The organism is Saccharothrix sp. NBAS 001, assembly GCF_056640475.1.
Genome location: NZ_CM153251.1, coordinates 9,827,272 through 9,927,500, shown reverse-complemented (window position 1 = coordinate 9,927,500; position 100,229 = coordinate 9,827,272). Strand labels below are relative to the sequence as shown.

Sequence of the window (100,229 nt, the reverse complement as noted above, 5' to 3'; positions counted from 1 at the left end):
CGCACCTCGATCCACCCACCGGGCACGTTGTGCCGCACGGCGTTCTCCAGCAGGTTGCCGGCGATCCGCTCCAGTAGCGCCGGATCCCCCACGGCCGGCGCGGGCCCGGTCACGAACGACGCCCGCACCTGGTGCTGTTCCGCCTCCACCCGCACGGCCCTCCACGCGGACTCGACCACGGCGTTCAGGTCCACGGGCTCCCGCACCGCCAACCCCAGCCCGTCCGTGCGCGCCAACAGCAGGAGCGCGCTCACCAACTGCTCGGCGCGTTCGGTCGCCGCGCGCACCACGGACGCCATTCGCCGCAGCTCGGCCTCGTCGGCGTCGGGATCGGTGAGCGTCACCTCCAGCTCCGTGCGGATCACCGACAACGGGGTGCGCAGCTCGTGCGAGGCGTTGGCGACGAACCGGCGCTGCGAGTCGAACGCGGCCTGGAGCCGGTCGAGCATCTCGTCGAAGGTGTCCGCGAGTTCGGCGACCTCGTCGCGCGGCCCGACCAGCCGGAGCCGCTCCCCCAGTGACTCGGCGGACAGCTTGCGCGCCGCGTCGGTCACGTCGTGCACGGGCCGCAGCACGCGGCCGGTGATCGTCCACGCCAGCAGAGCCGCCGCAGCGACGACGCACAAGAAGGCGATGGCACCCGATCGGAGGACGTCGTCGCGGGCCTGCTGACCGAGCGCATCGGCGAGCACCCCCGCATCCACGTCGACCCCGTCCACCCGGACCGTGCTGCCGTCGGCGAATCGGGGTGAGGACGCGACCACCCGCCCGACGAGCATCCAGCCGAGCAGGAGCAACAGGCCGCTGACGAACGCCACCAGGCCGGTGGCGAGCAGCGTCAGGCGGACCCGGAGACCCGGTCCACGCCTGCGCAACCCTGTGTTCAGCGCGTGCCGTCCTGGGCGACGCCGGCCGTGGGCACGCGGTAGCCCGAGCCGACCACGGTGTCGATGATCCCGGGCTCGCCGAGCTTCTTGCGCAGGGTCATCACGGTGACCCGGACGGTGGTGGTGAACGGGTCGGCGTTCTCGTCCCAGACGCGTTCGAGCAGTTCCTCGCTGCTCACCACGGAACCCTTGGCGGCGAGCAGCACCTCCAGCACGCCGAACTCCTTGCGGGTGAGTTCGATCGGCCGCCCGGCGCGGCGAACCGTGCGGCGGGCCGGGTCGAGTTCGACGTCACGCGCGGTGAGCAGCGGCGGCGTCGCCGGGGTCGCGCGTCGGGCCAACGCGCGAACGCGGGCGACCAATTCGGGAAACGCGAAAGGCTTGGCGAGGTAGTCGTCCGCGCCGAGCGACAGACCGGCGACGCGGTCGTCCAGGCCGGCGCTGGCGGTGAGCATCATGACCCTGGTGAGGGCGCCGGAGCTGAGGATCTCCTTGCACAGCTCGTCGCCGGACATGCCGGGCAGGTCGCGATCAAGCACGACCACGTCGTACCTGGTCACGGTGGATTTCTCGTGACCTGTCTCGCCGTCGTAGGCGACGTCCACGGCCATACCCTCGCGCCGCAGACCACGCGCGATCGCGTCGGCCAGTGGCACCTCGTCCTCGACTACCAGGATCCGCACCACACAAAGGTGCCACACATCCCTGAGAACCGGCTTAGCGGCTGAGTCGCGTCGCGCCCGACCGCCTGGCCCACGCACCAGTCCCCCACCACCGGCGGACTCGCGCTCCAGACCAGGGCACGCAAGCTCACCGTTTCCAGGTACGACTTCGGCCCGCCGTCCGTACCGGCACCGGTCGGGCGGTTCTCGGGACCGGGCTCGCTCCGGCTACCGGGCGTGACGAGCCACCGCCGCGCCCGGTAGGCGGAGCGGACAGGCGGCTCGGGCGGGGCGAGCGGTGCTCGCGTCGGCGGCTCCTGGGTGCGCACGTCGCGCGCACACACGTCATGGCCGCACACCACGCACATCGCGGGCGCACACCACGCACGTCGCGGGCGCATATATCGCGCGCACGGGCGCGCACGGGCGCGCACGGGCGGGCCTGTCGCGCGCACGTCGCGTTGCGCAGGCGGGCACGTCGCGAACGCGTGGCGGCCGGGTTGCCAGGCGGCCGGGTTGCGGTCGGCCGGCACGTCGCGGGCGAGTGGCGTGCCCATCGCGGGCACGTGGCGCGGGCGGACGGGCGGGTGGCGGTCGGGTGGGGCGGCGGCAGGTGGGTGGCGGTTGGGCGGGGGGTGGTCGTTGGGTGCGGCGGCGTGAGGGTGGGTGCGGTAGTGGGTGGTCGGGGTGACCTCATGCTTCACCGAGTATGGGTAACGGTGTTTTCGTACCCATTCATGTTTTGACCACTCGGTTGTGTGATGTGTGCGTGTTGGGCGTTGAGGTGTGGGGCGCGGAGGTGTGGGGCGCGGAGGTGTGGGGCGGAGGCAGGGTGGCGGGGCGGTGAGTGGAGTGGAGTGGTGCGGAGGGGGTTAGCGGGAGTCGCGGAGTACGACGGTTTGGTGGGCGGTTTGAAGGGTTCGCAGTTGCAGAAGGGTCGGGTGTTCCTCTGCCAGGCGGGCTGCGTTGAGGAGGGAGCGCAGGGCTGCGGTTTCGCCTCGGGCTCGTTCTAGGCAGGCTCGGGCTTCGCAGCGCGCTACCAGTTCGGCCAGGGCGGCTTTGCGCAGTTCGGCCGGCATCACGACGTCTCGCACGGCTGCCTGGCGCAGTTCGATGCCCAGTTCCGCCACGCGTGGTCGCACGATGTCCTGGACCTCGTTGGACAACTCACCCCTGGCCGGGTCCACCTGGTCGTGGGTGCGTTTCAGGACCGCGGACCTCAGCGCCAGTTGCAGGGCCAGGTGGAGTTCGGCGGTCGGGTCGGCCACCGTCACCACGAACGCGGTCGCGTCGGTCACCGCCCAGGTCACCACCAGGGTCACCCGGATCAGCACGCCGTCGGACGTCGGGACGTCCTGCCACGCCGGGGTCTGCGAGCGGGGCCTGGTGTCGACTCGGTGCACCTGGTCGCGGCGGCCCACGTCGTGTTGTCCGGGGCCTAACTCACCGACCAGTTCGCCTCTCTGGAAGTGCACGGCGCGCTCCCACGGCATCAACGTGTGTCTCAACGTCCCCTCCTCGGCCCGCGGCGGCGCGGGACCGTGTCCCCGGCCGTGGAGCGGGGGGCGGGGGCACTGGGCCCGCAGAGCCCGCCGCCCGGTGGTCGGCCGGGGGCACGGCGACATGGGGTGTGAACCCACTCGCGTCGGCAGCGCGTTGTGCTTTTCCGGCTGGGATCGCGGGACCCCGGGCGGCAGTGCCGCCCCGGGCCGCTCGCCGGTGCGGGAGGAAGGGTAGCGGTTACTTCTCCACCCGGGCTTCGATTTCGGCGGGCTCGCCCGCGACGACCCACTCGGTGATCCGCCGGGCCACGTCCTGCGCGGTCAGGCCCAGGTCGGACAGCACCTCGGCGCGCTCGCCGTGCTCGTGGAAGTCCTGCGGGATGCCCAGGTCGCGCAGCGGGGTGGCCACGCCCGCGTCGCGCAGGGCGGCGGCCAGGGCCCAGCCGAACCCGCCGTGCCGGCCGTTGTCCTCGACCGTGACGACCAGGCGGTGCTCGCGGGCCAGCTCGACCAGGTCGGCCGGCACCGGGAACACCCAGCGCGGGTCGACCACGGTGACGCCGATGCCCTGGTCGGCGAGCCGCCGGCCGGCGGAGACGCCGAGCTGCCCGAACGCCCCGACCGCGACCAGCAGCACGTCGGTGTAGCCGGAACGGGCCAGGACGTCGACCTTGCCGACGCGTTCCAGCGCGGGCAGGTCTTCGCCGACGGACGCCTTCGGGTAGCGCACGACCGACGGCGCGTCGGAGATCTCGACGGCTTCGCGCAGCTCCTCGCGCAGCGTCGCGGCGTCGCGCGGGGCGGCCACGTGGATGCCGGGGATCAGGCCGCAGATGGACAGGTCCCACATGCCGTGGTGGGACGCGCCGTCCGGGCCGGTGATCCCGGAGCGGTCGAGCACGACGGTGACGCCCTGCTTGTGCATGGCGACGTCCATCAGCAGCTGGTCGAACGCGCGGTTGAGGAACGTCGCGTAGATCGCCACGACGGGGTGCAGGCCGCCCATGGCCAGGCCGGCGGCCGAGGTCATCGCGTGCTGCTCGGCGATGCCGACGTCGAAGCACCGGTCGGGGTGCAGGCCGGCGAACTTGTCCAGGCCCGTCGGGCCGCGCATGGCGGCGGTGATGGCGACGATGTCGGGGCGCTCGGCGCCGAGCACGGCCAGTTCGTCGGCGAAGACGTGGGTCCAGGTGCGCTTGGCGGGGGTGAGCGCCTCGCCGGTGATGGGGTCGATGACGCCGGTGGCGTGCATCTGGTCGGCCTCGTGGTTCTCGGCCGGCGCGTAGCCGTTGCCCTTGCGGGTGACGGTGTGCACGATGACCGGCCCGCCGAAGGACTTGGCGCGGCGCAGCGCGGACTCCAGCACGGGCAGGTCGTGGCCGTCGACGGGGCCGATGTACTTCATCCCGAGGTCTTCGAACATGGCCTGCGGGCTGAGCGCGTCCTTGATGCCGCGCTTGGCGGCGTGCAGCGCGGCGTAGACCGGCTTGCCGACGAAGGGCGCGTTCTGGAGGGCGTTCTTGCCGCGTTCCAGGGCGCGTTCGTAGCCGGGTTGCAGGCGCAGCGACGCCAGGTGGTCGGCCAGGCCGCCGATGGTCGGCGAGTAGGAGCGGCCGTTGTCGTTGACCACGATCACCACGGACCGGTCGCGGCCGGCGGCGATGTTGTTGAGCGCCTCCCAGCACATGCCGCCGGTGAGCGCGCCGTCGCCGACGACCGCGACGACGTGGCCGCGCTTGCCGGTCAGCTGGAACGCCTTGGCCAGGCCGTCGGCGTAGGACAGCGCGGTGGAGGCGTGGCTGTTCTCCTCGACGTCGTGCTCGCTCTCCGAGCGCGACGGGTAGCCGGACAGGCCGCCGCGCTGGCGCAGCGTGTCGAAGTCGGCCCGCCGGCCGGTGAGGATCTTGTGCACGTAGCTCTGGTGCCCGGTGTCGAAGACGACCGGGTCCTGGGGGGAGTCGAACACGCGGTGCACCGCCATGGTGAGTTCGACGACGCCCAGGTTGGGGCCGAGGTGGCCGCCGGTCCGGGAGACCTTGTCGACCAGGAACCGCCGGATCTCCTCCGCGAGCCGTACCAGCTCGTCGTGCTCCAGCCGTTTCAGCTCCGCCGGTCCGTGTACGGATTCCAGCAGCGTCACCGCTCCACCTCGCCCTGTGGTTGGCTTCCCCGATCGTCCGGTCAGTCTACGGACCACTGGCTGAGACGCCGCTCAGCGAACGGGCCTCAGCAGCGCCACGCATTCGACGTGGTGCGTCATCGGGAACGCGTCGAACGCCCTGAGCTGGGCCAACTCGTAGCCGTGGTGGGCGAACGCGGCGATGTCGCGGGCCAGTGCCGCGGGGTCGCACGCGACGTAGACCACACGGGCGGGCCGGCTGCGGGCGATCGCGGTGACGACCTGGCGGCCGGCGCCCTTGCGCGGCGGGTCGAGCACGACGACGTCCGGCGGCAGGTCGGTGAACTCGGGGGTGTCCAGGACGTCTTCGGTGCGGCCCGGGTGCCAGGAGACCTGCGGCAGGTCGGACAGGTTGAGCCGGCCGTCCTCGACCGCGTTGGCCGAGGACTCGACCACGGCGACGGACCCGTCCTCGCCGACCTGCTCGGCCAGCACGGAGGCGAACAGGCCGACCCCGCCGTAGAGGTCCCAGGCGCGTTCGCCGGGCTGGCAGTCGGCCCAGTCGCGGACGACGGCCGCGAGGGTGTCGGCGGCGGCCGGGTGGACCTGCCAGAAGCCGTCGGCGCGCAGGTTCCACGCGCGGTGCGCGGCGAGTTCGGTGGCGGTGCCGCTGCCCTGCCGGCGGCGGGCCGGTCCGGGCAGCGGGCGGCCCCGGCGGACGACCGGCGGGCCGATCTCGGTCAGGTGCACCTGGCCGCCGGCGTCGCGGGTGACGACCAGTTCGGCCTTGGCCGGCCACGTGCGGTCGGTCACGCCGTCGAGCGCGCCGGGCGCGGCGATGCCGCAGTGGTCCACCGGGATCACCTGGTGGCTGCGGTGGGCGCGGAACCCGGCGCGGCCGTCCGGGCCGACCGCCAGCCGCATCCGGGTGCGCCACTGCTCGGGGCCGCCGGGCAGGTCTTCGACGATGACCTCCCAGTCGAGCTTGGCCAGCCGGTGCAGCTGCTCGCTGACGACCTCGGCCTTCAGCTCGCGCTGGGCCTGCCACGAGGCGTGCTGCCAGTCGCAGCCGCCGCACCGGCCTGGTCCGGAGAACGGGCACGGCGGCTGCACCCGGTCGGGGGACGCCTGGAGGACCTCGACGGCGTCGCCGCGGCAGAACGAGCCCCCGGTGTCCTCGGTGACCCGCACCCGGACCCGCTCGCCGGGCAGCGCGTGCCGGACGAAGACCACGCGGCCCTCGTACCGGGCCACGCAGTGCCCGCCGTGCGCTACCGCGCCGACCTCGACTTCGATCAGCCGCTGCTTCCAGGTGGCCGTCACTTGCCGTCCTTCTGCTCCGCGCCGCCCTGGTCGGGACCGGGTTTCTCCGGTCGGGCCCGGGTGGCGCCGCCGCGCTTGTCCAGGCCGCGCCGGATCGCTCCGGGCGCGACCACTTCCTTGTGGGTCACCTTCGTGGCCGACGTCAGCTGCCACGGCACGCTGGTCACCATCACGCCGGGCTGGAACAACAGTCTGCCCTTGAGCCGCAGCGCGCTCTGGTTGTGGAGCACCTGCTCCCACCAGTGACCGACCACGTACTCGGGGATGAACACGGTGACCACGTCGCGCGGGTTGTCGCTGCGGACCCGCTTCACGTAGTCCAGCACCGGCTTGGTGATCTCCCGGTAGGGGGATTCGATCACCTTCAGCGGCACCTTGAAGTTCTCCTTCTCCCAATCCTGCACCAGCCGCCGGGTGTCCGCGTCGTCGACGTTGACGGTGACGGCCTCCAGCACGTCGGGCCGGGTGGCCTTGGCGTAGGCGAGCGCGCGCAGGGTGGGCATGTGCAGCTTGGAGACCAGCACCATGGCGTGGTTGCGGGCGGGCAGCAGGCGCTGGCGCTCCTGCTGGCGCAGCTCCTCGGCGACCCGGTCGTAGTGCCGGCGGATCGCGGTCATCAGGGCGTAGATGGCGGCCATCGCGGCGATGGCGATCCACGCGCCCTTGGTGAACTTCGTGATGAGCACCACGATCAGCACCGAACCGGTCATGACCAGGCCGAACGCGTTGATCGCCTGGGAGCGGCGCATCCGGTTGCGGGCGGCGGTGTCGGTCTCCGAGGCGAGCAGCCGGTTCCAGTGCCGGATCATGCCGGTCTGGCTCATCGTGAAGGACACGAACACGCCCACGATGTAGAGCTGGATGAGCTTGGTCACCTCGGCGTCGAACGCGATGACCAGGATCACCGCCGCGCCGGCCAGGAAGATGATGCCGTTGCTGAACGCCAGCCGGTCGCCGCGGGTGTGCAGCTGGCGGGGCAGGTAGCGGTCCTGGGCGAGGATCGAGCCGAGCACCGGGAAGCCGTTGAACGCGGTGTTCGCGGCGAGCACGAGGATCAGCGCGGTGACCACGGTGATGAAGAAGAACCCGACCGGGAAGCCGTCGAAGACCGCCGCCGCGATCTGCGCGACCATGGTCTTCTGCTCGTAGCCGGCCGGGGCGTTGACCAGCTGGTGGGCCGGGTCCTCGGCCATCTTCACGCCGGTCATCTGGGCCAGCACGATCAGGCCCATCAGCATGGCGACCGCGATCAGGCCCATCGCGAGCAGCGTGGTGGCGGCGTTGCGGGCTTTCGGCTTGCGGAACGCGGGCACGCCGTTGGAGATGGCCTCCACGCCGGTCAGCGCGGCGCAGCCGGAGGAGAACGCGCGCAGCACGAGGAACACGAACGCCAGGCCCATGAGGTGGTCGTCCTCGGCCCGCAGCTCCAGGCCGGCGCTCTCGGCGCGCATCTCGTCGCCGAGGAACAGGCCGCGGAACAGCCCGTAGCCGATCATCAGCAGGACGCCGATCATGAACGCGTAGGTCGGGATGGCGAACGCCGACCCGGACTCGCGCAGCCCGCGCAGGTTGACGGCGGTCAGCAGGACGATGGCGACCACCGCGAACTCGACCTTGTGGGTGGCCACGAAGGGGATGGCGGAGCCGATGTTCGCGGCCGCCGACGAGATCGACACGGCCACGGTGAGGATGTAGTCGACCAGCAGGGCGCTGGCCACGGTCAGCCCGGCCCTGGGGCCGAGGTTCACGGTCGCGACCTCGTAGTCGCCACCACCGGACGGGTAGGCGTGCACGTTCTGGCGGTAACTCGCGACGACCGTCAGCATCACGACGACGACCACGACCCCCACCCAGGGGGCCATCGCGTAGGCGCTCAGCCCGGCCACCGACAGGACCAGGAAGATCTCCTCGGGCGCGTACGCGACGGACGACATGGCGTCCGACGCGAACACCGGCAAGGCGATTCTCTTGGGGAGCAGGGTGTGCGCTAGTCGATCGCTCCGGAAGGGCCTGCCGACCAGGAGGCGCTTGGCCGCTGTTGCGAGCTTGGACACGGGTCGAAAGCGTAAGGGGTCAGGTCCCCTGGTCGGAGTAATCCTCGGTAGGTTCTCCCCAGGCGTCGTTCAGGAGGCATTCGTGCACGTGGTGATCATGGGCTGTGGCCGGGTGGGCTCGTCCCTGGCCAAGGCCCTGGAACGCCTGGACCACCAGGTCGCGGTGATCGACAAGGACGCCCAGTCCTTCCGCAGGCTGGGTGCGGACTTCCACGGCCAGCACGTGGTGGGCAACGGGTTCGACCAGAAGGTGCTGATCGAGGCCGGCATCGAGCGTGCGGGCGCGTTCGCGGCGGTGTCCAGCGGCGACAACTCCAACATCATCTCCGCGCGGGTCGCGCGCGAGACGTACGGGGTCGAGGCCGTGGTGGCCCGGATCTACGACGAGAAGCGGGCGGCGGTGTACGAGCGGCTGGGCATCCCCACCGTGGCGACCGTGCCGTGGTCGACCGACCGGTTCCTGCGGATGCTGCTGCCCGAGGGGGCGTCCACGGCGTGGCGCGACCCGTCCGGCTCGGTGGCCGTGCTGCCGCTGGACCTGCACGAGGACTGGGTGGGGCACTCGGTGCGCGACTTCGAGGACGCCACCGGCTGCCGGGTGGCGTTCGTGATGCGGTTCGGCACCGGCGTGCTGCCGGACGCGAAGACGTTGTTGCAGGCGGACGACGTCGTGTACGTGGCGGCGTTGTCCGGGACAGTGACCGATGTGGCCGCCGCGGCGGCTCACGCGCCCGAGGAGGGCTGAGGTGCGGATCGCCATTGCCGGGGCCGGTGCGGTGGGCCGGTCGATCGCGGCGGAGCTGGTCGCCGACGGGCACCAGGTCATGCTGATCGAGCGGGACCGGGCGCACTTCGAGCCGCACACCGTGGAGCAGGCCGAGTGGGTGCAGGCCGACGCGTGCGAGCTGTCGTCGCTGGAAGACGCCGGGATGCAGCTGTGCGACGTGGTCATCGCGGCGACCGGGGACGACAAGGTCAACCTCGTGGTGTCGCTGCTGGCCAAGACCGAGTTCGCGGTGAAGCGGGTGGTCGCGCGGGTGAACAACCCGACCAACGAGTGGCTGTTCACCGAGTCGTGGGGGGTGGACGTGGCGGTGTCGACGCCGCGGATCCTGTCCGCGCTGGTCGAGGAAGCCGTGACGGTCGGCGACGTGGTGCGGCTGATGACGCTGCGGCAGGGGCAGGCGAACCTGGTCGAGATCACCCTGCCGGCGGACACCCCGTTGGGCGGGGTCGCGGTGAACTCGCTGGAGCTGCCGCGTGACGCCGCCCTGGTGACGATCCTGCGCGGCGGGCGGGTCATCGTGCCCACGCCGGACGACACGTTGGAGGGTGGCGACGAGCTGCTGTTCGTCGCGGCGGCGGACGTGGAGCGCGAGATCAGGTCCGCGCTGGGGTACTAGTCGGCCGGAGTACCGGGCTGCGAGGTGCTGACCGGCGCGGTGCCGATCTGCGGAGTGCTGATCTGCGGGGTGCCGGCCAGGCCCGCGTCGGCGAGGACGCCGACCAGTTTCGTCGCGCCGGACGGGGTGAGGAACAGGTAGGAGTCCTCGCCCAGACCGATCTCGACTTGGCCGTCGGGCGTGACGGTGCACTTCACGGCGGTGTCCCCGTGCACGTCGATGGTGGCGGACACCCTGGCCGAGCCCATTCCGATGAACACGGAGCCAGGCTGCGGCGAAAGCCATCGACTTCGATCCGGGCGTTCGAGAGCTGTTTCATCCCCGGCAACCGGCAACCGCGCGATTACGCGCACGCCTGTTCCGCAGCGGGCCACCCTACGTCCGGCTGACCGAGGTCGAGCCCCGGATGGCGGCTCGCCTCGCCCGAAGTGATCGTCCGGAGGGCGACGAGCCGCTCTCACTGTTCGTCCTGCTCGGCGAGTCGGCGCTGCGCCGGCGGATCGGCGGCCCGGAAGTGATGCGGGCGCAACTCGCCCACGTCGCGGAGGTGATCGCGATGAATGAACACGCGGATCTCCGAGTGCTGCCATTCGAGGTGGGCGCGTATCCGGCCCTCGGTGGAGCGTTCTGGGTGCTGTCCTTCGCATCGCCCGCGCTGCCCGAGGTCGTATACCAGGAGACGTTGACCTACAACACTTTCATCGATCAGCGCCAACAGGTGCGCGAGTACGCTGTGGCACTGGCGGAGACGACCGAACAGGCGCTCGGCTCGGCGGATTCGCTCGTGCTGATCCGAAAGCCGTCCGAGGGGATGAAATGGCCCGGTCCGAATGGCGCAAGAGCAGTCGGAGCAATCAGGTCAACGAGTGCGTCGAAGTTCTGCTGACGCGGCAGTCGTCGGGCGTGCGGGACTCCAAGAACACCGGCGGGCCGGTGCTCGCCTTCCCCGTCGCGAGTTTCGCCGCTTTCCGCGACTCGGTGAAGATCAGCCGCACGACGCCGTGACGCTCGCGGTGGTCAGGTCCGGCGTGGCGGCGCGGAACGTGTTCGTCGCGGTGCCCAGGCACGTGTAGGTCGCGATGCCGAAGCCGGTCGCGACGGTGTGCCAGACACCGGTGTTCGGGTCGATCCGCTGGACCACGACGTCGTCGAACGTGATGGTGACGGGTTCGCCGCCCGGCACTCCCCGGCACATCGTGTAGCCCCGTCCGACGACCGTGCCGCCGGACGGGGTCACGGTGGCCTTGGGCGTGCAGGTCGTCGCCGACGCGGCCGGAGGGGCGACCAGGGTCAGGCCGGCCACCGCGACCGCGGCGAGCAACCCGGCCGACGTGCGGGACAAGACCTTCGACATGGCGAGGACCCCCGGGGTTCCGTCGAGCGAAGCAGCCGGGACCAGCCTAGGAGCGCGGGGCCGCCCGGCGTTCCCCCGCCGGGAGCGGGTTGCCGGCACCGTTCGGGCCGGCGTGGCCGGGACCGCGCGGCGCAGCGGCCCCGGGCTTCCGGGGCCGCGTCAACGGGTCTTGCGGTCGGACCGGTCCGCCCGCTCAGTGCTCGTCGGCCGGGGTCGGCTGCTGGGCCCGCAGGCGCTCTTCCGCCTCGCGGTTCTCCTCTTCCTCACGGGCCTGGGTGGCCTTGAGGCGGCGGTCCGAGCGGCGGACCGCCCACACCGTGGCGATCAGCGCGACGGCCATCAGCGGGTAGCCCATGGCGAGCTTCGCGGCGGCCAGCCAGCCCACCGACGCCTCGTCGTAGAGCCAGCGCTGCACGACGAACCGCGAGCCGAACACCAGCGCCCACACCAGGGTCGCGATGTCGTAGTCGCGGACCGACGCGCGGTCCTTGCGCCACGCGGTGCCCTGGCCGTTGAGGAAGCTCCAGATGACGCCCGCGAGCGGCCAGCGGATCAGGATCGACCCGAGGAACACGCCGCCGTAGACCAGGCTCTGCCAGATGCCGAACAGGAAGAAGCCCTTGGCGTCCCCGGTCCGGTAGGCGATGAAGGCCGCGATGCCCACGCCGAAGACGGCCGAGATGGCCGGTTGCAGCGAGCCCTTGCGCATGGCCAGCACGATGCCGATGAGCACCGCCGACCCCAGGGCCGCCCAGATCGCGGGCATCAGCCCCGCGAACGCGTTCACCAGGACGAAGACCACGACGGGCAGGGACGAGTACAGCAGTCCGCTGACGCCGCCCATCTGCTCCAGGAGGGTCGGCTGCTTCTCGGTTCCGGTTGTCGTCATGAAGCGTTCTGCAACTCGTAGTAGGGGTTGTAGAGCACTTTGCGCCCGTCCCGCACGGCGATGCGACCGCGCGCCTTGATGGTCCGACCCGGTTCGATGCCCGCGATGCGCCTGCGGCCCAGCCAGACGAGGGTGACGCCCTCGGTGCCGTCGTACAGCTCGGCCTCCAGGGTGGCGGCGGCGTCCCGGGGGCACAGCTCCACGCTGCGCAGCCTGCCGAGCACCGTCACCTCCTCGCCGGACTTGCAGTCACACGCGCGGACGGCGCCGACCTCCTCGGCTTTTCGAGAGAGGTCGTCGGCGTCCAGCTCGCTGACGTCGGTGGTCAGCCGACGCACGAGGCGGCGCCAGTAGCCGCCCCCAGTTGTGGTCATCCCCGACTCCTGGGTGCATCCGTGGGCCTCGACAGCGAAGCCCGTCCAAAGTCCAGCGTAACCGGGTACACCCGATCGGGTATCCGGCTGGGGGAGGATGTCAAACCATGACTTCGAGGGACGTCGCGCCCACTTTCGTCGTGCTCCCCGGGACGGCGTCGGACGAGGTGTTCGTCCGCTCCGCGTTCGCCGGGCCGCTGGCGTCCTCGGGGTTCGGGCTGGTCGCGCCGCCGTCGCGCTCGGTGGCCGCGCACTTCGCCGCGCTGGACGCGGCGTGGGACGGGAAACCGCTGGTCGTGGGCGGTGTGTCGTTGGGTGCGCAGGTCGCGGCGCGGTGGGCCGCCCGGTACCCGCAGCGGTGCGCCGGGGTGCTGGTGGCGCTGCCCGCGTGGGTGGGTCCGGCCGGTGACGCGCCGGCGGCGCTGGCCGCGAGGGCGAGCGCGGCCCTGGTTGACAGTGAAGGATTGGCCGCCGCGGTGGCCGGGGTCGACGGGTGGGTGGGCGCGGAGCTGCGCCGGGCGTGGCCCCGGTACGGCGACCGGTTGGCCGACGTCCTGCGGGAAGCCGCCGGCTGCGCCGCGCCGACGACGGCCGAGCTGCGCGCGCTGGACGTGCCGGTGGGCATCGCCGCGTGCACCGACGACCCCGTGCACCCGCTCGGGGTGGCCGAGACCTGGCTGGACGCCCTGCCCCGGGCGGCGCTGGAGACCACCACGCTGGACGCGCTCGGCGCGGACCGCGAAGCCCTGGGTCGCGCCGCGCTCGACGCCTACCTCAAGGTGGCGTGAGGCGTCCGCGCGAGAACCACACCATCGTGTAGGACCGGTGGACCACGCTTCCGAAGTACCCCGCGAGGGGGAGGAGAACGGCCGGCGGACGACCGCACCGGCCCGGCGCGGACCGGAGGACAACGGGCCGCGCCGCGCTCGACGTCCGACTAGCCCTGCTGCTGCTGGGCGGCGATGTGCCGGGCGATCGCCTCGGGCAGCTCGATCGGCAACGGGGTGCGGACCGGCATCGGCCGGTCGCCGCGCACCACCACGGTGTCCCGGATCAGCTCGTACAGCGCCTCGACGGCCTGCACCGACTGCTCCTCGGACGGCGCGGCGGCGACGCCCCGCAGCATCCAGCGGGGGCCGTCCACGCCGACGAACCGCAGGTGCACCTCGTTGTTGCGGGCCCCGATCTCCTCGCCCCAGTCGCCGTTCTCCCGGTTGATCCGGAAGCCGTCGCCCTTGAGCTGGTTGATCAGCTCGGCGCCCACCTCGGGCCAGAGCCTGTCCGCCTTCGGCGCGGCGAACGCGCTGACCGTCAGCTGGCCGACCGGCGTCAGCAGGTGCACCGCGCGCACCTCGCCCGCCGGGTCCATCTCGACCTGGAGCTGGGCCCCGTCGGGCACCGGCAGCCGGATCGAGCCCAGGTCGAGGCGGGTCAGGCCGTCGTCGGGGGCCTCCCCCTCGTCGAACGGGCCCTCGCCCGAGCCGTCCTCCGGGACCTCGGCCTCGGGTTGCGCCGTCCCCCGGTTCGCGGAGTGCCTACCGCGCTTGCGGCGCTGTCCGAACATCGCCTTCACCCCTCCGTCCGGGCGAGCACCTCGTGCCCGCCTGTAGAGCCGTAACCGCCCGCGCCCCGGTCCGAGTCGGGCAGGTCGCCGACCTCGCGGAACACCGCGTGCTCGACCTTCTGCAGCACGAGCTGGGCGATCCGGTCGCCGCGGGTGAGCACGATCGGGTCGCGCAGGTCGTGGTTGACCAGACATACCTTGATCTCGCCGCGATAGCCGGCGTCGATCGTCCCCGGTGTGTTCACCACGCTGAGCCCCACCCTGGCGGCCAGGCCGCTGCGCGGGTGCACGAACGCCGCGTACCCCTCGGGCAGCGCGATCGCGATGCCGGTGCCCACCACCGCGCGCTCGCCCGGCGCGATCACCACGTCCGAGGTCGTCACCAGGTCCGCGCCCGCGTCGCCCGGTCTGGCGTAGGACGGGAGCGGGACGGACGGATCGAGCCGGGACAGCAGGACCTCGACGCTGGGCACGGCGCGCGAGACTACCCTGGTGGTGTGAGCGAGACTGCTGTGACCGCCCCGACCGCGTTCCGCGAGCGGCTGTTCGTGCCCTGGTGGGGTTGGCTGCTGCCGCTGGCCGCCGCGGCGCTGCTGGCCGCGGAGATCCACATGGGCTTCCCGGGCGTCCGGTCGTGGCTGCCCTACGTGGTGACGGTGCCGCTGGCCGGGCTGCTGGTGTGGCGGATGGGCGCGATCAAGGTCGAGGTGGCCGGCGGTGAGCTGAAGGTCGGCCAGGCGCACATCCCGCTGGAGCTGCTGGGCGAGGTCGAGGTGTTCGACGCCCGGACCAAGCGCAAGGCGATGGGCCCCTACCTGGACCCGATGGCGTTCGTGGCGCACCGCGGCTGGATCGGCCCGATGGTGAAGATCACGGTGGCGGACCCGGCGGACCCGACGCCCTACTGGCTGTTCAGCGTGCGCTCGCCGGAGAAGCTGGTCGCCGCCCTGAAGGGGTGAACCCGGAAGTCGGGGTCGGCGCGGGTCGAGGGGTCGGCCGGGGCCGGAGAGGTCCGGCGGCGGCCCGGGGACGCTGCGTGAGCATCGCGCCCGAGGGCTCGGCCGGCGGAAGGTGTTCGTTGCGTCACACCCCCGGTGCTCGCGGGGTGGTCGGCGGGTCGTCCGGTGGTCGTGCGGTCAGGCCGGCACACGCGACTGGGCGCTACCCCGGCGGTGGGGGTAAGCGCCCAGGTACGGGATCGCCGGTTCCGGTCAGTCGGTCTGTCCGCGCTGGTCAGGCACAGTCGCGGCAGATGTACTGGCCGTTGACCTCCTCGGCGAGGCGGCTGCGGTGGTGCACGAGGAAGCACTTCGAGCACGTGAACTCGTCCGCCTGCTTGGGCAGGACCTTGAACGTCAGTTCCTCACCGGACAGGTCGGCGCCCGGCAGCTCGAAGTTCTCGGCAGACGCGTCCTCGTCGACGTCGACGACCCCGGACTGTGTTTCATTGCGCCGCGCCTTGAGCTCCTCTAGGGAGTCCTCAGCGAGTTCGTCTGCCTCGCTGCGACGCGGTGCGTCGTAGTCGGTCGCCATCTTCTTTCACCCCTGCGGTCAACGGAGACTGTTCGTGTCGCTGGTAAACGCACCAGCGCCCCTGTTTGTGCCCTCCGTCCCCAGTGACGGAGGTCTCGCCCGCGCGGCCGGGCGCCAACCCCCTGTACGTCGACGCATCAGGTGTCCGGGAGCGCGCGGAGCGCCGAGAGGGTAGCTCATCGCACGGGGTGGCGTGCACCGGGTTCCCCCTAATTGAGCAGACGGGTGACAGGCCCTTCGCACGCTGGCCCGATAGGCTCTCGGGCAGGGCCACCCGCCCGGAGCGACCGCGTCGCACCGCATCCGCGCTGCACTGACCGTCCGCTACCGGGTGATTGCGGCCCGCAACGGCCGGCCCCGGGACGCGGAATCGCGGAACGCGGCCTAGCCTGATCACATCGGCACTACGCCAGGGGAGGTCGGCGGACGTGGGACCCGGTTCGGGGAGTGGCGGGTCGTCGCGGTACCGGAGGCGGCGGCCGGTGCCGGCGCTGGTGGTGTTCGCGCTGCTCGCGGTGACGGCGGTCGTGGTGTGGAACCGCGTGCTGGCCGACGCGGGCGACGTGGACGCCGCGATCAGGTGCAACACCCCGGGCAACGCCCCGTCCACGACGGCTCCGCCGCCCGACGGCGCGGCGCCCGCCCCGGCGCCCGCGCTGGGCACGGTCCTGGGGCACGACGCGCTGGACCGCACCGAGCCGGTGCCCGCCGCGAACGTCCAGTTCCGGGCGTTCAACGCCAGCACGCAGCGCAACCAGGCGCGGTTCGTGGCGACGACGCTGACCGAACTGGGCCTCAAGCAGGCCGCCGAGCCGGGCAACGACCCGGTCTACCCGGCGCAGGACATGACCTGCCGGGGCCAGATCCGCTTCGGCGCGCCGGGCGCGGGCGCGGCCCGCACGCTGAGCCTGATCGAGCCGTGCCTGGAACTGGTCCGCGACGAGCGGCAGGACGCCACCGTGGACATCGCGGTGGGCAAGAAGTTCAGCGAGACCAAGCCGAACCACGACGCCCGCAAGGTGCTCGACCAGCTGGCCGCGTGGGCCGAGCAGCAGCCCGACCGGCAGGGCGGCCAGGTCTCCGAGCCCAGCACGCCCTCGGTCAACGCGGACAACCTCCAGGGCGCGCGGGACGTGCACTGCTGATCTCCGCCACGCGGCGGGTCACGCCGGCGGTGTTGTGAGCTGTGCGACGCCCGCGGCCGGCGAAAAAGTTTCGGCCACCGGCCCGAATCACCCGTCCGGGTTAGTAGGTCCGGGTGATGTTCGGGCGGTGGGGTCGTCGGGCGGGCCGGGCGGCCCGGGTCAGACCTTGCCGAAACCGTGCGTCACGAGCGCGTCGAAAAGGGCGTCCGCGATGCCGGGGGCGGCGGCGAAGGTGGCGTCCGCGCCGAGTTCCGGCGCTTCGCCGGGCAGGTGCACCACCGCGCCCGCTTCCCGGGCCAGCAGCGCCCCGGCGGCCCAGTCCCAGCGGCCCAGGGCGTGCTCGGCGTAGGCGTCCAGCCGGCCCGCCGCCACGGCGCACAGGTCCAGCGACGCCGCGCCCGCCCGCCGGATGTCGCGCAGCAGGGTCGCCATGCCCGCCCAGGTCTCCGCCTGGCGCTTGCGGCGGTCGGCCCGGTAGGCGAACCCGTAGCCGAGCAGCGAGACGTCCAGGCTGGTCGCCCCGGACACGGCGAGCCGCCGGCCGTCGAGCCAGGCGCCACCGCCGGCCGCCGCCGTCCAGACCCGGCCGCTCGCCGGTTCCACCACCGCTCCGGCCACCGAGACGCCGTCGACCTGCGCGGCGATCGAGACGGCGTAGTGCGGGATGCCGTAGAGGTAGTTGACCGTGCCGTCGATCGGGTCCACGACCCAGGTCAGGCCGTCGACCGCGTCGCCGCCCTCCTCCTCGCCGACGACCGGCTCACCCGGCCGCAGCTCCGCGAGCCGCCGGCGCACCAGCCGTTCGGACGCGCGGTCGGCGGCGGTCACCACGTCGGTGACGGTGCTCTTGGTGTCGACCTCCGAGACCGCCGAGGACCGCATGGTCTGCACGAGATCGCCCGCTTCGCGGCCCACCTGCACCGCGACGTCGACCAGCGCGCGTGGATCGAACTGCAACTGTTCCTCCTCGGTCACTCACACGGGACTATCGGAGATACGCAGGCTAGTGTCTTCGGCCACGGTTACTGAATCGAGTAGGAAGGACCACCGGGATGGTCATGACCCGCGGGTTCGGGGTGGACATCGGCGGCTCGGGCATCAAGGGCGGACTGGTGGACCTGGAGGCCGGCGCGCTGGACGGCGAGCGCCTGCGCATTCCCACGCCACAGCCTTCGACGCCGGAGTCGGTCGCCGAGGTGGTCGCCGACATCGTCGAGAAGTTCGGCTGGGACGGCCCGCTCGGCGTGACGCTGCCCTGCGTGGTCAAGCACGGCGTCGCGAGCACGGCGGCGAACGTGGACAAGGGGTGGATCGGCACGGACGCCGCCGCGCTGTTCGCCCGGCGGCTCGGCCGCCCGGTCGAGGACGTGGTGGTGCTCAACGACGCGGACGCCGCCGGGATCGCCGAAATGCGGTTCGGCTCGGGCAGGGGCCGCGACGGGCTGGTGGTGCTGCTGACCTTCGGCACCGGGATCGGCAGCGCGCTGTTCCTCGACGGCAGGCTGGTGCCCAACACCGAGTTCGGCCACCTGGAGGTCGACGGGCACGACGCGGAGACCCGCGCCGCCGCGTCGGTGAAGGAGGACAAGGGCCTGAGCTGGGCGGAGTGGACGCCGCGGGTGTCGCGGTACCTGGGCGTGCTGGAGGACCTGATCTGGCCGGACCTGGTGATCGCGGGCGGCGGGGTCAGCAAGAAGGCGGAGAAGTGGCTGCCGCTGCTGGAGGTCCGCACCGAGGTGGTCGCGGCGGCGCTGAAGAACGACGCGGGCATCGTCGGTGCGGCCGTCGCGGCGGCGCACGGCCTGCGGCACTGATCGGGTCCGGACTTTCCCGAGGCTTCTAGCTGCGGTGATGCGTGCCGGGGCGCATCTGATGCGGGTGATGCGCATCGGCACGCGATTCACGTCGTTACAATGGAACGGTGCCCCGCTGACGAACGATCCGGCGGGCTCTCCCCCGTACTCAGGCGACCGAGGTTCGCGCCCTTCGGTTTGCCTTGATCGACAGTCGCGAAAGGGCGTACGTGGCAGCCGCGAAGACTACTCAGGCAGCTCAGGCTGACGCCGAGGAGACGCCCAAGGCCACCTCGGCGAGGAAGGCCCCGGCCAAGAAGCCGGTGGCGAAGACCGCCGCGGCGGGCAAGACGGCCACGCGGGCGCCGCGCAAGACGGCCGCCAAGGCCGCCCCCGCCGGGACACCGGCGAAGGCGAAGAAGGACGGCGACGAGCCCGACGAGATCGAGGGCGTTCCCGGTGACGAGGACCTGGTCGACGAAGTCGAGCTGATCGACGAGCCGGTCGAGGACGAGCCCGCCGAGGAGGAGGCCAAGCCCGGCGAGGGCGACTTCGTCTGGGACGAGGAGGAGTCCGAGGCGCTGCGGCAGGCCCGCAAGGACGCCGAACTCACCGCCTCCGCCGACTCGGTCCGCGCCTACCTCAAGCAGATCGGCAAGGTCGCCCTGCTCAACGCGGAGGAGGAGGTCGAACTCGCCAAGCGCATCGAGGCCGGCCTCTACGCCGCCGAGCGGGTGCGCCGGGCCGAGGAGGAGAGCGAGAAGCTCACCCCGCAGCTGCGCCGCGACCTGCGCTGGATCGTGCGGGACGGCGAGCGCGCCAAGAACCACCTGTTGGAGGCGAACCTCCGCCTGGTCGTGTCACTGGCCAAGCGCTACACCGGCCGCGGCATGGCGTTCCTGGACCTGATCCAGGAGGGCAACCTGGGTCTGATCCGCGCGGTGGAGAAGTTCGACTACACCAAGGGCTACAAGTTCTCCACGTACGCGACGTGGTGGATCCGCCAGGCGATCACCCGCGCGATGGCCGACCAGGCCCGCACCATCCGCATCCCGGTGCACATGGTCGAGGTCATCAACAAGCTCGGCCGCATCCAGCGCGAGCTGCTCCAGGACCTGGGCCGCGAGCCCACGCCGGAGGAGCTGGCCAAGGAAATGGACATCACGCCCGAGAAGGTGCTGGAGATCCAGCAGTACGCGCGTGAGCCCATCTCGCTGGACCAGACGATCGGCGACGAGGGCGACAGCCAGCTCGGCGACTTCATCGAGGACTCCGAGGCCGTGGTGGCCGTGGACGCGGTGTCGTTCACGCTCCTGCAGGACCAGTTGCAGTCGGTGCTGGCGACGCTGTCCGAGCGCGAGGCGGGCGTGGTCCGGCTGCGCTTCGGCCTGACCGACGGCCAGCCCCGCACGCTGGACGAGATCGGCCAGGTCTACGGCGTCACGCGCGAGCGCATCCGGCAGATCGAGTCGAAGACGATGTCGAAGCTGCGGCACCCGTCGCGGTCCCAGGTGTTGCGCGACTACCTGGACTGAGTTCCGGCTCCGGACGCCGGCGATCCCCCCGGGGGTCGCCGGCGTCCGGCGTTTCCGGGGTCTCGTGGCGGCCACGGGGCGGTGGCGGGTCGACGCGGTGTCGAGCACGGCGGGTGGTCGGACGCGTCCGTCGCGTGAGGACGGTGTGAGCCGACGGGCCGGTGAACTGGACGTGATGCGTCCGAATGCTGGAATCCCGGGACGTGTTCGCTCTGGGCTGACCAAAGTGTTACCGATCACAGATCGGCCTAGTGAACACCCACCTTTTGGAGCAGCGGAGGTCGTCTCCGCATCGTATCCGCAGGTCTCAAAGCGTTGGCACGACAGCGGAACGTGAGCTTGAGACAGGCGAACCGGTGGAAGTCCGAGGTTCGAACGTCCGAGTGGCCGGGTAAATCTGAAGTGACGCGGGTCGCCACGGGCTTGGGAACACTGACTTACGCCCGTGCGTCTGCAAGAGTGGAGCCAGCGAACACGACGCACCAGCCAGATGCGGGGTGGTCGCAGCTAGGTGTGAGGGCACCGAATCCCCGGTGCCGGGACGGAGGGAGATTTCCATGACTACCACGCTCACCCGCCCCGAGTTGACCGCTGCCGACCGCTGCGACCGCTGCGGGGCTGCTGCCCAGGTACGCGCCGTGCTTCCCTCCGGGGGCGAGCTGCTGTTCTGCGGGCACCACGCCCGCGAGCACAGCACCAAGCTGCGCGAACTCGCTGCTGAACTGCAGCAGGGCTGAACACACGCAGACCGCGAGGTCTGTAGCACCCTAGCCGTCCGGGGCGGAGGCCGTGAGGTCTCCGCCCCCCTGCACGTCCGGGGCTCGCCGGGGGCGTTCCCCCGGTGCGCCAAGGTCGCGGTGCGCGTCCGGGCGACTACCGGGCGCGGCGGCCGGACGCCGTCAGACCTCGCCCAGCACGGGCTCGAAGGCCAGTTCCGCGGCACCGATCAGCTTCGCGTCGCGGCCCAGCGGCGAGCTGACGATCCGGGTGCCGCCCACCGCGCGGCTGACCAGGCTGCGCTTCTGCACGACCTGCCGGACCCGCTCCACCACGGCCTCGGGCAGCGCGGTGAACAGGTCGCCCAGCACGACCTGCTCGGGGCCCAGCATGTTGACCACGGTCACCAGGCCCATCGCGAGCCACTCGGTGAACTCGCCCAGCCGGTGCGCCACGGCCTCCGGCGACGCGGCCAGCGAGCGCAGCTCGGCCACCACGGCACCGCGCGGCGCGTCCTCGGGCAGGGCCAGCGCGCGGCACAGCGCGGCCTCCCCCACCTCGGTCTCCCAGCACCCCTGGCAGCCGCAGTAGCAGCGCCGGCCACCGGGGCGCACGACCATGTGCCCCAGCTCGCCCACGTACCCGCCGGTGCCGCGCAACGGCATCCCGGACGAGATCACGCCGCCGCCGACGCCGACGTCCGCGGAGATGTAGACCACGTCCGAGGACCCGCGCGCGGCCCCGCGCACGTGCTCGGCCAGCGCGCCCAGCTCGGCGTCGTTGCCTACCTGGACGGGCACCTTCAGCACCGCCGACAGCCGCCGGCCCAGCTCGACGTCGGTCCAGTGCAGGTTCGGGGCCTCGTGCACCAGGCCGTCCGACCGGCGGACCACGCCGGGCACCGACACGCCGACACCAACCGCCGTCACGTCCAGCTCGTCGGCCAGCAGCTTCGCCGAGTCGGCGATGTGGGTGATCACCTCGCCGGGGTCGCGGGACCGGTGGTGCAGGTTCCACGAGTCGCGGCCGAGGATGTCGCCGCCCAGGCCGACGAAGGCCATCGCCACCTGCTCCACCCGGATGTCCACGGCCATCACCACGGCGGCCTGCGGCTGCGGCAGCACCAGCAGCGACGGGCGGCCCGCGCCGGAGCGCTGGGCGGGCACCCGCTCGGCCACCACGCCGGTCTCGGCCAGGCCGTCCACCAGGGCTTTGATCGTGCTGCGGTTGAGGCCCAGCTCGGCCGCGAGCGACGCCCGGGTGGACGGACCGTCCACGTGCAGGCGGCGCAGCAGGGCCGTCCGGTTGTGCCGGCGGACCTCGTCCGGCCGGGCGCCGGAGGTGGGTGTCGTCACGTCAGCGCGGTGCCACCGCCGCCCGGCGACGGGACAGCGCGTCGACGCCCGCGGCCAGCAGCAGCACCAGGCCGGTGACGATGAAGACCACGGCGGCGGGCTGCTTGAGCAGGCCCATGCCGTTGTTGATGGTGGCCAGCACGGCCGCGCCGATCACCGCGTCGCGCAGCCGGCCCTTGCCGCCGAACAGCGACGTGCCGCCGATGACGGCCGCGCCGACCGACAGCAGCAGCGTCTTGTCGCCGCCGGCGTTCGGGTCGACCGAGCCGACCTTGGACGAGTAGACGATCGCGCCGATCGCGGCGGCCGACGAGCAGATCACGAACACGCTCATCCGGATCTGCGCGACGTCGATGCCCGCCCGGCGGGCGGCCTCCTTGTTGCCGCCGACCGCGTAGACGTGCCGGCCGTAGCGGGTGCGCTCCAGCACGAACGTGCCGATCACCAGCAGCACCAGCACGATCGGCACGACGTAGGGCACGCCGGAGATCACCACGGCGTCGGACTTGGAGCGGTTGAGGGTCAGCAGGTAGGTCCCGACCGCGGCCAGCGCGACGACCGCACCGACCTTGGTCGACACCATCGGGGTGGGAGAAGCGACCAGGCCCTTGCGCAGCCTGGAGAAATGCCTGCCGAGCACGACGGCAGCATAACCGCCCGCGGCCAGCGCGAAGAGCAGCCAGGAGCCGGTGGTGGTCAGGTTGCCGTTGGCGACCAGGAACAGCACCTCGTTGTTGAGGCCGAGGGTGCCGCCCTGGCCGACGAACTGGAGGATCACGCCGCCCCAGGTGAGGAACAGCGCCAGCGTCACCACGAACGACGGGATGCCGACCTTGGCGACCAGGAACCCGGTCAGGCAGCCGATCGCGGTGCCGACGCAGATCGCGAGCAGCATCTCCACCCACGGGTTCGGCGGGAAGCCGACCAGGGAGATCACCAACGCGACGGCGGAGAGCGCCGCGCCCGCCCAGATCCGCATCACGCCGGCCAGCACGACCGCGACCAGCAGCACGCCGCAGAACGCGTAGAACACCGTGTCGCCCATGCCGCCGAGCAGGTTGCCGCCCTTGACCAGGTGCAACGCCATGACCGAGGCGGTGACGCCGGACGCGGTGCCGGCCGACAGGTCGATCTCGCCGAGCAGGAGCACGAACACCAGCCCCATGGCGATGATGGTGATGCTCGCCCCCTGCGCGAGCAGGTTCGCCACGTTGCCCAAGGTCAGGAACGTGTCGTTGAGCAGCGTGAACACGATCAGCAGCGCGACCAGGCCGAGCAGGGCGGGCAGCGGGCCGAGTTCACCGCCGCGCAGGCGGGCCCAGTAGTCGCGCAGCGCCTCGTCGGTGGACCGCGAGGTGGTGTCGATGCCGAAGTCCGAGATCGCCCCCGGCGGCGGGGAGTCCTGCGGGGTCGTCTCGCTGGAGGTGTTGGCCATGCCGTGGTCCTCAGATGGTCGCGGATTCGGGGCGGGCGATGCCGAGGTCGCCGGAGCGGCCCGCGGTGATCAGCTCGACCACCTGGCCGTGGGTCACGTCCCTGGTCTGCACCTCGGCGGCCATCCGGCCGAGGTAGAGGCACGCGATGCGGTCCGCGACCTCGAAGACGTCGTTCATGTTGTGGCTGATCAGCACCACGCCGAGGCCCTGCTCGGCGAGCCGGCGCACCAGGTCGAGCACCTGGCGGGTCTGCGCCACGCCCAGCGCGGCGGTCGGCTCGTCGAGCAGCACGACCCGGCTGTTCCACAGCACGGCCTTGGCGATCGCCACGGTCTGCCGCTGGCCGCCGGACAGCGACGCGACCTGGGTGCGGACCGACTTGACCGTGCGGACCGACAGCGAGGTCAGCGTCCGGCGGGCGGCCTGCTCCATGTCCGCCTCGTCCAGCAGGCCGTACCTGCCGCGCTCGCGGCCGAGGAACATGTTCTGGACGATGTCGAGGTTGTCGCACAGCGCGAGGTCCTGGTAGACGACCTCGATGCCGAGGTCGGCGGCGTCGCGCGGACCGTGCACGTGGACCGGCCGGCCGTCGAACAGGACCTCGCCGGAGTCCGTCGAGTGGATGCCCGCGATGCACTTGACCAGCGTCGACTTGCCCGCGCCGTTGTCGCCGACGAGCGCGGTGACCTCGCCTGCCTGCACGGTGAAGTCGATGTCGTGCAGGACGTGCACGGGACCGAAGCTCTTGTTGACGCCGCGGAGTTCGAGGATGGGCACTGGGTCTCCTTTGCCGCGCCCGCGGCGCGGCGGCTCGGCCGCCGGGAAGTCGGCTCATCGCGCCGTTTCCCTCCGATCGACGGGCGTGACCGGAGGGAAGGGCGCCGCGACGAGCCGACGCGGCCTCGCGTGGGGTTCGTACCGGCGGGAGGCGCGCTACGGCGGGGCGGAGAGGGCGGAGGAGGGGTGGAGACGGGCGGAGGGGGGCGGGGTTACTTGACGCCCAGTTCGGTGCAGGCGGCCTGGGTGTCGGCGACGCAGATCTCCGACGCCTTGACGAAGCCCGCGTCCACGACGACCTTGACCTTGTCCTTGGTGATCAGCTGGGCGGTCAGCAGGACGGACTTGACCTTGCGGTTGCCCTTGGTGTCCTCGGTGCTGCCGGTGGCCAGGGCGTCGGCGGCGGCGGTGTCGTTCTTGGCGAGGGCGGCGGCGAGCTTGGCGGCGGCCTGGGCCTCTTCGGCGATCGGCTTGAACACCGTCATGTACTGGTCGCCGCGCAGGACGGCCTGGAGGCCCTCCGGGGTGGCGTCCTGGCCGGTGACCGGGACCTTGCCGTTGAGGCCGTACTTCTTCAGCACGGTGATCACCGCGCCGGCGAGACCGTCGTTGGCGGCGACCACGCCGTCCACCTTCTGGCCGTTGCCGGTGAGGATCTGCTCGAAGGTGTTGCCGCCCTTCTGGTTGTCCCAGCCCTCGATCGGCTGCGACTGGACCAGCTTGTAGTCGCCCGCGTCGTACTTGGGCTGGAGGACCTTGCGCTGGCCCTGCGAGAACAGGGTGGCGTTGTTGTCGGTGGGCGCGCCCTCGATCTCGATGACGTCGGCGGGCTTCTTGCCGGGCGCGAGCTTCGCCAGGCCCTCGACCAGGCCCTGGCCCTGGAGTTCGCCGACCTTCACGTTGTCGAAGGACACGTAGTACTTCGAGCTGCCGCCGAGGTTGAGCCGGTCGTAGTCGATGACCTGGATGCCCTGGGCCTCGGCCTTCTTCGCGACCGACGCGCCGATCTCGCTGTTCGGCGTGGCGATGATCAGGACCTTGACGCCGGCGTTGATCATGCCGTCGGCCAGGGTGCTGAACTTCTGCACGTCACCCTGGGCGTTCTGGATGTCGGGGTCGAGGCCCTCGGCCTTGAGGGCCTTCTCCAGGAGGGGCTTGTCGAAGCCCTCCCACCGGGCGGAGGTGGCGGTCTCGGGGAGGATGACGCCGACCTTCGCGCCGCCGGCCGAGCCGCTGCTGGTGTTGGTGCCCGAGGTGCTGCCACCGCCGGACGTGTTGGCGCCGCACGCGGTCACGGCCACGGCCAGGCCGGTGCCGACGGCGATGAGGGCGAGGCTCCTGCTGCGCATCCGCCATCCCTTTCCGAGCTACGCGGGAAATGTTGTGGCGCACAACGTATGCCTCGGGATGCGGTGACCGGAAGCACACTGGAACGATAAAGAAGACACGATGAGCTAACGAGGAGGTAACCCGACGGACACCCCGCTACGCCGAATGGCGGCACCGGTCACGACGGGTCGGACGGCCCAGGCCGCCGGGTGGAACGTGAAAGCGGCTCGCGGACGCCGGCAGGGCGGCCGGTCGGGAGCGCGGCGCGGGACGGGCCGCGACTACCAGGAGCGCAGGGTGGCGATGCGCTCTTCGAGCTGTTCGATGCTGGCCATCGCGGTGGGCGGGCCGCCGCAGTACTCGCGCAGCTGGTTGTGGATCTTGCCGTGCGGCTTCTTCGTGCGGTGGTGGTGCATCGCGACGAGCGTGTTCAGCTCCTTGCGGAGTGTGGCGAGCCGCTCCTGGACGCTCGCGGTGCGGGTTTGTTGCGGGGCCGGCGTAATCGGGGCGGCCTTCTTGCCCGCGTCGACCAGCTGCTTCTCCTGCCGCTGCCGCAGCAGCGCGCGCACCTGGTCGGGCTCCAGCAGACCGGGCAGGCCCAGGTACTCCTGCTCCTCGTCGCTGCCCGCGAACGCGGCGGTGCCGAACGAGGACCCGTCGTAGATCACCTGGTCCAGCTCGGCGGACGCGCCCAGGGCGGTGAACGCGCGCTCCTCCTCACCGGGCTCGTCCTGCACCTGGTTGGCCTGCGCCAGCAGCTCGTCGTCCCAGCCGTCCTTCTCCCGGTGCGGCTTGCCCAGGACGTGGTCGCGCTGCTGCTCCAGCTCGCTGGCCAGCCCCAGCAGCACAGGCACGCTGGGCAGGAACACGCTGGCCGTCTCGCCCTTGGCGCGGGCGCGCACGAACCGGCCGATCGCCTGCGCGAAGAACAGCGGGGTGGACGAACTGGTCGCGTACACGCCGACCGCGAGGCGCGGCACGTCGACGCCCTCGGACACCATCCGGACCGCGATCATCCAGCGCTCGGAGGTCTGCGCGAACTCGGCGATCCGGCCCGACGCCTTCGGGTCGTCGGACAGCACCAGGGTCGCGGTGTGGCCGGTGACCCGCAGCAGGATCTCGGCGTAGGCCTTGGCCACGGTCTGGTCGGTCGCGATCACCAGGCCGCCCGCGTCCGGGATGCCGCCCTCGCGCAGCTGGGTCAGCCGCATGTCGGCGGCCTTGAGCACCGACGGCACCCACTCGCCGGTCGGGTCCAGCGCGACCCGCCACGCGCGCGCGGTCTGCTCCTGGGTCAGCGGCTCGCCGAGCCGGGCGGAGAACTCCTCGCCCGCGCTGGTCCGCCAGCTCGCCTCGCCGGAGTAGGCCAGGAAGATCACCGGCCGGACGACGCCGTCCTTCAGCGCGTCGGAGTAGCCGTAGGAGTGGTCGGCCTTGCTGCGCTGGAGGCCGTCCGGACCGGGCTCGTAGCTGATGAACGGGATCTGCGAGTCGTCGCTGCGGAACGGGGTCCCGGTCAGGCTCAGCCGGCGCACGGCGGGGGTGAACGCCTCGCGGATCGCGTCGCCCCACGACTTCGCGTCGCCGCCGTGGTGGATCTCGTCGAGCAGCACCAGGGTCTTGCGCTGCTCGGTGCGCACCCGGTGCAGCATCGGGTGCGCGGCCACCTGGGCGTAGGTGAGGGCGACGCCGTGGAAGTCGCGGGAGGTCACCGCGTTGGTGTTGCGGAAGTTCGAGTCGATCGCGATGCCCGCCTCGGCCGCCGCCTTCGCCCACTGGTGCTTGAGGTGCTCGGTGGGCGTGACGATCGTGACGGCCTCGATCGTGCGGTCGGCGAGGAGTTCGGCGGCCACCCGCAGGCCGAAGGTCGTCTTGCCCGCGCCGGGGGTCGCGACCGCCAGGAAGTCCTTGGGCCTGGCCGCGAGGTACTTGGTCAGCGCTCGCCGCTGCCAGGCGCGCAGGGGGCGGGTCGTGGCGACTTGCGGTTGCGACAACCTCGATCCCTTCGGCGCTGCTCGTGGTCCGCGGTGTGGGTGCGTGTCGGCTGGGCGACATGCGAATGCCCTCGTGGTGACGACCGTCGAGGGCAGGGACAGCTTACCCGTTGCGGGCGCGCCGGCCGGGCGCGTGGCCGAGGTCGGCGCTCGGCGCGGGCGGTTCCCGCTGGTCGTGGCACGGGTGTGGGGTTGGGCTCAGCGGCCCGTGTCGGCGTTGTGCGGTGGTGGTGGCGGGCAGGTGTGCGGGGCGTTGCCCGGAGGTATGCGGGTGGTGGCGGAGCGCGACACCCGCCGGGTCGATGCCGCGAAATCCGCGGACATGCACCATGCTGGAGGCGCGATGGGTTCGCCTGACGACGAGATGGCACGCAGCACGCCCAAAAAGGGGCCACTGCGGCTCTTGGCGCGCACGCTGGAGAAGGCGTGGGAGCGCAGCATCTTCTCCGAGGCCGCCGAGGCGGCGTTCTGGCAGACCCTGTCGTTCCCGCCGCTGCTGCTGGGGCTGCTCGGGTCGATGGGCTACCTCGGGGACTGGCTGGGGCCCGAGGTGGTGTCCGCGGTCAAGGACCGGATCATCTCGTTCTGCCGGACGATCTTCAGCCAGGACGTGGTCAACGGCGTGATCGCGCCGACCGTCGACCAGATCCTGACCACCGGCAAGGGCGAGATAGTGTCGGTCGGCTTCCTGATCTCGCTGTGGGCCGGGTCGTCGGCCATGTCGTCGTTCGTGGACGCGATCACCGCCGCGCACGACCAGTACGGCGTGCGCAACGAGGTCTGGCAGCGGATCTTCGCCCTGCTGCTCTACGTGGTCAGCCTGGTGCTGCTGATCGTCGGGCTGCCGGTGCTGGCGCTGGGCCCCGACCTGCTGCTGCTGGTCTTCCCCACCGGGTGGCGGCCGACCGTCGAGTTCTGGCTGGGCGCGTTCTACTACCCGGGGATCGGCGTCCTGCTGGTGCTGGCGCTGGCGACCCTCTACAAGCTGTCGCTGCCCAACAAGCTGCCGTGGCACCGGTTGCTGCCGGGCGCGGTGCTGGCCATGGCGGTGTTCGTGCTGTCGTCCATCGGGCTGCGGCTCTACATCCAGTGGATCACGACCACCGGCTACACCTACGGCGCGCTGGCCACGCCCATCGCGTTCCTGCTGTTCGCGTTCTTCATCGGGTTGGCGATCACCATCGGCGCGTACTTCAACGCGTCGATCCAGGACATGTGGCCGGCCCGGATGACCCGGCGGCAGCGGCGGCGGTGGCGGCGGCTGGAGCTGGAACGGGCCGCCGAGCGGATCCGCACCGACGCCGGGCGCGAGGCGTGGCAGGCCGACGAGGTGGGCTCCGCGCCGGCGCCCGCCGACGCCGACCGCGATGGCACCGACCGCGATGGCACCGGCCACGCGGACACGAACCACGCGGACACGAACCACGCGGTGCCGCTGCCCGCCGACCCGAAGGTCTAGCCGGGCGCGTCGAGGTAGCGGTCCAGCGCGCCCGCGCCGGTGAGCATCGCGCGGGAGCGGGCGTGCAGCGCCCGGCGGCGGTCGGCCAGCGCGCGGGTGACCCGGTCGGGGTCGCCGGCGTCGCGGAGTTCGTCGAGCAGCAGGCGGATGTCGGTGATCAGGTGGCCGGCGCGGCGGAGCTGGCCGACGAGGTGGGCGTCGCGCACGTCGGCGGCGGCGTAGACGCGGTGGCCCCGGCGGTCGCGGTCCGGCCGCAGCAGGCCCTCCCGCTCCCAGCGGCGCAGGGTCGCCGGGCGCAGGCCGAGCCGGTGGGCCAGCGGCCCGATCGGGATCGGCGCGCCGGTCCACGGCCCGAGCGCGATGTCGCGCAGGGCGGCCTCGACCGAGTCCACGATCGCGCGGGCGGCGACCAGGCCGGCGTGGCCCCGGTCGACCAGGTCGAGCGCGTCGTCCGGGCGGCCGGTGTTGACCGCGACCATGATCGCGGTGGCGGCGGCGTGGCCGTGGCCGGGGACCAGGGCGACGAAGGCGGCCAGCGCGCGGACGTGCCGCTCGGTGTACTGCCGGTAGCCCGAGGCGGAGCGCCCGGCCGGCGGCAGCACGCCCGCGTCCTCGTAGTTGCGCACCGCCTGGGTCGACAACCCGTGCCCGCGCGCCAGGTCGATCGGCCGCACCCTGTCCCCCGCTTTGAAGGTTCTGCCCGCTGTTCGTGGCGGTTTCGCCGGAAAGTCTCAACCGCGTGCTCAACGATACGGTTGAGGGGGTCAGCGTGCTGCCACGACGGAAGGACCCCTCGCATGACCAGCGGCCCGCCCGCACCCCTGACCAGCACCGCCGGGCACGACCGGCCGGCGCTCGGCGCAGCCGTCGCCGCCCACGTCGCCGGGCTGCCCCGCCCGCCCCGGCTGCTCGGGCTCGGCGAGCCCGTGCACGGCGAGGACGAGTTCCTCCTCGTGCGCAACGCCGTCTACGCGGCCCTGGCCGACCGGACCGGCCACACCACGATCGCCCTGGAGACCAGTGCCTGGCACGGCCGGCTGGTCGACGCCTACGTCGCGGGCGGCGACGGGGACGAGGACGAGGTGCTGGCCGCCGGGTTCACCCACGACATGGGCGGCTGGTCCGGCAACCGGCTGCTGGTGCGGTGGATGCGCGAGCGCAACCGGCACCTGCCGGCGGCGGCGCGGCTGCGGTTCGCGGGCTTCGACGCCCCGTTCGAGATGAGCGCGGCGCCCAGCCCGCGACCGGCGCTGCGGGAGCTGCACGGGTTCCTGGCCGCCCGGGTCGGCGGGGACCGGCTGGTGCCGTGGGCGGCCGTCGAACGGCTGCTCGGCGACGACGAGCGCTGGGCGGAGCCGGCGGCGGCGATGGAGCCCGCGCGGTCGATCGGCGGTGAGCCCCGGGTGCACGAGCTGCGCGCGATCGTGGACGACCTGCGGTGGGTGCTGGCCTGCGGGATCCCCCGGATCGCGGACGACGGCGTGGCGGACGCGCTGCTCGCCGGGCGCACCGCCGCCGGCGCGCTCGCCTACCACGCGGCCATGGCGCGGGACACCGACGACCGCTGGGAGCGCCTGGCCGCGATCCGCGACGCGATGATGGCCGACAACCTGGAAGCGCTCGCCGAACGCGGCCCGACCTTGGCCTTCGCGCACAACCAGCACCTGCGGACCGGGGCCACCGAGGTGCCGTTCGGGCCGGTGACGCTGCGGTGGCGGCCCGCCGGGGCGCACCTGGCCCACCGGCTGGGCGGCGACTACCGGGTCGTCGCGTGCGCCGTGGGCGAGGCCGCCCACCGCGACATCGGCGTGCCCGACCCGGACACCGTCGAAGGCGTCCTGCACGGGCTGCCGGCCGGGAACCACCTGCTGTCCGCGCGGGCGCTGCGGGACCTGGGGTGCCCCACCCCGCGCACGCCCGCGTTCAACTACTTCCCGATCGACGACGCCCTGCTCGGCGAGGTCGACGAGGTGCTGTTCCTGCGCACCGTCACCGGCGAGCCGGCGGCACCGGTCCCGGGCTAGGCGGGCACGGCTGTGCCCCGGCTGCCGGGTCGTGGCGCCGGGGCACGGAGGTCGTGCTCACTGACCGCTGTTGCCCTTGGGCAGGCCGTCGAAGATCTTCTTGCACTCCGGGCACACCGGCGAACCGGGCTTCGGCGACTTCGTCACCGGGAAGACCTCGCCGCAGAGCGCCACCACGTGCGTGCCCATGACCGCGCTCTCGGCGATCTTGGCCTTGCGCACGTAGTGGAACATCTTCGGGGTGTCGTCCCCGGTGTGGTCCGTGCCCTCGGGCCGGGTCTCGACGTCAGGGAGAGTCTGCGTGCTCACGGCCTCAGCTTACCTGGGATGATGGCCCCTCGTGAGTACGCCGAGCATCACCGAAGAGGTCCGCACCGCCCTGGCCGAGAACCGGCCGGTGGTCGCGCTGGAGTCCACCATCCTGTCCCACGGGCTGCCGCCCGGCCGCAACCGCGAGGTCGCCGCGCGCCTGGAGGAGATCGTCCGGGACGCGGGCGCCGTGCCCGCCACGATCGCCGTGCTGGGCGGTGTCGCCAAGGTCGGCCTGTCCGACGCCGAGCTGGACTACGTCTGCGACCCGGCCAACTCGCTGGTGAAGCTCTCCCGGCGGGACCTGGGCGCGGCGTTCGCGCTGGGCCGCGACGGCGCGACGACGGTGGCCTCCACCGCCGCGCTGGCGCACGCCGCCGGCGTCGGGGTGTTCGCGACCGGCGGGCTGGGCGGGGTGCACCGGGGCGCGCGGGAGACCTGGGACGTGTCCGCCGACCTCGACGTGCTGGCCACCACGCCGGTGCTGGTGGTGTGCTCCGGGGTGAAGTCGATCCTGGACATCGGGGCCACCCTGGAGCTGCTGGAGACCCGGTCGGTGCCGGTGCTGGGGTACGCGACGTCGTCGTTCCCGGCGTTCTACCGGCGCGAGTCCGGCTACGCCGTGCCGTGGCGGGTCGACACGGCCGCCGAGGCGGCGGCCGTGGTGGCCGCGCACCGCGACTCGGTGCCGGGGACCGCCGGGGTGCTGCTGGCCAACCCGATCCCGGTCGAGTTCGAGATGGACCTCGACCTGCACGACCGGCTGCTGGCCGAGGGGCTGGCGGCCACCCGGGAGGTGCACGGCAAGGACGTGACGCCCGCCCTGCTGGAGCACTTCCACACCGCCAGCGGCGGGGTGAGCCTGGACGCCAACGAGGCGCTGGTGGTGTCCAACGCGCGGCTGGCCTCCCAGGTCGCCGTGGAGCTGTGCGGGTGACCGGGATCATCGTGGTCGGGGACGCCGGGCTGGACGTGGTCGCCCGGCACTCCGGGCCGATCGTGCACGGCGGCGACTCGCGGGCCTCGGTGACCATCGAGCCCGGCGGCGCGGGCGCCAACACCGCGGTCTGGCTGGCCGCCGTCGGCGCGACGCCGACCCTGGTGGCGCGGGTCGGCGCGGATCCGGCCGGACGGCAGGTGCACGCCGAACTCACCTCGGCGGGCGTGCGGTGCGCGTTCGCGGTCGACCCGGAGAAGGCGACCTGCTGCGTGGTCGTCCTGGTGGACGACAGCGGGCAGCGGACCATGCTGCCCGACCGGGGCGCGAACGCGCGGTTCTCGCCGGCCGACCTCGACCCGGCGATCCTGGACGGCGCGCGGCACCTGCACCTGTCGGGCTACGTGCTGCTGGACGCCACGTCCCGGCCCGCCGGGCTGGCCGTGCTGCGGGCGGCGCGGGAAGCCGGGCTGACCACGTCGGTCGACCCGCAGTCGGCCGCGTTGATCTACGACGGTTTCCTGGACGACGTCCGGGGCGTGGACCTGCTGCTGCCCAACACCGAGGAGCTGGTGGCGCTCACCGGGTCCGAGGCGCCCGCGTCGGCGTCCGCGCTGCTGGACGTGGTGGGCGCGGTCGCGCTGACCTCCGGCGCGGCCGGGGCCAGTTGGGTCGACCGGGACGGGATCGTCGCGGTCGACGCGCTGCCGGTCTCCTGCGTCGACACGACGGGGGCCGGGGACGCGTTCGACGCCGGCCTGTTGGCCGCCTGGCTGGCCGGGGGCTCCCGACGGGACGCGCTGGCCGGCGGGGTCGCGGCGGCGGCGCGGGCGGTCTCCGCCGTGGGAGCCCAACCGCAACCGCTGGGAGTCGGGCCGCGGGCAGCCCTGCCGTAGCCGGGCTCAGCCCTCGATGACCTGGTGGGCCTTGGCTTCGAGGGCGCGGTGCTCCTTGACGTAGCGGTTCGCCTGCTCCGCCTTGCGGGGCGGGCGGTCGTTCGCGATGAGCACCGCCATCCACGGCAGCGGCACGGACAGCACGATGAAAGCCAGCGCCAGCCACCACGTCTGGTAGAAGACCATCGCCAGGACGAGGCACGGGATCCGCGCGCCCATCATGATCGCGTACTTGCGCTTGCGCGCGGCGTGTTGTTCTTCGTAGGACAGAGCCGCATCGGTGATGAGCACCGGTGTGCCGTCGCGCTCCTGGTCCACCATGCCCCCATCGTCCCACTGCCGGGATTCCCGCGACACCTGCCGGGTGATGTATTCGCGACGGAGTGACGGCCGACACGCGGCCGCACTATTGCCACCGGACGGGTCGTCGTGCGGTATTCGCCGCATTCGCGGCCGGGTGACCGTACGATCCGTCCGTGGTGGCCCTTGATCGCCTGGTGGACGTGCTCGGCAGCCTGGGCACGCACCTGAGTTGCGCGCCGCGCGGGCGCGACGTCGAGCTGCGCGGTGTCGCGCTGCACGATCCGACCGAGCACACCGCCGCCGCGCCGGACGACGTGCTGCTGGGGTTGGGCGTGCCCTCCCCCGCCGCCGCGGCCCGGCTGGTCTCCTCCACGAACGCCGCCGCCGTCGTGCTGCACGGGGCTCCGCCGCTGGACGAGCGGGTGGTGGCCGCGGCCCGGCGGTCCGGGGCGGCGGTGCTGCTGGTCGACGCGTCCGTGCCGTGGGGCCAGCTCGCGAACGTGGCGCAGACCGTCGTGCTGGGCGGGCGGCGCAAGGGCGCGGGCGACCTGTTCGCGGTGGCCGACGCCATCGCGGCGGTGGTCGGCGGGCCGGTGACGATCGAGGACCAGCAGTCCCGGGTGCTGGCCCACTCCTACCGGCAGCAGGGCGTGGACCCCGTCCGGGTGCAGACGATCCTCGGCCGCCGGGTGCCCGACTCGGCGCGCCAGGCGCTGGACGAGTACGGCGTGTTCACCCACCTCGCGCGGTCCGACGAGCCGATGTTCGTGCCCAAGCTCACCGACCAGCTCGGCGGCCGGCTGGTGGTCGCGGTCCGGGCCGGGCGGGAGCTGCTCGGCTCGGTGTGGGTCGAGGTCGACACCGACGTCGACACCGACCGGCACGCCGCGTTGCAGGACGGGGCCCGCACGGCGGCGCTGCACCTGCTGCGGGCGCGGGCCAGCGCGGACCTGGAGCGGCAGGCCGAGGCCGACCTGGTGATCAGCGTGCTGGACGACGGCGCGCCCGCGCACCTGGCCCGGCTCGGGCTGCCCGCCGCCGACCTGCGGGTGATCGCCGTGCAGGCGCACGCGGGCGAGGGCGAGCACGGGGCGGCGCTGCTCGCCTTCGAGCGGGCCACGGCGGGCTTCGGCTGGTCGCGGCCGGGGCGCAGCGCGTTGTTCGGCAACGTGCTCTACACCGTGCTGCCGTGCGGCGAGGACCCGGCCAACGCGGTGGAGTGGGTGCGGGCGCTGACCCGGGAGATGCCCGCCGAGGCGGTGGTCGAGGCCGGGATCGGCGGGCGGGCGGACGCCGGCCAGCTGCCCGCGTCCCGCAACGAGGCCGACGAGTGCCTGGCGCTGTCGGCGGGCGAGCCGGTGGTCTACGACGCGGCGTGGGCGAAGGTGCTGCTGCGCCGGCTGGCGGCGGTGGCCGAGACGGGCCGGCTGCCCGTGCGCGGGCCGGTGGCCGACCTGGTGCGGCACGACCGGGAGTTCGGCACCCAGTACGCGACGACGTTGCAGGCGTGGCTGGCCGCGCAGGGCGACGCGCGGGAGGCGGCGCGGGCCCTGTCGGTGCACCCCAACACGTTGCGGTACCGGATGCAGAAGATGGCCGAGGTGACCGCGCTGCCGCTGGACGACCCGGACCAGCGGCTGGCGATGGCGGTCGCGCTGGCGGTGGGCCGGCACCGGGAGTAGCGGGGCGGGGGCCGGGCGGCGCGCGGCGGCCCGGCACGGGAGGATTCGGCGGTGCTTCCTGATCTCTCCACTGAGCTGACCGCGCGGCTGCGCGGGGCATTTCTGAACGCCGGGTACGACGCCGACGGGGTGGTGGACGCGCTCGGGCCGCAGGCGCACGCGGCGCTGGGCCGCGGCGAGCCGGAGGCCGCGCGGCGGGCGACCCGGGACGCGGGCGGACTCGGCACGCTGGTCCGGCTGTTCCTGCTCGGTGACGCCGAGGAGCCCGCCGCCGTCGCGAAGGCCCTGGGCGACCTGGACGTGGCGGACGCGGTCGGGGCCGGGCTGCTGACGGCCGAGGGCGACCGGCTGCGCGCCGGGCTGGACGTGCGGCCTTACGGCGACGACACGGGCTCGTGGTGGGTGGTCGCGGACCTCGACTCCGACCAGCGCGGCGGCCCGGTGCCCGCCGACCACGTGCTGGGCGTCGGCCACGCGTCGATCAGCCTGGCGCGGGCCACTTCGCGGCGTCCGGTGGACAGCCTGCTCGACCTGGGCACCGGGTGCGGGGTGCAGGCCCTGCACGCGTCCCGGCACGCGAAGCGGATCACCGCGACCGACCTGTCGGAGCGCGCGCTGCGGCTCGCGCAGGCCACGTTCCGGCTCAACGAGCTGGACGTGGAGCTGCGGCAGGGCGAGTGGTTCGGGCCGCTGCGCAACCGGAGGTTCGACCAGGTCGTGTGCAACCCGCCGTTCGTGGTCGGGCCGCCCCGGGTCGACTACGTGTACCGCGATTCCGGGTTGGCCGGCGACGACGCGAGCGCGCTGGTCGTCCGGCAGCTCCCGGCGTTCCTGAACGAGGGCGGGGTGGGGCAGCTCCTGGCGTCCTGGGTGCACCGCCGGGGCGAGGACTGGGCGGACCGGGTCTCCGGGTGGCTGCCCAAGCACGTGGACGCCTGGTTCGTGCAGCGGGACGTGGCCGACCCGGCGCTCTACGTCGGCACCTGGCTGCGCGACGCGGGCGTCGACCCGCGCTCCGCCGAGGGCCGGGCGAAGGCGTGCGCGTGGCTGGACTGGTTCGCCGAGAACGAGGTGGAGGGCGTCGGGTTCGGGTTCGTCACGCTGCGCCGCACCGACGTCGCGCACCCCGAGGTGGTGTGCGAAGACCTGCGCCACGCCTACGACGACCCGCTGGGCCCGGAGTCGGCGGCGTGGCTGGACCGCGTCGCGTGGCTGCGCGGGCACTCCGACGACGAGTTGCTGCGGACCCGGTTCTCCGTGCCCGAGACCGTTGTCCTGGAAGAGGTCTCGGCGCCGAGCGAGGACGGCTGGGACGCCGTCGTGCGCCGGCTGCACCGCACCGACGGGCCCGGCTGGCAGCACGAGCTGGACGAGGTCGCGGCCCGGCTGCTGGCCGGTTTCCGGGGCGCGCTGGCGCTGGAGGACCTGGTCGCGCTGCTCGCCTACGCGCAGGACGTGGACGCCGACGCGCTCGCCGGCGCGGCGCTGCCGGTCGTGCGCGAACTGGTCCGGCACGGCATGGTGGTCCCGGTATGAGGGCGGTCGTGGCGCGCGTCACCGAGGCCGAGGTGACTGTGGACGGACAGCGCGTCGGGGCGATCGAGGAGCCCGGTCTGCTGGTGCTGCTGGGCGTGCACGTCGACGACACCGCGGCGACACCCCCGCTGATGGCCCGCAAGCTGCACGAGCTGCGCATCCTGCGGGACGAACAGTCGTGCGCCACGACCGGAGCGCCCCTGCTGGTGGTGAGCCAGTTCACCCTCTACGGCGAGGTGCGCAAGGGCCGGCGTCCGTCGTGGACGGCCGCCGCCCGGCCGGAGCACGCGGAGCCGTTGGTCGACGCGGTGGTGCGGGAACTGCGCCAGAAGGGCGCTCGCGTGGAAACCGGGAGGTTCGGCGCGATGATGTCCGTGCGGAGTGTCAACGACGGTCCGTTCACCGTGTTGGTGGAACTCTAGATCCTTCTCAGGCAATCCTCAGGATTCGCGGCGCAACCGCTGTGACGGCAGTGACGTCTCCAGATCGGGGACACGGGAACCATTTAGCTCCGGTCGACGTTTCCCCCAGTGACAGGGGCCGAAAGGCAACACCGCGCAGCGCAGCGCGGGTCACGCGACCGCACTGCCAGCCCGCGAAGGGGGAGGGAGCTTCCATGACCGTCCCGAGGGTCCTCGACCGCGAGGTCGGGAACGACACGATCACCACGAGCGCCGAGTTGGACCTCGACGCCCAGGGACCGGCCGCCGACCTGGTTCGGGTCTACCTGAACGGCATCGGCAAGACAGCGCTGCTCACCGCGGCCGAGGAAGTGGAACTCGCGAAGCGGATCGAGGCGGGGGTCTTCGCTCAGCACATGCTGGAGACGGGTTCCGCCCCGGCCTCCACCCGCCGCGAGGAACTGCGCGCACTGGTGCGCGACGGCCACGTGGCAAAGAACCACCTGCTCGAAGCGAATCTGCGGTTGGTCGTTTCCCTCGCGAAGCGATACACCGGCCGTGGAATGCCGCTGTTGGATCTCATCCAGGAAGGCAACCTGGGTCTGATCCGCGCGGTCGAGAAGTTCGACTACACCAAGGGATTCAAGTTCTCCACCTACGCGACGTGGTGGATCCGCCAGGCGATCACCCGCGGAATGGCGGACCAGGGCCGCACCATCCGGCTGCCCGTCCACCTCGTGGAGCAGGTGAACAAGCTGGCGCGGATCAAGCGCGACCTGCACCAGCAGCTCGGCCGCGAGGCCACCACCGACGAGCTGGCCAGGGAGTCCGGGCTCACCCCGGAGAAGGTGTCCGACCTGCTCGACCACGCGCGTGACCCGGTGAGCCTGGACATGCCGGTCGGCGCCGAGGAGGACGCCCCGCTGGGCGACTTCATCGAGGACTCGGACGCGACGGACGCGGAGAGCGCGGTCATCTCCGGTCTCCTCCAGGACGACCTGCGCCGCGTGCTGGCCACGCTGGAGCAGCGCGAACAGGCGGTGATCCGGCTGCGCTACGGCCTGGAGGACGGCCAGCCGCGCACCCTGGACCAGATCGGCAAGCAGTTCGGCCTGTCCCGCGAGCGGGTGCGCCAGATCGAGCGCGAGGTCATGTCCAAGCTGCGGCAGGGCGAGCGGGCGGCGAAGCTGCGGGCCTACGCCAGCTGAACCGACCGTCACCCGTTCGGCCGGGTTGACTTGTGAGTCCGGTCACGGCACGGTCGCCTGTTACAACGTGCTTTGCGACTCCTCCACCCCATTTCGTGGAGGCTGTCGCACGCTGAGGAAGGTCGGGGCGGTCGGGGGCCGGCCCGGCCTTCCGCGTTTCCGCCCCCGCTCCCCCGCCCGATTCCGGCCGGGGCGGTCCCGGGCTCAGGGCGCACATCGCGTTCGGCCGCATCGCGGTCGGGGCGAATTCCGGTCGGGGGCACCGGGTCGGGCACGACGCGAATCACACCGACGCGGCGGTACCGGAGCGCGGCGCGCGGTATAGGTTCGGCGGAACCCGAAGCGCGCAAGGGAGCCCGCGACGTGCCCGCAGTGCCCACCACCACGTTCCAGCACACCGACGTCCTGCCGCTGGCCAAGGACACCCGCACGGAATACCGCCTGGTCACGCCGGACGGCGTGACCGTGGTGGAGGCCGCCGGACGCCGGTTCCTCCAGATCGAGCCCTCGGTGCTCACCCGGCTGGCCAAGGAGGCCATCCGGGACATCCAGCACCTGCTGCGGCCCTCGCACCTGGCCCAGCTGCGCGCGATCGTCGACGACCCCGAGGCCAGCGGCAACGACCGGTTCGTCGCGATGGACCTGCTGCGCAACGCCTGCATCTCGGCCGGCGGCGTCCTGCCCATGTGCCAGGACACCGGCACCGCGATCGTGATGGGCAAGCGCACCGAGTCCGTGCTGACCGGCGGCACCGACGAGGAAGCCCTGTCGCGGGGGATCTTCGAGGCCTACCAGGAACTCAACCTCCGGTACTCGCAGATGGCCCCGGTGACGTTCTGGGACGAGAAGAACACCGGCAGCAACCTGCCCGCGCAGATCGAGCTGCTCAACGCGCCCGGCACGGAACCCAAGTACGAGTTCCTGTTCATGGCCAAGGGCGGCGGCTCGGCCAACAAGACGTTCCTGTACCAGGAGACCAAGGCGCTGCTGAACCCGTCGCGGCTGGCGAAGTTCCTGGACGAGAAGCTGCGCTCGCTGGGCACCGCCGCGTGCCCGCCGTACCACCTCGCGGTGGTCGTCGGCGGGCTGTCCGCGGAGCAGAACCTCAAGGTCGCCAAGCTCGCCTCGGCCCGCTACCTGGACGACCTGCCGACCGAGGGGTCGGCGCTGGGCCACGCGTTCCGCGACGTCGACCTGGAGCGGCAGGTGCTGGAGCTGACCCGGGACTTCGGCATCGGCGCGCAGTTCGGCGGCAAGTACTTCTGCCACGACGTGCGGGTGATCCGGCTGCCCCGGCACGGCGCGTCCTGCCCGGTCGGCATCGCCGTGTCGTGCTCGGCGGACCGCCAGGCCAAGGCGAAGATCACGCCCGAGGGCGTGTTCCTGGAGCAGTTGGAGCGCGACCCGGCGCGGTTCCTGCCCGACGTCGAGGGCGAGGACCTCTCCGACGAGGTGGTCCGGATCGACCTCACCCGGCCGATGGCCGAGATCCGCGCGACGCTGTCGCGGCTGCCGGTCAAGACCCGGGTGTCGCTGACCGGTCCGCTGGTGGTGGCCCGCGACATCGCGCACGCCAAGATCAAGGACCTGCTCGACGCGGGCGGCGAGATGCCGCAGTACCTCAAGGACCACCCGGTCTACTACGCCGGTCCGGCCAAGACGCCCGACGGCTACGCGTCGGGCTCGTTCGGCCCGACCACGGCCGGCCGGATGGACTCCTACGTCGAGCAGTTCCAGGCGGCCGGCGGCTCGCTGGTGATGCTGGCCAAGGGCAACCGGTCGGCGCAGGTCACCAACGCGTGCCGCACGCACGGCGGGTTCTACCTGGGCTCGATCGGCGGCCCGGCGGCCCGGCTGGCGCAGGACTGCATCCGCAAGGTCGAGGTGCTGGAGTACCCGGAGCTGGGCATGGAAGCGGTGTGGCGGATCGAGGTGGAGGACTTCCCCGCGTTCGTCGTGGTCGACGACAAGGGCAACGACTTCTTCGCCGAGACCTCCGCCCCGACCCTCCAGATCAGCTTCCGCAAGTAGCTCCCACCGAGGCCCCGCTGTCACGCGGGGCCTCGGTGGTGTTCACGTGCGACCGCCGGCGGGCACGACGGCCCGCCCGGCACCTCCCGGGCGCGCGCGTTTCGCGGTCACCGGTCGGCGTCGGTCGCCGGCCACAGCGAGCCGCGCGGCGCGCCGGTCAGCAGTTCCAGCACCCAGGCCGTCTCGGCGGGGTGCGCCGGGTCGGCGAGCGCGCGCAGCACGGTCCGGTCGGTGCACCCGGCGGCTTCCAGCGCCCGCGCGACCTCGGCCGGCGCGGCGTCGGTCGGCACGGTCCACGCGGGGTCGACGGCCGAGGCCAGGGTGCGTTCGGCGTGGTCGAGCAGCGCGCGCCACAGCTCGTGCGGGAACTCCGACTCCTCGTCGGACGTGCGGGTGCTGTAGAGGTCGGCCCCGTCGTGGTCCTCGGCCTGGTCGACGCGGTGGTGGCCGGCCCCGTCCCGGCTCCAGACCACGCCCTGCAGACCGGACACCGCCGGGTCGCCGCCGTCGGCGAGCAGCACGGCGTGCGCCGCGCGCACGGTGGCGCGGGCCGCGTCGACGTCGTCGGTGAGCACCAGGAACCGGGACAGCAGGGCGACGCCCGGACCGGGGTGGCGCAGCTCGGGCTCGACCAGCGCGGCGGCCCGGCAGACCAGGTCGAGTTCGTCGCGGCGCAGCACGTGCGGGTGCGGGTGGGCCTCGTCGTCCCAGGCGATGCTCACCGCCTCGTCGTCCGCCGGCGACCGGACGCCCAGGTCCACGTAGCCGTCGGCGACCGACAGCTCCACCGCGTGCCCGCCGCCGACCTCGAACCGGACGACGTGCTCGTCCTCCTCGGCGTCGCCGAAGTAGTCGTCGTCGGACTCGAAGCGGTAGGAGGCCCAGAAGTCCGGGTCGGCGAGGCTCTCGCGCAGTGCGTGCGGCAGCGGCATGGACCGGATGCTAGATCACCCGATCGGACTATGCGGTTTGTTCCCGCGCTTCCAGCACCACCCGGCGCTGCGCCAGCGGCGCGGCCAGCTCCACGTTCACCGGCACGCTGAACAGCTCCTCCGTGCACACCCCGTCCCGGGGCGGGTAGTACGTGGTGACCAGCGCGACCTGCACCTGGTCGGCGGCCTGCGCGACGACCTCGGCGGAGGCCCGCTTGCAGCCGCCGGCGAGGCTGAACACCTGGAGCGTGCGGCCGTCCGGGGACGCCCACACCTCGCGCTTGTAGGCGTCGGACAGGGTGCTCGCGTCCACCCGTTCGACGGGGACCTGGCTCGCCGCGCCGGGCAGCGGCGGCGCGCTGGACTGGGGCGGCGGGGTCGAGCCGGCGGAGGTCGGGCCGGGGGCGGTGGTCGGTGACATCGTTGTCGACGGCCGGGACGACGCCGTGCTCGACGTGGTGGACGACGGGCCGCCCGCCTCGCCGCCGCTGGTGCAGCCGGCCAGGGCGAGCGCCGCGAGGGCCACGGCGATCTTGACGTTCCTCATAGCGGTAGGACGGTACCGCCGGGCCGCGTGGTTGCACAGGGCGGCGCCCGGCCGAGGGGGATCGGCCGGGCGCCGCTTCTCCGGGAGGGTTACCTCTGGTCCTGCCGCGTGCTGAGCACCACCGAGCGCTCGCCCAGCGGGGCGTCCAGCTTCGCGGTCAACGGCGGGTAGCGGATGTCCATCGTGCAGACCTCCGCCTCCTTCGGCGTGGTCTCCACGAGCACCACCTTCACCGCCTGCGCGGTCTGCTCGGCGATCTCCACGCTCGCCTTGCCGCAGCCGCCTTCCTGCCCGACCAGGCCCAGGGTGCTGCCGTCGCCCTCGGTCCACACCGTCTTCGGCGTCCCCTCGGGCACGGCCGAGGCGTCGAGCTTCGCCTTCGGCACCTCCTTGCCGCCGGGCGGCACCGGGCTTTGGAACTCCGGGTCCTCCGACGACGAGGGCGGGCTGGACGGCGACGTGGTCAGCGTCGGACCGCCGCCGTTGCCCGCGTCGAGCGCGGGCTGGGTCGATGCGCAGCCGACGAGCGTGAGCAGCAGCGCGCCGGCACCGATCGCGGTTCCCAGGCTTCTCATGTGACAAGGACGGAACGACCCGCGCACCGGGTTGCCCCGCCCTTTTGACAGTTACCCGATCAGGTGAGCGGCGATGCGCCGCCGGCGGTCACCACCGGGGGCTTCTCCGCTCGAAGGACGGGTCGACGGTCCGCATGTACCCGGTGTCGTCGCGCCGCACCAGCCCGCACGCGCGGTAGTCCCGCGCCGCGCGGGCCAGCGCGTCGCGGTCCAGCTCGACGCCGAGTCCAGGCCCGGTCGGCACCGCCACCGCCCCGTCCGCAAAGGACAGCGGCGTGGTGAGGACGTCGGCCGAGGCGTTCCACGGGTAGTGCGTGTCGCACGCGTAGTCCAGGTTCGGCGTGGCCGCCGCCAGGTGGGTCATCGCGGCCAGGCTGATCCCGAGGTGGGAGTTGGAGTGCATGGACAGGCCGAGGCCGAAGGTCCGGCAGATCGCGGCCAGCTCCCGGGACCGGGCCAGCCCGCCCCAGTAGTGGTGGTCGGACAGCACGACCCGCACCGCGCCCAGCTCCACCGACCGCGCGATGTGCTCGAACGCGACCACGCACATGTTGGTGGCCAACGGCATCGACGCGGCTGCGGCCACCTCCGCCATGCCCGGGATCCCCGGTGACGGGTCCTCCAGGTACTCCAGCACCCCGTCCAGCTCGGCGGCGACCTGCCGCGCGGTCGCGGGCGACCAGGCGGCGTTGGGGTCCAGCCGCAGCGGGTGGTCCGGGAAGGCGGCGCGCAGCGCGCGCACCGCCGCGATCTCCTGCTCCGGCGGGAAGACGCCGCCCTTGAGCTTGATCGAGCCGAACCCGTGCGCGGCGACCAGGGCGCGGGCCTGTGCGACGATCCCGTCGGGGTCCAGCGCCTCGCCGAAGCCGTCCGGCTCGTGGCCGGGGTGCCCGGCCCACTTGTAGAACAGGTAGGCGCTGTAGGGCACGGTGTCGCGGACCGCGCCGCCCAGCAGGTCGCAGACCGGGCGGCCCAGGGCCTTGCCCCGGACGTCCCAGGTCGCCACCTCGAACCCGGCGAACACCCGGTCCACAGTGGACTCGACGGTGAGTTCGCCGGTCAGCCCGTGCCGGTCGGAGCCGGCCCGGCCGCCCAGCGCGCGGGCGACCCGGTCCCGGGCCAGGTTCAGCTCGTGCACGTCGAGGCCGAGCAGCGCGGGCACCACCGCGCGCAGGCGTTCGAGGTGGCCGAGGTCGCCGTAGGTCTCGCCCAGGCCCGACACCCCCTCGTCGGTGTGCACCTCGACGATCGTGCGCAGCGCCCAGGGCTCGTGGCAGCCGGCGGAGGTCAGCAGCGGCGGATCGCGGAAGGCGATGGGTGTCAGGTCCACCGAGGTGATCTTCATCCGGTCAGCTCCCGTCCGGCGGCGACCGCCCTCTCCGGCACCGCCACGTGGTGCGAGGTCGGGCCCAACAGTGGCGGGCGCACGCCGGCGAGTACAGCCCCCGTCACCACACCGGAGTTCACATCCGTGAAATGAGGCCGTGCTTGTGACCCCCTCAACGGGGCTGTAAGAATCGCCGGAGCGACGTGTCGAGAGCGTGTTGCCGGACGCTTCTGTGGAGGACAGGTGACTGGACCCGCGTCACCCGCTCGGCCGAACGCGGTGAAGTCCGCGGACCGGACCGTGGAGCTGCTCGAAGCGCTGTCCGCGTCGGAACGCCCGCTGACGCTGACCGAGCTGCACCGCGCGCTGAGCTACCCGAAGTCGAGCCTCTACATGCTGTTGCAGACGCTCGTCGCGCGCGGTTGGGTCGAACTCGACCCCGCTCGCGGCACCTACGGCATCGGGGTGCGGGCCCTGCTGGTCGGCACGTCGTACCTGGACCACGACCCGGTCGTGCAGGTGGCGAGCCGGATCATGGAGCAGGTCCGCCGGGAGGTCGACGAGACGGTGCACCTGGCCCGCCTGGACGGTTCGGACGTGGTCTACCTGGCCGGCCGGGAGTCCGAGCACCACCTGCGGGTGGTGTCCCGGGTCGGCCGCCGGCTGCCCGCGCACGCCACCTCGCTGGGCAAGGCCCTGCTCGCCGCGCGCGGGCCGCGGGAGGTCGACGCGATCCTGCCCACCCGGCTGGAACCGCTCACCCCCGACACCGTCGTGGACCGCCCCGCGCTGCACGCGCAGCTGGCCGGGTTCCGCGCGGCGGGCTACGCGCAGGAGCGCGGGGAGAACACCCCCGGGCTGGGCTGCTTCGCGGTGGCGCTGCCCTACCGCACACCCGTGCTCGACGCGATGAGCTGCTCGGTCCCGCTGGGCCGGCTCGACCCGGAGCACGAGCGCCGGATCGTGGCGGCCCTGCTGCACGGCGCGCGCACGATCACCGAACTGCTCCGCCAGTTCAGCCGCTGACACCTCCCGGACCCGAAAGGGCGACACACGTGACCGAACGCATCCTGATCACCGGAGCCGCGGGCAGGGTGGGCACGTTCCTGCGCACCCGCCTCGCCGCGCCCGGCCGCGTCCTGCGGCTGCTCGACGTCGCCGAGCCGCCGCCGGCGGCCGGGGGCGAGGCCGTCGAGGTGGTGCGCGCGTCGGTGACCGACCCGGACGCGATGGCGGCGGCCTGCGCGGACGTGGCCGCCGTGGTCCACCTCGGCGGCCACAGCCTGGAACAGCCGTGGGACCGGATCCTCGACGTGAACATCAACGGCACCCACGTGGTGCTGGAGGCCGCCCGCCGGCAGGGCGTGCGGCGGGTCGTGCTGGCCGGTTCCAACCACGCCGCGGGCTACCACGAGCGGGCGGCCGGCGAGGCGGGCGACTACCTGTTCCCGAAACCCGACACCTACTACGGCGTCGGCAAGGTGGCGATGGAGGCGTTGGGCAGCCTGTTCGCGAGCCGGTACGGCATGGACGTGATCGCGGTGCGCATCGGATCGTGCTTCGAGCGGCCGAAGGACGTGCGGATGCTGTCCACCTGGCTGTCCCCCGACGACGCCGGGCGGCTGTTCGAGGCGTGCCTGACCGCGCCCGAGCCCGGATTCCGCGTGGTGTGGGGGATCTCGGCCAACACCCGGCGCTGGTTCAGCCTGGACGAGGCCCGCGCGCTGGGCTACGAGCCGGAGGACGACGCCGAGGAGCACGCCGCCGCGCTGATCGCCGAGCACGGCGAGCCGGACCCGGAAGCGTTGGCGCACAAGTACCTCGGCGGGCACTGGTGCGGTCCGGAGTTCGACACCGCGGCGCGGGCGGCGGGCCGGTGACCGGGATCCGGGGCTACGACCCGCGCACCGGGCTGCCGGTCGGCGAGCCGGTCGCGGAGAGTTCGGCGGCCGAGGTGGACGCGCTCGCCCGCGCGGGCGCGGCGGCTTTCCCGGCGTGGTCGGGACTTCCGGCGACGCGGCGGGCCGACGTGCTGGAGCGGGTGGCCGAGGCGCTGGACGCCGGATCGGCCGGGCTGGTGGCCCTGGCGGACGCGGAGACCGCGCTGGGGGTGCCCCGGCTGACCACCGAGCTGAAGCGCACCACGAACCAGTTGCGGCTGTTCGCCGGGGTGCTGCGGGAGGGCAGCCACGTCGAGGCGGTGCTGGACACCGCCGACCCGGACACCGTGCCGCCGCGACCGGTGCTGCGCCGGCTGCTCCGTCCACTCGGGACGGTCGCGGTGTTCGCCGCGTCGAACTTCCCGTTCGCGTTCTCCGTCGCGGGCGGGGACACGGCCTCCGCGCTGGCCGCCGGCTGCCCGGTCGTGGTGAAGGCGCACCCGGCGCACCCCGGCACCTCCCGCGAGACCGCGCGCGTGCTGGCTTCCGTGCTGCCGCACGGGGTTTTCGGGATCGTGCACGGCACCGACGCCGGGGTCGCGCTGGTCGGGCACCCCGACGTGCGGGCGGTCGGGTTCACCGGGTCGACCGGCGGCGGGCGGGCGCTGTTCGACCTGGCGCAGGGCCGGCCGGACCCGATCCCGTTCCACGGCGAGCTGGGCAGCGTGAACCCGGCCGTGGTGCTGCCCGGCGCGGCGGCGGCGCGGGCCGACGAGCTGGCCGCCGGGTTCGCCGGCTCGCTGACCCTGGGCGTGGGCCAGTTCTGCACCAACCCCGGCCTGCTGTTCGCGCCCTCGGCGCTCGCGCCCGTGCTGGCGGCGGCGGTCGCGGGCGCGTCCGGCGGCGTGATGCTCAGCGAGCGGATCAGCGGCTCCTACCGCTCGGGCACGGCCGCGCTCGCGGCGTCCGGGCTGGTCGAGCAGGTCGCCGAGGGCAGCGCGCCGGACACCGGATGGGCCGCCGGGCCGAAGCTGTTCCAGGTGCCGCTGGCGGTGTTCGCCGAGCACCTGGCGGAGCTGACCGAGGAGCACTTCGGGCCGGCCGGGATCGTGGTCGCCTACGACTCGGTGCCGGATCTGCTGGCCGTGCTGCCCCGGCTGCCCGGCACGCTCACCGGCACCGTGCACGCCGAGGCCGACGAGCACGAGGCGGCCGGGCTGGTGGCCTCGGCACTGGGCCGGATCGCGGGCCGGCTGATCTTCAACGGCTGGCCGACCGGCGTGGCCGTGGCGTGGGGCATGCACCACGGCGGCCCGTGGCCGGCCACCACCAGCCCGCTGCACACGTCGGTCGGCGCGACCTCGATCCGGCGCTGGCTGGCCCCGGTCTGCTACCAGTCGTGGCCGGACGCCCTGCTGCCGCCGGAACTGCGCGACGGCAACCCGCTCGGCATCCCGCGCCGGGTGGACGGCGTGCTCGGCGTGCACTGACGGGCGGTCCGCGGGCTCCCTGATGCGGGCGGCCCGGACCTGGGAGACGCTGTGTGGACCCGCTCGGCCCGGCGGCGCGCGCACGTCGCGGACCGAATTCCGCATGCCGGAAGTCGAGCGGGCCGAGCAGACCGCCGAAGGAGGGCTCGTGAGCCGGCCCCAGTCACCGCCGATCGGCGCGGGAGCCACCGCCCGCCGAACCGCCCGTGACACCCTGGGCGACTCCCTCGGCGGCGCGGCGACCCGGCGGGTGACCCGCCCGGCACCGCTGCGGCAGGCGGTCTACGACGCCCTGCTGGACCTGATCGTGAACCGCACCCTCGAACCGGGGCAGCACCTGGTGGAGATCGACCTCGCCGAGCACCTGGGCGTGAGCCGCCAGCCGGTCCGCGAAGCGCTGCAACGCCTCCAGACCGAGGGCTGGGTCGACCTGCGCCCCGCGCAGGGCGCGTTCGTGCGCACGCCGTCGGACGAGGAAGCCGACCAGCTGCTCAGCGTGCGCGGCGTCCTGGAGACCCACTCGGCGAAGCTCGCGGCCCAGCGCGCGACCGCCGAGGACGTCGCGGAGCTGGAGCGGCTGCACCGGGCGGGCGTGCGGGCGCTGGCGGCGCGGGACGTGGAGGGCCTGGCGGCGGCGAACGCGGCCCTGCACGCGCACATCACGGGCCTGTCCGGCAACGCCGTGCTGGCCGACATGATCGCCACCGTCGACCGCCGCGTCCGCTGGTACCACGCCGCGCTCGCGCCGACCCGGGGCCCGGACGCGTGGGCCGAGCACGCCGAGCTGATCCGGGCCATCGCGGAGCACGACCCGGAAGCCGCCGGCCGCGTCATGTCCCGGCACACCGAGCGCACCCGCCGGGCCTACGCCGACACCGTCTGACGCGCGCGGCCCGCGCCCGCTCAGGCGTCGGAGTCGCCCGGCTCGGCGACCTCCGTCCGGGTGCGCGACGCCATCAGGCTCGCCACCGTCGTCACCAGCAGCACCACCAGGATGACGCCGAGCGAGAGCAGGATCGGGATCTCGGGCGCCCAGCCCACGCCGTGGTGGTGCAACGCCTCCAGGATCAGCTTGACGCCGATGAACGCCAGGATCACCGCGAGGCCCTTGCCCAGGTGCACCAGCCGGTCCAGCAGGCCGCCGATCAGGAAGAACAGCTGGCGCAGCCCCATCAGCGCGAACGCGTTGGCGGTCAGCACCAGGTAGGTCTCGCGGGTCAGGCCGAAGATCGCCGGGATCGAGTCGACCGCGAACAGCAGGTCCGTGGTGCCCACCGCGACCATCACGATCAGCATCGGCGTGACCACCCGGCGGCCGTCCAGCACGGTGGTCAGCCGCGCGCCGTCGTAGGCCGGGGCGGTCGGCACCACCCGCTTGACCGCGCGCAGCACCGGGTTCTCGGTGAACTCCGGCTCGTCGGCGTCGTCCTGCCGCAGCAGCTTCCACGCCGTGTAGACCAGGAACGCGCCGAAGAGGTAGAACAGCCAGTCGAACCGCGAGATCGCCTGCGCGCCGACCGCGATGAACACCGCGCGCAGCGCCAGGGCGATCACCACGCCGACGATCAGCACCTTCTGCCGGTACGGCTTCGGCACCGCGAACCTGCTCATGATCAGCATGAACACGAACAGGTTGTCCACGCTGAGCGAGTACTCGGTGATCCAGCCGGCGAAGAACTGGCCGCCGTAGTCCGGTCCGGCGAACACCGTCACACCGAGCCCGAACAGCACCGCGAGCCCGACGTACACCGAGACCGACACCAGGGACTCGCGGAACGACGGGTCCCGGGGGTTGCGCGCGACCAGGTGGAAGTCGAGCGCGATCACCAAGCCGAGCCCGCCCACCGTCGCCAACCACACCCAGGCGGGTAGGTCCATCACTGCCCTCCGCTGATCACCGGGCGCGCCGCCCGCCGCACCCGCGCGGGCTCGGCGTACCGCACGAACCAGCACCGTGCCAACGGGTTGCGCGCACGCACATGCTCCAGCCGATGCGGAGCCATCAGCCCATGCAACCACAGTTACCCGACGAACCACCCGAATCCCGCGAATCGCGGATGGTCCGAACGGCCCAACGCGGCCCGCACGGCGCGGTCGACGACGCGAACCGGACGCGGCGATTCGACCGGCCCCGAAAAGTCCATTGTGGACACGACGGCGTCGGGAAGGCGTGCCGGACCCGCGATCACCCGAGGGGCGCTCACATTGCCGGGTGTCGGACCGGCGTCGGCCAGGTGATCACCCGGCCGGGTGCCGCGACGGTGCGGGAGGAGCCGGGAGCGCGTGCCCGGCAGTCCGGGCCGCCGACGCGGGGAGCGAGGTCCTGCGGGACCTCCGACCCGCCGCGGTCGACGGCGACCCGGTGCTGCCGGAACGGCCGGCGCGCGATCTCTCCGACAACGCTGTCAGCACGACCACGCGGGCGGCCGGGCGGGCGTCGTGCCGCGGGACGGGTACCGGTGGTCGCGGAATGACCGCCGGGGCCCGGACTGTCCACAGTGCGCGCCGTGGCCGCCGCCCACGGCGGCACGGTGACCGCGGCACCGGGGGCGGACGGCGGGTTGGGGGTGTCGGTCAGGTTTGGCGGAGGAGGGTGAGGAACGCCCGGAATGGACGGTCCGCGAAGGTCAGTTCGGGGCCGGGACGCTTGCTGTCACGAACAACGGTGGCCGCGCGGCCGACGGCCAGCTCCACGCAGTTGTTCCCCGCGCCTGAATAAGAGCTTCTACGCCACGTCTTCTTCGTGTTCATGTTTCCTTCAGTGCGGTTGCCAGTTTCCTGATCAGCGCAGCCGACTCCTTGGGCGACAGGGCGACCTGCGCTGCCATGTCCTCGAAGTGAAGCAGGTACTTCTCGACATCGGACGGATTGTCCACCCACTTACCTCCGCCGGCGTACTCCAGGTACACGGAGGAGGGATCGCCGGCGTCGAACCTGAGGGCGGTGGCGCCGCCGCCGGACATGGTTCCGTAGGCGCCCGCGCCGAACGGGATCACCTGGATGGTCATGTCGGGCTGTCGCGCCATCTCCAGCAGGTGCGCCAACTGCGCGTGCATGACCTCGGGGCCGCCCACGACCCGGTGCAGCGCGGCTTCGTCGATCACCGCGTGCAGGCGGAGTCCGGGCAGTCGGCGCTGCCGGCTCGCCAGCGCCGCCACCGCCTGGTCCACCGGCACTGACGGGTCCAGGAAACGCTGTCCCGCCAAGCGCACCGCGGAGGCGTACGCGGCGGTCTGGAGCAGGCCGGGGATCACGATCATCTCGATGGTGCGCACTTCCGTCGCGTCCGCCTCCTGCCGGGCGTACGTCCGCGCCTCGGGGGTGTACGCGGCGGCGTTGGCCAACCGGGTGCTGTCCTGTTTGGCGTCCTCCCACAGGGCTTCCGCTTCGCGCCGCTCGGCGTCGGTCGCGCCGTACAACCCGAGCAGTGCGCCCAACTCGGTCCAACTGGGACTGATGTAGCCGTTCTCCATCCGCGACAGCGTCGACTGGGTCTTGCGGGTCAGCGCGTGGTAGTCGACCTCGGTCTTGCCGGCGCGCTTGCGCAGCGCGTTGAGGAACTGCCCGAGCTTGCGCTTGCGTCGGGTTTGGACGGCTGCCATTCGGATCGCTCCTCGCTGAAAAGAACTTCGAACACCCTAGTCGGCCCGCACGCCGATTTCAGTTCACTCGTTCGAGCGTTTTAAGGTGCATACGCACCCATTAACATGAGCCCCGTCGGTGGGGCTGCGCGGCCGCGGGTCGGGCGGCCCGCGGCGCACGCCACGCAGCACAGCCCCACCGGCCCCGAAGCCCAGGACCGCCACCCCCTTCCCTACTACAGTCGGTGGCATGTACATCTCGCAGGTCCGGCTGCGGAACATCAAGGGATTTCACGGCGCCCGCGAGGTCGACCTGCATCTCACCGCACCGGGCTGGACGGTCATCGCCGGGCGCAACGGTTCCGGCAAGACCTCCCTGCTGCACGCCGTCGCGCTCGCGCTCAGCGGCCCCGCGGTGGCCCGCAACCTGGTCACCGACTTCGAGAACTGGGTCACCGCCGGCCAGCGCGAGGCGGTCGCCCAGGTCCGGTTCACCCAGGACGAGCACGCCGAGCGCTGGTCCGGCAAGGGCCGGCGGCCCTCCGGCGAGCTGTGGGCCGGCCTGGTGTGGACGATGCCGGACGGCGATCGCGGCGGTTACGGCGGGTACCGGGGACTCCAGCCGTCGCTGCGCGAGAAGCTGGAGGGCAGCAAGACCGCGGCCACCCGGGGCCCCTGGCAGGACAACCCGACCGGGTGGTTCTGCGCCGCGTACGGCCCGTTCCGGCGGATGGTCGGCGCGACCAACGACGCCCAGCGGCTGATGTCGAACTCCGGCCCGGTGTCGCGGCTGGCCACCCTGTTCCACGAGGACGCCTCGCTCGCCGAGGGCGTCGGCTGGCTGATCGAGCAGCACCTGCGGTCGCTGGAGCGGCGGCCCGGCGCGGAGGAGCTCAAGGCGGTCGCGCTGGCGATCCTGTCCGACGGCCTGCTGCCCGACGACTACCGGATCGAGGGCGTCGACTCGGACGGCCTGTGGGTGCACAGCGGCGGCCACCGGTTCCCGCTGCGGGAGATGAGCGACGGCTACCGCACGGTGGCGTCGCTGGTGGTCGACCTGATCAAGCAGATCTACGAGTCCTACGGGGTGCTGCGGACCGCGCCCACGCCCAGCGGCCTCGCGCTCACCGCGCCCGGCGTGGTGATCATCGACGAGGCGGACGCGCACCTGCACGTGTCGTGGCAGAAGCGGATCGGCGGGTGGCTCAAGGAGCACTTCCCGAACGTCCAGTTCATCGTCACCACGCACAGCCCGTACCTGTGCCAGGCCGCCGACCCGGGCGGGCTGATCCGGCTGCCCGGCCCCGACCAGATGGAACCGCCCCGGGTGGTGGACCAGGGGCTGTACGAGCGGATCGTCTACGGCAGCGGCGACGACGCGGTGCTCTCCGAGCTGTTCGGGCTGGACACGCCGTACTCGGAGCGCGCCGAGCGGCTGCGCGCGGAACTGGTGGAGCTGGAGATCGCGGTGATCGGCGGCACCGCCGGCGACCGCGCGGTGCGCCGCTACGAGCAGCTCAAGCGGATGCTGACCAGCTCGCCGGTGGCGCGGGCGCACGAGGTGCTCGCCCGGATCGAGCGCACGCGGGGCGAGCGGGACCGCGCGGAAGTGGATCGCGGGTGATCCGGATCGCCCGCGCGGCGCTGCCCGCCGACCTCGCCGACCGGCTGCCGCCGCTGACCGCCGAGATCACCGGCGCCCCGGACCGGGTGCGGACCGCGCGGGCGGCGTGGAAGCGCGCGGCCGTGCGGCGGTCGGTGCACGCGCCGCTGCGCCGGCTGCTGGAGGAGATGGCCCCCGGCTACCAGCGGTGCATGTACTGCGGGGACAGCCAGGGCACCGACATCGACCACTTCGAGCCGTTGTCCCGCAACCCGTTGCGGACCTTCGACTGGCTCAACCACCTGCTGGCCTGCTCGACGTGCAACAGCAACCTGAAGCGGGACCGCTACCCGCTCGACGACGAGGGCCGGCCGCTGCTGGTGGACCCGACCGCCGAGGACCCGTTCGAGCACCTCCTGCTCACCTTGGCGCTGGGCACCTACGTGGCGCTCACCCCCAAGGGGCAGGCGACCATCGACGTGTGCGGGCTCAACCGGCCGGTGCTGACCCGGGGCCGCGAGCAGGCGCACCGGGTCGTGGTGATGAGCCTGCTGCGCTGGTCGGCCGCGCGGGCGCGCGGCGCGGCGGAGGAGATGCGCGAGGCCGTGCTGACCGTCCAGGGGCAGCCGTTCGCCGACGTGTGCCAGGCGATGCTGCGGCTGGCCTCCTCGCCGGGCGCGGCGCGGGTGCTGGACGGACCGGTGCTCGCGGTGCTGCGGGATCCCGAACTGCGCGCCCGGCTGCTGGCCTGATCTCAGAGGTCGCGCATCATCCAGGTGGACGCCTCGGGCGCGAACCCGTGCCGCTGGTAGAACCGCCGCGCGGCGTCGTTGGGGGCCTCGGTCTCCAGGACCATCCGGCGCGCGCCGGCCGCCCGGCACGCCCCGGCGAGTTCCTCGATCACCTTCCCGCCGACGCCGCCGCCCCGGTTGCGCACGAAGAACTCGTCGAGCAGCGCGTCCCGCCCGCCCGACTCCAGCGAGTAGCCCCAGGTGAGCACCGCGTAGCCGGTGTCGAACAGCCAGACCTGGCCGACCGAGTCGTCGGCCAGCAGCGGGCCGAGGGCGGCGGTGAGCACCCGCTCGTCGTAGTGGTGCCCGTCGACTTCGTAGAACTCGCGCAGCAGGGGCAGGATGATGGGAAGGTCCGATGTGGAGGCTCGGCGGATCGTCACGCCACGCAGCGCACACCCCTTCCGGGCCGGCCGCAACCTCGCCCCGCCGGGTTGGGCCGGGCGGGCGACCTCACGGGCTCGAATTGTCACGAAAAGACGCAGGTCGAGATGACTACTCGGCCAACGGGGTGAAATTCGCGGCGAAAATGTCGTGGCGCGGGTCCATCATGGCCCCCATGGCAGACGCAATCGTGGCCGAAGGGCTGGTCAAACGCTACGGGTCGGTCGTCGCCCTGGACGGGTTGGACCTCGTGGTGCCGGAAGGCACCGTCATGGGCCTGCTGGGCCCCAACGGCGCGGGCAAGACGACGACCGTGCGCGTGCTCACCACCCTGCTGGAGCACGACGCGGGGCGGGCGACGGTCCTCGGGCTCGACGTGGTGGGCCAGGCCAAGGAGCTGCGCCGCCGGATCGGCCTGTCCGGCCAGTACGCGGCGGTGGACGAGAACCTGACCGGGTTCGAGAACCTGGACATGGTCGGCCGGCTCTACCACCTGGGCAAGAAGCCCAGCCGGGCGCGGGCCCGCGAGCTGCTCGACCGGTTCGACCTGGTGGAGGCGGGCGACCGGCCGGTGAAGGGCTACTCCGGCGGCATGCGGCGGCGGCTCGACCTGGCCGGCGCGCTGGTGGCCAAGCCCGACGTGCTGTTCCTCGACGAGCCGACCACGGGCCTGGACCCGCGCAGCCGGCTGGGCATGTGGGACGTCATCGGCGAACTCGTGGCGGGCGGCACCACGCTGCTGCTGACCACCCAGTACCTGGAGGAGGCGGACCGGCTGGCGGACAAGATCGCGGTCATCGACCACGGCCGGGTGATCGCGCTGGGCACGGCCGACGAGCTCAAGGCCCAGGTGGGCGGCGAGCGGCTGGAGCTGACCGTGGGCACCGCGCAGGAGGTGGCCACGGCGCGCACCGCGCTGGCGTCGCTGGCCATCGGCGAGGTCGTGGTGGACGAGCGCGCGCACCGGCTGACCGTGCCGGTGTCGGGCGGGTCCGAGGTGCTGGTGGACGGCATCCGCAGGCTGGACGCGGAGTCGGTGAAGGTGCTCGACGTCGGCCTGCGCAGGCCGACGCTGGACGACGTGTTCCTCACGCTGACCGGACACGCGGCCGAGGACAAGCAGGAGGAGCAGGGGGCATGAGCGCTGTCACGCAGGCGCTGGCGGACGGCGCGGTCGTCGCCAAGCGCAATCTCATCAAGATCAAGCGGGTGCCGGACCTGCTGGTGTTCTCCACGTTGCAGCCGATCATGTTCGTGCTGCTGTTCGCGTACGTGTTCGGCGGGTCGATCGACATCCCGGGCATGGACTACCGCGAGTTCCTGATGGCGGGCATCTTCACCCAGACCGTGGTGTTCGGCGCGACCATCACCGGGTCGGGGCTGGCCGACGACATGCAGAAGGGCGTGATCGACCGGTTCCGGTCGCTGCCCATGGCCCGCTCGGCGGTGCTGATCGGCCGGACCACGTCGGACCTGCTCAACAACGTCATCGTGGTGGTCGTGATGTCGCTGACCGGCCTGGTGGTCGGCTGGCGGATCAACTCGTCGTTCTTCGAGGCGCTGGCCGGGTTCGCGATCCTGCTGCTGTTCGCCTACGCCCTGTCGTGGGGAATGGCGATCGTCGGGCTCATGGTGCGCAGCCCGGAGGTGTTCAACAACGCGAGCTTCATCGTCATCTTCCCGCTGACGTTCATAGCGAACACCTTCGTGCAGGAGAGCAAGCTGCCCGGCGTGCTGAAGACGTTCGCCGAGTGGAACCCGGTCTCCGCGGTCACCGCGGCGGCCCGCGAACTGTTCGGGAACACGAACCCCGCCTTCCCGCCGGCGGACGTGTGGTCGCTGCGGCACCCGGTGCTGACGACCCTGATCTGGGTGGCGATCTTCCTCGCCGTGTTCGTCCCGCTGGCCACCCGGCAGTACCGCAAAGCGGTCAGCCGGTAGCGGTTTCGCGGTGCAGACCGGGTCGGCGCGCCGGCCCGGTCTTCCTTTTGTCCGGGGGTAATCCGATCGCCCCTCGGGAATGGCCCGCATAGGCTGCCCGCCATGACCGCCACGACCCTCTCCGGCGCACACGTCGACATCCGCCTCTGGGCCGACCCGGCCGAGGTCGAGGAACAGGCCCTGCGGCAGTTGCGCAACATCGCCTCGCTGCCGTGGGCGGTCAAGCACGTCGCCGTGATGCCGGACGTGCACTACGGGCTGGGCGCCACGGTCGGCTCGGTGATCGCGCTCAAGGACGCGGTGTCGCCGGCGGCGGTCGGCGTGGACATCGGGTGCGGCATGACGGCGGTGAAGACATCGTTGTCCGCCAACGATCTTCCGGCCACGCTCGGGCCGCTGCGCACCGCCCTGGAGGCGGCCGTGCCGGTCGGGTTCGCGATGCACAAGGAGCCGGTGGTCGACCGGGACGGCTTCTGGGACGCGTTCGACCGGCTGACCCCGACCCTCGACCTGGACCGCGCGGTGCGCCAGGTCGGCACGCTGGGCGGCGGCAACCACTTCCTGGAGGTCTGCCTGGACACCGACGACCGGGTGTGGGTGATGCTGCACTCGGGGTCCCGGGGCATCGGGAACATGCTGGCGCAGCACCACATCGCGGTGGCGCGCACGCTCGCGCACAACGAGGTGCTGCCCGACCCGGACCTGGCGGTGTTCCTCGCGGGCACGCCGGAGATGGCCGCCTACCGGCACGACCTGTACTGGGCGCAGGAGTACGCGCGGCGCAACCGGGCCACCATGCTCGGCCTCGTGTGCGACGTGCTGCGGCGCTCGTTCCCGCAGGTGTCGTTCGAGGAGCCGATCAGCGCGCACCACAACTACGTGTCGGAGGAGCACCACTTCGGCGAGGACGTCCTGGTGACCCGCAAGGGCGCGATCCGGGCCCGCAAGGGCGAGTTGGGGATCATCCCGGGTTCCATGGGCACCGGGTCCTACATCGTGCGCGGCCTGGGCAACCCCGACTCGTTCGAGTCCGCGTCGCACGGCGCGGGCCGCAAGATGTCGCGGACCAAGGCGCGCAAGACGTTCACGGCGGACGACCTGGCGGCGCAGACCGCGGGCGTCGAGTGCCGCAAGGACGTCGGCGTGGTGGACGAGATTCCGGGTGCCTACAAGGATCTCGACTCCGTCATCGCGCGGCAGAGCGACCTCGTCGAGGTCGTGACGCGCCTCAAGCAGGTGGTGTGCGTCAAGGGGTAGGGCACCCGCCCGTGGCCGGTCGGTCTCGCCGGTCACGGGCGCGGAACCCGGAACAGGCCGGAACGGCCGCGAATCCGGGTCAGGTTTGTCGTGCGCCCACGACGGCAACCCGGTGGACAGCCAAGCCCTAGGAGGCACAGATGTCCACCGGCACCGTCATCGGCGTCATCGTCGTCGTGCTGGTTGTCGCGGCGGCGGCCGTGCTGCTGCGGTACTTCCTGCAGCGCAAGAGGTTGCAGGAGAAGTTCGGCCCGGAGTACGACCGCACGCTGGCCCAGAGCGACAACCGGATGGCCGCGGAGCGCGCCCTCGTGGAGCGCGAGCGCGAGCACTCCCGGCTCGAACTGCGCCCGCTGGCCCCCGGCACCCGCGACACCTACACCCGCAACTGGTCGCGGATCCAGGAGCAGTTCGTCGACGCGCCGGAAGGCGCGGTCGCCCAGGCGGACCGACTGGTCACCGACCTGATGGCGGAACGCGGCTACCCCACCGAGGGGTACGAGAGCCAGGCGTCGCTGCTGTCGGTGGAGCACGCGCGCACGCTGGAGCACTACCGGGACGCGCACACCATCTCCGAGCGCCACGAACGCGGTGAAGCGTCGACCGAAGACCTGCGCACCGCGATGGTGCACTACCGGACCTTGTTCGAGGACCTGCTGACCAACGGCGCGGAGCACGACGGCGACCGCCGTGACCGCACGGAAGGGGCGCGCTGATGACCGACCGCCTGACCACCGACGACTTCGTCCCGCCGGAGAAGCGGGGCAACCACCCCGACGACGACCACCCGGACACCCGCACCCCGGACGCCCGCACCCCGGACGTCTACGACGAGGACGTCCACGCCGGCGGCACCCGCCCCGGTGACACCGACGCCGCCGGGACCGACGCCGTTGAAACCTACAGCGACGAGGTCCACGACGAGCCGGCCGACTTCGGCAGAGCACCCGCCGGCGAGACCGGGTTCGACCGCGATCCCGAGGTCGTGCCGGTGACCGCGCTGGCCGCCGAGCCGGGCGTCGAGGGGCGCGGCGCGCGCACCGACGACGAGCCGCTGTTCGGCGACGCCGAGGCCGACGACCTCCAGACCCGGTGGCGGGCCCTCCAGACGGACTTCGTGGACGACCCCCAGGACGCCGTGCAGCGCGCGGACGAGCTGGTGGCGCAGGTGATCGGGAGTCTGGCGAACACCTTCGCCGAGCACCGGCGCTCGCTGGAGGAGCAGTGGAAGCAGGAAGGCCACGCCGACACCGAGGAACTGCGGGTCGCGCTGCGGCGCTACCGCACGTTCTTCGACCGGCTGCTCTCGGTCTAGCACCGCGGCAACGGATCTCCCCGTTGTGCGCCCGGCGACCCGGACGCACAACGGGTGTTTCCGCGCTCAGCCGGGCAGTTCCCGGATCTCCATCTCCAGCACGTCGATCTCGTCGCTGATGGCCTCGTCGAGCATCCGGTCCAGCAACGTCGAGCAGTCGTGGATCCCCACCCCGAACCGGGGCACCTGCTCCCACCACACCGCCGGGTTGTTCCAGAACGACCCCGATCCCTGGTCGACCCCGTCCAGGCACCGCAACCGCTGGTCGTCCTCCGGCAGCTGCCGCACGTAGTCCACGAACCGCGCCAGCGCGCCGGGATCGCACACCGGCACCGCGCCGTACCCGCGCAGGCAGTCCTCAAGTTCCGCCAGGAACTCCTCTTTGAACGTCACCGCACACCCCCCGCTTCCCCCGCGCCGTTGCGGGTGAGGAGCACTCACTTCCCTGGCACCAACGGTACCTCCGCGAAGGCGCGCACAAACGCCTGCCAATGGGCGGTAAACGGGCACGACTCGCTAACGTTCGGCGGTATGCGGGCTAACGTTCGGCGGCGCGCTGGCGAACGGCGCCCAACGCGACGAGCCCGGCGAGCGTGACCGCCAGCAGCAGCACGGTCGACGCGGACGCGGCGAACACCTGGCCCCGGTCGGTCAGGGCGAACACGCTCACCGGCAGCGTCCGCCAGTCCGGCGGGTAGAGCATGATCGTCGCGCCGACCTCGCCCATGGACAGCGCCAGCCCCAGCGACGCGGACGCCGACATCGCGGGCAGCAGCACGGGCACCCGGACCCGCCACAGCACCCGCCACGCCGACCCGCCCAGGCTCGCCGCGACCGCCGCGAGCTGCGGGTCCACCCGGCGCTGCGCCGCCGACACCACGCTGAAGGTGAACGGCAGCAGGATCACCAGGTGCGCCACCAGCACGATCCACCGGGTGCCGTTGAGCAGCAGCGGCGGCCGGCTGAACGCGACCAGCAGCCCGAGCCCGACCACCACGGACGGCACGGCCAGCGGCAGGTGCGCGGCGGCGTCCAGGACCCGCCGGACGGGGCGGGGAGCGCGTTGCGCGCCCAGTGCGAGCCACGTCCCGAGCACGACCGCCGTCAGCGCGGCGAGGACGGCGGTCTGCGCGCTGACCACCGCACTGGCGACGGCGTCCCCGGCGACGGCGTCGGCGAGGTGGTCGGTGGTCAGCTCGGACGGCAGCACGCCGTTCCACGACCCGGCGACGGACGCCAGCACGATCATCGCCAGCGGAGCGACCACGACGACCGTGAACAGCACCGCGAACAACGCGATGACGACCGCCCGACTACGCCGCGTCCACAGCAGCACGGCCCGCTCCCTTCGCGAACACCCAGCGGTGCAGTGCGTACAGCGCACCGGAGAAGACCACGTTCACCACGGCGACCACGCACGCAGCGGGGTAGTCGAACGTCACGATCGCCTTGGTGTACACCAACATCGGCAACGTGATGACGTCCTTCGCGCCGACGAACAACACGATCCCGAACTCGTTCATGCACAACAACAGCGTCAGGCACGCGCCCGACGCCAACGCGGGCAGCGCGTCCGGCAGCACGACCTGCCGCAACACCCGCCACGGCGAGGCGCCCAGGCTCGCCGCCACGTCGAGCTGGGCACCCGGGATCTGGCTGAACGCGGCCAGCGCGGGCCGCATCACGAACGGCGTGTAGAACGTGATCTCGGCGAGCAGCACACCCCACGGGGAATACAGGAAGTCCACCGACCCGCTGCCCAGCGCGGCGTTGAGCACGCCCGCGCTGCCGTAGAGGAAGGTGAACGCCAGCGCGATCAGGAACGACGGGAACGCCAGCACCACGTCGACCAGCCGGGACACCACCCGCGCGCCGGGGAACGGCGCGAACGCGATCACCAGCGCCAGGAACACGCCCAGCACCAGGCACCCGGCGGTGGCCGCGACGACCAGCAGCGCGGTGCGGCCCAGCGCCCGCTGGAACTCCGCCGACACCAGCACGTCGTGCCAGTTCGCGAGCCCCACCGACCCGTCGTCGGCGACGAACGACTGGTGCAGCACCAGCGCCAGCGGGTACCCGAAGAACACCACCAGCACGGCGACCGGCGGCACCAGCCACAGCAACCGCCGCATCACGCCACCCGCACCAGCGGACAACCGTCCGGAATGGACACCTCGACCCGCGACCCGACGGCCAGCCCGTCGACGTCGGGGACCTCCGCGCGCAGCCGGTGCCCCAGGTCCAGTTCCAGGTCGAGCCGGTACCCGGCGCCGCGCCACTGCACGGCCAGCAGCCGGGCGGGCAGCCCACCGGGGGCGGCCGACGGGCCGGTGGCCGACCGCACGGCCACCCGGTGCGGGCGCACGCCCAGCGCCACCGCCTCGCCCGCCGCCAGCCCGGCCGACGAGGCGGCCAGCCGGAGGTCGCCCAGCCGCACCGTGTCCGCGTCCACGACCTCCACCGGCAGCAGGTTCGACGCGCCGAGGAACGACGCGGTGAACGACTGCCCCGGCCGGTGGTACAGCTGCGGTGTCGCGCCGACCTCGACCAGCCGGGCGTCGCGCATGACCGCGATCCGGTCGGCCAGCGCGAGCGCCTCGCCCTGGTCGTGGGTCACGTAGACCACGGCCGTGTCCGGCAGTTCGGCGCGCAGCCGCAGCAGTTCGGCGACCATCTCCTCGCGCAGCGCGGCGTCCAGCGCGGACAGCGGCTCGTCCAGCAGCAGCACCGGCGGCCGGATCGCCAGCGCCCGCGCGATGGCGACCCGCTGCTGCTGGCCGCCGGAGAGCTGGCGCGGGTAGCGGTCGCGGAACCCGGACATGCCGACCAGGTCCAGCACCTCGGCCACCCGCTCGGCGACCGCGCGGCGCGGCGACCGCCGGGCGCGCAGCCCGAACGCCACGTTGTCGAACACCTTCATGTGCGGGAACAGCGCGTAGCTCTGCACCACGACGCCGAGCCCGCGCCGGTTCGGCGGCTCGTCGGTGACGTCCCGGCCGCCCAGCAGCACCCGCCCGGAGGTGGGCCGCAGGAACCCGGCCACCGCCTTGAGCGCGGTGGACTTGCCCGAGCCGGACGGGCCGAGCAGCGCCAGGGTCTCCCCCGGCGCCACCGACAGGTCCAGCCCGCGCAGCGCGACGGTCCGTCCGAAGTGGACGGACACGTCACGCAGCTCGACGGCGGGTGTCAACGCCCGACCGCCTTGGTGTACGCGGCGACGTCGGCGTCCAGCGTGGCGACCACGGCGGTCCAGTCCGGCTGCCACACCCGCACGCCCTTGAGCAGCTCGGCGATCCGGCCCTCGGCGGGCACGTCGGAGCGGGTGGCCTGGCCGAGCGCGTCGGTCGCGACGGTCTTCTGCACGTCGGTGGAGAGCAGGAAGTCCAGGAACTTCCGGCCGTTGTCGGCGTGCGGGGCGCCGGTGGCGAGCCCGGCGTGGTACGGGATGGCGAACGTGGAGCGCTCGCCCCGGTCGTCGGCCGGGAAGAACACGTCGAACTCGGACTTGTCGTCGCGGATCGAGGCGAGGTTCATCTGGAGGTCGCCGTTGGCGACCAGGATCTCGCCCTTGGACACCTTGGGCTGGAGCTTGCCGGTGGACGAGGACGGCCCGACGTTGTTGGCCTCCAGGCGGGCCAGGTAGTCCAGCGCGCCCTGGTCGCCGTAGACGTGCTTGAGCTGCAACAGGACCGCCGTGCCGTCGCCTGCCTGGCCGGGCGTGGAGTACTGGAGCTTGCCCTTGAAGCGCGGGTCGAGCAGGTCCTGCCAGGAGGCGGGCGCGGGCTGGACGAGCTTCGGGTTGTAGATGAAGTCGAGGTAGTTGTTGACGATCGGGGTGTGCTTGGCGGTGTGGCCGGCGACCTTGTCGGCCCCGGCGGGCGCGTAGTCGGCGAGCAGCCCGGCCTTGTCGGCGCGCTGGATGAACGGCGGCAGCGTCACCAGGACGTCGGCCTGCGGGTTGGCCTTCTCCCGCTCGGCGCGGGTGACCACCTCGCCGGAGCCGCTCTCCACGAGCTGGACGGTGATGCCGGTCTTGGCCTTGAACTCCTCGGCGCGCTTGCCGTACCAGTTCGCCAGCCCGTCGACGGTGTACACGGTCACCGTCTGGTCGCCGGCGGCGCTGCCGCCGGCCGTGCCGCCGCAGGCGGCGGTGAGCATCAGCAGTCCGACAGCCAGAACCTTGCGCAGCATGGTCTCTACAGCCCTTCGAGTACGGCGGGGAGGTCGCGGATCGAGTCGAGGACGTGCGTCGCGCCGGCGTCGGCCAGCGCGGTGCGGGTGCCGGCCCCGGTCAGCACGCCCGCGACCACGCGGGCGCCCGAGCGCAGGCCGGACCGGACGTCGGACGGGGTGTCGCCGACGACCGCGACGTCGCGGACGTCGGCCAGCCCGAGCCCGAGCACGGCGGCCAGCACCATGTCCGGGTAGGGCCGGCCCCGGCCGACTTCGGCCGGGGTGGTCGTGAAGTCCGCCAGGTCGGTCCAGCCGAGGGCGGACAGGATGAGGTGCTGGGTGGCGCGGGAGAACCCGGTGCTGAACGCGACCTTCACGCCGTTCGCGCGCAGCCCGGTGATCACCTCGTGCGCGCCGGGCACGGGCGCGCAGTGGCCTTCCGCGACCAGCGCGGCATAAGCCCGCTCGAACGCGGTGTTGGCGCGCTGGGCGGCGGCCTCGTCGCGCAGCATCTCCCGGAACACCACGATCTTGGACTGGCCCATCGTGTCCCGGACGTGCCGCACCATCGCGGGCGTCGCGTCCGGCAGGGCGCGCAGGAACGCGCGCTCCACGAGCCCGTCGTCCAGCACGGTCGTGCCGGCCATGTCGAACACCACCAACGCGGTCACAGGCCGATCTCCTCTGCGGTGTCGAAGCCGATCGCGGGCGAGCACGTCATGCCCCGGCCGCCGGGGCCGGTGACCAGCCACACGCCGGACTCGACCTGCTCGCGGTGCACCACCTGGGACGTGTCGGCGCACTGCGCGTACACGCCGGCCCAACGGCGGGCGATGCGCGGCAACGGCCGGCCGAGCACGCTCTGCGCCACCTCCACGAGGTGGTCGTAAGGCGCGTCCTGGGTGTCGAACGGGAACGGCTCGTCGTAGCCGTGGGTGTCGCCGATGGTCAGGCCGCCGTCGAGGCGCTGCACCACGAGGAGCTGCATGGCGTGCGCACGGGCCACCTCGGGCTGGGGCTGGTCGCGGTTGAGCGCGTCCAGCGCCGCACCCCGGTAGGCCGGGTAGTAGCGCAGGCTGTCGCCGTCCGCGACGGACGTGGTCAGCGGCACGTCCAGGGGTTCGGTCTGCATCATCTGCAACCGCACGCGCCGCACCGGCACGACGCCGGCGATCTCGCGCACCAGGCCGCCGAGCGCCGCCCCCGGGCACAGCACCACCACGTCGCCGCGGTGCTCCACGCCCTGGTCGTCGCGCACGGCGCCCGGCCCGACGGACCGCACTTCACGTCCGGGCAGGAAGGTGAAGCGACCGGTCGCCTCCAGCGCGGCCCGCAGCGCCGGCTGCGCGGTGCGCGGCTCGACGGCGGCGTCCCGCGCGCACCACAGCGCGCCGAGCAGGTCGCCGCCCAACGCCGGGTTCACCGCGCGCGCCCGCGCCGGGTCGAGCAGCTCCAGGCCGCGCTCGGCCGCGTCGGGCCGGGCGGCGGTCTCCTCCGCGACGGCCAGTTCCAGCGGGGTCCGCAGCACGGTGAGCGAGCCGTTCGCCCGGAACCCGAGCCCCGGCACGCGCTCGCCGATCCGCTCCCACAGCGCCCGGGCGCGCAGCGCGGTGCCCAGTTCCGCGCCCGCCGCCCGCCCGCCGACCCAGACCAGGCCGAAGTTGCGCACCGAGGCCCCTCGCGCCTCGGGTTCCCGTTCCAGTTGGACCACTTCGTGGCCGCGTTCCACGGCCTGCCAGGCGTGCATGGTCCCCAGCACGCCACCACCAACGATGAGCACTCGCACGGCGGGAACGGTGCGCGGCCGGGACGAACCGGTCGTGTCCCCTCGGCGTCCGCGCGGTGAACTCAAGATGTGGACTAGATGGGTTACCCTTCCGTTACCCGATGCCGCCTACCGCGACACCGGACTGCGCCGGACAGCGCAGCCTAGACCTCCGCCCGGAGCCGTGCCACGAAGCTGAACCGGTCGCCCCGGTACAGCGAGCGGACCCGCTCGATCGGCACGCCGTCGTCGTCGTAGGAGATCCGGTGCAGCAGCAGCATCGGCAGCGCCGGGTTGGTGCCGATCAGCAGCGCCTCGCGCGGCGTGGCCAGCACCGTCTCCACCCGCTCCTCGGCCTCGGCGAAGACCACGCCCAGCCGGTCGGTCAGGCACGCGTACAGCGAGGTGGTCGGGTCGAAGACCTCCAGCAGCGTCGGGAACCGCGCCGAGGGCAGGTAGGTCGACTCCAGCCCCACCCGCTCGTCGTCGGCGAGCAGCACCCGCTCCAGGTGGATCACCGTGTCGCCGCGGGTGATCCGCAGGTCGCGCGAGAGCACCTCGTCGGCGGGCAGGTGCTCGACGGTGATCACGCTGCGCGCCGGGTCGACGCCCTGCCGGCGCATCCCCTCGGTGTAGGACACCAGGGACAGCGGCTGCACCAGCTTCGGCGGCGCGACGTAGGTGCCGCTGCCCTGCCGGCGCTGGAGCTTGCCCTCCAGCACCAGCTCGCCCACCGCCTGGCGCAGCGTCACCCGCGACACCGAGAACCGCTCGGCCAGCTCGCGCTCCGACGGCAGCGCCGTCCCCTCCCCCAGCGACTCGACGAGCCAGAGCAGCTCGGTCTTGACCGCGTAGTAGCGCGGGATCCGACCGTGCTCGGGGATACCGGCGCGGACCGGTCCGTCCGCGCGGTACTGGGGAGCGAAGTGAGATGCGGGCACCGGCCGAGCCTACGACCTGGAACGCGCCGGTCAGACCGCTATCGGGGTGGGTCGCACGTCACGGGACGATCTTGGGCGGCTCGGGGATCCGGTAGCCCGACTGGCCCACGTTCTGCTCCAGTGACTTGCGCCACTCGCCGGAGTCCATCATCTTCTGGACGGCGGCGGTCACCTTCGCCTTCCCGGACGCGTCGTCGCGCCGGATCCCGATCCCGTACTCCTCCTTGCTGAACGGCTTGCCGACGACCCGCAGCAGCTCCGGGTTCTGCGCCGCGTAACCGGCCAGGATCACGTCGTCGGTCGTCATCGCGTCCACCTGTTCGGCGAGCAGAGCAGTGACGCAGTCGCTGAAGTTCGGGTAATTCACCAGTTCCACGGCTTGGGCGAACTGGTCCTTCACGTACTGCGCCGAGGTGGTGTTCTCCACCGAGCACAGCTTGCTGCCCGCGTGCAGCGACTCGGGGCCGGTGATCCGCGTGTCGGACAGCCGGACCAGCAGGTCCTGGCCCGCCACGAAGTACGGCCCGACGAAGCCGATGATCTCCTTGCGCTTGTCGGTGATCGAGTAGGTGGAGACCACCAGGTCGGCCTTGCCGTCGGTGAGCAGCTTCTCCCGCTGGGACGGGGTCGCCTCGATGAAGTCCGGGTCGTCGTCGCCCAGCTCCCTGGCCACGTAACGCGCCACGTCGACGTCGAAGCCCTTGTACACGCCGTCCAGCCGGCGCACGCCGAGCCCCGGCTGGTCGTAGCCGACGGCGATCACCAGCCTGCCCGCGCCCGCCCGCCCCTCGACCGAGGTTTCGTCACCGGAGGAGCACGAGGCAAGGACCAGCGCGGCGGTACACGCCAGCACGAGGGCGCGCAGCGATGCCAATGCCATTCTTCCCCTTTTCGGGTCCTCGAAAGATGCCGGAAACGTAAGCGGCGCACAGGTTTCCGTCCATAGCCAACGGCAGAATCAGAGGTACGGAATCGATAAAGAATGACGGTTGCGCAACGACCGACGGCAGAGGCTAACGCAGCGCGCCTAGCGCGGTGCGCCCGGTGACCGCAGCCGGCGCGGCCCGCTGTCGTGCTTGGACGGCGGCGGGCCCAGCGTCACCCGCGCGTTGCTGACGTACGCGCCCGCCGCGCTGGCCAGCACCGGCTCCAACGCCAGGTCCCGCACCTCCGGCAGGTCCTCGGCGAGCGCGGCCAGCCGCAGCACCAGGTCCTCCAGCGCGGGCAGGTCGGCCGACTCGCCGCCCCGGTAGCCCGCCAGCAGCGGCGCGGCCTTCGGCGCGCGCACCAACGCCTTCGCGTCGGTCTCGGTGAGCGGCACCGCCCGGTAGGCGCGGTCGCCGAGCAGGTCGCTGACCACACCGGACAACCCGAACGACACCAGCGTGCCGAACGAGGGATCGTCCTGAAGTCCCACCACGCACGAAATCCCCTTGGGGGCCATGCGCTGCACGTACACGTCGGGCTGCGCGGAGACCTCGGCGAGCATCTCGTACGCGGCGCGCACGGCGTCGCCGCCGACCAGGTCCAGCCGCACGCCCACCAGGTCCGTGCGGTGCCGCAGCCGTTCGTCGGTCGCCTTCACCGCCACCGGGTAGCCCAGCTCGGCCGCGGCGGCCACCGCGTCCGCCGCCGACGACACCACCCGGAACGGCACGACTTCCACGCCGTAGCAGGCCAGCAGGCGCACCGCGGTGTCGTCGTCCAGCCGCCGCTCGCCGGTCTCGTCCAGCCGCAGCGAGTCGACCAGTTCGTGCGCGGCGGCCGCGTCGATGCCGTCCGGTCTGCCGAACCGGCCCTGCGGCGCGAACCTCCACCGCGCGTAACGGGTGGCGCGGGCCAGCGCGAGCACGGCCCGTTCCGGGCTCGGGTAGGACGGCACCGAACCCCGGCCCGGCGCGCCGTCCGGCCCGGCCACGGCCAACTCGTCCGGCACGCCCTCGACGGCGAGGAACGTGGACACGATCGGCTTGGTGCCCGCCACGTCCCGCAGCGCCCGCGCGAACGCCGTGCCCGGCACCGCCAGCGGCGGCACGAACACCACCACCAGAGCGTCGGTGTCGGGGTTGCGCAGCGCGTCCTGCACCGCCCGCGCGAACACCTCGGGATCGGCCTGCGCGCCCACGTCCACCGGGTCGCCCGCCAGTTCCAGGCCCTGCGCCAGCGCGGTGTCGGCGGCCAGCAGGCCGATCGCCGTCGAGTTGCCGACCACGGCGACCCTCGGCCCCGCCGGGAGCGGCTGGTGGGCGAGCAGCAGCGCGGTGTCGAACAGCTGGGCCAGCGACTCCACCCGGATGACGCCCGCCTGCTCGAACAGCGCCTGCACGCTCGACTCGTCCACCGACACCGACGTGGCCGCCAGCGCCGGCGTGACCGCGTGCCGGCCCGACTTCACCGCCACGATCGGCTTGGTGCGGCCCAGCCTGCGGGCCAGCCGGGCGAACTTGCGCGGGTTGCCGAACGACTCCAGGTACAGCAGCACGACGTCGGTCGCCGGGTCGGTCTCCCAGTACTGCAACAGGTCGTTGCCCGACACGTCCGCCCGGTTGCCCGCCGACACGAACGTGGACAGGCCCAGCCCGCGCGACGCCGCCGTGGCCAGGATCGCCGTGCCCAGCGCGCCGGACTGGCAGAAGAACCCGGTCCGGCCGCGCACCGGCAGGTTCGGCGCGAGCGTCGCGTTCAGCCGCACCGCCGGGTCGGTGTTGAGCACGCCCAGCGCGTTCGGCCCGACCACCCGCATCCCGTGCGCCCGCGCCTCGGCGGCCAGCCTGCGCTCGGCGAGCGACCCGTCCGGCCCGGTCTCGCCGAACCCGGAGGTCACCACGACCAGCGCCTTCACCCCCTTGGCCAGGCAGGCGTCCATCACCTCGTCCACGCTCGCCGCGGGCACCGCCACCACGGCCAGGTCCACGTCGTCGGGGATCTCCAGCACCGACGGGTAGGCCCGCACCCCGCGCACCGACCGGTGCTCGGCGTTGACCGGGTACACCGGGCCGTGGAAATCGCCTTCGAGCAGGTTGGTCAGCACCGCGTGCCCGATCTTGGTCCGGTCGGTCGACGCGCCGATCACCGCCACGGACTTCGGGTTGAGCAGGTTGTGCACGCTGCGCGCCTCGGCGGCCTGCTCGCGGGCGCGCGCCACGGCCACCGACTCCTCGGTGGGGTCGATGTCGAACTCCAGGTGCAGCACGCCCTCCTCGAACGCCCGGCTCACGCTGTACCCGGCGTCCCGGAACACCCGCACCATCTGGCCGTTCTCCGCCAGCACCTCGGCGGTGAACCGGCTCAGCCCGCGTTCCCGGGCCGCCGCGGCCAGGTGCTCCAGCAGGATCGAGCCCAGCCCGCGCCCCTGGTGCGCGTCCTCCACCACGAACGCCACCTCGGCGCTGCCACCGCCGCCCAACCGGTCGTAGCGGCCCACCGCGACGATGTCGTCGCCCAGCAGCGCGGTGAACGCCACCCGGTCGGCGTGGTCGACGGTGCTGAACCGCTCGACGTCTCGCCTGGGCATCCGCGGGTAGGGGCCGAAGTAGCGGAAGTAGCGGGTGCGCTCGGACAGCCGGCCGTGGAACGCCAGCAGCTTCTCGGCGTCGTCGGGCGTGATCGGCCGCAGGTGGACGGTGCCGCCGTCGCTGAGCACGACGTCGGCCTCCCAGTGCCTGGGGTAGTCGTAGGGGTCCACCGCTAGTCCCTCGGGTCGTCGGGATCCAGGCCGTGCAGCGGGAACACCGCGCGGCGGGTGTCGCGCACCGCGGCGTCCAGCGGGGTCTGCGCGTCACCGCCCCACGGTTCGAAGGCGACGTCGGCGTCGTCGGACATGGAGGCGGGCAGCGGCCAGTCCGGCGCGCGGCCCGACGCGTGCGCGACCCAGTCGGCGGGCAGCCGGGTCCGCGGGTCGACGTCGCGGTCCAGCACGGTCGCCAGCAGGTGCGTCCACGACCTGGGGACCACGCGCAGCAGCTCGTACCCGCCGCCGCCCAGCGCGAGCCACCGCCCGCCGGAGACCTCCTCGGCCAGCGAGCGCAACGTCCGGTAGATCTCGCGGTGGCCGTCCACGGTCAGCGCCAGGTCGGCCAGCGGGTCCTCCCGGTGGGTGTCCACACCGCACTGGGTGACCAGGATCTGCGGCCGGAACGAGCGCAGCAGCGACGGCACCACGGCGTGGAACGCGCGCAGCCACCCCGGATCGGCCGTGCCCGGCGGCAGCGCGACGTTCACCGCCGTGCCCTCCGCGTCGCGACCGCCCAGTTCGGACGGACGCCCGGTGCCCGGCCACAGGCTCAACGGGCTCTGGTGCAGCGAGACGGTGAGCACGCGCGGGTCGTCGTAGAACGCGTCCTGCACGCCGTCGCCGTGGTGCACGTCGGTGTCGATGTAGGCGATCCGCTCGAACCCGTGGTCCAGCAGCCAGGAGATGGCCACGGAGCAGTCGTTGTAGACGCAGAACCCGGCGGCGTGGTCGCGCATCGCGTGGTGCAGCCCGCCGGCGATGTTCACCGCCCGCTTGGCCCCGCCGGAGGCGATCGCCCGCGCGGCGGCCAGCGACCCGCCGACGACCAGCGCGGACGCCTCGTGCATCCGGGCGAAGACCGGGTTGTCGGCGGTGCCCAGCCCGTGCCCGACGTCCCAGCCCGCCATCGGCGCGGCCTGGACGGCGGACAGGTAGGACGGTTCGTGGACGCGTTCGATCTCGGCGTCGGTCGCGGGGACGGGCTCGACCAGGTCGACCCCGTCCAGCACGCCCAGCGCGGTCGCCAACCGGACCGCGAGGTCCAGCCGGACCGGGTTCAACGGGTGGTCCCCGCCCAGGTCGTAGGACAGGAAGGACTCGTCCCAGACGACAGCGGCCCGGCTACCCACGTCGACGCCCATGCCCGGCAACCTAACCCACGCCGGGCCCGCGGGTAGGCCCACACGCTGCGCGTCACGATCACCGCCGCCCCCGCCCGGCGCACCTCGCGCGGCGCCTTCACGGTGGCCTGACCTGCGATGTGATCACAGCTTGGTGGACACGCCGGTGAGCCCCCCGCGGCAGGACTTAGAGTCTGCCGGGACGAGACGGGCCAGGATTGCGGCCATCGAGGATGGAACCCCGCTCGTCGGAACGGGGTCAGACAGACATGCACCTGCGACGAGCCTCCTCCCTGACGGCCGTGCTGGCCTTGGCCCTGACGCTCGGCCTCGCCGGGTGCGCGACCACGGTCACCGGCTCCGCGAAGCCGGCCGCCGGGGCCGCCGCGAGCAGCGAGAAGACGACGTCGGGCAAGCCCACCTCGACCAAGACGCCGACCAGCGGCAAGAAGGAGACCACCGGCGCGGGCACGCCCACCTCGGGCACCAAGCCCGCCGGCAAGGTCAAGATCGGCACCAAGAAGAAGACCGAGGGCTACGAGGACTGCGACATCCTCACCCCGGAGGACGTGGCCGGCGCCATCGGCGCGAAGAAGGCCGGCGAGAAGGGCTGCGTGCAGAGCACCGAGGAGCCGTTCGCGGTGGTGCTGTTCATGGTGACCTTCGCCGAGTACGAGGGCGAGGCCAAGGAGATCGAGGTCGGCGGCAACACCGCCTACGAGGTGAAGGAGGGCGGCGGCGACTGCTCGGTCCTCGTCATGCTCACCGACGACCCGAAGGAGATCACGCCGGCGTTCCTGGCCAGCGTGACGCCGATCGACTCGTTCGACCCGTGCCAGGTCGCGCTCAAACTCGCCACGAAGGCGTTCGAGAAGATCCCCAACGCCTGATCGTTCACCGAAAAGGGGGACGCCGGAATAATCCGGCGTCCCCCTTTCGCATGACAACGGCACCGAATAGAGCCGGTTCTGACTCCGGGTCGCCGCGCGGGCACTAAGGGTTGGGCCCGGTGGCGACTTCCCGTGACGGGTCGACGCACCAGTGCGACCACGACCCCGCGTAGAGCCCGGCGGGCCGCGCCGGGCTCGTGACGCCGGCCACCTCCAGGGCCAGGACCACCGACGACGCCGTCACACCGGACCCGCAGTACGCCCCCACGGCCGCGTCCGGCCGCACGCCGACCGCCCGGAACCGCTCGGCCAGCGCGTCCGGGCCCAGCCAGCGGCCGGAGCCGTCCACGTGCTCGGCCGACGGCGCGTTCAGCGCACCCGGGACGTGCCCGGCGCGCGGGTCCACCGGCTCGGTCTCGCCCCGGTACCGGGGCGCGGCGCGGGCGTCGAGCAACACCCCGTCACGGGCCAGCGCGGCGGCCTCGTCGGCGTCCAGCACGGGCATCCCACCAGGCCGGACGACCACGTCACCGGGCTCGGGCCGGTGCTGCTCGGCGCTGACCGGCCGGCCGTCGGCGACCCACCCGGCGAAGCCGCCGTCGAGGACCGCGACCTCCGCGTGACCGGCCCACCGCAGCAGCCACCACAGCCGCGCCGCGACCGAGCCGTCACCCCCGTCGTACGCCACGACCGGGTGACCTTCGCGGACCCCCGCGGACCGCAGGACGCGCTGGAGATCGCCCGCGTCGGGCAGCGGGTGCCGCCCGCCCTCGCCCGGCGCGGAGGAGAGATCGTCGTCCAAGTCGAGGTAGAAAGCACCCGGAACGTGCCCGACCTCGTAGTCTTGACGTCCCGGGGGTCCGCCCAGGCGCCAGCGGACGTCCACCACGACCGGGGGAGAGGCGCCGTCGAGCGCGACAGCCAGGTCTTCGGTGCTGATCAATGGATGCACGGCACCATCCTGCACCCGTCAGCGGGCGACTAGCATTGGCATCATACGAAGGGGAGCGGGTGTGAACGACCTCATCGACACCACGGAGATGTACCTCCGCACTATCTACGAGCTCGAAGAAGAGGGCGTCGTGCCTTTGCGCGCCCGCATCGCCGAGCGGCTCGGCCAGAGTGGACCGACGGTGAGCCAGACCGTGGGCCGGATGGAGCGCGACGGCCTCGTGGTCGTCGCCGACGACCGCCACCTGGAACTGACCGAGGAGGGCCGCGGTCTGGCGATCGCGGTCATGCGCAAGCACCGGCTCGCCGAACGGCTGCTGGTCGACATCATCGGCCTGGAGTGGGAGCAGGTGCACAGCGAGGCGTGCCGCTGGGAGCACGTCATGAGCGAGGCCGTCGAGCGCAAGCTCGTCAAGCTGCTCGGCAACCCCACCACCTCCCCGTACGGCAACCCCATCCCCGGGCTCGACAAGCTCGGCGACGGCAAGCCCGCGCCGCCCGCCGAAGCCGACCTGGTCCGGGTGGACGAGGTCGCCCGGCGCGGCGGCGGCCGGGTGGAGGTGCGGCGGATCGCCGAGCACGTCCAGCTCGACCCCGGGCTGATGGCCGAGCTGAAGGCGGCCGGCGTGGTGCCGGGCGGCACCGTCGAGGTCGACTCGATGGGCGGGGCCAAGGTCGTGCAGGTGCGCGGCAACGGCACCACCGCCGAGCTGGACCCGTCGGTCGCGCACGCGGTGCTGGTGCAGGCGAGGTGACCCAAGGGCAGCGCGCCGCCGCCGCGTTCGGTGAGTTGCACGCGACCGCGCCCCAGGGCGTGTGGTCCGCCCCCGGTCGGGTGAACCTGATCGGCGAGCACACCGACTACAACGACGGCTTCGTGCTGCCCTTCGCACTCCCCCACCGCACCGCGGTGGCCGCCTCGCCGCGCTACGACGGCAAGCTGGCCGTCTCGACGCTGGGCGACGACGGCGTGCTCCGCCACGCCGAGCCGGTCGCCGTCGCCGACCTCGAACCCGGCCGGGTCACCGGCTGGGCCGCCTACCCGGCCGGGGTGGCGTGGGTGCTGCGCGACCAGGGCGTGACCCGGGGCGCGGACCTGGTGATCGCCGGCGACGTGCCGGCCGGCGCCGGGCTGTCCTCGTCGCACGCCCTGGAGTGCGCGGTCGCGCTGGCCCTGCTGGGCTTGGCGGGCGTGCCCGAGGACCGGCCGGAGATCGCCCGCCGGGTGCAGCGGGCGGAGAACGAGTTCGTCGGCGCGCCGACCGGGCTGCTCGACCAGACCGCGTCGCTGCTGTGCACCGAGGCGCACGCGCTGTTCCTGGACGTGCGCTCGGGCGAGGCCGAGCAGGTGCCGTTCGACGCCGCCGCGCACGACCTGGAAGTCCTGGTGATCGACACCAGGGCGAACCACTCGAACACCGACGGCGGCTACGCGTCCCGCCGGGCCGGCTGCGAGCGCGCGGCCGCGCTGCTGGGCGTGCCCGCGCTGCGCGACGTGACGACCGACGACCTGGACCGGGCACTGGCCCGGCTGCCCGAGGACCTGCGGCCGCTGGTGCGGCACGTGGTGACGGAGAACGAGCGGGTGCTGCGCGCGGTCGACGCGCTGCGCGCCGACCGGCTCGCCGACCTCGGGCCGCTGCTGGAGGCCTCGCACGCGAGCCTGCGCGACGACTACCGCGTGTCGGTGCCCGAACTGGACGTGGCGGTCGGCGCGGCGCTGGCCGAGGGCGCGCTCGGCGCGCGGATGGTCGGCGGCGGGTTCGGCGGCTCGGCGATCGCGCTGGTGCCCGTGCAGCGGCACGACGCGGTGGTGCGGCGGGTGCTCGCCGCGTACGCGGAACGCGATTGGGCGACACCAAGGACCTTCCCGGCGGTGCCCTCGGCGGGCGCGGGCCGGGAGCATTGACGGCACTACAGAAAGCGGGGATCACGGTGAAGCTGCTCGTCACGGGCGGTGCGGGGTACGTCGGCAGCGTGTGCGCGGCTCGGCTGGTCGAGTCAGGACACGAGGTGGTCGTGCTCGACGACCTGTCCACCGGGCACGCGGACGCGGTCCCCGAGGGCGTACGGCTGATCGCGGAGAACATCGACGACGTGATCGGCGCGGTGCTCGCCGAGGGCTTCGACGGCGTGCTGCACTTCGCCGCCAAGTCACTGGTCGGCGAGTCCCAGCAGGACCCCGCGAAGTACTGGCAGGGCAACGTGGTCACGTCGCTGCGGCTGCTGGACGCGATGCGCGAGCACGGCACGCCGCGCCTGGTGTTCTCGTCCACCGCGGCGACCTACGGCGAGCCGGACCAGGTCCCGATCGTGGAGACCGCGCCGACCCGGCCGACCAACACCTACGGCGCGACCAAGCTCGCCATCGACCACGCGATCACCGGCTACGCGACGGCCCACGGGCTGGCCGCGGTGTCGCTGCGGTACTTCAACGTGGCGGGTGCCTACGGGCGGTACGGCGAGCGGCACGCCGTCGAAACCCACTTGATCCCCATCGTGCTCCAGGTGGCGTCCGGCACCCGGGAGAAGGTCGCCATGTACGGCGACGACTACCCGACCGAGGACGGCACCTGCGTGCGCGACTACATCCACGTGGTGGACCTCGCGGACGCGCACCTCAAGGCGCTGGCGGGCGCGACCGGCGGCGAGCACCGGATCTACAACCTGGGCAACGGTTTCGGCTTCTCGGTCAAGCAGGTGATCGAGGCGTGCCGCGAGGTCACCGGCCACCCGATCCCGGCCGACGTGTCACCGCGCCGCTCGGGCGACCCGGCGGTGCTGGTGGCGTCGGCGGAGCGGGCGCGGACCGAACTGGGTTGGAAGCCGGAGCGGGTCGACCTCGCGGGCATCGTGCGCGACGCGTGGGAGTTCACCCAGTCCCGTTCTCTGGAGGTCTGATGAGCGGCACAATCCAGGCGGGCGACTTCGCGGACGTCCCGTCGTTCGCGGCGCTGCCCAGGCTCGCGTCGCTGGCGCTGTCGCCGGACGGCAAGCGCCTGGTCACCGTCGTCGCGGAACTGTCCGCCGACGGCAAGGCGTGGCAGGGCGCCCTGTGGGAGGTCGACCCGGCGGGCGAACGCCCGGCGCGCAGGCTGACCAGGGGCGCGAAGGGCGAGTCGAACCCGGTGTTCACCCCGGACGGCGCACTGCTGTTCCTGTCCTCGCGACCGGACCAGCAGACCAAGCCGGTGGACGGCAAACCGAAGGACAAGACCGCCCTGTGGCTACTGCCGGAGGTCGGTGAAGCCCGCGAACTGCTGCGCCCGGTGGGCGGCGTGGACCGGGTCGAGGTCGCCGCCGACGCGGGCACGCTCCTGCTGACCGCCGGCGCGAACCCCACCGCGGACTTCGGCGAGTCCGACGAGGCGCACCGCATGGCCCGCGAGGACGCGGGCGTCACCGCGATCCTCTACGAGTCGTACCCGGTGCGGTACTGGGACGTCGACCTCGGCCCCGCCTACCCGAGGCTGCTCACCGCCCAGCCGCCGACCGGCGACCGGCTCGGTGGCGACGACCTGACCGACCTCACGCCCGACGCCGACGCCCGGCTGGACGACGCCGCGGCGATCAGCCCGGACGGCCGGTGGGTCGTGCACACCGAGCGGGTCGACGTGAGCGCCGCCTACGGCCCGCGCGTGCGGCTGCGGCTGAGCCCGTCCGACGGCACGCCGGGTCGCGTGCTGGCGGACCTGCCGGAGCACTCGTTCGCCCAGGCCACCTTCCTGGCCGACTCGTCGGCCGTGATCGCGGTGCGCTCGTTCGACTCGACGCCGGACAGCCCGTGGCGCAACGCCCTGGTCCGCATCGACCTGGACGGCACGATCACCGACCTGGCCCCGGACTTCGCCGAGGAGCCCGAGCACCCGGTGGTCGGCCCGGACGGCGCGGCGGTGTACTTCACCAGCTCGCTGCGCGGCCACCAGCCGATCTGGCGGCTGGACCTGGCGAGCGGCGACCTGATCCGGCTCACCGAGTCCGGGTCGTACACCGACGTGCGCGTCGGCGCCGAGCACGTGTACGCGCTGCGCAACACCGTCGACCAGCCCGCCCAGCCGGTGCGCCTGGACCTGGCCACCCCGGAGCAGGAGGCGGTCGTCCTGCCCGCCCCCGGCCGCGTCGAGTCCCTGCCCGGCACGCTCACCGAGATCGAGACGGTGGTCGAGGACGGCCGCACGGTCCGCGCGTGGCTGGTCCTGCCCACCGGCTGCTCCCCCGACCAGCCCGCGCCGCTGCTGCTGTGGGTGCACGGCGGCCCGGTCATGAGCTGGAACGGCTGGAGCTGGCGCTGGAACCCGTGGCTGATGGCCGCCAAGGGCTACGCCGTCCTGCTCCCCGACCCGGCCCTGTCGACCGGCTACGGCCCGGAGTTCATCGCCGCCGGCTGGGGCAGCTGGGGCGCGAAGCCGTACACCGACCTGATGGCGATCACCGACGTGGCCACCCACCGGGACGACATCGACGACAGCCGCACGGCCGCCATGGGCGGTTCGTTCGGCGGGTACATGGCGAACTGGATCGCCACCCAGACCGACCGCTTCCGGGCGATCGTGACGCACGCGTCGCTGTGGCACCTGGACGCGTTCACCGGGACCACGGACGACTCGTACTACTGGATCCGGGAGATGGGCGACCCGCTGCGCCAGCAGGAGCGGGTGCGGGCGAACTCGCCCCACCTGAGGGCAGCGGACATCAAGACCCCGGTGCTGGTGATCCACGGCGACAAGGACTACCGGGTCCCGATCGGTGAAGGACAGCGCCTGTACTTCGACCTGGTGCGCCACGGCGTGCAGGCGAAGTTCCTGTACTTCCCGACCGAGAACCACTGGATCCTGACCCCCGGCAACGCCAAGGTCTGGTACGAGACCATCTACTCCTTCCTGGCCGAACACGTCCTGGACGAGCCCTGGCGACGCCCAGAACTCCTGTAAGACCCAGCTGCAACATCGAACTCCCGCACCACCCGCACTCCCGGCACCCCCGCACCACCCGCACGCCGGTACACCGTGCACGGCCCCACCTGCCGGACCCGCCCGGTGTCGGCCCCGCCTCACAGCGGGGCCGACACCGTCGGCCCGATCCACTCAGGCAAGCCCGACAACCATGCGGCCCACCAACGTCGCAAACGATTGCGGCGGGCTGAATCCCTCGTGGCACGCACGCGAAACCCTCGCCGCTCACCCACCCCGCCACCAGCAGCACTGCCCCTGGGCTCTGCCCTCAGGCGTGGCCCTCCCGGCTGGCGGCGACGTGGCAGCCACCCACGACCACTCCAGCTCCACCGAGGCCGACGCCGTGCTGGATGGCATGGCACGCCTAAGGCCGTCTGACTATTCGTTGTTGAGCCAGATGACGAGGCCGGCGATGGTGGGTGCGGCGAGGTAGGGCTGGGTGGTCTTGTCGTAGCGGGTGGCGAGACCCCGCCGGTGTCCGAGGCGGTTGATGCAGCTTTTGACGGTGTTGCGCCGCTTATGGGCGTCGCGGTCGAAGGCGGGCGACCGTCCGCCGCAACTGCCTTGGGCCAGTCGGTTGCGGACGCGGTCGGCGGCCTGCGGGATCGTGGCGGTGATCCGGCGTCGACGCAGGTGTTCCCGGATCTCGCGGGAGTCGTGGGCCTTGTCGCGCACGGTGATGACGGCCATGACCTGCCCGAATCGGGGCGCGTCACCGGCCTGGCCGGGAGAGGCACCGTCGACACCGGCCGCCCACGTTCGTCGCAGGCCAGGTGGACCTTGCAGCCCAGCCCGCCCCGGAAACGTCCGAGGCCCTCGCGGGCGCAGAAGCGGCCGACGCAGCCCCTTTTTCGCCGCGCCGGCCGCGTGCTGGCGCGCCCGCACCTCGGTGGAGTCCACACTCACCGACCGCTCGACCGTGCCCACGGCGTCGTCACGGACCTGCCCGTGTTCCAACAGCCGTGTCCAGGTGCCGTCGTCCTGCAACACCTGCGGACCCGGTCGTAGACCGACTGCCACGGCAACCCACACCGCGTCCCCAACGGCAGCAACGGCTCGATCCACGACCACGCCCGATCGGTCAACTCACCACGACGAACCACAACACCAACCTCAGAGCCCCGTCCCCTGGCGGGTTCGGTGCGGCCGTGCAGCCGCCATCCGCCGCCGTCCGCCAGCCTCGGGTGTCCAGCCGGGTTCCCGACGTCCACGTGCGGCAGGTCGCCGGGGCGGCGGCGTTCGCGGCGGACGCCGGTGCGCCTGCGCCGCACGGGCGTGCCGATGACCGGGTCCGTCGCGGACAGCAGCGGGACCCCGCGCCAGCGCGGCACCCGCCCGGTCGTGAACGCGGGCAGGCCCGGCCGACCGGGTGGACCGCACCGCGTCGCACCTCCCGACACAGCGCCACGACCCGGTCTCCCACCCCGACCGGGATGCGGGCCGGGGTGCGCGGGCGCGAGGAGCGCCCGGCCAGACCCGCCTCGCCCTCCCGTCGTCGCGGTCGACTCATTCGTGGACGGTGGCACGGGACACGCCGAACCACACGGCGATCCGGCCGGGCGATCACCCGCCCCGGTAACCGGTCACCACAATGCGGCGTACGCGCACCGTCGTGCGGGCGTCACGGCGCACACGACGACCTCCATGTGCGCAATCGGCGCTCCAGACACACCCACCGCGCCCCAGCGGCCCTCCACCGTTCAACCCGACCCGCCGCCAACAACCTCATGAGCCACCACAACTAGCTCAAACCGGCCGACACCAGCCTGCGCGGCACGCGAGCCGACGGGCACCAGGGCACCGGCGACTCCGACGTCGTCCACAACCACCGAGGACTCCACAGCGCCACCACGATCTACCGGCCCAGAGTCATCCTCGACCGCTGATCACATCTCAATGTCCTCCTTGGATCGACTCGTGCCACGACCAGAACACGGCACAACGGCACCACCACCGCGATGGGTGGCTTCCAACGCTCCCGTGGCCCGCCGGCCGGTCAGCCGGTCCCGACCCGTTCCACCCGACCGCCCCGGCCGGCTGCCCGCAGCCCTGCGCGTTCGCGACCGGCAGGGCAGACCGGCAAGGGGCGGCGGGCATAGGGCGGCGGGCATAGGGCGGCGGGCACGGGGCGGCGGGCCGCGCCTACCAGGCTGGGTGGTCCGGGTCAGGGATGTCGGTGGAATGGTGGGCGTGGCGGCGGCATAAGAATGTCATTCAGGACATAGGCGGCTCCTGGCCGGTGGGTCGGGTGTCGGTGGGGCCTGATTCCTGATCGGGTTTGGGGAACCAGTCGGCGGCGGCTGCCCGTTCCGCCAAGCCTCTTACCGTGGTGGGTGGCATTCCGTTTTCCAGGGCGGTGCGGAGCAGGGTCGTCAGGCGGTGGCCGGGCATTGCTTCTTCGGCCCGGTCCATTGCCATCAGGGCCAGCGCGCCATCGCCCCTGATGTAGGCCGAGAACGCCAGCAGGGCGGCGGGTTCGGCTCTTTCCGGTATCGGACTGGCTCTGGTCAGTTCTATCCAGAGGCGTTCGGCGGCTTCGGCGTTTTCACTGATCGCGTCGGCGAGGCTGGCATCGCGCACCCAGAGGTCGGACAGGGCGTAGGCCAGCTCGGCCACCTCGCGGTCGGTCAGCGGGATCGAGCGGGACCGGGTGCGGGTGACCGCGCCCCTGACCAGTGCCCGGTGGCGGATCATGGTCGCCGAGTCCTCGGAGTCGTGGACCTCGGCCTCGGCCGCCAACTTGTCCAGCAGGGCGGAGCGGCGGGACAGGGCTTCCGGCGGGTCCGGGGTGAGGGTCGCGGCCAGGGTCTCCCGGCTCCGGTGGGTGACCAGCCCCTGCGCCACGGCCCGCGCGGCGATCGTGGTCGCCGCCGGATCGGGGACCACGCCCTGGTCGCCCAGGTCGTGGTAGCTGAGCCAGGGCGAGCCCTCGGCGGTGGCCGGCGACCAGGCGGCGCAGGTGACCCGCACGCCCACGTAGCCCAGGGACGCGGTCAGCTGCGCCACCAGGTTTTCGCGGGGCAGCAGCTCGGGCGGGTCGCCCCGGCCACCGCCGACGACCACCGCGACCACGTGCGTGTGGGCGCGCCCTCGTAAAGACAGGGCCAGCTCGTCGGCGACCCTGCGGTCGTTGCGGGTGGCGGGCAGGTCCAGGCGGAGGGTCTGGGCGATCGAGCCGCCTTCGAGGACCAGCAGGACCAGGGAATCGGCCGGGTGGAAACCGAGCAGGTAGGGAAGGGCGGCGATCACGTCGCCCGGGGTGCGGAGGTGACTGGGTTTGGTCGCGGTTGTCATGACATTGATTTTGTCGGAGAAATCGGGGGTTGGCCACCAGGGAAACCCGATCAGATGACACTTGGCGCAATCGGCAGATTTGAGGGATGGGTATAAGGACGAAAAAGTGCCCCTTACGCACGTGTGCGCGTAAGGGGCACTGGAGGAGCGGTCAGCAGTGCTGGATAATGGAGAATCAGCAGCTGGGCGCGACTTGACCGTCGGAGCCCGTGTACACGTAAGCGTCCGAGATGTACCCGGAGCCGATCTGGTCCCACAGGGTCGTGGTGCCGTACTTGCCGGTGATGGACTCCCCCTTGGCCTGGCACCGGATCGTCACCGACGCACCGCTGGCCACCGAGCCGACCGCCGAGTAGCCCGTCCCCGGGCCGGACCGGATGGTCACGGCCGTGCCGCTGTCGGTGCCCACGGTCCCGTTGACGCCGCTGCACGAGTTGCGGCTCGTGTAGCTGCGCGACCCCCAGTAGTACGCCTGGGCCCCGTTGAACTTCGCCTTCTGGTCCGCGCCGTTGAGCCTCTGCTCGTAGTGCAGGTGCGGCCCGGTCGAGCCTCCGGTGGTGCCGACGTTGCCGATCAGCTGCCCGAGGCGGACGGACTGCCCCACAGCGACCCGCTGCGCGGACAAGTGCGCGTACCGGGTCCGCCAGCCTCCGCCGTGGTCGATCTCGACCCAACGGCCGTAGCTGGTGCTGCCTTCGTTCGCGACCCTGCTCACGGTGCCCGCAGCGGACGCGACGACCGGGTCGCCGTCGTCGTTGGCGCGGTTGAAGTCGACCGAGTTCGCGGGACTGTGGTCGGTGCGGGTCTGCCCCTCCCACACCTGGTTGCACGGGAACGGGAGCTGGAAGCTCGGTGCCGCTGCGGCCTGCCCCGGCGTGAGGGCGAATCCGATCAGCGGCACGACGAGAACCGTCGCGAGCACACGGCGCATCAGTCAACCTCCTTGACGACTGGGTGTGGCGATCGGACCACGCCCAGCCGTCAAAGTGGAAGACTCACCAGGTGTTCGCTCGGTGAATTACTTGCTAACCAACTGAACGGCGCAGTGCCGCCGGGCCGCCGACCACGGGCAGTTCCACGGTCGTGGACGTGAGGTCGACCGACAGCCCCACGCCCGGCTTGGGCCGCAGCGTGTAGTCGTAGTCGCTGGAGACCAGCACGAACTCCACCGAGTGCCCGGCGGGCACGATGTAGTCCTGCGGCTGCAACTCCACGTCGAGCCGGTAGGTCCGGCCCGGCGTGATGGGCTTCGACCTGGACAGCCCGTCCCGGTTCTGCGGGTCGGTCCACCCACGCGTGATCACGTGGCTGGTCCCGTCCGGCGCACGGTCGACCAGCAGCGCCGTCACGTTGGCCGCGGGCCGGTCGAACGACACCGCCAGTTCCACGCGGGGCGTGCCGGACAGCCGCAGCGGCGTGCTCGACGCACGAGTGGCGTAAGACAGCCGGTTACCGGAGCTGGGCAGGTTGATCAGGTCCTCGGCGAGCTTGGACGAGTCGTCCCGCAGCGATTCCACGACGGACCGGCCGGGCACCGACGACGACTTCAGCGCGCCCTTGGCCGAACCGCCGGCCCACGGGAACAGCTTCGCCTTGGACGTGCCCGGAGCGGGCCAGTCGGCCTCGTCGGTCCACGTCGTGCGGTCTTCGCGCTGGATGGTCGACTTCGGCTCCTTCTGGATGCCGTTGTCGAGCCCGTACAGGTAGTGGCTGAACCACTTGTTGATCGTCTTGCGCCACTCGACCGACCGCAGCGTGTCGGGGTCGGTGTGGCCGGACTGGTGCAGCCAGATCTTGTGCTCGACACCGTTGCGCCGCAGCGCCTCGTACCACTGCGCGACGTTCTTGGTCTTGACGTTCCAGTCGCTCAGACCGTGCACGGCGAGCACCGCCGCACGGACCTTGTCGGCGTCCTTGACGTAGTTCCGCTCGTCCCAGAACGCGCTGTAGTCGCCGGTGACCCGGTCCTGCTTCTTCGCGATCTCCGCGATGACGGGCTTGCAGATCTCCTGGTCCGCGCGCGTGTAGACGTACTCGGCGAGCACGTCCAGGTCCTCGCCCTGGTACGTGCCCGGCGCGACCACGGCACCGTCCGCGCGGTAGTAGTCGTACCAACTGGAGATGGCCGCGATCGGCACGATGGCTTCGAGGCCGCGCACGCCCGTGGACGCCACGGCGTTCGGCAGCGTGCCGTTGTACGACACGCCCATCATGCCGACCTTGCCGGTGGTCCAGGTGGCCTTGACCTTCTTGCCCGACGCGTCACGCGCGGTGGTGCGGCCGTTGAGCCAGTCGATGACGGACTTGGACCCGATGGTCTCGTTGCGCCCGCCGGAAGTGGGGCAGCCGGTGGACTTGCCGGTGCCCAGCGATTCCGCGTACACCATGGCGAACCCGCGCTGGATGAAGTACGACTCGTAGCGCGCGGACGTGATGGGGCCGGCGTTGGGGCCCACGGCCGCAGCGATCCGCTCGTCGGCCTGCGCCTTGAGCTGCGACCCGTCGCGCCTGTCGTAGCCACCGTGCCGGTTGGGCACGTACAGCTCCACGTCGACGTTGTGGTTGTCCACGTCGTTGCCGCCGGAGAAGTACGGGCTGTTGAAGAACACCACGGGCACCTTGAGGCCCCGGTTCGTGGCCCCTTGGCGCACCACTTCGGCGTAGACCTCGTCGTCCTTGCCGTCGCGATCGCTGTCGACCGGCGCGCGGACCCAGACGCTCTCCTTCACCACGTCCGTCGCGCTGAAGACGGGCTGCGCCTCGCCGTCCTTGAACACCGGGCCTTCCGGCGCGGCCGAGGCCACCGCGGGCAGCAGGCCCAGCGGCAGCGTTGCCAGAGCCGCCAGGACCGCGGCTCTCCGAACACCCTTCACGGCTGTTCCCCCATCATGTGCAGGACAGGTCGGTGCAGACCTTCCCCCCACCGCGCGAGACGTGTCAAGAGCCACATGAGTCCATTGTGGACGATTGGTCAAGACCCGCCGATCGGCCCTTGACCAGCGCGGACCCGGTGTGCAGACTCGTCCGCCGGGCTCAAGCCGACACCGGCACGCGGACCAGCCGGCCGCTCGCCAGCGCCACCGCGAGCGCGCCCAGCGCCATCAGCGCGGCCACCCAGTTCGGCGCGGTGTAACCGAATCCGGCGTCGATCGCGACGCCGCCGAACCACGCGCCGGCCGCGTTGCCGAGGTTGAACGCGGCGATGTTCGCCGCCGACGCGAGCGCGGGAGCACCTTCGGCCTGTTGCAGCACACGGGTTTGCAGCGGGGCCACGGTCGCGAAACCGGCCACGCCGAGCAGGGCGATCGTCACGGCGCCCAACAGCTGGGATTGCGCGGTGAACACGAATGCCACGAGGACGACGACCAGCACCGCCAGGATCGCGTACAGGCTCGGCATCAGGCTGCGGTCCGCCGCACGGCCGCCCACGACGTTCCCGACGCACAGGCCCGCCCCGAACAGCACGAGCAGCCACGTGACCGCACCGGGCGAGAATCCGGCCACCTCGGTCATCATCGGCGCGATGTAGGTGAACGACGCGAACACCGCGCCGAAGCCCAACGCCGTCGTGCCGAGCGCGAACCACACGCCGGGCCGCCGGAACACCGCCAGTTCGCCGCGCAGGCCGTCCGACGCCGGTTGCGGCGGCACCAGCGCGATGATCCCGACCAGGCCGACGATCCCCAGCACCGTCACCGCCCAGAACGTCGAACGCCATCCGAACGACTGCCCCAGCGCGGTGCCCATCGGCACACCGAGCACGTTCGCCACGGTCAGACCGGTGAACATCAACGCGATGGCGCGCGCCCGCCGGTCCGGCGCGACCAGGCCGGACGCCACCACCGCGCCGACGCCGAAGAACGCGCCGTGGCACAGCGCGGCCACCACACGGCCGACCATGAGCAGCGCGTAGCTGTCCGCCACCGCGCACAGCAGGTTGCCCAGGATGAACAGGCCCATGAGCCCGACCAGCATCTTCTTGCGCGGCAAACGTGATCCGCCGGCGGTGATGAGCGGCGCGCCGACCACGACGCTGAGCGCGTAGCCGGACACCAGCAGCCCGGCGGACGGGATCGAGACGTCCAGGTCGCCGGCGACCTGGGGCAGCAGGCCGACGATGACGAACTCCGTGGTGCCGATGCCGAACGCGCCGATGGCCAGCGCGACGAGTGCGAGCGGCATCAGAGTGCTCCCAACCAGGTCGCGAGTTCGTCCAGCAGAATGCGCGGCTCGTCGAGCAGCGCGTCCATCAGCACGAACGCGTGGATCGTGCCGTCGAAGTGCCTTACGTGCACGGGAACGCCCGCAGCGGCGAGCTTCGCGGCGTAGCGCTCGCCGTCGGTGCGCACGGGGTCGTGTTCGGCGAGGGCCACGAACGCGGGCGGCAGGTCGTGCAGCTCGGCCCGCAGCGGGGCGGCGAGCCCGCACGGCTCCCTGTCGCCGAGGTACTGCGTCCACGACCAGCGCATCGTCTCGCGTTGCAAGCCGTAGCCGGTGGCGTTGTCGACGTAGGAGGGCGTGTCGAAGTCGGTGTCCATCGGCGGGTACACCAGGACCTGGAACGCCAGGCGCAGGCCGTTCTCACGGGCCTTGAGCGTCACGGCCGCCGCGAGGGTGCCGCCCGCGCTGTCACCGGCGATGCCGATCCGGTCGGGGTCGAGACCTAGTTCGGGCGCGTGGTCGTACAGCCAGGACGTGGCCGCGTAGCAGTCGTCCAGCGGGATCGGGAACGGGTGCTCGGGTGCCTTCTGGTAGTTCACGGCGAACACGGCGTGCCCGGTCGCGTGTGCCAGCGCGCGGAGGAACACCTCGTACACGTCGAGGTTGCCGATCACGAACCCGCTGCCGTGCAGGAACACGATCGCCGGGAACGGGCCGTCGCCGGCGGGCCGGTAGACGCGGGCCGGCAGGTCGGCGGTGGGACCGGGCACGAACAGGTGCTCGACCCTGGTCGGCATCGGCTCGTTCTGGAAGTCCTTGAAGCCCAGGAAGGCTTGCCGCGCGTCGTAGACGGTCGACTCCTCCGCGGACGGCGCGCCGGCGGTCTTCGCCAGGGCGGCGCGGGCTTGGTCGTTCAGTGCCATGGGCCGATCATCCGACCTCTACCGGCGATAAGTCCAAGGCATGTTCTCTACCTCTGCCATAAACTGAGTTCATGACGCTGCGGCAGTTCGAGTACCTGGTCACGGTCGTGGACGAAGGGTCGTTCACCCGTGCAGCTGAACTGTTGCACGTCACGCAACCCGCGCTCTCGCACCAGATCCGTGCGCTGGAACGGACCGTGGGCACTCCCCTGCTGGACCGTCTGCCACGCGCCGTGCGACTCACGCCGGCGGGTCGCGCGTGGCTGCCGTTCGCGCGTGCGGCACTCGCCGACGCGGAGCGCGCTACCACCGCCGCACGACGCGTAGGCGGCCTGGAGTGCGGCGAACTCGCCGTGGCGACGGTCTACTCGTTGACGCTCGGCGCGCTGCCGCCCGTGTTGCGCAAGTGGCGCGCGCTGCACCCGGACGTGCGCATAAGGCTGTTCGAGCATCGGCACACCGACGAGCTGCGCGAGGCCATGACGCAGGGCCAGGCGGACGTGGCGATCGGGCCGAGGCCGGCCGAGTGGTCGGGGTTCTGCCGGGTCCTCGGGGTGGAGGAGTTCGTGCTGGTCCTGCCGCCGGGATCGCCGCACGACGAGCCGGTCGACCTGAGGGCGTTCGCCGACGAGGGCTGGGTGCTGCCCGCGCCCGGCAACGGGCTGGCGGACTTCGTGAGCGCGGTGTGCCGGGAACGGGGGTTCCAGCCGTGGGCGGCGGTGCGGACCGAGCAGACCGCGACCGTTCCGGTGCTGGCGGCGGCCGGGCTGGGGCCCGCGCTGGTGCCGCGCAACGTGCTGCCGGAGACGTTCGACGGGGTGGTGGTGCGGCCGGAACCGCCGGTCCGGCGCGAGCTGGCGGCCTTCGGCCCCAAGGACCCCGATCCGCTGACGTGGGCGTTCATCGGGTTGCTGGAACAGGCAGGATGGGACGCATGAGGCTGGTCATCCTGGGCGGTGGCGGGTTCCGCGTGCCGCAGGTCCACCGCGCGCTGATCGCCGCCGGGTGGGTCGACGAACTCGTCCTGCACGACGTGGACGCGGCGCGGTTGGCCCGCATCCGGGCCGTGCTGGACGGCGGGCCGCGGATCACCGCGACCACCGACCTGGACGAGGCGCTGCGGGGCGCGGACTTCGTGTTCTCCGCGATCCGGGTGGGCGGCCTGGCCGGTCGTGCCATCGACGAGCAGGTGGCGCACGCGCACGGCGTGCTGGGGCAGGAGACCGTGGGCGCGGGCGGTGTCGCGTACGGGCTGCGCACGGTCCCCGTGGCGCGGGAAATCGCACGTAAGGTCGCCCGACTGGCACCGGACGCGTGGGTGGTCAACTTCACCAACCCGGCCGGTCTGATCACCGAGGCGATGGCGGAGGACCTGGGGCCGCGCGTGATCGGCATCTGCGATTCGCCGGTCGGGCTGTGCCGACGGGTCGCGCACGCGCTGGGCGTCGACGGGGTGACGTTCGACTACGCCGGGCTCAACCACCTCGGTTGGCTGCAAGGAGTCCGGCGGGGTGGGGAGAACCTGCTGCCGGGCCTGCTCGCGGACGGCGAGGCGGTGCTGTCGTTCGAGGAGGGCCGTTTGTTCGGCGTGGAGTTCCTCCAGGCGTTGGGCGTCGTCCCCAACGAGTACCTGCACTACTACTACGACACGCGCGACGCGTTGGGCGACGACCGGGGCGCTTTCCTGCTGCGCCAGCAGAAGCGGTTCTACCAGGGCGAGGTCGACTGGGAGACCACCCGGCTGGAGCGTGAGGCGACCTACATGAAGCAGGAACGCGACACGCTCGACGGCGGCGGCTACGAGCACGTGGCGCTGGAACTCATGCGCGCCATCGCATTCGGCGACAACGCGAAGATGATCCTGAACGTGCGCAACGGTTCCACACTGTCCACGTTGGACGCCGACGCGGTCGTCGAGGTGCCGTGCGAGGTCGACGGGGACGGCGCACGGCCGCTCGCGGTCAGTCCGCTGCCCGACCACGCCGCAGGGCTGGTCGCGTCCGTGAAGGCCGTCGACCGGCTGGTCCTGGAGGGTACCCGGGCGTCCGCCTTGAAGGCGTTCGCCCTGCACCCCCTCGTGGACTCGGTCACCACCGCGAAAAGCCTGCTGGACACCTACATCCGGCAACACCCGCAGCTGGCCTACTTGAGCTGAGCACGCCCCAACGCGTCCGACCTGCGGGTCGTCTCCGGCAGTCGCATGATGCACAGGCGCAGCACTTCCGCGCACGCGCGGTCGAGATCGATCTTGTGCCCCACCGACACGAACACCGGTTTGACCCCCTCACGGGTCCGCAGCGCGCGCCCGACCACCTCGCCGTCCTCCACCAGGTCCGTGACCGCGCCACGTTCGGCGGACGGCTGCTCGAACCGGCCCATCGGCGTCTTCGCCACGCCGACGCTCGGCAGGTCGGTCACCACCCCGAGGTGGCACGCCAGACCGAACCGCCGGGGGTGCGCCAGCCCCTGCCCGTCGCACACCAGCAGATCGGGCGCGACCGTCAGCTTCTCCAGCGCGCGCAGCAGCGACGGCAGCTCACGAAACGCGAAAAGACCTGGCAGGTAAGGGAAATCGGCGGTGCCGAGGACGACGGCGGTGTCCACCGTGTGCAGCGTCTCCGCGTCCAGCACGACCACCGCGCCGGCCAGCCGGTCGTCGTCGGAGTACGAGACGTCCAGCCCGGCGACGTACCGGACGGCCAGGTCCGGGTCGGCCCACGGCCGCACCAGCGGGCGCAGCCGCTCCTGCTCGGCGATTGCCTCGTCGGGGGTCACTCGTGTCTCACCGTCGCCCGGTGCGCGGCGAGCAGGTCCTCGCCGAAATCGCCGGAACGCCTGCGCCACACGGAATGCGCGTGGTTGGCGTCGTTCGCGGTGTTGTCGTACTCGATCAGCAACTCCGGCCCCTGGATGCGGTAGTAGTGGCCCTCGCCCCGCCTGGCGGAACCTTCCCACGCGAAGTGCAGGCGGTCGAGGTCGAGCTGGTCGAACTCGTCGTCGGCGAGATCGCTGTGCAGGCGGTCCAGGTAGCAGCGGACCAGCCCGACCAGCAGCCCCCGTGACGCGCGGTCGAGCTGGGCGGGCGTCACACCGCGCGGCTCGATGTCGCCGATCCTGGGCAGATTACCCGTGATCAGATCCGGTGGCGGGCGGTCGCCGACCACGGCGAGACCGCGCGCCGTGCGCCCCATCCGGTCCAGCAGCTCGCGCGCCAACTCCTCTTCGAGGCGCAACGGTTGCGCGACCGTCCGGCCCCGGTAGGTGACGCGCGCCGGGTTCGCGCCGAGGAAGAACGGGGTCGCCGAGACGCGGCCGTCGACCACGATCACGCTGATCGACAGGTGGTGGCCCTCGAAGCGCCAGCCCCACGGGTCGTCGCCGGGCTCGCCGAACAGGACGGTGGTGTAGTCGCCCTGGTGGCGGTCGCGCCGGCCGCCCTCCCGGTCGTCGAGCACGTCCTCCAACGCCATCACGGCCGCGACCTGCGCGTACGTGTGGGGGCTGAGCACGCACGACAGCAGGCGGTGCACGGCCTTGCGCTGGTCGCGGCGAAGGTCGCCGAGCACGACACCGGGACGTGGACCGGGCGTGTAGGCCCAGCTCCGGCGGAGATCGTCGTCGGTGGCGGCACGCACGGCGGCCACGCGCTGCCTTACGTCGAGCAGGTCGATCACGCCGCGCGTGGCCTCGGTGATCTCGTGCAGCATTACTCGAACTTATATGCCTTCAGGTTGCGCAGCAGCAGGTAGCAGTTCTGGAGTGAGCCGGACGTGTCGCCGAGCGAGCGGTAGATGCCCCACTTCGGGCGCAGGCGGTCGCCCAGCCAGGTGTCGACGCCGGACTTCGTCTGGTCCAGGACCGTCGTGCCGCCGTCGCGCAGGACCCAGCGGACGCGGCCGGCCGTGCCGTCGCCGATCCTGATCTCGACCTCGGTGTCCAGCCAGCGGTTGTGCAGCGGGACGAGGTCGGTCGCGCCGACCAGGACGTTGCCCTCGACCACCTTGAACTCGATCCGCTGGGTGTCGCCGGTGCGGCGCAACGACATGACCGTGACGGGCAGCGAGCCGACGCCGGGCATCTTGGTCTGCATGACGTGGGTGAACGTGGTGGTCGCCTTGAGGCTGGACGGGATGAACATCGAGTAGGTGAACCGCCAGGTCTCGCCCTCGCGCAGGACCACGTTGCCCGAATCGGAGCGCATGCCCGCGACCTCGTTGCGCTGGCGGTCGGTCGACGTGTCGCGGTCGCGGGTGTGCATGTCGAACCGGTAGTCCGAGCCCTGCACGGTGATGTGCTTGACGCCGGGGTGCGAGCCGGCGCGGTCGTCCTCGACGTTCTCGAACGCATCCAGCCCCTGGTCGGACGCCTGTGGGTGCCAGCGCAGACGCCACGCGGCGGCAGCGGACACTCCCGCAGCGGATACTCCCACAGCGGATACCCCCGCAGCGGACACCCCGGCTCCGGACATCATCAACGGCGCGGCAACCGCGCCGGCCAGCACCGTGCGGCGGGTCGGTTGCGCCTTACGCCTCTCCGTCGCTCGGTGCGCTTCAGCTTCGCGGTGAGGGTGCGGTTCCGTTTGACGACCAGCGGGTTCGGCTTTGTGACGGGCCAGTTCCACGTTCGCGCTCCTAACGTGTCGCGAGAGACCTCGCGTCGGGGCACGGCGGCGGATTTCGGAAAGAGCCTTACCGATCGAATGAGACCACTCCGGTCCGTGGGCTGTCAACGACCGGGGAGGATCGGCCGCGTGACGTTCGCTCGCTTCTGGGCCGCCGACACCGTGTCGCTGGTCGGCACCCACATCACCACCTTCGCGCTGAGCATCCTGGCCATGGACCAACTCGGTGCCGGCACCGACGCGCTGGGCGTGCTCAGCGCCGCGCAGTGGTTGCCGTACCTGCTGTTCGGCCTACTGGCCGGGGTGCTCGCGGACCGTCGGCGGCGACGTCCGGTGCTGATCGGCGCGGACCTGGCGCGGGCCGTCGTGCTCGCGCTGATCCCGACGTCGCACGCCCTCGGCGCGCTCACGCTGCCGATCCTGATCGGCCTGGTCGGGGTGTTCGGGACGCTGTCGCTGGTGTACGACGCGGCCCACCAGTCGTTCCTGCCCAGGCTCGTCACACCCGAACGGCTGACGACCGCGAACGCCCGGATGGAGCAGACCCGCGCGGTCGCCCAGACCACCGGCCCCCTGGTCGCGGGTTGGCTGGTCAAGACCATCGGCGCGCCGTTCGCGATCGTCCTCGACGCGGTGTCCTACGTGGGGTCCGCGCTGGTCCTGGCCACGATCCGGGTCCCCGAGACGATCCCACCGCGCAAGTCCCGCAACCTCCGGCGCGAGATCCGCGAAGGTCTGACGTGGGTCTACCGGCACCGGGTCCTGGCGCCGATCGCGATCACGTCCCACGCGTGGTTCCTGTTCAACAGCATGGTCACGCCGGTGTTCGCGTTCTTCGTGCACAGGGAACTCGGCTTCGACGAGTTCGAACTCAGCCTCACCTTCGCCGCCGCCGGCCTCGGCGCGGTCTTCGGTGCCTCGGCGTCCACCACCGCCACCGGTCGCCTGGGTCCCGGCGCGGTGATCGTCACCGGCCGCTGGCTGACGCCGGCCGCGTACGCGCTGGTGCCGTTCGCCGACGCGTCCGCCGCCGGTCTCCTGCTACTCGCCGCCGCCCAGTTCACGTGGGGCTTCGGCGTGGGGATCGACAGCCCGCCCGAGATGGCCTACCGGCAGGCCATCACGCCGGACCACCTGCAGGGGCGGATGAACTCGACGATCCGCTCCCTGAACCGGGGCATGATCGTGATCGGCGCGCCAGTGGGCGGTTTGATCGGCCACCTGGCCGGATCGCGGACGGCGGTGTGGGTCGGTGTCGCGGGCCTGGTGGTGCAGGCGGTGGCGATCACGTGCTCGCCGGTCCGCCGGGCGCGGTTGCCACAGTAGCCGGCCCCGCCAGGCTCCATCCGCCAGCCCTGCCGGGCTCCGTCCCCCAGCCCCGTCGGGCTCGGGCCGCCGGGTCTGCCGGGCTCGGGCCGCCGGGTCTGCCGGGCTCGGTCGGCCAGCCCCTGTTGGGCTCGGGCCGCTGGGCCTGACGGGCTCGGGCCGCACGCAGATCTCTGTCTGGCTGCCCGCTGGCTTCGCCGCCGGTCCGGCTGTCTGCTCTGGCTCGCTGTCTGCTCTAGCGGGCGCGGGCGCGTGTGGGTTGGTCTGGTCGCATGTGCGCGGCGGGCGGGTCGGGCTGTGGATGGTGTGGGCACCTCGCCGCCGTGCCTCCTTCCTCATTCCTCGGCAACGAAATTACCGGCCGGTAAGTGCCCGTCTAGCTGGCAATTCACTGTCAGGAGTGACGCTTGAACCGGACGGCGAGCCCAGGACAACCCGTGGCGGGGGTCGGCGCATTGGACATGGGGAGCGGCGGGTTGAGGGTGGGATCGGGCGGTGATATGTGGTAGAAAAATTACGTAATGAAGACACCACATGACACCGATGACGACCCCGTCTGGCGAGCGCTCGCGCATCCGCTGCGGCGGGCGATTCTGGACGTGTTGCGGCGTGGGCCTCGGACCACGGGTGAGGTGGTCGAGGCGTTGGAAATCGGGCGGCACGTGGTCATGCAGCACCTCGGCGTCTTGCGTGAAGCCGACCTGGTGCTGGTGGAGGCGCGCGGCCGGCAACGGGTCAACCACCTCAACCCCGTGCCGATCCAACAGATCCACCGACGTTGGGTGGCGGAGTTCGAGCAGCCTTGGGCCGCTGCGCTCGTCGGGCTCAAGGACACCGTCGAACGTGCTCACGGAAAGGACGAGGACGTTGGCTGAACGTGAACTCCTGCACAGCATCGTGATCGGCGCGCCGATCGACGCGGTCTGGGGCGAGTTGACCCGGCTCGACGGCAAGCAGCGCGCCATGATGGACGCGGTGCTCGACTCGGCGCTCGAACCCGGTGCCCCGCTGTACTACCGGTCGGTCGACGGGACCCGGGTGTTCGTCGTCGGGCGGGTCGTCGCGGTCGATCCGCCTCGCCTGCTGTCGCACACCCAGCGCCTCACCATGCGCGACGACCCGTGGACGTTGGTGACCTGGGAGTTGAGCGAGGTCGACGGCGGCACGCGGGTGACGTTGCGCAACTCCGGTTGGCCGGACTCGGTCGACAAGCTGCACAAGGTCGACAACACCTGGAAGGCGATCCTGGCCGCGCTCAAGCAGGTCGTCGAGAGCGGCGACGTCGGTACGGGGCTGAAGCTCCAGTACGCGGTGATGCGCGCGTTCACGTGGGCCATGCCCGCTGCCACCAAGTCGGCGAACGTCCCGGAGCCGCCCGCCGTTCCGACCGGGTGACATGCTGGGACCGTGTGGAACGGTGAACTCCTCGACCTCGACGCCTACCTGACCCGCGTCGGTTTCCGGCCCGACCCGGACGCCGACGCGATCACCACCCTGCGCGGGCTGCACCGCGCCCACCTGCGGTCGATCTCGTTCGAGAACGCCGACATCGGCCTGGGGGTGCCGATCGCGCTGGACGTGCCGTCGCTCCAGGAGAAGATGGTGCGCCACCGCCGCGGCGGGTACTGCTACGAGCAGAACCTGCTGTTCGCGGCCGTGCTGGAACGGCTCGGTTTCCAGGTCACGGCGCACGCCGCGCGCGTGCTGCTGGGCCGTGAGGGCGACATCCCGCGCACGCACGCGCTGCTGCGCGTGGACCGGAAGTGGCTGGCGGACGTGGGTTTCGGCAACGGCGGGCTGTTGACGCCGCTGCCGCTGTTGCAGGACGCGTTCGAGCAGCAGGGCGACTGGTCGTTCCGGCTCGACCTGGACGACGCGGTGTGGACGTTGAGTTCCTACCAGGGCGGGGAGTGGATCGCCCTGTACGACTTCACCGAGGACCCGCGCACGCGTGCGGATTTCGAGATCCTCAACTACTACCTGTCCACGCACCCGTCGAGCGCGTTCGTCGGCAGGCTGCTGGTCCAGCGCACCGATGAACGCGCCCGTTACGCGATCGCGGACAACCGGCTGACGGTGGCCACCCCGGCGGAGGGGTCGCGGAAGCGGATCCTGACGTCGGAGGAGTTGGCCACCGTGCTGCGTGACGATTTCGGGCTGGAGTTGCCTACGGCCAGGGGTTGAGCGCGGGCGGCTCACCGGTCAGCGCGGCCTTGGGTTCGCGGCCGGCGAGCCACGTGACCAGGTCGTCGGGTTCTCCGCGCAGGTCGACGTCCTCCCCCGAGCCGACTGTCCACTTGCGACTGTCGACGGTGGAGACCAGGTTGAGCCGGGTGCCGTCGGGCACGCGTGCGGCCAGGAAGTCGACCGCGTGGTCGCGGAATTCCGGTGACCAGGTGATGGGTGCGAGGTCGAGGTCCGCGGTGTGGATCTCGACTTCCCGCCACAGCGCGTACGCGGTGTCGAGGAGCACGCCGTCGCGGTAGGCGACGGGGGTGTGCCAGTCGCGGACGCCGGCCCAGGCGGCGGTCAGCCGGGTCACGGCGGCTTCGATCGCCGCGCGGTGTTCGGCGGCGGGACGTCCGGCGGCGGCTTCGATCGCGGCGTCGCGCGCGGGCCGTCCCCCGGTGTACGGCTCGATCTTCGTGCCCTCCTGCTCGGCTTGGCGGGCCATGGCTTCGGTGACGTGCGCGAGGTGCGCCAGCACGTGCCCGCGCGTCCAGCCGGGCAGCGCGGACGGTTCGCCGACCTGGGCGTCGGTCACCTCTTCGATGACGGCGCGGAGGCGGCGGTGCGCGTCCAGCGTGGCGTCGACCACGGCGGTGGGTACGGCGTTGCTGTTCACCACAACTCCCCTAATGCTTTGGACGATGTGAGCCGTTAGGAACGTAGCGGGGAGGGAGCCGGAAGTCCATTAGAATGTGGGCATGAGCCGGGCGCTGGAGTTCGCGAGCACGGTCCGCCACAACGGCCGCGGCGGACTGACCGACGACCTCTCGACCGTCGCCGGCTTGGCCGCGTGGACGCACCTCGCCGAGGTCGGCGAGGAGCTGCGGCTGCGGGTGGTGGAGCTGCGGTGGGCGGTGCGCTCGCTGTTCGCGCACGCCACGGACGCCGAGCAACGCCTGGACACCCCGCACCTGATGCCGCTCGACGACGCGTTGTACCTGGTCAACGGCGCGGCGGGGCAGGTGCCGCGCGCGGCGCGCCTGGAGTGGGGCGAACCGTTGCGGCTGCACTACGTCGACCGTGCGACGGAGGGCGAACGGTTGCTGGCCGAGTTGGCGACGGCGGCGATCGAGTTCCTGGCGAGCGATGAGCGGGTGCGGCTGAGGGCGTGCCCCGCGCCCCGGTGCATCAGGTACTTCGTGAAGGCGCACCCGCAGCAGCAGTGGTGCAAACCTTCGTGCGGCAACCGCGCCAGGGTCAGCCGGCACTACCACAAGGCACGTGACTGAGGACGGCGACGAGTGCCGGGGTGCCCGCCGGGCGGGCGGGCACCCCGGTCCGGTCAACCCTGGGCGATGTAGGCCGTCAGCTGGTCCTGGCCTTCTTCGAGCTGGCTGATCCGGCTCTTGACCACGTCGCCGATGCTGACGATGCCGACCAGCTCGCCGTCGGCGACCACCGGCACGTGCCGGATCCGGTGCTCGGTCATCAGCACGGTGAGGCTGTCCACCGAGTCCTTCGGCGAACACGTGAACACCTCGGCGGTCATGATGTCGGCCACCGGCGCGGCCAGCAGGTCCGCGCCCCGGTCGTGCAGGCGGCGGACGACGTCGCGCTCGGAGACGATCCCGGCGATGCCGGAGTCCCCCACGACGACCATCGCACCCACGTTGTACTCCGCGAGCGCGGCTACCAGCTCCGCCACCGAGGAGTCCGCTCTGACCGTGGCCACGGCCGAGCCCTTGTTCCGCAACACGTCGGCGATCCTCATGTGGCGCCTCCCTGATCTCGAACCAGATCCGGTGCTACCCAGGTCAGGCTAGTTCTTGAGAGGCCACAACGGCAGGTCGCGCGCCCGAATCGACCACATTTGCGCAGTTGACGCCCCCTCGTCCGGGCCAGGTGGGCGGTGTGTCGGGCGCGGAGGGAGCACGACGGCGGCCCGGCCGCACCCGGATGGCGCAACGCCCGCCACGTCCGGTGAAACCGGGGAACGCCGAATGGCCGCCGGCGTCCCGGGGCAACGGGACGCCGGCGGCGCGGTGGAAAGCCGGCCGCGAGCGCGGGGAATTCGCGCACACCGGCACCGTGTGATGTCACGGCACCGGATTCGCGGCGGGGTTCAGCCGCCGGTGCGGCGGAATACCCTGCGCCCGACGAAACTCGCCTGGTGCGGCCGGCCGGGCACCTTGTTCACGCCCCCGTTGTTCGTCTGGGCGTGCCCGCGCCGGGCGGCGCGGTTCTGGGCGACGGGCTGCTCCTGCTCGGACTGCTCCGGCTGGACCTGCTCCGACTCGGGCTGCTCGCCGTCGCTCGGGATGTTCTTCTGATCGGTCATCGAAAGCCTCCTGGGTGTGGCGAAACCGCTGGTCAGCGACGTCGCTGGGCGTATTGGCGCGGGTTGACGACGACGCGGCCGCCGCCGAAGCGGGGCTGCGAAGCGCCGTTCGAACGACGGGCCCGCCGGTTGTTCGGCTGACCGTCGTCGGGTTGTCCAGTGCGCATGGTGGGCATACGACCGCCTCCTGGGAAATATTCGAGGCGTGCAAAGGCGTACGACCCCGCTCACGAGCGAAAAGGGTCGTCAAAGAGCCGCTAGGGCCACCAGGAGATGGGCGCTCGGCACCGGCTCAGCGGCCTGGTGCGGCGCGATGGAGGAGGAATCCTCAGAGGTAGATCTGGAAGAACATGACGCAGACGTTAGCGGGTCGCGGCCGGTATTGCCAAGGGTTTTCCGAGGCGATCAAGGACACAATCGGGGGAACGTCCTCTGTGGACGGTTCTGTGCCTTCGGCGCGACGGGCGGCGCGGGCGCGGGGTTCAGGGCACCGGGAGCGCGGCGGTGCGCTGCGACCACCGGACGGCGGGGCCCATCGCGAGGGCGGCGGCCAGGAACAGCGCGCCGAGCACGAGCCAGCCGACCACTCCCCCGCCGAGCACCAGCGTGGTGAGCAGCAACGGCCCGACGGTCCGCGCGACGGCCGTGCCCGTGCCGTAAAAGCCCTGGTACTGGCCTTGGCGGTCGGCGGGTGCGAGGCCGAAGCCGATTTCCCACGACCCCGCGCCGTGCAGCATCTCGCCCACGACCTGCACGACCGCCCCGGCGGACAGCACGACCACGGCCACCTCCGGCCCGGTGTCGGCCGACAGCGCGAACACCCCGCAGCTCAGCAGCAGCAGCACGCCGCCGCGCCGGACCGAGCGGATCGCGGTGGCCAGGTCGGTCACGCCGCGCGCCAACCGGACCTGGCCGAACACCACGGCTGCGGTGTTGACCACGAACAGCACCCCGACGACCCAGGCGGGCGCACCGGTCCGCTCGACCGTCCACAGTGGAATCACCAGGCTCAGCATCGGCATGTACAGCAACAGGACCGAGTTCAGCAGCGCGACGAGCGCGTACGGCCGGTCGCGCAGCACACCGGACCGCTTCGGCCCGGTCGCGGTCGCCGCCACCTCGGGCAGCCCGCGCAGCACGGCCGCCGCCACCAGGAACCCGACCGCGTCGACGACGAACACCACGAGGTAGGCCGCGGGCGTGTCGAGGTGCAGCGCCACGCCACCGAGCCCCGCGCCGACGGCGAGCCCGGCGTTGAGCACCGCCTGGAGGAACGCGCGCGCCCGCGTCCGACGCCGCGCCGCGACGAGCCCGGCGAGCAGGGCCTGGCGGGCCGCCTGCAACCCGCTCTGCCCGCACGCGTACCCGGCGGCGGCCACCAGGAACGCGGGCAGCGAGCGCACCACCAGGAACGACGCCAGCGCGCCCGCCGTGACGACGGCCAGCGCCACCGCGACCCGGCGCGGCCCGAACCGGTCCGCGAGGTGCCCGAGCGGCACGCCGGCCACCGCGCCGACCGCCCACGCGAGGGTGAGCGCGAACCCGACCTGGGTGGGCGAGAGCCCGACGACCCGGGTGAAGTAGAGCGCGGACGAGACGTAGAACGCGCCGTCGCCCACCGAGTTGGCGGCCTGCGCGACCGCGAGCCGTGTCGTCGTTCCCATGGCGGGCACGCTACGAGCACGATTGGCCCACCATAAGGTCCAAGGACAGCTGGGTGGATTGGGCCAATTGGGAGGAGGAGGCGATCCCGGGGCTGGTCAGCGCTCGGCGTCGTACCGGATCTCGCCGACGATCTCGCCTTCCAGCACCTCCGGCTCGACCACCCGACCGTCCACGACCTGCGGCGCGCCCGGCGGCGTGGCGAAGAAGCGGCGGGCGAAGCCGCCGACCGCGCGGGTGGTCACCGCGTCGAAGGAGCCGCCGATCACGCCGCCGACCAGCGGCACGCCCTTGGCCAGCGTGATGCCGGCCTTGGCGGTGCCGTACTTGGCGACCAGGGTGAAGCCGACCCGCTTGTTGATCTCCCGGATGAGCTGGGCCGGGATCCGCTCGATCAGGCTCATGGTGAGCTTCGAGCCCGCCTTGATGCCCGCCTTCTTGAGCACCTCGGTGCCGGCGTTGCCGAGCAGGCACACCAGGATCGCCGTACGCACCTCGTCGCTCTCCAGGTCGTGGCCCTGGACGGCGGCGATGGACGCGATGAGGTGGGTCTGCACCAGGTACGCGGCGGCGACGTTGGCGGGCAGCGTCACCGGCAGGGTGATCAGGCCGCCGAGGTTGGTCGCGAACCCCTGGATGCCCGCCGCCGTGACGTGCGTGCGGATCAGGCTGCGGATCGCCTCGTCCCTGGTCATGCCCTGTTCGAGCAGGTCGGCCGCCATCTGCCGGGCACCCTTGAACGGGCCGAAGCCGTCGATGCCGACGCGCAGCAGGTGGTCGACCGCGCCTTGCTGCGCCTTCACCAGCGCGCCGGGTTCCTCCGCCATACCCGCGAGATTACGTGGCGCGCGGCGTCGAGGTGCGGTTCCGGGGCGTGCAACGGGTGGCCGGGCGGCGCGGGGCGGGAAAAAGGGGGAGCCTGGTTCGGCTCCCCCTTCGGGCGCTTACGCGTCCGCCGGCACGAGCGGCTCGGCGTCCTGCTCCTTCTTCACGGCCTTCTTGTTGCGCCGGTTGCGCTTCTCCAGCCACGACGCGAGCCACGTGAGCAGCAGGCACATCGTGATGTACATGGCACCGACGAACAGCGTCATCGGCACCAGCGGGCGGCCGAACTGGCCCTGCGCGCCCAGGTACTTCACGTAGTCCAGCAGCTCCTGGTAGGTGATGATGAAGCCGAGCGCGGTGTCCTTGAGCAGCACGACGAGCTGGCTGACGATGGTCGGCAGCATGACCCGCAACGCCTGCGGCAGCAGCACGAACAACATCACCTGGGTCTTGCGCATCCCCAGCGCGTACGCGGCTTCGGCCTGGCCCTTCGGCAGCGACAGGACGCCGGCGCGGAAGATCTCGGCCAGCACGGAGCCGTTGTAGAGCGCCAGACCGGCCACCACGGCCATGAACGGGGTGGGCTTGATGCCGAACGACGACGCCCCGTAGTAGAACAGGAAGATCAGGATCAGCAGCGGGATGGCCCGGAAGACCTCGACCAGGACGGTCGCCGGCACCCGCCAGAAGGCGTGGTCGGACAACCGGCCGGCGGCCAGGATCGCGCCGAGCAGCAGGGCCAGCACCGCACCCGCGGCGAACGCCGACAGCGTGTTGCCCAGCCGCTTGAGCAGCTCCAGCTGGACGTTCTCGTACTGGATCCACTCCCACAGCCTCGGCTCGAACTGGCCGCTGTCGTAGAGCCGGTACAGCACGAACGCGATCAGCGCACCCACGCCGAGCACGCCCACCACGGCGAGGATCCGGTGCCGCATCCGGGCCCGGGGGCCGGGGACGTCGAACAGGACGGAACTCATCGGGCCACGCTCCAACGCTTCTCCAGTGCGCGCTGCACCAGGGTCAACGGGATCACCAGCAGGACGAAGAAGAACGCCACCCAGGACAGCCCGAGCAGCATGTCCTCGCCGTTCTCGGCCAGCACGTAGCTGATGGAACCGGCGTCGCCCACCGAGAAGCCCGCGGAGATGGTGGTGTTCTTCAGCAGCGCGATCAGGGTGCTCACCAGCGGCGGCACCACCGAGCGCAGGGCCTGCGGCAGCACCACGCTGAACAGCATCTGGCCGAACGTCAGCCCCAGCGCGCGGGACGCCTCGGCCTGCCCGACCGGCACCGTGTTGATGCCCGAGCGGATCACCTCGCAGATGAACGCCGAGGTGTAGAGGGTCAGCGCGACGATCGCGCCCTGGAACGGGTCCAGCTTCACGATCTTGAGCAGCGGGAAGGCGAACACGAAGAAGAAGAACACCAGGGTCAGCGGCGTGTTGCGGACCAGCGTCACGTAGGTGGTGCCGGTCCAGCGGAACACGGGCACGGGGCTGACCCGCAGCATCGCCAGGAACGTGCCCAGCACCAGCGACCCGACCGCGGCGTAGAGGAACAGTTGGATGGTGGTGCCGAACGCCCTGAGGAACAGGTCGGAGTAGGTGGAAAGGATGCTCATGGGACTTCCTCGCCGGAGGACGAAACGGGGATGGCCGGCGACCCGCGCGGTCGCCGGCCACCATCAGTGCTGATCAGTGGCTCCTGATGCGGATCAGTAGCGGTCGATCACGGGCTTCGTCGCCGGGGAACCCGACTTGCCCAGCGTGGCGTTGTAGATGTCCTGCCACGTGTTGCCGGTGATCGCCTCTTCGAGGATGTCGTTCACCTTGTCCCGCAGCGCCTTGTCCTCCTTGGCCAGCCCGATGCCGTAGGGCTCGGTGGAGAACGGCTTGCCGACGACCCGGAACTTGTCCTTCTCCTCGGCCGCGTAGCCCTTGAGGATGGCGTCGTCGGTGGTCACCGCGTCGATCGAGCCCTCGGCGAGCTTGGCGACGCACTGGGAGTAGTTCTGGTACTCGGAGATGTTCTCCGGCTCCGTGTACCCCTTCTCCTTGATGTTCTTGATCGGGGTCGAGCCGGTGACCGAGCAGACCTTCTTGCCCTTGAGGGTCTCCGGGCCGGTGATCGAGTTGTCGTCCTTGCGGACGAGCAGGTCCTGGCCCGCGGTGAAGTACGGGCCGGCGAAGCCCACCTTCTCCTTGCGGCCGGCGTTGATCGTGTACGTGCC

General features: G+C 72.2%; 100 protein-coding genes and 1 pseudogene (2 of these 101 only partly in view). 42 read left to right on the top strand and 59 right to left on the bottom strand.

The features are described from left to right. The 6 genes from AC0HI0_RS45045 to AC0HI0_RS45020 all read right to left on the bottom strand — a co-directional run. A protein-coding gene (locus AC0HI0_RS45045; protein WP_480929577.1) for a sensor histidine kinase crosses the window boundary here: on the bottom strand, positions 1-875 show its 5' portion. The gene continues 253 nt to the left of window position 1, outside the view; the window shows 875 of its 1,128 coding nt (coding positions 1-875); its start codon is at positions 873-875; its stop codon lies off the left edge, out of view. An 8-nt stretch (positions 876-883) separates the two neighbouring features. Beyond that, a complete protein-coding gene (locus AC0HI0_RS45040; RefSeq protein WP_480929576.1) occupies positions 884-1,570 on the bottom strand; it encodes a response regulator transcription factor in 687 nt (228 codons plus the stop codon). Positions 1,571-2,421: 851 nt separating this feature from the next. Further along, positions 2,422-3,042: a slipin family protein gene (locus AC0HI0_RS45035; RefSeq protein ID WP_480934532.1), complete on the bottom strand. Its 621-nt coding sequence runs from the start codon at positions 3,040-3,042 to the stop codon at positions 2,422-2,424. Positions 3,043-3,289: 247 nt separating this feature from the next. Then, positions 3,290-5,191: a 1-deoxy-D-xylulose-5-phosphate synthase gene (gene dxs / locus AC0HI0_RS45030; protein ID WP_480929575.1), complete on the bottom strand. Its 1,902-nt coding sequence runs from the start codon at positions 5,189-5,191 to the stop codon at positions 3,290-3,292. A gap of 72 nt (positions 5,192-5,263) precedes the next feature. After that, the gene (locus tag AC0HI0_RS45025) at positions 5,264-6,493 is read right to left on the bottom strand and encodes a class I SAM-dependent RNA methyltransferase (RefSeq protein WP_480929574.1); all 1,230 of its coding nucleotides are present in this window, start codon (positions 6,491-6,493) and stop codon (positions 5,264-5,266) included. Next, positions 6,490-8,547 (bottom strand): APC family permease, encoded by a 2,058-nt coding sequence (locus AC0HI0_RS45020; protein ID WP_480929573.1) that lies wholly within the window; start codon positions 8,545-8,547, stop codon positions 6,490-6,492. Before AC0HI0_RS45020 ends, AC0HI0_RS45025 begins: the two co-directional genes overlap by 4 nt. Between AC0HI0_RS45020 and AC0HI0_RS45015 the strand changes: the two genes are divergently transcribed. Together AC0HI0_RS45015 and AC0HI0_RS45010 are read left to right on the top strand one after the other, a co-directional pair. Continuing rightward, positions 8,474-9,292 carry a potassium channel family protein gene (locus tag AC0HI0_RS45015; protein WP_480929572.1) on the top strand — a complete coding sequence of 273 codons (819 nt, stop codon included), beginning with the start codon at positions 8,474-8,476 and terminating at the stop codon, positions 9,290-9,292. The two genes, AC0HI0_RS45020 and AC0HI0_RS45015, sit on opposite strands and share 74 nt — an antisense overlap. Position 9,293: 1 nt before the next feature. Further along, entirely contained in the window at positions 9,294-9,950 is a 657-nt protein-coding gene (locus AC0HI0_RS45010) for a potassium channel family protein (protein WP_480929571.1), read from the top strand. Here AC0HI0_RS45010 and AC0HI0_RS45005 read toward each other — a convergent pair. After that, entirely contained in the window at positions 9,947-10,210 is a 264-nt protein-coding gene (locus tag AC0HI0_RS45005; protein WP_480929570.1) for a hypothetical protein, read from the bottom strand. The two genes, AC0HI0_RS45010 and AC0HI0_RS45005, sit on opposite strands and share 4 nt — an antisense overlap. Before the next feature lie 23 nt (positions 10,211-10,233). Between AC0HI0_RS45005 and AC0HI0_RS45000 the strand changes: the two genes are divergently transcribed. Next, complete coding sequence (locus AC0HI0_RS45000; RefSeq protein WP_480934531.1) at positions 10,234-10,836, top strand: DUF5753 domain-containing protein; 603 nt, start codon at positions 10,234-10,236, stop codon at positions 10,834-10,836. Beyond that, positions 10,767-10,955: a DUF397 domain-containing protein gene (locus AC0HI0_RS44995; RefSeq protein ID WP_480929569.1), complete on the top strand. Its 189-nt coding sequence runs from the start codon at positions 10,767-10,769 to the stop codon at positions 10,953-10,955. Before AC0HI0_RS45000 ends, AC0HI0_RS44995 begins: the two co-directional genes overlap by 70 nt. Here the strand turns inward: AC0HI0_RS44995 and AC0HI0_RS44990 are convergent. The 3 genes from AC0HI0_RS44990 to AC0HI0_RS44980 all read right to left on the bottom strand — a co-directional run bounded on the left by AC0HI0_RS44990 (position 10,936) and on the right by AC0HI0_RS44980 (position 12,567). After that, the gene (locus AC0HI0_RS44990; RefSeq protein WP_480929568.1) at positions 10,936-11,304 is read right to left on the bottom strand and encodes a hypothetical protein; all 369 of its coding nucleotides are present in this window, start codon (positions 11,302-11,304) and stop codon (positions 10,936-10,938) included. The genes AC0HI0_RS44995 and AC0HI0_RS44990 overlap by 20 nt on opposite strands. Positions 11,305-11,497: 193 nt before the next feature. Continuing rightward, entirely contained in the window at positions 11,498-12,193 is a 696-nt protein-coding gene (locus AC0HI0_RS44985; protein WP_480929567.1) for a DUF3159 domain-containing protein, read from the bottom strand. After that, complete coding sequence (locus AC0HI0_RS44980; protein ID WP_015099236.1) at positions 12,190-12,567, bottom strand: OB-fold nucleic acid binding domain-containing protein; 378 nt, start codon at positions 12,565-12,567, stop codon at positions 12,190-12,192. The genes AC0HI0_RS44985 and AC0HI0_RS44980 overlap by 4 nt, the downstream gene beginning before the upstream one ends. Before the next feature lie 107 nt (positions 12,568-12,674). Between AC0HI0_RS44980 and AC0HI0_RS44975 the strand changes: the two genes are divergently transcribed. Next, positions 12,675-13,355, top strand: coding sequence for an alpha/beta fold hydrolase (locus tag AC0HI0_RS44975; RefSeq protein WP_480929566.1), 681 nt, complete (start codon positions 12,675-12,677; stop codon positions 13,353-13,355). 149 nt (positions 13,356-13,504) lie between these two features. Here AC0HI0_RS44975 and AC0HI0_RS44970 read toward each other — a convergent pair whose 3' ends face one another. Beyond that, on the bottom strand, positions 13,505-14,131 hold the full coding sequence (locus tag AC0HI0_RS44970) for a DUF3710 domain-containing protein (protein WP_480929565.1): 627 nt from the start codon (positions 14,129-14,131) through the stop codon (positions 13,505-13,507). Positions 14,132-14,136: 5 nt separating this feature from the next. Continuing rightward, complete coding sequence (gene dut, locus AC0HI0_RS44965; protein WP_480929564.1) at positions 14,137-14,604, bottom strand: dUTP diphosphatase; 468 nt, start codon at positions 14,602-14,604, stop codon at positions 14,137-14,139. Positions 14,605-14,628: 24 nt separating this feature from the next. On the opposite strand from dut, the gene AC0HI0_RS44960 reads away from it, so the two are divergent. Next, a complete protein-coding gene (locus AC0HI0_RS44960) occupies positions 14,629-15,090 on the top strand; it encodes a DUF3093 domain-containing protein (protein ID WP_480929563.1) in 462 nt (153 codons plus the stop codon). A 274-nt stretch (positions 15,091-15,364) separates the two neighbouring features. Here AC0HI0_RS44960 and AC0HI0_RS44955 read toward each other — a convergent pair whose 3' ends face one another. Beyond that, positions 15,365-15,664 (bottom strand): DUF4193 domain-containing protein, encoded by a 300-nt coding sequence (locus AC0HI0_RS44955; RefSeq protein ID WP_015099231.1) that lies wholly within the window; start codon positions 15,662-15,664, stop codon positions 15,365-15,367. A 428-nt stretch (positions 15,665-16,092) separates the two neighbouring features. On the opposite strand from AC0HI0_RS44955, the gene cei reads away from it, so the two are divergent. Next, positions 16,093-16,809: an envelope integrity protein Cei gene (gene cei, locus AC0HI0_RS44950; protein ID WP_480929562.1), complete on the top strand. Its 717-nt coding sequence runs from the start codon at positions 16,093-16,095 to the stop codon at positions 16,807-16,809. 159 nt (positions 16,810-16,968) lie between these two features. Here the strand turns inward: cei and AC0HI0_RS44945 are convergent, their stop codons facing one another. Then, entirely contained in the window at positions 16,969-17,766 is a 798-nt protein-coding gene (locus tag AC0HI0_RS44945) for an inositol monophosphatase family protein (protein WP_480929561.1), read from the bottom strand. Positions 17,767-17,861: 95 nt separating this feature from the next. On the opposite strand from AC0HI0_RS44945, the gene ppgK reads away from it, so the two are divergent. From ppgK to AC0HI0_RS44930, 3 genes are all read left to right on the top strand, one after another. Next, positions 17,862-18,623 carry a polyphosphate--glucose phosphotransferase gene (gene ppgK / locus AC0HI0_RS44940; protein WP_480929560.1) on the top strand — a complete coding sequence of 254 codons (762 nt, stop codon included), beginning with the start codon at positions 17,862-17,864 and terminating at the stop codon, positions 18,621-18,623. Between the two features lie 209 nt (positions 18,624-18,832). After that, complete coding sequence (locus tag AC0HI0_RS44935) at positions 18,833-20,137, top strand: RNA polymerase sigma factor (RefSeq protein WP_480929559.1); 1,305 nt, start codon at positions 18,833-18,835, stop codon at positions 20,135-20,137. Between the two features lie 557 nt (positions 20,138-20,694). Beyond that, entirely contained in the window at positions 20,695-20,874 is a 180-nt protein-coding gene (locus AC0HI0_RS44930; RefSeq protein WP_121011206.1) for a DUF7455 domain-containing protein, read from the top strand. 162 nt (positions 20,875-21,036) lie between these two features. On the opposite strand, the gene AC0HI0_RS44925 is transcribed toward AC0HI0_RS44930, so the two are convergent. From AC0HI0_RS44925 to AC0HI0_RS44905, 5 genes are all read right to left on the bottom strand, one after another. Beyond that, on the bottom strand, positions 21,037-22,209 hold the full coding sequence (locus AC0HI0_RS44925) for an ROK family protein (protein WP_480929558.1): 1,173 nt from the start codon (positions 22,207-22,209) through the stop codon (positions 21,037-21,039). Between the two features lies 1 nt (position 22,210). Continuing rightward, positions 22,211-23,644: a sugar ABC transporter permease gene (locus AC0HI0_RS44920; RefSeq protein WP_480929557.1), complete on the bottom strand. Its 1,434-nt coding sequence runs from the start codon at positions 23,642-23,644 to the stop codon at positions 22,211-22,213. 10 nt (positions 23,645-23,654) lie between these two features. Next, on the bottom strand, positions 23,655-24,422 hold the full coding sequence (locus AC0HI0_RS44915) for an ATP-binding cassette domain-containing protein (RefSeq protein WP_480929556.1): 768 nt from the start codon (positions 24,420-24,422) through the stop codon (positions 23,655-23,657). Between the two features lie 212 nt (positions 24,423-24,634). Then, the gene (locus tag AC0HI0_RS44910; RefSeq protein WP_480929555.1) at positions 24,635-25,771 is read right to left on the bottom strand and encodes a sugar ABC transporter substrate-binding protein; all 1,137 of its coding nucleotides are present in this window, start codon (positions 25,769-25,771) and stop codon (positions 24,635-24,637) included. A 261-nt stretch (positions 25,772-26,032) separates the two neighbouring features. Further along, on the bottom strand, positions 26,033-27,745 hold the full coding sequence (locus tag AC0HI0_RS44905; RefSeq protein ID WP_480929554.1) for a DEAD/DEAH box helicase: 1,713 nt from the start codon (positions 27,743-27,745) through the stop codon (positions 26,033-26,035). A gap of 343 nt (positions 27,746-28,088) precedes the next feature. On the opposite strand from AC0HI0_RS44905, the gene AC0HI0_RS44900 reads away from it, so the two are divergent. Continuing rightward, positions 28,089-29,204, top strand: coding sequence for a YihY/virulence factor BrkB family protein (locus tag AC0HI0_RS44900; protein WP_480929553.1), 1,116 nt, complete (start codon positions 28,089-28,091; stop codon positions 29,202-29,204). Here the strand turns inward: AC0HI0_RS44900 and AC0HI0_RS44895 are convergent. After that, on the bottom strand, positions 29,201-29,878 hold the full coding sequence (locus AC0HI0_RS44895) for a MerR family transcriptional regulator (protein ID WP_480929552.1): 678 nt from the start codon (positions 29,876-29,878) through the stop codon (positions 29,201-29,203). The genes AC0HI0_RS44900 and AC0HI0_RS44895 overlap by 4 nt on opposite strands. A gap of 123 nt (positions 29,879-30,001) precedes the next feature. Between AC0HI0_RS44895 and AC0HI0_RS44890 the strand changes: the two genes are divergently transcribed. Beyond that, positions 30,002-31,228 carry an erythromycin esterase family protein gene (locus AC0HI0_RS44890; protein ID WP_480929551.1) on the top strand — a complete coding sequence of 409 codons (1,227 nt, stop codon included), beginning with the start codon at positions 30,002-30,004 and terminating at the stop codon, positions 31,226-31,228. A gap of 57 nt (positions 31,229-31,285) precedes the next feature. On the opposite strand, the gene AC0HI0_RS44885 is transcribed toward AC0HI0_RS44890, so the two are convergent. Beyond that, positions 31,286-31,537, bottom strand: coding sequence for a DUF3039 domain-containing protein (locus tag AC0HI0_RS44885; protein ID WP_360737568.1), 252 nt, complete (start codon positions 31,535-31,537; stop codon positions 31,286-31,288). 31 nt (positions 31,538-31,568) lie between these two features. Here AC0HI0_RS44885 and AC0HI0_RS44880 point away from each other — a divergent pair, with 31 nt between their 5' ends. Continuing rightward, a complete protein-coding gene (locus AC0HI0_RS44880; RefSeq protein WP_480929550.1) occupies positions 31,569-32,474 on the top strand; it encodes a pseudouridine-5'-phosphate glycosidase in 906 nt (301 codons plus the stop codon). Continuing rightward, positions 32,471-33,370 (top strand): carbohydrate kinase family protein, encoded by a 900-nt coding sequence (locus tag AC0HI0_RS44875; RefSeq protein ID WP_480929549.1) that lies wholly within the window; start codon positions 32,471-32,473, stop codon positions 33,368-33,370. Before AC0HI0_RS44880 ends, AC0HI0_RS44875 begins: the two co-directional genes overlap by 4 nt. Positions 33,371-33,376: 6 nt before the next feature. Here AC0HI0_RS44875 and AC0HI0_RS44870 read toward each other — a convergent pair whose 3' ends face one another. After that, positions 33,377-33,691, bottom strand: a complete 315-nt coding sequence (locus AC0HI0_RS44870) for a DUF3099 domain-containing protein (protein ID WP_480929548.1) — start codon at positions 33,689-33,691, stop codon at positions 33,377-33,379. 155 nt (positions 33,692-33,846) lie between these two features. Here AC0HI0_RS44870 and AC0HI0_RS44865 point away from each other — a divergent pair, with 155 nt between their 5' ends. From AC0HI0_RS44865 to AC0HI0_RS44845, 5 genes are all read left to right on the top strand, one after another. Beyond that, complete coding sequence (locus AC0HI0_RS44865) at positions 33,847-35,355, top strand: PucR family transcriptional regulator (RefSeq protein WP_480929547.1); 1,509 nt, start codon at positions 33,847-33,849, stop codon at positions 35,353-35,355. Between the two features lie 51 nt (positions 35,356-35,406). Next, entirely contained in the window at positions 35,407-36,891 is a 1,485-nt protein-coding gene (locus AC0HI0_RS44860; RefSeq protein WP_480929546.1) for a DUF7782 domain-containing protein, read from the top strand. Continuing rightward, the gene (gene dtd, locus AC0HI0_RS44855) at positions 36,888-37,313 is read left to right on the top strand and encodes a D-aminoacyl-tRNA deacylase (protein ID WP_480929545.1); all 426 of its coding nucleotides are present in this window, start codon (positions 36,888-36,890) and stop codon (positions 37,311-37,313) included. Before AC0HI0_RS44860 ends, dtd begins: the two co-directional genes overlap by 4 nt. A gap of 194 nt (positions 37,314-37,507) precedes the next feature. Then, positions 37,508-38,500 (top strand): sigma-70 family RNA polymerase sigma factor, encoded by a 993-nt coding sequence (locus AC0HI0_RS44850; protein ID WP_480929544.1) that lies wholly within the window; start codon positions 37,508-37,510, stop codon positions 38,498-38,500. 363 nt (positions 38,501-38,863) lie between these two features. Beyond that, a complete protein-coding gene (locus AC0HI0_RS44845) occupies positions 38,864-40,531 on the top strand; it encodes a fumarate hydratase (RefSeq protein ID WP_480929543.1) in 1,668 nt (555 codons plus the stop codon). Between the two features lie 107 nt (positions 40,532-40,638). Here the strand turns inward: AC0HI0_RS44845 and AC0HI0_RS44840 are convergent, their stop codons facing one another. From AC0HI0_RS44840 to AC0HI0_RS44825, 4 genes are all read right to left on the bottom strand, one after another. After that, positions 40,639-41,463, bottom strand: a complete 825-nt coding sequence (locus AC0HI0_RS44840; protein WP_480929542.1) for a hypothetical protein — start codon at positions 41,461-41,463, stop codon at positions 40,639-40,641. A gap of 28 nt (positions 41,464-41,491) precedes the next feature. Next, positions 41,492-42,010, bottom strand: a complete 519-nt coding sequence (locus AC0HI0_RS44835; protein WP_480929541.1) for a hypothetical protein — start codon at positions 42,008-42,010, stop codon at positions 41,492-41,494. Positions 42,011-42,099: 89 nt separating this feature from the next. After that, positions 42,100-42,585 (bottom strand): hypothetical protein, encoded by a 486-nt coding sequence (locus tag AC0HI0_RS44830; protein ID WP_480929540.1) that lies wholly within the window; start codon positions 42,583-42,585, stop codon positions 42,100-42,102. Positions 42,586-42,673: 88 nt separating this feature from the next. Then, positions 42,674-43,930 (bottom strand): glucarate dehydratase family protein, encoded by a 1,257-nt coding sequence (locus AC0HI0_RS44825; protein ID WP_480929539.1) that lies wholly within the window; start codon positions 43,928-43,930, stop codon positions 42,674-42,676. 225 nt (positions 43,931-44,155) lie between these two features. Between AC0HI0_RS44825 and AC0HI0_RS44820 the strand changes: the two genes are divergently transcribed. From AC0HI0_RS44820 to AC0HI0_RS44805, 4 genes are all read left to right on the top strand, one after another. Continuing rightward, positions 44,156-44,938, top strand: a complete 783-nt coding sequence (locus tag AC0HI0_RS44820) for an IclR family transcriptional regulator (protein WP_480929538.1) — start codon at positions 44,156-44,158, stop codon at positions 44,936-44,938. Positions 44,939-44,967: 29 nt separating this feature from the next. After that, on the top strand, positions 44,968-45,792 hold the full coding sequence (locus AC0HI0_RS44815) for an NAD-dependent epimerase/dehydratase family protein (RefSeq protein ID WP_480929537.1): 825 nt from the start codon (positions 44,968-44,970) through the stop codon (positions 45,790-45,792). After that, a complete protein-coding gene (locus AC0HI0_RS44810; RefSeq protein WP_480929536.1) occupies positions 45,789-47,282 on the top strand; it encodes an aldehyde dehydrogenase (NADP(+)) in 1,494 nt (497 codons plus the stop codon). The genes AC0HI0_RS44815 and AC0HI0_RS44810 overlap by 4 nt, the downstream gene beginning before the upstream one ends. A 148-nt stretch (positions 47,283-47,430) precedes the next feature. After that, the gene (locus tag AC0HI0_RS44805; protein ID WP_480934530.1) at positions 47,431-48,165 is read left to right on the top strand and encodes a GntR family transcriptional regulator; all 735 of its coding nucleotides are present in this window, start codon (positions 47,431-47,433) and stop codon (positions 48,163-48,165) included. Between the two features lie 20 nt (positions 48,166-48,185). Here the strand turns inward: AC0HI0_RS44805 and AC0HI0_RS44800 are convergent, their stop codons facing one another. From AC0HI0_RS44800 to AC0HI0_RS44790, 3 genes are all read right to left on the bottom strand, one after another. Then, entirely contained in the window at positions 48,186-49,160 is a 975-nt protein-coding gene (locus tag AC0HI0_RS44800) for a TerC family protein (protein ID WP_480929535.1), read from the bottom strand. Between the two features lie 696 nt (positions 49,161-49,856). Further along, the gene (locus AC0HI0_RS44795; RefSeq protein ID WP_480929534.1) at positions 49,857-50,033 is read right to left on the bottom strand and encodes a DUF397 domain-containing protein; all 177 of its coding nucleotides are present in this window, start codon (positions 50,031-50,033) and stop codon (positions 49,857-49,859) included. Next, on the bottom strand, positions 50,030-50,884 hold the full coding sequence (locus AC0HI0_RS44790; RefSeq protein WP_480929533.1) for a helix-turn-helix domain-containing protein: 855 nt from the start codon (positions 50,882-50,884) through the stop codon (positions 50,030-50,032). Before AC0HI0_RS44790 ends, AC0HI0_RS44795 begins: the two co-directional genes overlap by 4 nt. A gap of 229 nt (positions 50,885-51,113) precedes the next feature. On the opposite strand from AC0HI0_RS44790, the gene AC0HI0_RS44785 reads away from it, so the two are divergent. Together AC0HI0_RS44785 and AC0HI0_RS44780 are read left to right on the top strand one after the other, a co-directional pair. Then, entirely contained in the window at positions 51,114-52,487 is a 1,374-nt protein-coding gene (locus tag AC0HI0_RS44785; protein WP_480929532.1) for an AAA family ATPase, read from the top strand. Then, positions 52,484-53,218 carry an HNH endonuclease gene (locus AC0HI0_RS44780; RefSeq protein ID WP_480929531.1) on the top strand — a complete coding sequence of 245 codons (735 nt, stop codon included), beginning with the start codon at positions 52,484-52,486 and terminating at the stop codon, positions 53,216-53,218. Before AC0HI0_RS44785 ends, AC0HI0_RS44780 begins: the two co-directional genes overlap by 4 nt. 2 nt (positions 53,219-53,220) lie before the next feature. Here AC0HI0_RS44780 and AC0HI0_RS44775 read toward each other — a convergent pair whose 3' ends face one another. Then, the gene (locus AC0HI0_RS44775) at positions 53,221-53,640 is read right to left on the bottom strand and encodes a GNAT family N-acetyltransferase (RefSeq protein WP_480929530.1); all 420 of its coding nucleotides are present in this window, start codon (positions 53,638-53,640) and stop codon (positions 53,221-53,223) included. A gap of 176 nt (positions 53,641-53,816) precedes the next feature. Here AC0HI0_RS44775 and AC0HI0_RS44770 point away from each other — a divergent pair, with 176 nt between their 5' ends. From AC0HI0_RS44770 to AC0HI0_RS44750, 5 genes are all read left to right on the top strand, one after another. Further along, complete coding sequence (locus tag AC0HI0_RS44770; RefSeq protein ID WP_480929529.1) at positions 53,817-54,782, top strand: ATP-binding cassette domain-containing protein; 966 nt, start codon at positions 53,817-53,819, stop codon at positions 54,780-54,782. Continuing rightward, the gene (locus AC0HI0_RS44765; RefSeq protein ID WP_480929528.1) at positions 54,779-55,582 is read left to right on the top strand and encodes an ABC transporter permease; all 804 of its coding nucleotides are present in this window, start codon (positions 54,779-54,781) and stop codon (positions 55,580-55,582) included. Before AC0HI0_RS44770 ends, AC0HI0_RS44765 begins: the two co-directional genes overlap by 4 nt. A gap of 102 nt (positions 55,583-55,684) precedes the next feature. Continuing rightward, complete coding sequence (locus AC0HI0_RS44760; protein WP_480929527.1) at positions 55,685-56,839, top strand: RtcB family protein; 1,155 nt, start codon at positions 55,685-55,687, stop codon at positions 56,837-56,839. Positions 56,840-56,979: 140 nt separating this feature from the next. Continuing rightward, a complete protein-coding gene (locus AC0HI0_RS44755; protein WP_480929526.1) occupies positions 56,980-57,555 on the top strand; it encodes a hypothetical protein in 576 nt (191 codons plus the stop codon). Beyond that, complete coding sequence (locus AC0HI0_RS44750; RefSeq protein ID WP_480929525.1) at positions 57,555-58,154, top strand: hypothetical protein; 600 nt, start codon at positions 57,555-57,557, stop codon at positions 58,152-58,154. The genes AC0HI0_RS44755 and AC0HI0_RS44750 overlap by 1 nt, the downstream gene beginning before the upstream one ends. A gap of 66 nt (positions 58,155-58,220) precedes the next feature. Here AC0HI0_RS44750 and AC0HI0_RS44745 read toward each other — a convergent pair whose 3' ends face one another. From AC0HI0_RS44745 to AC0HI0_RS44695, 11 genes are all read right to left on the bottom strand, one after another. Next, a complete protein-coding gene (locus tag AC0HI0_RS44745) occupies positions 58,221-58,547 on the bottom strand; it encodes a hypothetical protein (protein WP_480929524.1) in 327 nt (108 codons plus the stop codon). Positions 58,548-58,692: 145 nt separating this feature from the next. Further along, positions 58,693-59,490, bottom strand: coding sequence for an ABC transporter permease (locus tag AC0HI0_RS44740; protein ID WP_480929523.1), 798 nt, complete (start codon positions 59,488-59,490; stop codon positions 58,693-58,695). Then, positions 59,468-60,286, bottom strand: a complete 819-nt coding sequence (locus tag AC0HI0_RS44735) for a 2-aminoethylphosphonate ABC transporter permease subunit (protein ID WP_480929522.1) — start codon at positions 60,284-60,286, stop codon at positions 59,468-59,470. The genes AC0HI0_RS44740 and AC0HI0_RS44735 overlap by 23 nt, the downstream gene beginning before the upstream one ends. Further along, on the bottom strand, positions 60,286-61,317 hold the full coding sequence (locus AC0HI0_RS44730; protein ID WP_480929521.1) for an ABC transporter ATP-binding protein: 1,032 nt from the start codon (positions 61,315-61,317) through the stop codon (positions 60,286-60,288). The genes AC0HI0_RS44735 and AC0HI0_RS44730 overlap by 1 nt, the downstream gene beginning before the upstream one ends. A 23-nt stretch (positions 61,318-61,340) precedes the next feature. Next, entirely contained in the window at positions 61,341-62,345 is a 1,005-nt protein-coding gene (locus AC0HI0_RS44725) for a 2-aminoethylphosphonate ABC transporter substrate-binding protein (protein ID WP_480929520.1), read from the bottom strand. Between the two features lie 5 nt (positions 62,346-62,350). Further along, positions 62,351-62,998 (bottom strand): phosphonatase-like hydrolase, encoded by a 648-nt coding sequence (locus AC0HI0_RS44720; protein ID WP_480929519.1) that lies wholly within the window; start codon positions 62,996-62,998, stop codon positions 62,351-62,353. Further along, entirely contained in the window at positions 62,995-64,113 is a 1,119-nt protein-coding gene (locus tag AC0HI0_RS44715) for a TIGR03364 family FAD-dependent oxidoreductase (protein WP_480929518.1), read from the bottom strand. Before AC0HI0_RS44715 ends, AC0HI0_RS44720 begins: the two co-directional genes overlap by 4 nt. 143 nt (positions 64,114-64,256) lie before the next feature. Further along, positions 64,257-65,033, bottom strand: a complete 777-nt coding sequence (locus AC0HI0_RS44710) for a GntR family transcriptional regulator (protein WP_480929517.1) — start codon at positions 65,031-65,033, stop codon at positions 64,257-64,259. A gap of 58 nt (positions 65,034-65,091) precedes the next feature. Continuing rightward, positions 65,092-65,913 (bottom strand): glutamate ABC transporter substrate-binding protein, encoded by an 822-nt coding sequence (locus AC0HI0_RS44705; RefSeq protein ID WP_480929516.1) that lies wholly within the window; start codon positions 65,911-65,913, stop codon positions 65,092-65,094. 147 nt (positions 65,914-66,060) lie between these two features. After that, positions 66,061-68,718, bottom strand: a complete 2,658-nt coding sequence (locus tag AC0HI0_RS44700; RefSeq protein ID WP_480929515.1) for a bifunctional acetate--CoA ligase family protein/GNAT family N-acetyltransferase — start codon at positions 68,716-68,718, stop codon at positions 66,061-66,063. Between the two features lie 2 nt (positions 68,719-68,720). Continuing rightward, complete coding sequence (locus AC0HI0_RS44695; RefSeq protein WP_480929514.1) at positions 68,721-69,908, bottom strand: acetoin utilization protein AcuC; 1,188 nt, start codon at positions 69,906-69,908, stop codon at positions 68,721-68,723. Positions 69,909-70,156: 248 nt separating this feature from the next. Between AC0HI0_RS44695 and AC0HI0_RS44690 the strand changes: the two genes are divergently transcribed. After that, on the top strand, positions 70,157-70,777 hold the full coding sequence (locus AC0HI0_RS44690; protein ID WP_480929513.1) for a DUF3558 family protein: 621 nt from the start codon (positions 70,157-70,159) through the stop codon (positions 70,775-70,777). Between the two features lie 103 nt (positions 70,778-70,880). On the opposite strand, the gene AC0HI0_RS44685 is transcribed toward AC0HI0_RS44690, so the two are convergent. Further along, positions 70,881-71,729 carry a sulfurtransferase gene (locus AC0HI0_RS44685; RefSeq protein WP_480929512.1) on the bottom strand — a complete coding sequence of 283 codons (849 nt, stop codon included), beginning with the start codon at positions 71,727-71,729 and terminating at the stop codon, positions 70,881-70,883. 61 nt (positions 71,730-71,790) lie between these two features. Between AC0HI0_RS44685 and AC0HI0_RS44680 the strand changes: the two genes are divergently transcribed. The 4 genes from AC0HI0_RS44680 to AC0HI0_RS44665 are packed head-to-tail and all read left to right on the top strand — an operon-like array spanning position 71,791 to position 76,659. Next, positions 71,791-72,483, top strand: a complete 693-nt coding sequence (locus AC0HI0_RS44680) for an iron-dependent transcriptional repressor DtxR (protein WP_480929511.1) — start codon at positions 71,791-71,793, stop codon at positions 72,481-72,483. Further along, entirely contained in the window at positions 72,480-73,637 is a 1,158-nt protein-coding gene (galK, locus tag AC0HI0_RS44675) for a galactokinase (RefSeq protein WP_480929510.1), read from the top strand. Before AC0HI0_RS44680 ends, galK begins: the two co-directional genes overlap by 4 nt. Before the next feature lie 26 nt (positions 73,638-73,663). Continuing rightward, complete coding sequence (gene galE, locus AC0HI0_RS44670) at positions 73,664-74,629, top strand: UDP-glucose 4-epimerase GalE (RefSeq protein WP_480929509.1); 966 nt, start codon at positions 73,664-73,666, stop codon at positions 74,627-74,629. Then, complete coding sequence (locus AC0HI0_RS44665) at positions 74,629-76,659, top strand: prolyl oligopeptidase family serine peptidase (protein ID WP_480929508.1); 2,031 nt, start codon at positions 74,629-74,631, stop codon at positions 76,657-76,659. Before galE ends, AC0HI0_RS44665 begins: the two co-directional genes overlap by 1 nt. 399 nt (positions 76,660-77,058) lie before the next feature. Here the strand turns inward: AC0HI0_RS44665 and AC0HI0_RS44660 are convergent. The 6 genes and pseudogenes from AC0HI0_RS44660 to AC0HI0_RS44635 form a co-directional block, all read right to left on the bottom strand. After that, positions 77,059-77,783 (bottom strand): annotated as a pseudogene (locus tag AC0HI0_RS44660) (IS5 family transposase). Between the two features lie 1,111 nt (positions 77,784-78,894). Next, positions 78,895-79,974 carry a DUF4192 domain-containing protein gene (locus tag AC0HI0_RS44655; protein ID WP_480929507.1) on the bottom strand — a complete coding sequence of 360 codons (1,080 nt, stop codon included), beginning with the start codon at positions 79,972-79,974 and terminating at the stop codon, positions 78,895-78,897. Between the two features lie 175 nt (positions 79,975-80,149). Then, complete coding sequence (locus AC0HI0_RS44650; protein WP_480929506.1) at positions 80,150-80,905, bottom strand: M23 family metallopeptidase; 756 nt, start codon at positions 80,903-80,905, stop codon at positions 80,150-80,152. A gap of 94 nt (positions 80,906-80,999) precedes the next feature. After that, a complete protein-coding gene (locus AC0HI0_RS44645) occupies positions 81,000-82,847 on the bottom strand; it encodes a Xaa-Pro dipeptidyl-peptidase (protein WP_480929505.1) in 1,848 nt (615 codons plus the stop codon). 160 nt (positions 82,848-83,007) lie between these two features. Continuing rightward, a complete protein-coding gene (locus AC0HI0_RS44640; RefSeq protein WP_480929504.1) occupies positions 83,008-84,156 on the bottom strand; it encodes an MFS transporter in 1,149 nt (382 codons plus the stop codon). After that, positions 84,156-85,058, bottom strand: coding sequence for an alpha/beta hydrolase (locus tag AC0HI0_RS44635; protein WP_480929503.1), 903 nt, complete (start codon positions 85,056-85,058; stop codon positions 84,156-84,158). Before AC0HI0_RS44635 ends, AC0HI0_RS44640 begins: the two co-directional genes overlap by 1 nt. 71 nt (positions 85,059-85,129) lie before the next feature. On the opposite strand from AC0HI0_RS44635, the gene AC0HI0_RS44630 reads away from it, so the two are divergent. Then, positions 85,130-85,996: a LysR family transcriptional regulator gene (locus tag AC0HI0_RS44630; RefSeq protein ID WP_480929502.1), complete on the top strand. Its 867-nt coding sequence runs from the start codon at positions 85,130-85,132 to the stop codon at positions 85,994-85,996. Next, positions 85,993-87,213 (top strand): family 4 glycosyl hydrolase, encoded by a 1,221-nt coding sequence (locus AC0HI0_RS44625; protein WP_480929501.1) that lies wholly within the window; start codon positions 85,993-85,995, stop codon positions 87,211-87,213. Before AC0HI0_RS44630 ends, AC0HI0_RS44625 begins: the two co-directional genes overlap by 4 nt. Here AC0HI0_RS44625 and AC0HI0_RS44620 read toward each other — a convergent pair. Genes AC0HI0_RS44620 through AC0HI0_RS44610 form a run of 3 tightly spaced genes read right to left on the bottom strand, consistent with a single transcriptional unit; the run spans position 87,201 to position 89,466 of the window. Further along, a complete protein-coding gene (locus tag AC0HI0_RS44620; RefSeq protein ID WP_480929500.1) occupies positions 87,201-87,833 on the bottom strand; it encodes an endonuclease V in 633 nt (210 codons plus the stop codon). The genes AC0HI0_RS44625 and AC0HI0_RS44620 overlap by 13 nt on opposite strands. Beyond that, on the bottom strand, positions 87,830-88,765 hold the full coding sequence (locus tag AC0HI0_RS44615) for a DUF3500 domain-containing protein (protein ID WP_480929499.1): 936 nt from the start codon (positions 88,763-88,765) through the stop codon (positions 87,830-87,832). Before AC0HI0_RS44615 ends, AC0HI0_RS44620 begins: the two co-directional genes overlap by 4 nt. Beyond that, complete coding sequence (locus tag AC0HI0_RS44610) at positions 88,765-89,466, bottom strand: Tat pathway signal sequence domain protein (RefSeq protein ID WP_480929498.1); 702 nt, start codon at positions 89,464-89,466, stop codon at positions 88,765-88,767. The genes AC0HI0_RS44615 and AC0HI0_RS44610 overlap by 1 nt, the downstream gene beginning before the upstream one ends. 342 nt (positions 89,467-89,808) lie before the next feature. On the opposite strand from AC0HI0_RS44610, the gene AC0HI0_RS44605 reads away from it, so the two are divergent. From AC0HI0_RS44605 to AC0HI0_RS44590, 4 genes are all read left to right on the top strand, one after another. After that, positions 89,809-91,005 carry an MFS transporter gene (locus tag AC0HI0_RS44605; protein ID WP_480929497.1) on the top strand — a complete coding sequence of 399 codons (1,197 nt, stop codon included), beginning with the start codon at positions 89,809-89,811 and terminating at the stop codon, positions 91,003-91,005. 521 nt (positions 91,006-91,526) lie between these two features. After that, complete coding sequence (locus tag AC0HI0_RS44600; protein ID WP_480929496.1) at positions 91,527-91,880, top strand: ArsR/SmtB family transcription factor; 354 nt, start codon at positions 91,527-91,529, stop codon at positions 91,878-91,880. Continuing rightward, complete coding sequence (locus AC0HI0_RS44595) at positions 91,873-92,400, top strand: SRPBCC domain-containing protein (protein ID WP_480929495.1); 528 nt, start codon at positions 91,873-91,875, stop codon at positions 92,398-92,400. Before AC0HI0_RS44600 ends, AC0HI0_RS44595 begins: the two co-directional genes overlap by 8 nt. Before the next feature lie 12 nt (positions 92,401-92,412). Beyond that, positions 92,413-93,189, top strand: a complete 777-nt coding sequence (locus AC0HI0_RS44590; RefSeq protein WP_480929494.1) for an arylamine N-acetyltransferase family protein — start codon at positions 92,413-92,415, stop codon at positions 93,187-93,189. Here AC0HI0_RS44590 and AC0HI0_RS44585 read toward each other — a convergent pair. Beyond that, positions 93,173-93,850, bottom strand: a complete 678-nt coding sequence (locus AC0HI0_RS44585) for a maleylpyruvate isomerase family mycothiol-dependent enzyme (protein ID WP_480929493.1) — start codon at positions 93,848-93,850, stop codon at positions 93,173-93,175. The two genes, AC0HI0_RS44590 and AC0HI0_RS44585, sit on opposite strands and share 17 nt — an antisense overlap. A gap of 82 nt (positions 93,851-93,932) precedes the next feature. Between AC0HI0_RS44585 and AC0HI0_RS44580 the strand changes: the two genes are divergently transcribed. After that, a complete protein-coding gene (locus tag AC0HI0_RS44580; protein WP_480929492.1) occupies positions 93,933-94,463 on the top strand; it encodes a CGNR zinc finger domain-containing protein in 531 nt (176 codons plus the stop codon). A 53-nt stretch (positions 94,464-94,516) separates the two neighbouring features. Here the strand turns inward: AC0HI0_RS44580 and AC0HI0_RS44575 are convergent, their stop codons facing one another. The 7 genes from AC0HI0_RS44575 to AC0HI0_RS44545 form a co-directional block, all read right to left on the bottom strand. Then, on the bottom strand, positions 94,517-94,945 hold the full coding sequence (locus tag AC0HI0_RS44575) for a CBS domain-containing protein (RefSeq protein ID WP_480929491.1): 429 nt from the start codon (positions 94,943-94,945) through the stop codon (positions 94,517-94,519). Positions 94,946-95,296: 351 nt separating this feature from the next. After that, positions 95,297-95,512, bottom strand: coding sequence for a hypothetical protein (locus tag AC0HI0_RS44570; protein WP_480929490.1), 216 nt, complete (start codon positions 95,510-95,512; stop codon positions 95,297-95,299). Between the two features lie 482 nt (positions 95,513-95,994). After that, on the bottom strand, positions 95,995-97,176 hold the full coding sequence (locus tag AC0HI0_RS44565; RefSeq protein ID WP_480929489.1) for an MFS transporter: 1,182 nt from the start codon (positions 97,174-97,176) through the stop codon (positions 95,995-95,997). A gap of 96 nt (positions 97,177-97,272) precedes the next feature. Next, on the bottom strand, positions 97,273-98,001 hold the full coding sequence (locus tag AC0HI0_RS44560; protein ID WP_480929488.1) for an EcsC family protein: 729 nt from the start codon (positions 97,999-98,001) through the stop codon (positions 97,273-97,275). Positions 98,002-98,118: 117 nt separating this feature from the next. Next, positions 98,119-98,976, bottom strand: a complete 858-nt coding sequence (locus AC0HI0_RS44555) for an amino acid ABC transporter permease (protein ID WP_480929487.1) — start codon at positions 98,974-98,976, stop codon at positions 98,119-98,121. Beyond that, complete coding sequence (locus AC0HI0_RS44550; protein WP_480929486.1) at positions 98,973-99,620, bottom strand: amino acid ABC transporter permease; 648 nt, start codon at positions 99,618-99,620, stop codon at positions 98,973-98,975. The genes AC0HI0_RS44555 and AC0HI0_RS44550 overlap by 4 nt, the downstream gene beginning before the upstream one ends. A 93-nt stretch (positions 99,621-99,713) precedes the next feature. After that, on the bottom strand, positions 99,714-100,229 hold the 3' portion of the coding sequence (locus AC0HI0_RS44545) for a glutamate ABC transporter substrate-binding protein (protein ID WP_480929485.1). It continues 372 nt past the right edge of the window; only the last 516 of its 888 coding nucleotides appear in the window; the start codon falls outside the window, past its right edge; its stop codon occupies positions 99,714-99,716.

Excerpts from the sequence above, each read along its gene's own strand:
- AC0HI0_RS44725 (WP_480929520.1), bottom strand. The coding sequence starts at position 62,345 with ATGCTGCGCAAGGTTCTGGCTGTCGGACTGCTGATGCTCACCGCCGCC.
- AC0HI0_RS44900 (WP_480929553.1), top strand. The coding sequence starts at position 28,089 with ATGGGTTCGCCTGACGACGAGATGGCACGCAGCACGCCCAAAAAGGGG.
- AC0HI0_RS44850 (WP_480929544.1), top strand. The coding sequence starts at position 37,508 with ATGACCGTCCCGAGGGTCCTCGACCGCGAGGTCGGGAACGACACGATC.
- AC0HI0_RS44665 (WP_480929508.1), top strand. The coding sequence starts at position 74,629 with ATGAGCGGCACAATCCAGGCGGGCGACTTCGCGGACGTCCCGTCGTTC.
- AC0HI0_RS44570 (WP_480929490.1), bottom strand. The coding sequence starts at position 95,512 with ATGACCGATCAGAAGAACATCCCGAGCGACGGCGAGCAGCCCGAGTCG.
- AC0HI0_RS44995 (WP_480929569.1), top strand. The coding sequence starts at position 10,767 with ATGGCCCGGTCCGAATGGCGCAAGAGCAGTCGGAGCAATCAGGTCAAC.
- AC0HI0_RS44755 (WP_480929526.1), top strand. The coding sequence starts at position 56,980 with ATGTCCACCGGCACCGTCATCGGCGTCATCGTCGTCGTGCTGGTTGTC.
- AC0HI0_RS44785 (WP_480929532.1), top strand. The coding sequence starts at position 51,114 with ATGTACATCTCGCAGGTCCGGCTGCGGAACATCAAGGGATTTCACGGC.
- AC0HI0_RS44600 (WP_480929496.1), top strand. The coding sequence starts at position 91,527 with ATGAAGACACCACATGACACCGATGACGACCCCGTCTGGCGAGCGCTC.
- AC0HI0_RS44580 (WP_480929492.1), top strand. The coding sequence starts at position 93,933 with ATGAGCCGGGCGCTGGAGTTCGCGAGCACGGTCCGCCACAACGGCCGC.
- AC0HI0_RS44920 (WP_480929557.1), bottom strand. The coding sequence starts at position 23,644 with ATGGCCAACACCTCCAGCGAGACGACCCCGCAGGACTCCCCGCCGCCG.
- AC0HI0_RS44765 (WP_480929528.1), top strand. The coding sequence starts at position 54,779 with ATGAGCGCTGTCACGCAGGCGCTGGCGGACGGCGCGGTCGTCGCCAAG.
- AC0HI0_RS44550 (WP_480929486.1), bottom strand. The coding sequence starts at position 99,620 with ATGAGCATCCTTTCCACCTACTCCGACCTGTTCCTCAGGGCGTTCGGC.
- AC0HI0_RS44980 (WP_015099236.1), bottom strand. The coding sequence starts at position 12,567 with ATGACCACAACTGGGGGCGGCTACTGGCGCCGCCTCGTGCGTCGGCTG.
- AC0HI0_RS44830 (WP_480929540.1), bottom strand. The coding sequence starts at position 42,585 with ATGAGAAGCCTGGGAACCGCGATCGGTGCCGGCGCGCTGCTGCTCACG.
- AC0HI0_RS44970 (WP_480929565.1), bottom strand. The coding sequence starts at position 14,131 with ATGTTCGGACAGCGCCGCAAGCGCGGTAGGCACTCCGCGAACCGGGGG.
- AC0HI0_RS44870 (WP_480929548.1), bottom strand. The coding sequence starts at position 33,691 with ATGGTGGACCAGGAGCGCGACGGCACACCGGTGCTCATCACCGATGCG.
- AC0HI0_RS44750 (WP_480929525.1), top strand. The coding sequence starts at position 57,555 with ATGACCGACCGCCTGACCACCGACGACTTCGTCCCGCCGGAGAAGCGG.
- AC0HI0_RS44625 (WP_480929501.1), top strand. The coding sequence starts at position 85,993 with ATGAGGCTGGTCATCCTGGGCGGTGGCGGGTTCCGCGTGCCGCAGGTC.
- AC0HI0_RS44655 (WP_480929507.1), bottom strand. The coding sequence starts at position 79,974 with ATGACAACCGCGACCAAACCCAGTCACCTCCGCACCCCGGGCGACGTG.
- AC0HI0_RS44975 (WP_480929566.1), top strand. The coding sequence starts at position 12,675 with ATGACTTCGAGGGACGTCGCGCCCACTTTCGTCGTGCTCCCCGGGACG.
- AC0HI0_RS44990 (WP_480929568.1), bottom strand. The coding sequence starts at position 11,304 with ATGTCGAAGGTCTTGTCCCGCACGTCGGCCGGGTTGCTCGCCGCGGTC.
- AC0HI0_RS44910 (WP_480929555.1), bottom strand. The coding sequence starts at position 25,771 with ATGCGCAGCAGGAGCCTCGCCCTCATCGCCGTCGGCACCGGCCTGGCC.
- AC0HI0_RS44890 (WP_480929551.1), top strand. The coding sequence starts at position 30,002 with ATGACCAGCGGCCCGCCCGCACCCCTGACCAGCACCGCCGGGCACGAC.
- ppgK (WP_480929560.1), top strand. The coding sequence starts at position 17,862 with ATGGTCATGACCCGCGGGTTCGGGGTGGACATCGGCGGCTCGGGCATC.
- AC0HI0_RS44635 (WP_480929503.1), bottom strand. The coding sequence starts at position 85,058 with ATGGCACTGAACGACCAAGCCCGCGCCGCCCTGGCGAAGACCGCCGGC.
- AC0HI0_RS44690 (WP_480929513.1), top strand. The coding sequence starts at position 70,157 with ATGCACCTGCGACGAGCCTCCTCCCTGACGGCCGTGCTGGCCTTGGCC.
- AC0HI0_RS44835 (WP_480929541.1), bottom strand. The coding sequence starts at position 42,010 with ATGAGGAACGTCAAGATCGCCGTGGCCCTCGCGGCGCTCGCCCTGGCC.
- AC0HI0_RS44795 (WP_480929534.1), bottom strand. The coding sequence starts at position 50,033 with ATGAACACGAAGAAGACGTGGCGTAGAAGCTCTTATTCAGGCGCGGGG.
- AC0HI0_RS44615 (WP_480929499.1), bottom strand. The coding sequence starts at position 88,765 with ATGCTGCACGAGATCACCGAGGCCACGCGCGGCGTGATCGACCTGCTC.
- AC0HI0_RS44565 (WP_480929489.1), bottom strand. The coding sequence starts at position 97,176 with ATGGGAACGACGACACGGCTCGCGGTCGCGCAGGCCGCCAACTCGGTG.
- AC0HI0_RS44640 (WP_480929504.1), bottom strand. The coding sequence starts at position 84,156 with ATGCCGCTCGCACTCGTCGCGCTGGCCATCGGCGCGTTCGGCATCGGC.
- AC0HI0_RS44695 (WP_480929514.1), bottom strand. The coding sequence starts at position 69,908 with ATGGGCGTCGACGTGGGTAGCCGGGCCGCTGTCGTCTGGGACGAGTCC.
- AC0HI0_RS44770 (WP_480929529.1), top strand. The coding sequence starts at position 53,817 with ATGGCAGACGCAATCGTGGCCGAAGGGCTGGTCAAACGCTACGGGTCG.
- AC0HI0_RS44705 (WP_480929516.1), bottom strand. The coding sequence starts at position 65,913 with ATGGCATTGGCATCGCTGCGCGCCCTCGTGCTGGCGTGTACCGCCGCG.
- AC0HI0_RS44560 (WP_480929488.1), bottom strand. The coding sequence starts at position 98,001 with ATGGCGGAGGAACCCGGCGCGCTGGTGAAGGCGCAGCAAGGCGCGGTC.
- AC0HI0_RS45035 (WP_480934532.1), bottom strand. The coding sequence starts at position 3,042 with ATGCCGTGGGAGCGCGCCGTGCACTTCCAGAGAGGCGAACTGGTCGGT.
- AC0HI0_RS44985 (WP_480929567.1), bottom strand. The coding sequence starts at position 12,193 with ATGACGACAACCGGAACCGAGAAGCAGCCGACCCTCCTGGAGCAGATG.
- AC0HI0_RS44630 (WP_480929502.1), top strand. The coding sequence starts at position 85,130 with ATGACGCTGCGGCAGTTCGAGTACCTGGTCACGGTCGTGGACGAAGGG.
- AC0HI0_RS44735 (WP_480929522.1), bottom strand. The coding sequence starts at position 60,286 with ATGCGGCGGTTGCTGTGGCTGGTGCCGCCGGTCGCCGTGCTGGTGGTG.
- AC0HI0_RS44825 (WP_480929539.1), bottom strand. The coding sequence starts at position 43,930 with ATGAAGATCACCTCGGTGGACCTGACACCCATCGCCTTCCGCGATCCG.
- AC0HI0_RS44650 (WP_480929506.1), bottom strand. The coding sequence starts at position 80,905 with ATGCGCCGTGTGCTCGCGACGGTTCTCGTCGTGCCGCTGATCGGATTC.
- AC0HI0_RS44760 (WP_480929527.1), top strand. The coding sequence starts at position 55,685 with ATGACCGCCACGACCCTCTCCGGCGCACACGTCGACATCCGCCTCTGG.
- AC0HI0_RS44575 (WP_480929491.1), bottom strand. The coding sequence starts at position 94,945 with ATGAGGATCGCCGACGTGTTGCGGAACAAGGGCTCGGCCGTGGCCACG.
- AC0HI0_RS44955 (WP_015099231.1), bottom strand. The coding sequence starts at position 15,664 with ATGGCGACCGACTACGACGCACCGCGTCGCAGCGAGGCAGACGAACTC.
- AC0HI0_RS44790 (WP_480929533.1), bottom strand. The coding sequence starts at position 50,884 with ATGGCAGCCGTCCAAACCCGACGCAAGCGCAAGCTCGGGCAGTTCCTC.
- AC0HI0_RS44800 (WP_480929535.1), bottom strand. The coding sequence starts at position 49,160 with ATGGACCTACCCGCCTGGGTGTGGTTGGCGACGGTGGGCGGGCTCGGC.
- AC0HI0_RS44555 (WP_480929487.1), bottom strand. The coding sequence starts at position 98,976 with ATGAGTTCCGTCCTGTTCGACGTCCCCGGCCCCCGGGCCCGGATGCGG.
- AC0HI0_RS44840 (WP_480929542.1), bottom strand. The coding sequence starts at position 41,463 with ATGCCGCTGCCGCACGCACTGCGCGAGAGCCTCGCCGACCCGGACTTC.
- dtd (WP_480929545.1), top strand. The coding sequence starts at position 36,888 with ATGAGGGCGGTCGTGGCGCGCGTCACCGAGGCCGAGGTGACTGTGGAC.
- AC0HI0_RS44930 (WP_121011206.1), top strand. The coding sequence starts at position 20,695 with ATGACTACCACGCTCACCCGCCCCGAGTTGACCGCTGCCGACCGCTGC.